Here is a 115,343-nt window from a genome sequence, read left to right on the forward strand (position 1 = left end):
GGCCAGCGTGAGCGCGGGCACCACCCACTCGCTGGCCGTGCGCACCGACGGCACGCTCTGGGCCTGGGGCAACAACGCCAGCGGCCAGCTCGGCACGGGCGGCGGCGGCAGCAGCGCCACGCCGGTGCAGGTGGGCGCGGCCACCAACTGGGCCAGCGTGAGCGCGGGCGCCAACCACTCGCTGGCCGTGGGCACCGACGGCACGCTCTGGGCCTGGGGCCTGAATAGCAGCGGCCAGCTCGGCAAAGCCGCATCATCTGCGACGCCACTGCCGATATACACGCCACCGGTGACTATGCCGATGCTGGCCGCCACCCCGGGCGCCACCCTGGCCCCCGAGCAGGTGCCCACCGCCGTAGATGGCGGCCTGAGCGTGACCAGTGCCAGCAGTGCCACCCTGGTCTCGGCCACTGTTAGCCTCAGCAGCGGCCTTGTGCCGGCCGAAGACGCGCTGGCCTTCGTGCCCGCCGGCAACATCACCGGCGCCTACGATGCCGCCACCGGCGTGCTCAGCCTGGCCTCGGCCGCGCCCTTCGCCACCCTGGCCGACTGGCAGGCCGTACTGCGCAGCATCACCTACCTGAACGCCTCCGACACCCCCACCACGGCCGACCGCACGGTGAGCTTCGTGGTGAACGACGGCGGCCTCGACAGCAGCCCCGCCACCAAGCTGGTGCAGGTGCAGGCCGTGAACGACGCCCCCGCCGCCCCCGCCGACACCGACCCGGCCCCCAACGCCGTGGCCGAGAACGCGCCGGCCGGCACCCCGGTGGGCCTGACCGTGGCCGCCACCGACGTGGACAGCCCCGCCCTCACCTACACCCTGACCGACGACGCCGGTGGTCGCTTCGTCATCGAGCCCGTGACCGGCGTGGTGCGCGTAGCTCCCGGCGCCGTGCTCGACTTTGAAGCCGCCGGCAGCTACACCGTCACGGCCCAGGCCACCGACGGCAGCCTGACCAGCAGCCTCGCCTTCGTGATTGCGCTGACCGACGTGAACGAGGCCCCCGTGGTGGCCGACCAGTCCTACACCACCCAGGAAGACGGCGCCGCCGGCACCGTGGTAGGCACCGTGCTGGCCACCGACCCCGACGCGGGCCAGGCCCTGACCTACACCCTCACGGCCGGCAACACCAACGGGGCCTTCGCCCTGGTGGGCAACCAGCTGCAGGTGGCCAACGCCGCCGCCCTCGACCTGGCCGCCACGCCCGTGTTTACGCTGACCGTGGACGTGGCCGACAACGGCACTCCCGCCCTCACCACCCCCGCCACCCTAACCGTGACCCTGACGCCGGCGCCCTGCACCGAGCCACAGGGCGTGGCCGTGGGCAGCATCGGCACCAACACCGCCAGCGTGAGCTTTGCGGGCAGCGCCACCGCCGCCAGCGGCTACCGCGTGACCTACACCGCCGCGGGCGGCCCGGCCCAGACCGTAACGGCCCCCGCCTCGCCGGTGGCCCTGGCTGGCCTGCAACCCAACACCACTTACGACGTGACCGTGACCAGTATCTGCAGCCGCAGCCAGTCGGCGGTGTCGGCAACGACTTCCTTCACCACGCTGTGCGAGGTGCCGGTGCTGGCCGCCATCGCCAGCCAGCGCGTGAACGTGGACGCCGGCCTGTGTGGCGCCTCGGTGAGCTTCGCGGCGTCGGCCAGCGGCACACCGGCCCCGGCCCTGAGCTTCACGCTCGGCGGCGCGGCCATCGGCTCGCCCTACGTCTTCCCGGTGGGCACTTCGACGGTAACGGCCACGGCCAGCAGCTGCGGCGGCACCGCCACCCGCACCTTCACCGTGACGGTGATTGACAACGAGAACCCGACCATCACCACCCCCGTGTCGGTGGTGGTGAGCACCGATGCCGGCCAGTGCGCGGCCACCAACGTGGCCCTGGGCACCCCCACCGCCGGCGACAACTGCTCCGGCGTGCGGGTGCGCAACAACGCCCCGGCGTCCTTCCCGAAAGGCACCACCACGGTGACCTGGACGGCCACCGACGCCTCGGGTAATGTGGCAACGGCCACCCAGTTCGTGACGGTGAACGACACGGAAGCCCCCGTGGTGTTTGCCCCCGCCGCTGTGTCGGCCAGCACCGACGCTGGCCAGTGCACCGCCACCGGCGTGTCCCTGAGCAACCCCGTCCTCGGCGACAACTGCCCCGGCACCACGGTGAGCAACAACGCCCCCGCCGCCTTCCCCAAAGGTGTGACGACGGTAACCTGGACCGCTACCGACGCGGCCGGCAACACCGCCACCGCTACCCAGCTGGTGACCGTGACGGATAACGAGCGCCCCACCATCTCGGCCCCCGCTGCCGTTGCCGTGAGCACCAACGCCGCCGGCTGTACCGCCACCGGCGTGGCCCTGGGCACGCCCACCTTCGGCGACAACTGCGCCGGCACCACGGTGAGCAACAACGCCCCGGCGACCTTCAATAAGGGCACCACCACGGTAACGTGGACGGCCACCGACGCCAGTGGCAACACCGCCACCGCCACGCAAGTGGTGACGGTGCGCGACACGGAAGCGCCGACCATCACGGCCCCCGTGGCCAAAGCCATTTCGACGGATGCCGGCAGTTGCACCGCCACCAACGTGGCCCTGGGCACCGCTACCGCCGCCGACAACTGCTCGGGCGTGACCGTGACCAACAACGCCCCGGCCGCCTTCGCCAAAGACCGTACCACGGTAATCTGGACGGCCACCGACGCCGCCGGCAACGTGGCCACCGCCACCCAGCTCGTGACCGTGACCGACACCGAACGCCCCACCATCTCGGCCCCCGCGGCCAAAGTGGTATCGACCAGCACCGGCCAGTGCAGCGCCACGGGCGTGAGCCTGGGCACCGCCACAGCCGGTGATAACTGCACCGGCGTGAGCGTGACCAACAATGCGCCCGCCACCTTCCCGAAAGGCAGCACCACGGTAACGTGGACGGCCACCGACGCGGCCGGCAACACCGCCACCGCCACCCAGCTCGTGACCGTGAACGACACCGAGCGGCCCGTGCTGACCCTGCCCGCCAGCCTGACCGTGGCCGCCCCCACGGGCCAGTGCAGCGCCGTGGTGACCTTCGCCACTTCGGCCACCGATAACTGCACCGGAGCCCCCACGGTAGTGGCCAGCCCGGCTTCGGGCAGCACCTTCGCCGTGGGCACCACCACCGTGACCGTGACGGCCACCGATGCCAGCGGCAACGTGAGCACCGGCAGCTTCACGGTGACCGTGACGGGTAGCACGCCCCCGGCCCCCACCATCGCCGTGGCCCCCGCCGCCCTCAACAACGGCAAGATGTACCTGCTCTACCTCGGCTACGGCTCGCAAACGGCCACCCTCACCGCCTCGGGCGGCACCAGCTACGCCTGGAGCCCGGCCACCGGCCTGAGCAACGCCAACACCGCCAACCCCGTGTTTACGCCCACTGCCGAAGGCACCTACACCTTCACCGTGACGGCCAGCGGCAGCGGCTGCTCGGCCGGCGCCAGCACCAAAACCGTCACCATCGTGGTGGAAGACGTGCGCTGCGGCAACAACAACGAGAAGCTTCAAGTGTGCCACAACGGCCAGACCATCTGCGTGGCCAACAGCGCCCTGAACGCCCACCTGGGCCACGGCGACAAGCTGGGCAACTGCGCCGCCCCGCGCCCGGCCGCCCCGGCTGAAGTAGCCACTGCCAGTGCTGCCCCGGCCCTGGCCGTGTACCCCAACCCTACGGCCGACCAGGCCACGGTAGCCTTCCACGCCCCGGCCGACGGCACGGCCACGGTGGTGGTCTACAACGAGCTGGGCCAGGTGGTGGCCCGCCTCTTCGACGGTGCCGTGACCAGCGGCCAGGACTACGCCCTGGCCCTCAACAGCCAGCGGCTGGCCGCCGGCCTCTACGTGTGCCGCCTGGTGCTCAACGGCCACACCGAGCTGCGCCGCCTGACCGTGGTGCGGTAAGGCGCCTCAATGGCAACAAGCAGAAAGGGCCTGCCGACGATGTCGGCAGGCCCTTTCTGCTTGTTGCCATTGAGGCCCACCAGCCCCGGCGCCTACGGCCGCCCCAGAAACGCCAGCACCGCCGCGTTGAAGGCGGCCGGGTCTTCGCGCGGGGCGTAGTGCGACAAGCCGGGGAAGATGTGAACCTGCCCCCGCGGCAGGCTGGCGGCAATGAGCCGGGTGTGGGCGTCCTGAATCAGGTCGTGCTGGCCAGCCAGCACCAGCGTGGGCGCCGCAATGCCGGCCAGGTCCGTGGCCTTCATGCGGGGGTAATCGAGCAGCAGCACCGTGAGCGGGCGCGCCTGCCGGGCCTGCTTGTTGAAGGGGTAGAGGGCCGTGGTGAGCAGCTTGCCCTGGCGCACTTCCTTCAGGGTAGCGGGCGTCACGGCCAGGGTGTCGGCCCAGAGGTTGGCGCCCATGGTCACGAGCTTCTTCACCTGCTGCGGGTGGCGCAGGGCCAGGCTCAGGCCGGTGTTACCGCCGTCGCTCCAGCCCACCACGTGGGCGGCCGGAATGTTCAGGGCTTTGAGCAGGGCGCTCATGTCGTCGGCGAACAGGTCGTAGGTCAGCGTCTGCTTGCCGTTGGTGCTCTGGCCCTGGGCGCGGGTGTCCACGGCGATGACCTGATAGTGCTTGGCCAGCTCGGGAATCTGGCCATTGAAGGCCGAGATGGACTGGCCGTTGCCGTGCAGCAGTAGCAGCGGCTCGCCCTGCCCGTAGGTTTCGTAGTAGAGCTTGATGCCGTTGAGGGCCACCGTGTGGCCGGCGGCGGGGTTGCGGCCGTAGTTCACCACGCCTTGGCCGATGATTTCGAGGTAGTGGTTGCCGCTGGCTTCGGCCACCGTGCGGTAGCGGAAAGCGTCGTTGTAGTACAGCGGGCGCCAGCCGTTGGGGAAGCCGTTGGCGCTATCGGCGCGGGTGGCCTCGAAGTCGCCGTTGAGCAGCGGCACGGCCTGCCACTGGCCTTTGCTGACCTCGGCTTCCAGCTTAAAGTTGTCGTAGCCGAAGGTGCCGTTGAGGTACACGTAGGCGTTGACGGTGAGCCGGGCGGCCGTCGTGGGCAGCGTGCCGGTGAAGGCGAAGTTGCGCCACTGGCCGTCGCGCCGCTTGGCCCGCATCTGGCCGAGCTTGCTGCTGCTCAGGTACTTCTTGTTTTTGTCGAACAGCACCACGAAGGCGTTGGCGTCGGCGCTGTCGCCGGCCGGGGCTTCCACCTTCATGCGGGCCGAGAGGCGGTAGGGCTTGCCGGCGTAGGGCTGCACCTCGGCCCAGTGCCGGAAGTAGAAAGAGTTGCTGACCTGGGTTTTAAGCCGGGCCTGGGCGGCAGCGGGCGAGTAGAAGGCCAGCAGGGTGAGGAGGAGAAAAAGGTGTTTCAAGAGCAGCAAGGGAAAGGTGAGCAGCTTCGTGATGCCAAAAACGGCCAGCCGGTTGCCCGGCTGGCCGTTTTAGCTGGTTGACTTTTGGGAAGGCGTGCGCCCCAGTTAGTCAATGTACAACACCTGCGTCATGGTCTGGCCCACGGCCTTGAGCGTCTTGCGGTCGATGATGCTCATGTTGTCGGCGGTGGCGTGGTGGTAGGCCGGGAAGTAGTCGTTGCCGTAGCTGGGGTGGTCGTAGATGTCCAGCGTCGGAATGCCGGCCCGGTTGGTGTACACGTGGTCGTCGGTAATGCCGCCGGTGTCCTGAAACAGAAAGAAATCGGAGTAGCCCAGCGTGGCGGCCGTGTTCCAGATTTTGTCGAGCGGGCCGCGGGCCTGGGTGCGCGAGGTTTCTTCGCGGGTAAAGGTGCCGCCCTTGGCGCCCACCATGTCGAGCAGCACGCCATATTCGGCCTTGTAGCCGGCGGGCAGCAGGTTCTTGGTCCAGTACTGCGAGCCCAGGCACCACGAATCGGTACCGCTGCCGTCGAGCTGGTTCTTGAGGCCCTGCTGGGTGGTGTCGTCGTGGCCCCAATCTTCGGCGTCGAAGAAAATGAAGTCCACGCCCACGTTGGGGGCCAGCGAGTCGGGCTGCTGGGCGAGCACGCGGGCCATTTCCATGGCTACGGCCACGGCGCTGGCGCCGTCGGAGGCGCCGTCCATGGGGGCGTTTTTCTTCTGCTTGTCGTTGTCGGCGAAGGGCCGGGTATCCCAGTGGCCGAAGATGGCCACCCGCCGCGCCGCCGTGGGCTGGTACTGGGCAATGATGTTGCGGCAGCGGATGTTGGTGCCGTCAAACGTCATCGCGCTGAAGGGCTGCTCCATCACCTTCAGACCGAAGCCTTTCATTTTGCGCACCAGCCAGTCGCCGCAGGCCACGTGGGCCTTGGAATTGGGCACGCGCGGCCCGAAGCTCACCTGCTTGGCCGTGAAGGCGTAGGCCGAGTCGGCGTTGAACACCGGCGCTTTGGGCAGCTTGGGGGCGGCCGGGGCGCTGGTGTCGGCGGTTTCGGTGGTCTTGGTTTTGTCCGGGCAGCCGGTGAGGACGAGCAGGCCAGCCAGCGCGGCAAGGGGAAGGCGGAGGGTGCGGAAATTCATATTCTTTACTGTCATCCTGAGCGCAGCGAAGGACCTTATCGCGTCAGGAAGCAATTTTGGTTACTAAACTCAACTATGCGCAGACGTGAGAAGGTCCTTCGCTGCGCTCAGGATGACAGACGATTTTGCCAGTTTGCTACTCCTCACTGTACGCCCACTCCACGCCGGCCTTGGTGTCCTTTATCACGATGCCCTGGCTTTTGAGCGCGGCCCGAATGACGTCGACCTTGTCGTAGGCCTTCTCGGCTTTGGCTTCGGTGTAAAACTCCAGCGTGAGCTTGAGCAGTTCCTCGGCGTTGGCGCGGGGCTCGTCTTGCAGGCCTAGGATGTCGCTTACCACGGCGCGGTAGGCGTCCACGGCTTCGGTGAGGGCGGCGGAGGAAACGGTGGCCATGGCAGCCGTGGTAGCGGCCAGGGTGTTGAACTTGCGCAGCAGATTGAAGAGGCTGGCAATGGCACGGGCCGTATTCAAGTCGTCGTTCAAACCCACGAACACGTCGGCCACCAGCTTGCGCAGCTCGGTGTCGCCGGCGGTGGTGTCGGGCTGCTTGCCCTCGGCCAACGGCGCCACCGTGCGGTCGCGGATGACGTCCGACGACAGGCTGTCGGCGGTGAGGCGGTCGAGCAGGCGCAGGCCGTTCATCAGCTTGCGGTAGCCTTTGCGGGCGGCCTGCAGGGCGTCGTCGCTCACATCCACCGGCGAGCGATAGTGGGCCTGCAGCAGGAAGAAGCGCACCACCATGGGCGAGTAGCCGAAGGCCAGCGGCCCGGTCGGCCCCTTGAACATGTCGCCCAGCAACACAAAGTTGCCCAGGCTCTTGCTCATCTTGGTGCCGTTCACGGTTATCATGTTGTTGTGCACCCAGAAGCGGGCCTCGTCGGTGTGCGAGTGGCTGCCCTGGCTCTGCGCAATCTCGCACTCGTGGTGCGGGAACATGAGGTCGAGGCCGCCGCCGTGGATGTCGCTCAGGTCGCCGAGGTACTTGCGGCTCATGGCCGAGCACTCCAGGTGCCAGCCGGGAAAGCCTTCGCCCCAGGGCGAGGGCCAGCGCATGATGTGCTCGGGCGAGGCCTTCTTCCAGAGGGCAAAGTCCAGCGGGCTGCGCTTTTCGCTCTGGCCTTCCAGGCCGGCGCGGGTGCCGGCCAATTGGTCTTCGATGCTGCGGTTCGAGAGCTTGCCGTAGCGCTTGCCTTCCTCGTTGTACTTGGGCACGTCAAAATACACCGAGCCGTTGACTTCATAGGCCAGGCCGTTGTTGATGATTTCCTCAATCACCTGAATCTGCTCGATGATGTGGCCGCTGGCCTGGGGCTCGATGTCGGGCGGCAGGCAGCCCAGGCCCAGCATGTGCTGGCGGTAGCGGTTGGTAAAGTGCTGGGCCACCTGCATGGGCTCGATGCGGGCGGCGCGGGCGGCCTTTTCCATCTTGTCCTCGCCGGTATCGGCGTCGCTTTCGAGGTGGCCTACGTCGGTGATGTTGCGCACGTAGCGCACCTGGTAGCCCAGGTGGCGCAGGTAGCGCGTCAGCACGTCGAACACCACCGGGCCGCGGGCGTTGCCGAGGTGGGCTTCGCTATACACGGTGGGACCGCACAAGTACACGCCCACCTGGGGCGGGTGCAGGGGCTGGAATTCTTCTTTCTTGCGGGTAAGCGTGTTGTAAAGACTAAGCGACATGGTGCAAAGGTAGCGGGCCGCGCGACGTACGGCGGCGGGAAGGGTCATAACAAACAAACGGACGGTTTGACTCCGCCGCGTTCTGAATTAGTTAGGCATCTGCGCGCGGCTTCGCTCCACCTTGCCAGTCCAGGGAATTTGCCTTGTTCGCTTCTGATATCTTGTATAAATGCACGTATCGGCGCGGGCCCAACACGTGGGGTAAGAATAGAGCGGCTATTGGCGTTATTGCGCCATGAAGCACTTACTATTGTTGCCGTTAAGCATCATTGGCTTAGGTGAGGCAGCCGCTCAGCGCGCGTCGCCGACGGTGCAGTACCCACAGTTGAGCAAAACGCTCGACAGCCTGGCCTACGTCGACCAATGGCCCATGCAGCGCCTGTTCAAGCAGGAGCCGGACAGCGCCGGCCGAGACCTAGTGCAGGTTGAAAAGGAGAATTTCGCCCGGCACCAGCCCTTGCTGGAAAAAATAGTGCGCCGGTACGGCTACCCCGGCATCCGGCAGGTAGGCAAGACCAGCGCCAACAATTTCTGGCTCTTGGTGCAGCACGCCGATGCTTACCCCGCTTTTCAGCAGCAGGTGCTCAAGCTGATGCTGCCCGAAGTGAAACGCAAAAATGCCGATTCCTCCAATTACGCCTACCTCACCGACCGGGTCGCCATCAACACGGGCCAACCTGAGGAGTACGGCACGCAGGTTGAATACAAGGGCCCGGGCCTGGGCCAGGCAGTACCCAAGTCCTTGCGCGACCCGGCCCGGGTCAATGAGCGCCGCACCGCCATTGGGATGGAACCGCTGGAAAATTACCTGCGCATGATGACCCAAATGCACGTGGAGATGAATACGCCCAAGGCTCCCAATCAATAAAGTAATCAACTGCAAGCGCCCTGCTCGCTAATCAAGCCAACTGACGAAAGCAGGGCCACACCCAGCCGAACGCGGCCTCATCCTTATTTCAGCTGATACAAGGCTTCCACCGGAAAATGGTCGCTCCATTTCATTTCGCGGTGCACCTGGCAGCCCAGCACCTGCCACTGGGGCGAGGCAAACTGCTGGTCGATGCGCAGGCCGGGCAAGCGGCCGTGGTAGGTGGCCCCAATGCCGAGGCCCACGGTGGCCCAGGCGTTTTGGAGGTGGTCGGCCAGCTGGTCGTAGGGGTAGGAATAGGGCAGGTCGTTGAGGTCGCCGGCCAGCAGCACGGGGTAGGGTGAGCGGGCCACGCGGGCCAGCACGGTGTCAACCTGGGTGCCGCGGGCCACGGCGCCGTTGCGGAAGCGGCGCAGCAGGTTGGGCGCTTTCTGGCGCAGGCCGGCGCGGCTTTCGGTGGCAGCGGCCAGGTCGGCGTCGGCCATGCTCATGCTTTGCAGGTGCAGGTTGAACACGCGGATGGTGTCGGGGCGGCCGCGGCCGGTGCGGGCGGCAGGGCGCGCCACGTCGGCCCACATGGCGTGGTTTTGCGAGAGCTTGCCGAAGCTGATGGTGCCGCGCCGCACAATGGGAAAGCGCGAAAAAATGGCCAGCCCGAACTCGGCGCCCGCCTTGTTGGTGAGCGTGACGGACACGAACGAGTGCCGGCCGCTGCTGCGCCCCAGGTATTCTTCCGACCGGAAAATGTCCTTGTCCTGTCCCGAGCCGTGGGGCTCGTTGTAGAATTCCTGCAGGCAGAGCACGTCGGCCGGGCTGGTGGCCAGCCACCGAATCAGGCCAATGGAGGAGGCATTATCGGGCTCGCGCAGTTGGGCGTACACGTTGAAAATCCGCACGTTGGCCGACAGCAGCGACACCTCGCTGGGGTGCACCGCGAAAAACCGGGAGCGCGGCAGCGCCACCTTGGGCAAGGGCACGGGGCGGCCCCCGGCGGGCGGGGTTTCGCCCTGCATTTCCGGAAACACCAGGTGCAAAGCCAGCCCGCGCTGCACGTGGGGCCACATCAGGCCCAGCACCGCAATGGGCAGCACGGCCACCCGCCAGTTGCGCCGCAGCCAGTACAGCGCCAGCAGCGCCGTGAGCAGCAGCGCCACCGGCGTGGTGAGCGCCCCAAACACCACCGGCCAGAACGCGCCGGCCGGCACCTGCTCGCAGGCAATGGCCAGCAGCAGCCAGCCCAGGGTGAACAAGGTTATTTTGAAAGCGAAAGAGCGGCGCACGGCACAGAAAAACGAGCCCGCAAAGGTAACGCCGGGCCCGCAAGCGCCGCCGGGGAGGTATAAGCGGCTTGGTGCTGGAATAATTGGTGCTGGAATAAAAAGAACGTCATGTCGAGCGCAGCCGAGACATCTCGCGTGCCAAAGTAATTAAGTCGGCTGTCATCCTGAGCGCCGCGAAGGACCTTACCACGTCCGAACTTTTTGCAGTAATCAATTTGGCGCAAACGTGATAAGGTCCTTCGCGGCGCTTAGGATGACAGCCGAAGCTTAGGCAGGACCCAACACGACACAGGTCGCCCCAGAATCAGGGGCAACCTTGCACGAATTTTGCACCGGCGCCGTTTCGGCAAAACCCCGGTGCCCGCCCCTGCCCCACGGCACGCGGCGGACGGGCTCCATCTTACCGTTTTCTGCCTCTGGCGCACGTATGCCTCTACTTTTCCGCGTTGATTGCCGGCCCCTGCGGGCGGCGCTGTTGTTGGTAATGCTGCTGGCGGCCGGCCGGCCCGCCCGGGCCACGGGCGGCGAGCCCGGCCACCCCAGCCTCGAATTTATTCAGAACCAGGGCCAGTGGGAAAGCCCGGTGCGCTACGAAGCCGCCCTGCCATCGGGCCGGCTGTTTGTGCTGCGCAACGCCCTCACCTACAGCTTCGTCGACCCGGCCCTGCTGAGCCACCACCACGGCACGGACAAAACCGGCCAGCCCGCGAGCGCCGCCGCCCACGCCTACACCGTGCATTTTGAGAAAGCCAACGCCCGCCCCCGCCTCACGGCCGAGACGCGCACCGAGGGCGAACGCAACTACTTTGTGGGCAACGACCCCAAGCGCTGGGCCAGCCACGTGGCCGCCTTCCGCCGGCTGCGCTACGAGGAGCTGTGGCCCGGCATCGGCCTGACGCTGTATGAGAACGCCGGGCAGCGCCTGGAATACGACGTGCTGCTGGCCCCGCGCGCCAACCCCGCCCGCGTGGCCCTGCGCTACGACGGCGCCAGCAGCCTGAGCCTGGATGCGGCCGGCAACCTGGTCATCAAAACCAGCGTGGCCACCACCACCGAAACCGCTCCGCAGGCCTGGCAAACCGACGCCGCCGGCCAGCGCCGGGCCGTGCCCTGCCGCTTTGTGCTCACCGGTAACACCGTCACGTTCGCCTTGGGCCAATACGACCGCACCCGCGCCCTCACCATCGACCCTACGGTGCAGTTTTCCACCCTCACCGGCTCAGCGGCCGACAACTGGGGCTTTACGGCGACCTACGACGCGGCCGGCAACCTCTATTCGGGCGGCATTGCCTTCGGGCCGGGCTACCCGACGACGAATGGCGCCTACCAGGCCAGCTTCAGCAGCCTGGAAGACATGGCATTCATTAAATACAACACCAGCACCACGGGCGGCGCGGCGCGGGTGTGGGCCACCTACCTGGGCGGCAACAGCGCCGATTTTCCGCATAGCCTAGTAGTAAATGCGCAGAACGAGCTGGTCATTCTCGGCAGCACATCGTCTACCAACTTTCCTACCACCACCGGCGCGGCACAGCGCACGTTCGGGGGCGGCACACCTCTCAACCCCTTCGCAGCCCCCGTTACAGCCACGCAGTATATGATGCCCAATGGCGCCGACCTGGTGATTGCGCGGCTCAGTGCCACCGGCAGCGCGCTGCAGGCCAGCACCTACCTGGGCGGCTCCGGCAACGATGGCGTGCAGCGCGGGGGTTCGCTGCTGGCCGTGAACTACGGCGACGTGTTTCGGGGCGATGTGCTGCTCGACGGGGCCGGCAACGTGTACATCGCCTCGAACACCACTTCGCGCAACTTCCCGCTCATGAACTCGGGCTTCAACAGCGTGCTGGCCACTGGCGGCGCCAGCGATGCGCTGATAGCCAAGCTCAACCCCAACCTGAACATAGTGGTGTGGGCCGGCTACCTGGGCGGCACCGGCGAAGACGCGGCTTACTCCCTGCAGCGCGACGCGCAGGGCCGGGTGTACGTGAGCGGCGGCACCACGTCGCCCGCGCTGCCGGCCACGGCCGGGGCGTACCTAACCAGCCGGCCGGGCGGCACCGACGGCTTCGCGGCCCGCATCAGCGCCGATGGATTGACGCTGGACCGGGTGACTTACATCGGCACGGGCGGCTACGACCAGGCGCAGTTTCTGCAGCTCGATGCAGCCGGCAATGCGTATTTGTTTGGCCAAACGCTGGGGGCGTTTCCGACCACGCCGGGCCTATACGGCACGGCCAACGGCTCGCTCTTCATCCAAAAGCTGAACGCCGACCTGACGGCCAGCGTCTACAGCACCGTTTTCGGCAACCGCAACGGGGCCCTGGGCGGGCCCAACATGGTGCCCACGGCCTTTTTGGTTGATGACTGCGAGCGGGTGTACGTGAGCGGCTGGGGCGGCGAGGACAACGACCAGGGCCAGTGGCTGGGCGGCAGCACCTTCGGCCTGCCCACCACGGCCAACGCCGTGCAGCGCACCACCGACGGCTCCGATTTTTACCTGGCCCAGTTCTCGGCTGGCATGACGGGGCTGGAATACGCCACCTTCTTCGGGCAAAACGGGGGCGCAGCCGAGCACGTCGACGGTGGTACCTCGCGTTTCGACAAGCGCGGCGTGGTGTACCAGGCCATGTGCGCTACCTGCGGCGGCGGCCAGGGCTTCCCCGTGCCGCCCAATGCTGGCACCTACACCACCCGCAACGGCAGCACGAACTGCAACAACGGCGCCTTCAAAATGACCTTCGACATCGTTCAGGCCGACCCCGGCCCGCGCCGCTTTGTGTGCCTGGACGGCGGGCCGGTGACGCTGGGCGGCGCGCCCTCGGGCGGCACCTGGACGGGGCCAGGCGTACGGGCCGTGGCCGGCGGGGGCTACCAGTTTGTGCCTACTGCGGTGGGCCCGGGCCAGTACGGCATCACGTATTCGGTGGCCTCGACGGGCATCTGCGTCAGCACCAAGGGCGTGCGCTACGTGGTGGCCCCGCCTGTGGTACCGGCCATTGCCGTGGTGCCGCCACAGTGCACCTCGGGCAGCGCCGTGCCGCTGGCGGCCACGCCGGCGGGCGGCACCTGGAGCGGGCCGGGCGTGAGCGGCGGCAGCTTCAACCCGGCCGCGGCGGGGGTGGGCACGCACACCATCACCTACAGCGTGAGCGACTCGCTGGGCTGCGGCACCAGCACCCGCCAGGTGGTGGTGACGCGCCCGCCCACCGTGACCCCGGGCCGCGACACCACCCTCTGCGCCGACCAGCGCCAGCCGTTTCAACTGCGCGGCTTTGCGCCGGCGGGTGGCGTGTGGAGCGGCACCGGCGTGTCGGCGGGCGGCTTTTTCACGCCGCCGAACACCAACAACCGCGGCGGCGTGTTCGTGCTCACCTACACCGTGACCGAAGGGCCCTGCCAGACGGCGGTGCAGCGCACGGTGGTGGTGGCCCCCACCTCCAACCAGAACGTGGACCTGAACCTGCCCGTGTGCGCGGCCCTGCCGCAATACGCCGGCCTGGCGCCCTTCAAGTGCCTGCTCACGCCCGTGCTGCTGGCGCCGCATGCCAGCTACCTCTGGGATTTTGGAGATGGCAGCCCCACCAGCAGCGAGGCCACCCCGACTCACCTCTACGAGAAGCCCGGCTCCTACCGCGTGCAGCTCACGGCCCGCTACGCCAACTGCGAGGTGCTCACCGGCTTCGCGCCCGTGGAAGTGGGCGAAGTGCTGGTGCCCAACATCATCACGCCCAACGGCGACAACCTGAACCAGACCTTCCGGCCGCGCATCGGCTGCCTGCCCACCTCGCTGGAAGTGTATTCGCGCTGGGGCCAGCGGGTGTACCAATCTAACGATTATCATTATGACTGGGACGCCAAAAACCTGCCCGACGGCATCTACTACTACCTGCTGCGCGACACCGACAACCGCCAGGTGAAGGGCTGGGTGGAGGTGCGCCGCTAGCCCGGCCGCTGCCCCCGCACGACCAGCGGTGCGGGGGCAGCGGCCGGCCGGTATTGTCCTTCAAGGCATGGCCGGTTTTCCTTGCTGAATTTCCTCTTTCAACGCTTTATCTTTACCAATCCACGGATTCCTTTCCATTAGCTATTGATGATTACACGTCTACCTTTTGCCGCCGCCACGCTTTTCCTGCTGACTGCCGCTCAGGCCTTTGGCCAGGCCGGTGAGCACGCCGGGCCGGCCAGCCACACCCTCGAATTCATCGAAAACAAAGGCCAGTGGGACACCCGGAGCCGCTACGAGGCCCAGTTGCCCGGCGGCCGGCTCTTTGCCGAAACCGACGGCCTCACGTTTTCGCTGCTGGCCGATGGCGGCCCCGCCCGCCACGCCCACGGCGCCCCCAAGGCCACCCCGCCCCCGGCCGACAGCACCGTGCGCGGCCACGCCCTGAAGCTGCGTTTCGAGGGCGCCGCGCCGGCCCGCGTGACGGCCGAAACGCCCACCGCCGAGCGCCGCAACTACTTCCTCGGCGGCGACGCCAAGCGCTGGACCCACGACGTGCGCAGCTTCCGCGAGCTGCACTACGCCGGGATGTGGCCGGGCGTGAGCGCCCGCGTGTACGAGAGCGCCGACCAGCACCTGGAGTACGACTTCGTGCTGGCGCCCGGCGCCCGGCCCGGCGCCATTGCCCTGCGCCACGACGGCGCCGACGGCCTGCGCCTCGATGCCGCCGGCAACCTGCTGGTGAGGACGAGCGTGGGCACCCTCACGGAGCGCGCCCCGCAGGCCTGGCAGGCCGACGCCGCCGGCAAGCACCAGCCGGTGGCCTGCCGCTACGTGCTGACGGGCAGCACCGTACATTTTGCGCTGGGCAAATACGACGCCGCCCGCCCGGTCACCATCGACCCGGTGGTGGTGTTTTCGAGCTACACCGGCGCCACGGCCGACAACTGGGGCTTCACCGCCACCTACGATGCGCAGGGCAACCTCTACTCCGGCGGCATCGTGTTTGGGCAGGGCTACCCCACCAGCTTCGGGGCGTACCGCACTTCTTTCGCGGGGCAATTCGACATCGGCATCATCAAGTACAACACGGCCGTTACGGGGTCGGCGGCGCGGGTGTGGGCCACCTACATCGGCGGCTCCGGCGCCGATTTTCCGCACAGCCTGGTGGTGAACAGCCAGGGCGAGCTGTTGATTCTGGGTACCACGGGCTCGACGGGCGCGGTGGGGTCGACCACGGCCTTTCCCACCACCACCGGGGCGTTGCAGCGCACATTTGCCGGCGGCACCGCCGCGTCCCCGTTCGGCTTCAGCTACTCGCCTACCTACAACGTGCCCACCGGCTCCGACCTGATTATCGCCAAGCTCAACGCCACCGGCACTGCCCTGGTGAGCAGCACCTACCTGGGCGGCTCCGGCAACGACGGCCTGCTGCCGCTCGACCCCAACCTCTCGGCCTTCAGCACCACGCCGCAGCTGGCCCACAACTACGGCGACCCTTTTCGAGGTGATATTCAAGTAGATGCGGCCAACAATGTATACATTGCCACGCACACCACTTCCACCAACTTTCCCATGGCCCGGGGCTTCAACAGCCTTTACCGGGGCGGTGCCTCCGACGGCGTGGTGTGTAAGTTCACCCCCGACCTCACGGCCCTGACTTGGGGCAGCTATCTGGGCGGCACCGGCTCCGACGGCGCCTTTTCCATTCAGATTGAGCCCACCAGCGGCGACGTATACGTGGCCGGCGGCACGCTGAGCCCTAACTTTCCGACCACGGCGAATGCCTACCGCACCACTCGCCCCGGCGACGTGGATGGCTTCGTGACGCGCATTGCGGCCAACGGCACGAGCATTCTGCGGTCCTCCTTTGTGGGCACGGTCGACTATGACCAGGCGTTTTTCCTGCAGCTTGGTTCCGATGGCGGGGTGTATCTGTTGGGCCAGACCGGGGGCACTTTTCCGGTCACGCCCGGCCTCTACAACACCCGCTTCGGCACGCAGTTCATTCAGAAGTTTGATGCCAACCTGGGGCAAAGCCTGCTCTCGACGGTGTTCGGCAGCACCGCCGCCTCGAACATCGGCTTCATCAACATCGACCCCACGGCCTTTCTGGTGGACCAGTGCGACCGGGTGTACGTGTGCGGCTGGGGCGGCAACGAGAATGCCCAGGGCTACCCCTACATGGACTACAACGGCACTACCGTGGGCATGCCCATCACGCCCGGCGCCGCCCAGACCACTACCGATGGCTCCGACTTTTACCTGGCGCAGTTTTCGGCCGGCCTCACCAGCTTGGCCTACGGCACCTACTACGGCGATACCACCCCCAACTCTGCCGGCGAGCATGTGGACGGCGGCACCTCGCGCTTCGACCCGCGCGGCATTGTGTACCAAGCCGTTTGCTCGTGCTTTTCCACCAACGGCTTTCCCATTCCGCCGGGCGCCAACTACTATTCGGCCACCAACAACAGCGTTTCGAATACCACTTTCAACGTGTCGTGCAACAACGCCTCGTTTGTGCTCAATTTCCAGCCCAGCATCGCCAACGCGGGCTCCGACCAGGGCGTGTGCGCCACGGCCGGGCCGCTGGCGCTGGTGGGCTCGCCGGCCGGCGGCGTGTGGAGCGGGCCGGGCGTGACGGGCTCGGTGGCCGCGGGCTTCGTGTTCACGCCCTCGGCGGCGCTGGTGGGCGTACAAACCCTCACCTACACCGTGGCCAGCACGGGCGCGTGCACCACCACCGGCGTCCGCCGCGTCACGGTGACGGCCCCGCCCGCGGTCACGCTCACCGCCGTACCACAGTCGAGCTACTGCCTGCCGGCGCCGGGCTCGCCAGCGTATGCGCTGGTGCCGTTGTCGGCCACGCCGGCGGGCGGCACGTTCAGCGGGCCCGGGGTGAGCGGCTCGGTGGCTACGGGCTTCACGTTTTCGCCCAACATCGCGGCCGGCACTTACCAGGTGACTTATACCCTGAACGTAAACGGCTGCGTGGTGACGGCCTCGCAGCCCGTGAGCATTGTGAGCGCGGCCAATGCCGGCGTGCCCCAAACCGTGTGCGCCACGGCCGGCCCACTGGCGCTGGTGGGCAGCCCCACGGGCGGCACCTGGACGGGGCCGGGCGTGACGGGCAGCCCCGCTGCGGGCTTTGTGTTCACGCCTTCGGCGGCGCTGGTGGGCGCCAATACCCTGACCTACACCGTGGGTGGCACCTGCTCCGGCAACCGCGTGGTAACGGTGACCACCCCGCCGGTGGTGGTTTTCAATCCGCTGCCGCAAGCCACGTACTGCCTGCCAGCCCCAGGCGGGCCGTCGATACCGCCGGTGCTTCTGACGGGCACACCGGCCGGCGGCCAGTTCAGCGGGCCAAACGTGACCGGCAATCCGGCCACAGGCTACGCGTTTTCGCCCACGCTCGCGGCCGGCACTTACCAGCTGACTTACACGGTGGTAGCCAACGGCTGCACGGTGCAGGCCACGCAAGCGGTGACGCTGGTGAGTCCGCCCGTGCCAACCCTGCCGGCCGATACCGTGCTCTGCCCCGGCAGCAGCCAGACGTTCCGGCTACGGGGCTCGCCGGCGGGCGGCACGTTTAGTGGCACGGGCGTGAGCGGCAGCGCGGCGGCCGGCTTCTTCTTCACGCCGCCAGTCGGCTTCCCCGGCGCCATCACCATAACATATAGCCTTGGCAACAGCGCTGGCTGCACGGGCAGCGCCACGCGGCGCATCTCGGTGGCCGCGGTGCCGCAGCTGGCCCCCACCTGGGCCCCGGTGGCCTGTGCCGAAACCCGCCTCACGCCGCTGACCCTGCGCTTCACGCTGGCCGGCACGGGCATCCCGACGCCGCCGAATGTGACGTGGGATTTCGGCGATGGCACGCAGTCGACCGAGGCCAATCCGACACACACCTACGCCGCGGTCGGTACTTACCGCCCCACCCTGCGCGTGCGCTACAACGGCGACCGCTGCGACGTCGTAGCCGCGCTCCCGGTAGTGGAAGCACAGGAGCGCAAAATCCCCAACATCATCACGCCCAACGGCGACAGCCAGAACCAGTTCTTCCGCCTTGGTCCTGACTGCCCGCCGCGCCTGCAAATCTTCTCCCGCTGGGGCCAGCAGGTCCTCGACGCCCCCGCCTACCACGACGACTGGAAAGCCGAAGGCCAGCCCGACGGCGTGTACTACTACCTCCTCACCTACCCCGACGGCCACCGGCTGAAAGGCTGGGTGGAGGTGGTGCGGTAAGGCGCCTGCGGCTTAAAGAGGACCTGAAAACGGCTGTCATCCTGAGCGCAGCGAAGGACCTTATCACGTTGGAGCAATTCGTATCAACGTGATAAGGTCCTTCGCTGCGCTCAGGATGACAGCCGTTTTCAGCTCTTTACTCCTCATCCATCCGCGGCGTCAGGTCTTTCCAATCGGGCAGCAAGTCCAGCCAGCCGGCCCCGATGGCGCAGCGGTAGTGGTAAAGTAGGTAGCTGGCGCTGGCGGTGTAGGAAGCCGACATGCCCAGCGCCGCGCCCACCATGCCCAGGCGGGGCACCAGCAGCAGGCAGGCGGGCACCGTCACGGCCAAGCCCAGCAGGGCGGCGCGGTTGTTCACGCCGTAGCGGGCCATGCTGCTGAAGTAGGTGCTGGCTTGCATGCCCGCCCCGTTGAGCAGAATGCCCGGCGCTAGGGCCAGAATCACGCCGTGGGCCGCCCCGAACTCGGGGCCGAAAACGGCGGCCAGCCACGCCGTGGGCACGGCCGCCAGCACCAGCACCGCCCCGGCCGTGGCCAGTAGCGTAAGCCGGCTGCTGCGCAGGGCCGCGTGGGTCTGGCCGTGCTTGTCGGCGGCATTCACTAGGGCCACATACTGAATGAGGGCCGTGCTGCGCGGAATCAGCCAGATGGCCTCGGCCAGGGCCACGCCCACGGAGAGGATGCCCAGCGTTTTGTTGCCCACTAGGTACGCCACGGCGTAGTAGCCGAAGCGGTAGTTGGCAAAGGTGAGCAGGTTGGAGAAATGGGCGCCCCGGCTGTGGCGCAGCAGCTCGCGCGTGACGACCCGGCGCCGGGCGCGCCGGCTGGCCCAGGCATCGGGCAGGCGCAGCAGCAAGGCCGTGCTGATGAGCCACGGCAGGCCATTGGCCAGGTAGTTGGCGTAGTAATAAGCGTCGATGCTCAGCCAGTGCGCCGCCGCGAAGGCCAGCGCCAGCGCCCCGGCCAGCAGCGCCGCCTGCACGGTGGTAAGGACATTGTAGTCGAGCTCGCGCTTGCGGCCCAGCAACAGAAACAGGTTAACGGAGAGCAGAATCTGTACCAGCGTCACGGCTGCCAGGTGCAGCACGTATTCCAGCGAAACCGGCCGCAGCAGGCCCACCGCCCCGGCCCCGGCCCCGCTCACCACCAGCGCCCAGCCGTAGGCCGGCGGCAGTAGGTGCCACACGTTGCGCCGCGGCACCAGGTATATCAGCGACGAGCCGCCCACCAGCCCGGCCAGCAGCACCAGCCCCGACATATCGGTATAAAACAAGCTGACCTGCCCGCGCCCCGCCGCCCCCAGGTAGCGCGCCGTGAGCCACACCACCGCAAAGCTCAGCCCCGCCGTGAGGACGCGCGCCGCGAAGTGGTGAAGGATGCGTTTGAGCATGGGAAAGTGGATGGGGCCGACAAAAGAACGTCATGTCAACGCAGAACGTCATGCTGAGCGCAGCCGAAGCATCTCTACTGCGCAACTAATCTTCATTTAGCGATGCAGTAGAGATGCTTCGGCTGCGCTCAGCATGACGTTCTGTTATCTTTCATTTATCACCCAACACCTGCCGATACAATGCCCCAAACGCCGCACCCACCGCCTCCGGCGCGCACCGCGCCGCCACATCGGCCCGCAGGCGCGCCGCATCGAACTGCGCCGCGCCGCTGAGCACGGCCGTTAGGGCGGCTTCCAGTGCCGCTTCGTCGTCGGGCGTCACCAGCAGGCCGAAGGTGTTTTCGGGCTGGAATAATTCGGGCACGCCGCCGGTGCGGGTGGCCACCACCGGGCAGCCGCAGGCCCGCGCTTCGAGCAGCACGCAGCCAAAGGTTTCGGCCCGGCTGAACGACACCAGCGCCGTGGCGCGGGCCATTTCGGCGGCCACCTCCTCGTGCGGCAGCTTGCCCAGGAAGGTGGCGGTGCCATCGGCCAGCAGGTCCAGCGCGGCGGCCTGCTCGTGCAGAGCCTGTTCATCGGGCCCGTAGCCGGCAATGCGCAGCCGCAGGCCGGGCCACGCGGCCCGCAGCCGGGCCACCACGCGCAGCACGCCCGAGAGGTTTTTCACCTTGTCGTGAAATGCCGAAACGTGCAGTAAAGTGAGTTGGCGGATTGGTGGATTGGTAGATGGCTGAATTGAATTTTCAGGCCTAAACAGGTTCGTATCGACCACATTGGCAATAACTACCGATTTTTTATTCCCGAAGCCCAGCGCCGCCATGGCATCGCGCAGCCCGCCCGATACCGTGTGCAGCGCCGCCGCCCGGGGCACCACGGCCCGCGTCAGCACCCGCCGCAGCCAGGAAATGCCAGCCGCCCGCTGCGGCAAATACAGCGTCCAGTGCTCGGTGATGATATAGGGAATGCCGCGCACGGCCTTCAGCCCCCAGGCAAAAAGCCCCGTGCGCAGCAGCACATGCACGTGCACAAGGTCGGGCCGCTGGCCGCCCCAGTGTCGCCGCAGCCGCCGGTAGCCGCGTAGCAGGCACCAGAAATACAGCAGCAGCTTCAGCGGCTTGTCAAGCAAAGCGAGGCCGGTGGGCGCGGCGCGGTAGTAGTAGCGCAGTGTCGGCCAGGGGCCGTTGAAATCCTCCTCGGCATCAATTAGTGTCGGCAGCGGCCCACGCGCCACGGCAGCAAACAGCACCGCCCCTTCCAACCCGCCAAACTCCGCGATGGCCGCCACGTGCCGGCCCACGAAGTCGCCATCCTGGTCGTCGTAGCGGTTGGGGTACCACTTGGGAAGATGTAAAACGCGCGGCGTTTTCAACGGGTAATATTAGTAAGTTTCTTTTCGATGGCGAATTGCCCAGGCGTGGCGCCTCCCCCCGGTCCCTCTCCTCAGGGAGAGGGGAGCCCGGCGTCAGTTATGAGTTAAAATTGGTAGCAGTTGGTGTAACTCCTAACTCTTCACTTTCAACTCTTAACTCTAAGCATGACCGGTGCCCCCTCTCCCTAAGGAGAGGAGGTCAGGGGGTGAGGCGCCACGCCCGAACGACTACTATCCGCAAAGCTACCCCTTCGCCATTCCCCAAAAACAAAGCCGGCCCTGAATATCAGGACCGGCTCTTTCAGAATTGCAGCTTAAGTCAACTCACCACTAAAATGAGTAGCGCAGCCCCAGCTGGCCCTGCCAGCGCGAGGCCAGTTGGTCGATGGAGTAGGTGGCCGGCGTGCCGTAGGTGAAGGCCGGGCGGTTGAAGGCGGCGGCGCTGTAGTTGGCCTGCACGTTGCCGGCGGCATCGGCGAAGCCCACCTGCGAGAGGCCCGTGCCCACCGTCGAGTTGAAGGTGTTGGGCACGAAGTACTGGCGGCCCCAGCTGCTGTTCAGCAGGTTGCCCACGTTGATGAGGTCGAGCGAAATCTGCAGGGTGTGGCCCATGGGCACCACGCCGGCTTCGTTGGCTTCGAGCTTGCCGAGCTTGGCTTCCACCATGAAGCGGACGTCGGCCTGGTTGTTCCAGGGCGTGCGGGCGGCGTTGCGCTCGGCGTACTGGCCGCGGCGGGTTTTGAGGTAGCTGTCGTTATCCACGAAGCTGCTGAAGGCGGCGTACTGCGTACCGGCCGCGTCGAGGCCGTAGCCGTTGGGGTTGGCGGCGGTGACGGGCGCGGCGCCCTTGTTCACGAACACGATGTCGGACGCCGAAGCCGGAATGTAGGCCAGCAGCACGTTCTGCTGGCCGTTGTTGGTGAAGCCGCTCGCGTTGTTGCTGGGGTTGTTGTTATACACCCAGGTATAGGGCGAGCCGCTGGCGTAGGTGAGCACCGAGGTGAAGTAGCCGGTGAAGCGCTGGGCGAAGGTCTTGTGCAGGTTCAGCGAGCCCACCACGCGGTGGCGCAGGTCGAAGTTGGAGTAGGCCAGGGCGGGGTCGTTCACGTTCAGGGCCGGGTTCAGCTCCCAGTTGCTCTGGGGCGAGTTGCGGATGCCGTTGCTGATGTCCTTGCTCTGGCCGTAGGTGTAGGCCACGCTCACGTCGAGCAGCTGGCTGAGCGTCTGGCCCACCGAACCGGTGAGCTGGTAGCGGTAGCCCTTGGTGGTGTTGGTGAGGAAGAAGGCGTTGGAGAAGCCCGTGTTCACCTTCGAGCCGAACGACGCGGCCGAGTAGCGCGGCGTCTGGGTGGGGCCGCTGGCGTAGTAGGTGGCGTTGTCGACCAAGTTGATGTTCTCAAACTTCACGTCCTGCAAGGTCTTCGTATACAGGCCCTCTACCGAGAAGCGGGTGCCGGTTTTCAGCTTGAAATCCAGGGCCAGCGACGAGCGCCACACCTGCGGCATCTTGAAGTTGTTGTCAATCAGGTTGATTTCGGTGGTGTTCTGGGCGGCGGCGTTGGGCAGGGCCGTGGCCGCGTTCTGGTAAATCTGGTTCGGATTTTGGTTGAGCAAAATCTTGGGCCCGGTGGCCGAAGCCGCGCTGGGCTGAATGCCGTTGTAGTCCACCGAGTTGAAGTTCACGCCGTTGTTGTAGTAGGCGTAGCCGAACCAGGCAAACGGCACCCGGCCCGTGAACACGCCCGAGCCGCCGCGCACCACCACCGAGCCGTCGCCCTTCACGTCGTAGTTGAAGCCCAGGCGGGGCGAAATCTGTACTTGGCCCAGGTAACCGTTGTTCAGGTCCTTCCAGGCCGTGTGCGAGTAGGTCTGGTTCAGGGTGTTGGCGTCGTTTTGCGCGTTGTTCACCAGGGCCGAGTTCAGGGCCGGCTTGGTGGGCAGCGAGGCGATGTCGAAGCGCAGGCCGGGCGTGAGCTTCAAACGCTCGGTCACGTTCCACTCGTCCTGCAGGTAGGCGCTGAAGAAGTTGATGTTGAACGCCGCCGAGGGGTTGTTGTAGTTGTAGGCGTAGGAGTTGTCGGTCTTGTTGTAGGTGCCGCGGATGCGGTTCGGCTGGTCATTCAGGAACTGGGCCACGTTGTTGTACTCGATGCGGCCGTTCCAAGAGTTGATGAAGCCGTAGTCGATGTGGTACAGCTCGTTGTGCGTGCCCAGCGTGAGGGCGTGCGCGCCGGTGTAGTAGGTGAAGTTGTCGGTGATTTCGAACGTCTTCTGGCGGGTGTTGAAGATGCTGGCCTCGCGGTCCGAGCCCAGCAGAATCTGGTTCGAGCCCGCGTAGTAGCTGCTCGTGCCGGCCGTGCCCAGCGAGGTGCCCACGTTGTTAATCTGCACCGCCGGAAACAGGTTGGCCTGGCCGCCCAGCAGGTCGCGGTAGTCGTGAATGTTGGTGTAGCCCAGAATCAGGTTGTTGGAGAACTTGCTGCTGAAGTTGCTCTTCACTTCCAGCACCGTCGAGTTCTGCACGTTGTGCTGCGTGAAGTCCTGCGAGCCAAACTTAAACAAGCTGCCCGACCGCTCCAGGTTGGTCGCTTCAGAGCTGATGTAGTTGTGACGCAGGGCGATGCTGGTTTTTTCGTCGAGGTTAAAATCCAGGCGCCCGAAAATCTTGTTGCTGTTCGCGTGGATGTTGTAGTTGCCGTACTCGCCCACGTTGTAGCCGTAGGTATTCTGCAGCTTGTTCGAAATCTGCTGAGCCAAATCCACCGTCACCGGCGAGCCGGCCTGGCCCGCGCCGTAGAACTGGGGCTCCTGGCGGCGGGCAATTTCGGCGTTCGTAAAAAAGAACAGCTTGTTCTTAATAATCGGCCCGCCGATGCGGAAGCCCGTCTGGTAGTCGTGGTAGTCCGAACCGATTTTGGCCTTATCGCCGTCGATGCTGCGGCCGGTCACGTTCTGGTTGCGGCCGTAGCCGTACACCGAGCCCGTGAATTCGTTGGTGCCCGAGCGGGTCACGGCATTCACCGAGCCACCCGTGAAGTTTCCCAGCTTCACGTCATACGGCGCCACCGAGGCCTGAATTTCCTGAATGGCATCGAGCGAAATGGGGTTGGCGCGGGCCGAGCCGCCGGGCAGGCCGCTGGTGCCGCTCTGCCCGCCCAGCGAAGGCGAGAAGCCGATGGCGTCGTTATTCACGGCGCCGTCCAGCGTCACGTTGTTGTAGCGGAACGAGCTGCCGGCAAACGAGCCGTTCGAGTTGCGCGGGTCGAGGCGCGTAAAGTCCGAGATGCTGCGCGAGATGGTGGGCAGCTGCTGGATGGAGGCGCCGCTCACGTTGGTGCCGGCGCCGGTTTTGGTGGCCTGGGTGTTGCCGGTCACCACCACTTCGTTCAGCTGCTGGGTTTCGGTCACCAGCACGAAGTTGAGGCGGGTGGTATTGCCCAGGGTCAGGAATACGTTGTCTACTTTCTGCTCCTTGAAGCCCACGTAGGTCACCGTCACGGAGTAGGGTCCGCCGGGCGCCAGGTTCGGGATGGTGAAGCGGCCGTCCACTTCGGTGCCGGTGCCGCGCTTGGTGCCGGTGGGCAGGTTGGTGGCCACCACCGTCACCCCAATCAGGTCTTCGCCCTTGTCCGACGTCACCTTGCCGGCCAGCGCCGAGGTGGTTACCTGGGCCGTGGCAAGCTGCGCGCAGCCCAGCAGCGCCAGGAAAAACAGTTGCGTAAATGTGTGTCGAATCGACATAACAATGAGGGAGTTGATTAACACGACAAAGGTCCGGACGCCTAACCCCGGCCTCACCCTGCGGGGCGTTTCCGAATTGTTGTATTTCGCTTTTTCCCATAACCTGCCGGTAACATAAGCCTCCAAAAGCCCGCTTTCCGGGATATTTCCGGGCCGTTAATCATTTCATAATTCAGAGGAAATTTCGCCGAAACCTCATCCGGGTAGTTTTGCTCCCCGAATGGAAAACACTATTAATTACCGGTATTTATTCATCGCATTGCTGAGCTTATTTTTCAGCAGCAGCGCCTTCGCCCAAACCACGGGCACTATTAAAGGCCTCATCAAGGACTCCGCCACCCAGGAGGCCATCATCGGCGGCACGGTGCGCCTCGAAGGCACCACGCTCGGCACCCAGACCGACGTCGACGGCAGCTTCCGGCTGGAGCGCGTGCCCAAAGGCACCTACACCCTCGTCATTTCCTCGGTGGGCTACGTGACGACCTCGCTGCCCGACGTGGCCGTGGAGCCCGGCAAGGCCACCGTCATCAACACCACCGCCAAATCGGACAGCAAAGCGCTGGACGAAGTAGTGGTGCGCGGCGTGCGCCGCACCAACACCGAAATCTCAGTCATCACCGAAATCCGCCAGGCCAACGTGGTGGTGAGCGGCATCTCGTCGGAGCAAATCGTGAAATCGCAGGACCGCGACGCGGCCGAAGTGGTGCGCCGCATCCCCGGTGTCAGCATCATCGACAACCGCTTCATCCAGGTGCGCGGGCTCAGCGAGCGGTACAACACCGTGTGGCTGAACGACGTGACGGCCCCCAGCTCCGAAACCGACAAGAAAGCCTTCTCCTTCGACATCGTGCCCAGCGCCCTCCTCGACCGCGTGCTGGTGTTCAAAGACCCCTCGCCCGAGCTGCCCGGCGACTTCGCTGGCGGCCTCGTGAAAGTGTACCTGCGCAAGCCCGCGCTGGACGAGCGCAGCTTCACGGCCAGCTACGTGAGCGGCTACCGCGACGGCACCACCTTCGCCAACTTCAACACCGACAAGGGCAGCAGCGCCGATTTCGCCGGTTTCGGCGCCCCCAGCCGCGACCTGCCCTCCAGCTTCCCGGTGCTGAACTCGGCCAGCTCGGCCGCCCAGCGCGACGCCTCGGCGCATGATTTGAGCAACAGCTTCGGCATCAAGAGCATCACGGCCATGCCCGACGTACGCTTCAACGCTTCGTACCTGGATAACATCAAGCTGGGCGAAACGCGGATTGGCTCGCTCACCTCGCTGAGCTACACCAACGCCTTCACGCGTTTCAGCATCGCCCGCAACGTGTATGACGCCGACGGCCAGCGCACCGACCGCCTGCAGGACGAGCAGGCCACCAACAACGTGCGCTTGGGCCTCATCCAGAACTTCAGCGCGCTGCTGAAGGGCGGCACCAAGCTGGAGTTCCGCAACCTATTCAACCAGTTCGGCCGCAACCAGATTACGACCCGCGACAACTTCTCGGCCGGCGACAACTCGCTGGTGCGCAAGGCCTACGCGCTGGGCTACCAGGGCCGCACCACCTATACCGGCCAGCTGGCCGGCACCCACGTCTTCAACAACGAGAAGACCAACCTCGACTGGGTGGCCGGCTACGGCTACTCGGCCAAGAACGAGCCCGACCTGCGCCGCGTGGCTTACCGCAACGTGACGCTGACCGACGGCAGCACAGGCCAGGAAATCCTGACGCCCGCCGCCGGCCAGGTCGATGTTATCAACGCCGGTCGCCTCTACCAGAAGCTGAACGAAAACGTGTACACGCTGAACGCCAACGGCAAGCACAAGCTGACGGGCCTCGGCGGGCGCGAGTTTGAGTTGGCCGCCGGTACCTACCTCGAATACAAAACCCGCGACTTCACGGCCCGCGCCTTCGGCTACTCGCCCACGGATGCCCAGCGGTTTCAGACGCTGAAAAACCTGCAGCTGGCCACGGTTTTCGCGCCCGAAAACGTGGGCGGCACCGGCTTCCAGCTGCGCGAAGACATCAACTCGACTTACCGCTACACCGCTAGCAACGAGCAGGAAGCCGTGTACGCGTCCATCAACGTGCCCATCACGCCCCAGTTCAAGCTGCTGACCGGCGCCCGCTTCGAGCGCAACGTGCAGGTTATCAACACCGGCCTGAACGGCGCGCCCGTGAACCAGACCGTGACCACCAACTACCTGCTGCCCTCGGCCAACCTGAGCTACAACTTCACCGAAACCAGCCTGCTCCGCGCCTGCTACGGCCGCAGCCTCAACCGGCCCGAGTTCCGCGAGTCGGCCCCGTTCTATTACTACGATTTCGACTTCAACGTGCTGAATTACGGCTCGCTGTACCTCAACCCGACCAAGCCGCTCAAAGTCGCCACCATCGACAACTTCGACCTGCGCTACGAGTGGTACCCCACGCCCGGCGAGCAGGTGCATCTGGGCGTGTTCTACAAGAACTTCACCAACCCGATTGAAAACATCGTCATCCCGAGCACTAACCTAGCCTACTCCTTCGCCAACGCACCCAGCGCCTTTTCCTACGGCGTGGAGCTGGACGTGCGCAAGAGCTTCAACTTTCTGGATGAGCTGATTGGCACCTCGGGCCTGAAGAACATCACGGGCGTGTTCAACCTCTCGCTCATCAAGAGCCAAGTCGACCTCGGTCAGGGCATCGTGGCCTGGGACAGCAAGCGCGCCCTGCAGGGTCAGTCGCCTTACGTGGTGAACACCGGCCTCTACTACCAGAACGAGTCGGGCAGTTGGCAGGCCTCGGCGCTCTACAACGTGTTTGGCCCGCGCATCCTCTTCGCCGGCTCCGACCAGTACCCCGACGTGGTGGAGGCGCCCCGCCACACCATCGACTTGTCATTGACCAAGAGCCTGACTAAGCGCGTGGCCCTCAACCTGGGCGTGCAGGACCTGCTGAACCAACGCGTGACCCTGCTCCAGGACTTCAACAAGGACAAAAAATACCAGCGCGACACCGACCCCGCCCTGGCCGACTACCGCCGTGGCACCTACACCACCATCGGGGTGAAAGTGGCTTTCTAGCGCCGTTCGCCTCACCCCCGGCCCCTCTCCCAAAGGAGAGAGGAGCCTGACGATTGAAAACGCCTGCGCCGCCGTGGCTCCCCTCTCCCTGAGGAGAGGGGCCGGGGGGTGAGGCGCCCTCGTCAGAACAGCCTCAAAACATACGAAACTCCCTCACCAACCATTCTTAGCATAACATACCATGCAAGTTCTCAATCCGTTTCGCCAGCGTGCTCTGCTCGCCTTCGCTCTGTTCTCGCTGAGCCTGGCAGCCTGCAAAAAAGACGAAGCCACCGTAACGCCCGACACGAACACCACGACGGGCCAGGCAGTGGAAGTGACCGAAGTAAAAACCAACACCACCTGGACGGCCAGCAATAAGTACCTGCTGAAAGGCTACGTGTACGTGCGCTCCGGCGCCACGCTCACCATCGAGCCCGGCACCATCATCAAGGGCGACAAGGACACCAAGGGCTCCCTCATCGTGGAGCCCGGCGCCAAGCTCATCGCCGCCGGCACGGCCGCCAAGCCCATCGTCTTCACCTCGAACCAGCCCAAGGGCAGCCGCAACTACGGCGATTGGGGCGGCGTGATTCTGGCCGGCAACGCGCCGGTGAACAGCATTGTGGCCGGCGTGAAGCCCGTGGTAGAAGGCGGCCCCACCACCACCTACGGAGGCACCGACCCGGCCGACAACTCGGGCACCCTGCAGTATGTGCGCATCGAGTTCGGCGGCATCGCCTTCTCGCCCAACAACGAGGTGAACGGCCTGACGTTGTGCGCCGTAGGCTCGGGCACCACGCTCGACCACATCCAGGTTTCCTACTCCGGCGATGACTCCTACGAGTGGTTCGGCGGCACCGTGAACGCCAAGTACCTCATTGCCCACCGCGGCTACGACGACGACTTCGACACCGACAACGGCTTCTCGGGCAAGGTGCAGTTTGCCGTGTCGCTGCGCGACCCGTTGCAGGCCGACCAGTCGGGCTCGAAAGCCTTCGAGAGCGACAACGACGCCAACGCCTCCGACAACCTGCCCAAAACCAGCGCCGTGTTTTCGAACGTGACCGTAATTGGGCCGCTCAACAACATCAGCAACGTGGGCGGCATCAGCTCGCAGTACGTCTCGGCCGCGCACATCCGCCGCAACTCGGCTCAGAGCATCATGAACTCGGTGCTGGTGGGATACCCCGCTGGCATCCTGCTCGACCACACCAAAACCGGCGCCAACGTGGCCAGCAACGACCTGCGCTTCCAGAACAACATCATCGCCGGCATGGCGGCCGGCACCGCTGCCACCCGCAACCAGAAAAACATTATTTACCTCGGCCCGGCCGGCGGCGCGGGTTCGCTCACGCCCACCTCAGCCATGAGCGCCGATACCGCCGTGTTTGGAGCCATGGCCGGCCCGCTCACCTGGCTCTACAAGCCCAGCAACGCCAACAAGCGCTACACCAACGCCGACGAAGTGCGCCTGCTCAACCCTTTCAGCCTCACGGCCCCGAGCTTCCTGCCCCTCACTACCTCGCCCATCGTTTACACCTCCACCACCAACGCCAACCCGGTCGTAGCGCCCGCCTTCACCGACAGTAAGGTATCGGATTCGTTCTTCACCCGTACCAGCTACATCGGCGCCTTCAGCGGCTCGGGCCAAAGCTCGGAAAACTGGGCCACCGGCTGGACCAACTTCGACCCCCAGAATACCGATTACTAGTGTTTTATTTTTATTTGCCTGCCACGAAAAAGGCTCCCCGGTTCGGGGAGCCTTTTTTGCGTTTAGTATTCTTGTACAAAAGAACGGTCATGCTGAGCGCAGCCGAAGCATCTCTACTGCGACAGTAACTCATTTCGATTGGATTAGCTACACGGCAGAGATGCTTCGACTACGCTCAGCATGACCGTTCTTTTGTTTTATTGAGGCTCAGTATCACTTACTCAGCCGAAAAACAATGGGCAGCGTGCGCTGCACCCGCACTGGCCGCCCGGCCACGCGCCCGGGCGTCCACCAGGGCATGAGGCGCACCACGCGCAGGGCCTCCTCATCGAAGCCATGGCCGCAGCCCTTGGCCACTTCTACGTCGCGGACGCGGCCCTGCTCGTCCACCACGAAGCGCACGTACACCGTGCCCGACAGGTTCTGCTGGTTGGCGGCCGTTGGGTACACGATTTTCTTCGCCAGGTACTGGTGCATAGCCCCGTCGCCGCCGGGGAAGGCCGGCATCTCGTCGGCGTAGGTGAGCACCTCAGGAGCGGCGGGGGCAGCTTCGGCAGCCGCGGTGGCTGCGGGCACGGCCGCCTGGCTGGCTAGCTGGGCGTGGGCCGAAACCGCAGCCAGCAGCACGCCACCAGTTAAAACAATGATTTTCATAGCTAGCACGGCGATATAGCAATTGCTCCGGCAAAGCTACCGGGCCACTTCAGCCACGGAGTAAGCCCGGCAGTTACGCTTTCGTCATCGTTTCATTAGCGGCGAGTACCGGGCACCCAGGCTGCGGCATCATCTGGCGGCACCTGGCATTTCGTACCCGCAGGCCCACCGTTTGCGTCGTTCCTTTGCAGCCACAAATAGCCCCGCTTCCCATGCTTATTTCCATGACCGGCTACGGCCAGGCCCACCGCGAAACCGATACCTACACGGCCACCGTCGAGCTTCGTTCCGTCAACTCCAAAACCCTCGACCTGACCCTACGCCTGCCGCGCTTCCTGATGCCCCACGAGCTGGAAATCCGCAACGCGGTGGCCAAAGCCCTGCTGCGCGGCAAGGTGAACCTCAACCTTGACTTCGTGCGTCCCGCCGCGGCCGCCCGCGCCGCCACCACGCTCAACAAAGAGGCGCTGACGGCCGCCTTCCACGAGCTCAAGGAACTGGCCTACAGCTTGGGCATATCCGCCGGCGAAGACACCCTGTTGGCCGCCCTACGCCTGCCCGGCGTCATCCCCAGCGCCTCCGAAGTGCGCGATGCCGAGCCGGCCGCCGAAGAAACCGCTTGGGCCGAGCTACAGCCGCTGCTCACCGAGGCGCTGGCCGCCATGCAGCAGTTCCGGCACGATGAGGGCCACACGCTAAGCACCGAAATTCTGGGCTACGTGGCCACCATCCGGCAGCAGCTGGCCGCCGTGGAACAGCACGACCCCGCCCGCATCGAGCACGTGCGCCAGCGCCTGGCCGGCCACCTGGCCGAGCTCACCAGCCACGAGCATTTCAACGAAACCCGCTTCGAGCAGGAAGTGCTCTACTACATCGAGAAGCTGGATATTGCCGAAGAAAAGGTGCGCCTAGCTGCCCATCTGGCCTATTTCGAGCAAGCCGTGCACCAGCCCGACGAAGCCGTGGGCAAGAAGCTGGGCTTCCTGGCCCAGGAAATTGGCCGCGAAATCAACACCATCGGTTCCAAAGCCAACGATGCCACCGTGCAGCACCTCGTGGTGGGCATGAAAGAGGAACTGGAAAAAATAAAAGAGCAGCTGAACAACATTCTCTAAGTGGTATTCCACCGCTCAAAGTGGCGTCGGCTGCATTGACCGAGTAGCTTCCCTGCTTAGTCGAAAAAGACGCCACAATAGGATTATACTTGCAAATTTTACAATTCAATATACAAGAAACGGCGTTTTCCAGGGCATTCCGGCCTGGAGGCACTGCCAATTCGAATTGTTGACAACTTCTCGAATCTTAGTACGTTAATAAAAATACATTAAGCTCAACGACTGCACTCTTGGAAAACAAAGCAATATTTGTGGCACCAAAGTTGGATATTTGATTATTGTATCTAACTTGGGTACCCGAATAACATTTAGTTACTCCACAACCTATTCCCGATTAATATGAAATCTACATTTTTACTCTGTATTCTGGGACTGCTTTTAACGGCCGCGCGTCCCGCATCCGAAATCGAGTTGGTGAAGAAGCGCGTGCTCAGCGAGCGGGTGGAAATCCTGATTCCCAAGGGCTTCGAGGTGATGACCGAGCAGCAAATGGACTTTGCCTACGCCAAAGCCCAGAGCCGCCCGAGCGTGATTTTCACCAACAACAACCTGATTAGCCTCGCCTTCAATTACTCCGACAACGACGCCGACCAGGACATGGTCGACATCTACTCGGCCTCATTTGGCAAGACCTACCACAAGCAATACAAAGACGCCACCTGGTTTGGCGACGGTGTGAAGAACATCAACAACCGCAAGGTGGGCTACCTCGAATTCATGAAGCCTGAAATGGGCCATGAGGTGTATACGCTGGTGTTTTTCACCGACGTGGAAGGCAAGCTCATGATTTGCACCTTCAACTGCGCCGACCGCCAGAAGCCCGAGTGGGAGCCCATCGCCAAGCAAATCATGCTTTCGCTGAAAGCCAAAGGCTAAAAGAACGTCATGCTTCGCTGCGCTCTGCATGACGTTTCAGAGTAGTCCATCAAGGTCGGTAGTTGAACGCAGGTTCGGCTACCGGCTTTTTTTTGTGCCCGGGGCAGCGCCTTCTTCGTTCAGAAAATCGCGCACCAAGCCAAAAGCACCCGAAAAACCAGCCAGCGACAGCGCGGCGGGCTTATCGTTCACGTCGTGGTAGGCGGTGCTACCGCCGCGGGTGTAAATGAAAAAGGCAGGCACGCCGGCCTCGGAAAACGGGTAGTGGTCGGAATTGGCGGCGCGGCCCCGGGCGGCCAGGGTGGGCAGGTAGTGGTGGGCGTTGTTGAGGGCCAGCAGGCGCTTGTAGGGCGCTTCGAATACGCGGCCGTTGACCACGGTCGCGCCCTGCTCGCCGGTGCCCAGCAGGTCGAGGTTCACCAGGAATTTGATGCTCTTGAGCGGGATGAGCGGGTGGACCACGAAGTAGCTGGAACCCACCAAACCGGCTTCCTCAGCCCCGAAAAGGAGGAACACGACGGAGTAGGCGGGCCGGTTTTCAGGGCGAGCATAGTAGGCGGCCAGTTCCAGGAGCAGGGCCACGCCGCTGGCGTTGTCGTTGGCGCCGGGGAAGTAGGTTTTGGGCCCCATCATGCCGAGGTGGTCGTAGTGGGCCGACAAGACGAGGAAGGAATCGGGCCGGGCGGTGCCGCGCACCACGGCGGCCAGGTTCTGGGTCTGGTATTTGGGCTGCAGCTGCGCCCCTACCCGCACGGTACCCCACACGGTGTGGCCCTTGGCGGCGCCGGTGGCGCTGTCGCCGAAAATGGCTTTGTCCAACCAGAGCGGCACTTTCTCGGCCAGCACCTCTACGCGCGGCTGTGGGGCCTGCTCGGCGGCCAACGAGGCGGTGAGCTTGGGCACCACAGTTATCATGGCGGCGGCGGAGTTGAGGCGCATCTGCAGCAGCGACGGGAGCTGATGCAGGCGGGCGGCATCGGCGGCGCGCATCAGCAGCACGCGCTTGCTCCAGGGCACCAGCAGGTAGCGGGCCTGCACCGTGGCTTTGGTGAAGACCAGCGTGTCGAGTAAGAATATTCGGGCCTTCACATTGCCGGCGGCAGAGTTGGGCGCCGCGATGCAGGACGTACCGGCCCGCCAGCCGGTGGTCAGCGGGCTGCCATCGGCCTGAATGGCGGCGGCCACCTCGCCAGGAAAGGTATTCACATCGAGCGTAAACGGCTGGGTAAAATTGGGGGCCAGCGGGGTCAGCTTCAGCCCGCGCAGGCGGTCGCGCAGGTAGGCGGCGGCCTCGTGCTCGCCCTGCTTCACATAGCCTCGGCCGTGCAGTTCGGGCGAGGCCAGCTTTTTGATGGTGGTGCGGGCGCGGGGCAGGTTTTGGGCCTGTGCCGAAAGGGTGCCCAGTGTGGCACCTGCTACCAGTAGGGCAATGGCCGGTACTGTCATTTTGGCCCGGCGTTGCTGCCGTCGGCCGCTGGCCGCGGCCAGACCCACGGCCAGCACGGCCCCAATGGCGTCGCTCAGCAGGTCGGTCCATTCGCCGTGGCGGCCGAGGCGCATGGTCATTTGCAGCACTTCGATAAGGGCACCGAAGGCGATGCTGCCCACCAGTACCGCCAAGCCGGCCCAACGGGCCAGCCGGGGCCAGCGGCGCTGCCGGTGCAGCGAAAACCACGTCAGCCCCGCCAGCACGAAAAACACGCCCGCGTGGGCGGCTGTGTCGAACGACAGCAGCTCCCACACGGGCGTGCGCGGCATTTCATCGGCGGGCGTCAGGGTGAGCACCAGCACCACAGCCGCCCAAGCCAGGGACAGGCCGAAATAGGAACGTAGCGGGGTAGCAGGCAATGGCTTGGGGGGCAAAAAAACAGATGACATTGCAACACCCTAGCCAAAACGATGCTAGTTTTTCTAGGCGCCCACCAGCTCGCCGTAGGTTTCGGCGGTGAGCAGGGATTCCAGCTCTTCGGGCTTGGCGATGGAAATTTTCACCATCCAGCCGTCGCCGTACGGGTCCGAGTTCACGGTTTCGGGGGAGTCAGCCAGCTTGCTGTTCACTTCGAGCACCGTGCCGGTGATGGGGCTGAACAGGTCCGAAACCGTTTTCACTGCCTCCACCGTGCCGAAAACCTCGTGCTGGGCCACGTCCTTGTCGAGGGTGTCGATGTCGACGTACACGATGTCGCCGAGCTCTTTCTGGGCGTGGTCGGTGATGCCCACGTAGGCAACATCGCCTTCAACGCGAATCCATTCGTGGTCCTTGGTGTAGTGCAGGGTGGCGGGCAGGTTCATAAGATGGTGGGTTGGTGGAGTAGCGGGTTGGTGGATTTGCCGGTCAAAAGTACGCAGCGAACTCCGCCAACCTACCACTCCGGCAAGCCGCCGCTACTGCGCCAGGCTGTAGCGCAGCTGCACCCCGGCCTCGGTGGTGGAGTTGCGGAAGGCGTTGCTGATGCGCGGCGTGGTGATGGTCTGGCTGTAGTAGAGCTGCAGGTTGAGGCGGGTGTTGAGCAGGTAATCAACGGTGGGGCGCAGCTGCACGGTTTTGGAGCCGTTGGTAATGGTGCTCGTGCTCGTGCCGATGAAGGGGGTTTCGCCCTGGATGTTGCCGGGGTCGAAGGAGTTGTTGATGCTGCGCTGCACCGTGATGTTGTCGCGGATGCTGAGGTCGAGGCGGGCGGTGAGGTTGTTTTTCAGCACGCGCTGCTCGCCGCCCACCCGGAAGGGCAGCTTCAGGCTGTTGGTGGCGTAGCCGAAGCCGATGACGATTTCGTTGGTGTGCAGCTCGGTCACCTGGGCGTTGGTGGTGTTCAGCACCACCGAGCGGTCGGTGCGGTATTCGAGGCGGCCGGTCATCTTGCTCATCGTTTGGAAATTGACCCCAATGAGCGGCGACAGGCGCTCCACGATGCTCACCTGGTTCACGATGTAGTACGGGATGTACTGGCCCGAGGAGCTGGAAATGACGGCCATGTCGGGCTCGGCCGTGTAGAGGTTCGACGTGGTGTAGCTGCCCACGTTGTAGAGCGACGAATAGGCGTGGTTCAGCGTGAAGGAGCTGAAGTAGCGCTTGATGAGCGGCAGCTGCGCAAAGCCGTTGTAGTCGACGCGCCAGTTGGGCAGCGGCAGCATGGCAAACGGGTTGAACTTGTCGGCCTTGTAGCCGTCCGACGACTTGCCGTGGTAGGCGTCGTCGAAGCTCTGGATAAGCACGGCTTGCGAGTTGTAGCCGTAGCCGGTGAGGCTCTGGGCCGGGTTGGTGCGGCTGTCGCCCGAGAGCTTTGCCTGCACAATGCCCCGGTTTTTCACGAAGCGCTCGAAGGCAGCCGACGTTTCGCCGTTGGCGCTCAAATCGCCAAACAAGGTCTGGATAGTGATGGTGGACGTGCTGAACGAGCCCGAGCCCAGGGCTTGCGGCACGATGATGTTGAGCGGCTCCAGCGTGGTTTCATCCACCTGGCGGCGGTAGTAGGCCTCGTTGTTGCGGGCCAGCTGCCGGCGCGCATCCACCTGAATGTTGAAGTCGCGGAAGGGCTCCAGGGTGGTGCGCAGCGTGAGCGTTTCGGTCAGCAGCGAGCTGAGGGCCGTGTTGAGGTACTGGCTTTGGTCGGTGTACCAGCCGCGGCTGCTGGCAATGCTGTACAGTTCCGGCAGGCTGTACTGCTTGCCCAGAATGAAGGGGATGCCCGGCGCTAGGCCCATGTTGTCGCCCGCCCCGAAGTTTTCGAGGCCAAACAGCTTGGTCTTGGGCAGATAGCCGGGCAGCAGCGTGCCGTTGGAGCGGGCGTAGGTGAAGTTGATGGAGCGGGCTGTCATCAGCGAACGCAACACGGCTTTCACGAAGCGGAATTTCTCCTTGGTGGTGTCGGCCGGGGCTTTGTCCACGTTGCGGCGGGCATCGCCGGGGAGGTTCCGGTCGGCCCGCTGCAACTCGGCGCGCGGGCTTCGGGCGCTGGGCGGCGGGGCGTTGTTGATGATGTTGAGAAACTTCACCTTGTTGTAGAGCTTCACCAGGTCAATCTTGCCGTTGGCGCTCAGCTCGGCGTTGTTCTGAATGGTGTTGCCCAGGTCGAGCACGTAGGTGGTCGTGTCGATGGGGTCGGTGGGGTGCAGCAGGGCGCGCTGCCCGCGCGAGGCCGCCTGCCAGTTGTAGTTGGCCGAGTAGCGGGTGTCGGCGCTTAGCCAGTCGGTGAGCGGGAACTTGTCGAGCGGCAGGCGGTAGGTCAGGGCCGCGGTCTGGGTGAAGTTGGTGGTGCGGCCGCCGCGCAGCAGGTTCTGCTGCACCTGGTCGCGGTTGCGCACGGCCTCGTCGCTCACCCCAATGGTGCGGCCGGGGCCTTCGTCCACCACGCCCCGGTTGGTGGCGGTGTAGTCGAAAATCAGGCTCTTGGTCAGGTCCCACTTCAGGTCGTAAATCCGGCTGATGTAGAACGACTTCTGAATTACGGGCGCGATGCCGTCGGTGCTGGGCACCTCGCCGGGGTTCAGGATGCGCTGCAGAAACCGCTCGTTGTAGCGCCGGTCGATGTCGGTGCGGAACGAGAAGCGCGAGGGCAGCGGCGTGAAGTTGATTTGCTGGAAAATCTTCAGGTAAGGGTTTTCCAGGGCCTTGATGCTGGCCAGCGGCGTGTAGTTTTTGGGCGTGGTCTGGTACACGTAGGCCACGGCGGCGGTGTACGACTTGGTGTAGTCGCGGTCGGTCCGGATGTCGGTGTGCAGGCGGTCGGTGAGCGAGTAGCTCAGGGCCACGTTTTCCACGTCCCAGGGCTTGGGCTTGACCAGGGGCGCACCGGGCTTGGGCTGGGCGCGCTCCTTGCGCGCGTTCAGCACCGAGATGCTGCGGCTGGTGGTCTGGTCAATCACCTTTTTGCGGTACTCGGCCTGCGCCGCCGCGTTCTGCGCGTCCGTGCCTTTGTTGAATTTCAGCAGGCTTTGCTCCAGCTTGGTGTCGGGGTCCAGCGGGTCGTAGAGGGGCGTGCGGGTTTCCTGGCCAATTTGCAGCAGCACGGGCAGGCGCACGCTCAGCTGGGGCGGCAGAAACTTCTCGGCCGCCACGGTGGCGTTCAAATCGCCCCGGAACACGTTGTCGATGGAGCGCTGCTGCACCTTGTCCTGCAGCCCGCCGAAGCCCACGCTCGTGAAGCTGCCCGTGGCCGTCACGTTGGCCACGTCGGCCAGCTTCACGTTCAGGCGGGCGGTGGCGGCGTAGCCGGCCTGCTGCTCGAAGTCGAACACCCGGAACTCATCGGCCCACAGGTTCACGGTTTTCGACGAAGTGCTGGGGTCGGCGTTGTTGTTGAAGGGGTTCAGCACGCCAATCATCACGCCCTGCACGGCCGAAAAGTCGGGGTTGCCCACCACCGTGATGGTGGCGCCATTGGCCAGCGTCACCGTGAACGGAACCACGGAGTTAGTTAAGGTCTGGTTGCGCTTGGCCTTGGCGTCGATGAAATCCTGAAACGACACGTCGACGCGGTTGGCTTCGGGCCACACCTGATTGGCTTTGTCTGCCTCCGAGCCCGTCACCTGGTTGATGTCCGTGAGCTGGAGCGGCAGCGAGTACTCGTAGTAGTTCTGGGTGTAGTCGGTGCCGATGCGCAGGAAGGCGCGGGTGTCGCCGCTGCGGGTGGTGGGGTCTTCACTGTCACCGTGCAGGAACATGCGCAGGCGCTTGTAGCGCAGCATGTTGATGGTCAGGTTTTTGTAGGCCGCCTTGGCGTAGCCGTCGCGCAGGTTGCTCACCGACAGGCGCAGGCTCTGCTCGTTCTGCAGGCGCGAAGTACTGCTGCTGCCATACTCCTTATCGCGCAGAATGCCGGGGGGCGAGATATACGGAATCTTGTTCCCACCAACGGCCGCGGCCAGACCATTTTCCTCCACGCTCACCGTCGAAATGCTGAAAGCGTCGGCGTCGGTGAGCTGGTTTTGCCCCAGCGCGGGGCCGGCGGCATTATCAACAATGCTGTAGTTGAACCGGCGCCACTGGTTGGCCACAAACTGCGGCTGCACCATGCGCAGCACCACGGGGTTCGTCCAGCCGGTCATGTACATGCGCAGGAAGCGGATGGACTTGAAGCCGAAGGCTTGGTTGTTGTTGCCCCGAATGGCCGTGAAGCCGTCCCGAATCGGAATGCGGAACTGGTACCACGTCACCTGTTCGCCGTTCACGGTGTTCGTGACTTTGTCGATGATGTAGCGCGAATCGGTGTTGCCCACGTCCAGCTGGCCGGGCTCCAGGTGCATGCGGTATTCGTAGTAGCGCTCCACGTCCTGCACCACGTTGTCGCGGTTCAGGTCTTCTTTGTCGGGGTAGGCCGTCGAGCTGAGCTGGCTGTTTTCGGGCGAGTTGCCCTCGTAGCCGTCGTAGTTTTTGTAGCGGCCCAGTAGCTTGGTGTTGTTCTGGTCGTAGCTCGGGTCGAGGTGGTGGCGGAAGTCATCGGCCGAGGGGTCGGGCAGGTTCTGGAAGGCCGGACCATACGGAATTTCGGGGGCCGCGGCAACAGCTTTGGCCCGCTCGCCGTCGTTGTTCAGACCATCAAGGCCCACGTCCTGCACCGTCCGGGCGCCCGGCGAGGCATTAAACGCGTCGGTCAGGAACTGCTGGCGCGACACCACACCGTAGGGCGTGGTGGCCGTCAGGCCGGTGGGGTCCACGCCGGGAGCGGGCAGGCCGTTCTCGAACTCGTACTGGCTGTTGTCCTTCAGCACGTCCTCGCTCACGTTGCCGAGGTTGATGATGAGGTCGCCGCCGGTGAGGGTGGGCGCGTCGTTGCCGTCCTGGTCGGTGATGTTCACCCGCTCGGCCGGCGCGTTCGGGTTCGTCACTTTCAGAAACGGGTCCATCATCCAGAACTCCAGGTATTCGATATTGGCGTTGTCGAAGTCGGTGTCGAAGGTGATGGCCCGGCTCACGCCGCCGAAGTTGTTGACGTTCAGGCCCGGCTGCGTGGGATTCAGCTTTTTGCCATCGGCACTCACGGCCGGGTTGTAGTTGTAAGCCCCCCGCTCGCCGGGGTAGTAGGCCATGTCGAACGTGTACTCGAAGCCGTTGCCCGTCGAACCCAGGTCCTTGTTCGGAAACACCTCGTCGCGCTTCACGCCGCGCACGTAGTGGTTGGCCAGGTCGGCCGCGCCGATGTTGCCGGGCACGTTGGGGCCGCCCGTGTAGTAGCTCTGGTCGATGGTGTACCAGGCCAGCTTGGCGCGCTGGTAGTTGTAGCCCAGCCCCACGGCCGCGCTGCTGCTCTGCGGCAGCGGCGTGCTGGCCAAGCGCCAGGCCGGAATGCTGGCCAGCCCGCCCAGCGTGTAGGGCGTGCGCGCATTCTCAAAGTCGTCGACGTACGACACGCCGTTCTCGCCGTTGCCCAGCTGCGAGCGGCCCGGCAGCAGCTTGGCAAATTCGCCGCTGAAGGCAATGGTCGAAATCTCCTTCGTCGACACAAACGGCAGCATGTCGAGGTACTTGGTCAGCACCCGGCTGTCTTTCCGAATCGCGCCATCCAGCCCGATGAGGGTGTTGTTGCCCGGCTCGTCGCCGATGTTCACGCGGTTGATGCCGGGCGCCTGGTTCTCCAGCAGGTGCAGGGCCGTGCCGCCGATGGTCACGTCGTTGTTCAGCTTGTAATCGAGGCGCACGCCTACCAGCTTGCGCGGCTGCACCTGCACCAGTGCGTTCTTCTCAAAGCTCACCTTCAGCTCATTGGCCGAATTAAGATAGGCCGGGTTGAGGATTTTCACCTTGGCCTGGTCGTAGAACACCTGGTAGTCCACGCCCTCCGTCAGCAGCGTCGAGCCCGAGGTGACGCGCACCGACCCTTGCGCAATGCCGATGCCCGGCAGGTTGATTTCGTCGGAACTGGAGCCGCCCTGGAATCGCCCCCGCAGGAAGAACTTGTCCTTTTCCTGCACCTGCTGGGCGTCGCTCTGCGTCTGGTTATACAGCTCCTGGTAAACGTATTTGGTAATCAAATCCGTCTCGCCCGCAAACTGCGTTTGCAGGTAGTTGCCGAACGGCTGCACGTTCGGGAAAATGATTTTGCCCAGCTCCGGGTCGATGGTCACGCCCGGGAAGTAATCGAAGTTGCCATCCGGCAGCTTGTCGTTGTTGGAATTTACGTGGTCGAGGTTCAGCACCTCAATCAGCGGCCGGTTCGCAATTTTGGCGCCTTCCTTCAGCGAAATCAAGTCGACGCCGGTGGCATCGTCCTTGTAAATAATCTGGAGCTGGAAGTTGTCGCGCTGCAGCTGCGAGGCGTTGAGGGGATAGATGTTTTTCATCATCAAATCCCAGGTCGGCGTGTTGCGCGTCTGCAGGTTGGGGTTGTTCGGGTTGTTGGCGGGGTTGGCCAGGCCCACGCCGGGGTTGCTGGCGCGCAGCATCTTCAGGAAGATGACTTGGTCAGGCGTCACGTTGTTGTAGTCGCCCGACAATTCGCCCACCTTGTAGGTCTTGCCGTTGTAGATGTATTCGTAGCTCACGCCCAGCACCTGGTCGGGCAGCAGGGCGGTGTTCAGCGAGAGGTAGCCGAGCTGGGCGTTGAAGGTGTATTCGCGGGTGTCGAGCTTGCGGGCGCGCACCCGTTCGTAGTCGATGTTTTTCAGCAGACCCTGGGCGCCCTGCAGGTAGTTGTCCACGCCCAGGTTGTCGCGGCTGCCGCCCGCGCTGGTCACCGCCCCAAACAGCGAGTTGGCCTCGTTCTTGGCTGGCGTTTGCACGCTGGCATTGCCCAGGCTGTACTTGCCCTGATACAGCCGGAACGGCTCAGCCAAGTCCATCAGCGTCACCACGTTGCGCAGGCTTTCGGTGGTGCGGTTGTCGTTGGTCACGTACACCTCCAAGCGGTTGATGGTCACGCCGCTCTGGATGGTGGGCAGGTTGCGCAGGGCCTGGTCGTACCGGTCGCGGAAGAACTGTGACAGGAAAAAGTGCCGGTCCTTTTCGTACTGGCTGGCCTTGATTTCGTACTGCCGACTCTGCGCCCCGTTCTGGATGCGCACTTCGTCGGCGGTGCCGCGCACGGTGGCGGCCACGGCCGTCACGCCCAGCCGGCCAAACTGCAGCTGCGTCTTGATGCCGAACAAATTCTGGCCGCCCTGCACCAGCGAGTTGGTCAGCGGCAAACTCACGTTGCCCAAATCCACCTTCCGGATGATGTCCGTTTCCTCGCCGGCGTAGTCGAACTTCATCTGGTTGTCGAAGTCGAACGAGGCCTTGGTGTCGTAGTTGAACACCAGCTTGAGCTTGGTGCCGATGGCGCCCGTCAGGTTGACGTTGATGTTCTGCTCAAACAGAAAGTCGCCCACGCTCTGCTGGCGCAAAGTCAGGGCCGGGTTTTCGTTCTTGTTGAAGCGGGCGCCAAACTTGAGCGTCACCGAGCCCGCGGGCCGGATGTCCACGTAGCTGCCGCCAAAAATGCGGTTGGCAATGGGCCCGAGGTAAATCTTGGGAATCAGGCGCTGGGCCTGCGGCGTGCCGGGCGCGGCGGCCGGGCCCGTAATGCCGCCCTTGGCCTTCTGCCGGTAGTAGTCGGCCACGGCCTGGCGGCGCTGGTATTCCTCGTACTGCTTGTAAGTGAGGGCGCTGGGGTCGCGGTAATCGATGTCGGCGCCAATTTTCTCCTGCACCTGCACTTTTTGCAGGCTGTCGTCAACCGTCACACCCAGTTTTACGTTCTTAGGCAAGGGCAGCACCAGCGGCGACTCGCGGCGGTGCGGCCCGAAGGGGCTACCCGGCCGGTCATGCGCCCGCACCCGGGGCCGCTTGCTCGGCTTATAAGGGCCCGTGGTGTCGGCCACTGCGCCTTTGGGGCGCGGGGTATCCTGGGCCAGGGCCCGGCTGGCGCGCAGCCACAAGCGGCTGAGACGCGGCGCGGCCATGGGCGAGGCCTGGGCCCACCACGTCAGCAACGACGCAACCACAACTACCGACGCGGGGAGTAATTTCTGACCGGATTTCAAGCAGGATAAGTGGATAAAGCTATTGCAGCGGTTAGCCGATAGCCGTTAGCTGTTAGCCAGTAAGATACCGGCGGCAATCAGGTAGCTCTTCGATACCGAAGCACCTTGGGCAAGGAAGCTTAGCGCCCCGGCAGGGGCGCAAGCACGGTCGGCTAGTGGCTAAAAGCTCCTGGCCACCCGCAAAAAACCGTCCAGACTCAATGCGACTTCAAAGCAAATTTAATCAATTCCTCCACGCTCAGCTCCCCACCGTGCTTCTGCTGAATATGGTCCAGCTGCTTCTCGGCGGCGGCCCGCGCAAAGCCGAGGGTCACCAGGGCCTGCAACGCTTCGGCGCGCCGCGTATTGTGCTGCCGGGCCAGCGGCACGGTATCGACGCCGGCCTTGGCCAGTAATTCGTCCTTGCGGAGCTTGTCCTGCAGCTCCAGAATTACGCGCTGGGCGGTTTTCGGCCCTACGCCCTTGATGGCCTGAATGGCCCGCACGTTGCCGCTCACGATGGCCTCGCGGATTTCGCCCACGCTCATGCTACTCACCATCACAATGCCCGTGCCCGGCCCGATGCCCGACACCGAAATCAGCTGCATAAACAGCGCCTTCTCGCTGGGGTCCAGAAAGCCGTACAGCGTCTGGCCGTCTTCCTTAATGTGCTGGTAGGTATAAATTTTGGTAGCCGCGCCTTCGGCCGGCAGCTTGGAAAAGGTGGCCAGCGAAATGCGGACTTCGTAGCCCACGCCCAGGATATCAACAATGGCCTGGGTGGCGTCTTTGTAAGCTAGTTTACCGTCGAGGTAGGCAATCATAGAGTGGGAAAGGAGGAACGAGAAAAGCGCTTCAGTAGCTGGGCAACACCCGCGACGGGGTTTTCCCTCCCAAATTTACTGGCTTTTCGGCCAAAAATTTTGGGCGAAATGAAGAAGTTTTGAAGCGGTTAAAATGGTCAGCAAAACCAGATAAAAAGAACGTCATGCTGAGCGCAGCCGAAGCATCTCTGCCGCAACACTAAAATCAGTTAGCTGCGCGATAGAGATGCTTCGGCTGCGCTCAGCATGACGTTCCATGAGGTGCTACAACACGCAGCCTTACAGCGCCTTGCTGCCCGTTTGCGCATCCACTACGGCAATGGACGCCATGTTCACAATATCGCGCACGCTGGCGCCGAGCTGCAGGATGTGCACCGGCTTGCGCATGCCCATCAGCACGGGTCCAATCACCTCAGCACCACCGATTTCCTGAAGCACTTTGTAGGCAATGTTACCCGATTCCACGTTGGGAAACACCAGCGTATTGGCGCCTTTTTCGGCCAAGGGCGAGAAGTCGTAGTGCTCCTGTAGCAGAGCGGGGCTCAGGGCCACGTTGGCCTGCATCTCGCCATCAATCAGCAGGTTGGGGAAACGGGCTTTGGCCAGCTCGGTGGCGCGGCGGGTTTTTTCGGGCAGCACGCCGGCGTTCGAGCCGAAGTTGGAATAGCTGATGACGGCAATGCGCGGCTCGGTATCGAAGAACTTCACGGCGCGGGCCGTGAGGCCGATAATCTCCACCATTTCCTCGGCCGTGGGGTTGATATTTACCGTGGTATCGGCGAAGAAGTAAGGCCCCTTCTTATGCTGGATGATGTACATGGAAGCCACGCGGCGCACGCCCTCCTCGGTGCCGATGACCTGGAGCGAGGGGATGATGCTCTTGCCGTAGTCCTTCGTGAGGCCGGTGATGCAGGCGTCGGCCTCGCCGGTTTCCACCATCATGGCAGCGAAGTAGTTGCGCTCGCGCATCAGGCGGCGGCCTTCGTAGAGCGTCATGCCGCGGCGCTGGCGCTTCTGGTACAGCAGGTGGGCGTATTCATCGCGCTTGGCGTCCTGCTTCAGGATGTTGATGATTTCACAACCTTCCAGGTCTACGCTATTCTCGCGGGCAATGGCCTCAATTTTCTCCTGCGGCCCCAGCAGAATGGGCCAGCAAATGCCCTCGTCGCGCAGAATCTGGGCAGCTTTGAGAATCTTGTAGTTGTCGGCCTCGGCAAATACCACGCGCTTGGGGTTGGCGCGGGCGGCCGAGGTCATGCGGTTCATCAGCTTCTGGTTCACGCCGAGGCGGGCGCGGAGTTGGTCTTCGTAGGCTGCCCAGTCCTCGATGGGCATGCGGGCCACGCCGCTTTCCATGGCCGCTCTGGCCACCGCCGGGCTGATGCTGGTAATCAGGCGCGGGTCGAGCGGCTTGGGAATGAGATAGGTACGACCAAAAGCCAACGTGTTGTCACCGTAAGCTTTGTTCACCATCTCGGGCACCGGCTCTTTGCTCAGCTCGGCCAGGGCGTGCACCGCCGCCAGCTTCATGGCCTCGTTGATTTCGGTGGCACGCACGTCCAGCGCCCCCCGGAAAATGTAGGGGAAGCCCAGCACGTTATTCACCTGGTTGGGGTGGTCGGAGCGGCCGGTGGCCATGATGAGGTCGTCGCGCGTGGCCATGGCCAGCTGGTAGCTCACCTCCGGGTCGGGGTTGGCGAGGGCGAAGACGATGGGGTTGGGCGCCATTTTCAGCAGTAGGCCGGCCGGCAGCACGTTGGCCGCCGAGAGGCCCAGGAATACATCGGCGCCTTCCATAGCCTCTTCCAGATTATTCACCGACCGGTTGGTGGCAAACTGCATCTGAATGGGCGCCAGGTTGGTGCGCCGCTCGTGGATGAGGCCGTCCTTGTCGAACACCACCACGTTTTCTTTTTTCAAACCCAGCGCCAGATACAGCCGCAGGCAAGACACCGCCGCCGCACCCGCCCCGCTCACCACCAGCTGCACCTCGTCAATCTTCTTGCCCACAATTTCCAGCGCGTTCAGCAGCGCGGCCGAGGTGATGATGGCCGTGCCGTGCTGGTCGTCGTGCATCAGCGGGATGTTCATCTTCTCGCGCAGCTCCGTCTCGATGCGGAAGCACTCCGGCGCCTTGATGTCCTCCAGGTTGATGCCGCCGAAGGTGGGCTCCAGCGACTTCACAATCTTGATAAACTCGTCCGGGTCGGTGGCGTCAATCTCAATATCGAAGCAGTCAATCCCCGCGAACTTCTTGAACAGCACGCCCTTGCCTTCCATTACCGGCTTGCTGGCGGCCGGGCCGATGTTGCCCAGCCCCAGCACGGCCGTGCCGTTCGAAATAACGGCTACCAAGTTGCCCTTGGCGGTGTACTTATACACGTCGTCGGGGTTTTCGGCAATGGCTTTGCAGGGCTCGGCCACGCCGGGCGAGTAGGCCAGGGCCAGGTCGAGCTGGGTGCTTACGGGCTTGGTGGGGATGACCTCAATCTTGCCGGCGGGCTCCTGCGAGTGGTAGTCGAGGGCGTCTTGCTTGTTTATTTTCAGCATCGGGGAATTCTTCGAAAATGAAAACGGCCGCGCAGGGCAGCGCGGCCGTGTAAGGCGAAATTAGGGCGAAAAGCGCGGCAATGCCGGGTTTCGTTTGTTTTTGGCTATTGGTTTCTGGTTTTTAGTTGTCATACCAGAAACCAGCAGCAGTTATCAACTCTGCGGCACCAGCAGCTTTTGGCCCAGCTTCACCTCGTCGGAAGTGAGGTGGTTGACCTCACGCAACAGCTGCACGCTCACCCCAAACCGGCGTGAGATGTTGAACAGCGTATCGCCGGGCTGCACCAGATGCACCTTCGAGGCTAAGTCGTGCTTACTCAGCGCGCTTTTGGGTGTTGCAGCCAGTTCTTTTGCCGCAGCTTTGGCGGGTTTGCGAGGAGCTTCGGCAACCGCTTCCGTTTCCGTGGGCGCGCTGAACACCAGCCGCTGGCCCATCACCACGTTTTCGGATGCCAGCTTGTTCCAGGCTACCAGCTGTGCTACACTCACGCCGTGCTCGCGGGCCAGCTTGGTGAGGTTGTCGCCCCGGCGCACGGTGTAGGGGCCGGTGTTCACGGGCTCCTCAGCGGCCGCCGTGGTTTCTACAGCTACTTCCGATTCGGCTACGGCTTTGGCTTCGTTGCGCTTGGCTTCGGCGGCCTGCGTCTGGGCCAGGCGGCGGGCGGCCACGCGGGCCTGCGCATCAGCGGCCGCCTGCTGAATGGCCTGCCGCTGCCGAATGGCTACCAGCCGGGTTTCCTGTAGCTTCTCCTGCTTAATCAGTTCCTGCACGCGAGCCACTTCCCGGGCATTAGCAGCGGCCTGCTCTTTGCGGGCCAGGGCTTCTTCATCCGAAACCACCGGCCGCACCGGACGCGGCGCCACGGCAATGGCCTCAACCGGCGCTTTCGGCGCACTGGGCGCTGCCACAGGCATCGGCATAAAAATCACCAGTTGCTTGCCGGGCTTCAGCGCCTTGCCCTTTGGCAATTCATTCCAACGGCGCAACTGGCTTTGGCTCACCTCGAACCGCTCGGCCAGACTAGCCAGCGTTTCGCCCTTCTTCACCTTATGCGGCACCCGCCGGAAACGCGGCTCCGAAGGTTCCGCCTCAGCTCGCGGGCCGGCCGTGGCAGCCAGCATCTGCTTGCTCACCCAGGGCTCCACACCCTCCAGGCGGGGCGGCAGTACGGCCAGCGGCAGCGGCAACTCCGCCGTGGGCTGGCAGTAGTCCAGCAAGGTATTCCGGTCTACATCACCCAAGTGCTCGGCGGCTGAGGACGGAAACCGTACCACGTAGGAACGGTAGCCGGCGGGCAGCGCCGCGCGCCGCAGCTCGGGGTTGAAACGCGTTAGGAACAGGGAGTCGTCGTAGCCGCAGGCGCGGCTCAGGCGGCGCAGGTCGAAGGCCCGGCCGCGCAGGCCCAACGTATCCATCTGTTCGGCGTACTGGTAGCGCAGCTTGTCGGAGCGCAGGCCGTGGGCCTCGGCGTACTTCATGCTGTACATGATGGCCGTGAAGGTGGGCACGTAGTTGCGCGTTTCGGCCGGCATGTTGGGGTACAGTTCCCAGAAGGTCTTTTTGCCAGTGCGGCGCATCACGCGCTGCACGCTGCCCGCACCCCAGTTGTAGGCGGCCAACACCAATTCCCAGTCATGAAACACGCCGTAGAGGTAGCGAAGGTGCTTGCAGGCGGCTTCGGTGGCTTTTTCGGGGGCCATGCGCTCGTCCACCCATTCGTCGCGCACCAAGCGCAGGTCGCCGGCCGTGGGGCCCATGAACTGCCAGAGGCCAGTGGCGCCTACTGGCGACTTGGCCGTCGGAATCAGGGCCGATTCCACCACAGCCAGGTATTTCAGGTCCGTGGGCAGGTTGTATTTGGCAAGGTATTTCTCGAAGATGGGGAAGTACAGGTTTTCGCGCTCCAGCACGCGCTGCAGGTAGCTGCGGTTGCGGGCCGTGAACAAGGTCACGTAGGCCATCACCGAGTTGTTGAACTGATGCGGCACGTCGGTTTCGAAGCAGCCCACTCGGTCGCACACCAGGTCGCGCAAGGTGGGCGGCGTGCGCAGCCATTCTAGCCGGGCCGAGTCGACCTGCGCGGGCGCGGCCACCAGCGTGTCAGGCTGCAACTCCAAGTGCACGCGCACGGTGTCGCCCAACAGTGCTGGCATCGTGGAAATTACCTGGCCGTTCGGGTCCGGCGCGGGCACTTCCTGGGCCATGGCTTTAGGCAGCGGCAACAGCAGCCCCAGTAGCCCCAGGCCCAGCCAATGGCGGTTGCGGCGGGGCATTTTCGCGTGCTTAATCCCTTGCTTCATAGCACTAAGATAGGCGGTGGGTAAAGAACTTGTAGAGATGAATGCAAAAATTTCCATACGCGCCTGAACGCGCTAGGGGTGTCTCCTAAACGAAAAAATGCCCCGACCAATTGGTCGGGGCATTTCTCATTCATTTGAACTGACTTGTTTTCAAGCCAACACTTCCTCTGTCAGCGCGCTGGCAAAGGCCAGCAACTCCGCTTCGCGGAAAGCCCCGGCCATCACCTGCAGCCCGATGGGCAGGCCGGCGGCGTCCTCCCCCACCGGGACAGAAATGGCGGGCACGCCGGCCAGCGAGGCCTGCACCGTGAAAATATCGGCCAGGTACATCGAAACCGGGTCCTGCTTCTCGCCAATTTTGAAGGCCGTGGTGGGCGTGGTGGGCAGCACCAGGAAATCGTATTGGCGCAGTAGCTCGTCGGTTTTCTCCTTTATGAGCCGGCGCACGCGCTGGGCCTTGGTGTAGTAAGCGTCGTAGTAGCTGGCGCTGAGTACGAAGGTACCGAGTAGGATGCGGCGCTGCACTTCGGCCCCGAAGCCTTGGGCCCGGCTTTTCTTGTAGAGCGACTCCAAATCCGTGGCATCCGGGGCGCGGTAGCCATACTTCACCCCATCGAAGCGGCCTAGGTTGGAGCTGGCTTCGGCCGTGGTGAGGATGTAATAGGTCGGAATCATGTAGTCGAGGTAGGGAAATTCCACCGCCTCCACCACGTGGCCTTGGCCGCGCAACAGCTCCAGCTGGGTTTCCAGCGCCGACTTGATTTCTGGGTTCAATCCCTCGCTATCAATGGCATCGGCAATGTAACCGATGCGGTAGTGAGGTGCGGGCGTCAGCAGCTGGCTGTAGGCGGGTACTTCGCGCTGGCTGGCGGTGCTGTCCATGCCATCGGGGCCGGCCATTATTTCGGTCAGCAAAGCCGCATCGGCCACCGAGCGGGTGATGGGCCCAATCTGGTCGAACGACGAGGCGAAGGCCACCAGTCCGTAGCGCGAAATGCGCGAGTAAGTCGGCTTAAAGCCCACCACGCCGCAAAACGCCGCCGGTTGCCGCACCGAGCCACCCGTGTCGGACCCAATCGAGGCCAGGCACATATCGGCCTGCACGGCCACCGCCGAGCCGCCCGACGAGCCGCCGGGCACCCGCTCCGGGTCGGCTGCGTTGCGGGCCGGGCCGAAGTAGGAGGTTTCGTTCGAGCCGCCCATGGCAAACTCGTCGCAGTTCTGGCGGCCGATGATGATGGCGTCGGCGTCGAGCAGGCGCTGCACGGCCGTGCCGGTGTAGAGCGACTTGAAGCCGTCGAGCATCAGGCTGCTGCTTTGCAGCGAGTGGCCGGCGTAAGCCAGCACGTCCTTGATGCCGATGACCATGCCGGCCAGCGGACCGGCGGTGCCGGCGGCCAGCCGGGCATCCACAGCGTCGGCCTGGGCGCGGGCCTCGTCGGGCCACACTTCCAGAAAAGCGTTGAGGGTGGGATTCTGGCGCTCGATGTTGCCCAGGTAATACTCAACGAGCTGGCGGCAGGACGTGGTGCCCGCCGTCAGCTCGCTACGAACTTCGGATAAAGACTGAAAACGCTTCAAACTACTTGCAGATTAGGTGCGCCCAAAGTTAGGCATCAGCGCTAGGACTAGCATTAGCCGGAATATAGGGCTGCCGGGGCTGAGTGCCTTCCGGCGCCAGATTGGGCGGCAACTGATGGGCTACCGGCGGTGCAGGCTCCTCGGTTCTGTGCTCAAAAGGCTGGTCCGGCGCCGTGGCAGCGGCCACCGTAGTGGGCGCTACGTAGGCCGGCGAAGCCCACGGGTCGAAACCCGAGCCGGGCTCGGCATCGGCCACCGGCAAAGGGGCCGGGTACTGGTTTTGGGGGCCGTACTGCTGCTGGGGCGCGTAGTTATTGGCGGGAGGCGCGGGCTGGCCGGCCTGCTCAAATTCGCGCCGGATTTCGGTGCTGGCGTCTTTAAACTCACGGATGCCTTTGCCCAGGCCCCGGGCTAATTCTGGAATTTTATTGGCTCCAAAAAAAATGAGGATGACGACCATTATCAGTATCACCTCGGAACCGCCGATATCACCAAACATAAGAATGTGGGGTTTGAATGATTAAATAAAATGAGCCCGCAGGACTATTGGCGCGGCTGCGAAGCCGGGTCGTTGGGGTTGTAGGCGGGCGGCGCGGGCTGCTGGTAGCCTTGCTGCGGGTAGCCCTGCTGGGGCTGCTGCGGGTACCCTTGCTGGGGTTGCTGGGGGTAGCCTTGTTGCGGATACTGCTGCTGATAAGGCGGCTGCACGGGCGGCGCCGTAGGCTGGTCGCGGTACTGCGGCTGCTGCTCCTCGGGGCGGGTGCTGGCGTCTTTAAACTCGCGCACGCCCTGGCCCATGCCCCGGAACAACTCCGGAATGCGCTTGGCGCCGAACAGCAGAATAACAACGAAGAGAATGAGCAGCATTTCGGTGGTGCCAAAGCTGCCAATCAGAAATAGGGGATGATGCATGAGCGCAAGGGCCGCCAAGGCCCGGTTAGGATGATAAAGGAGGATATACGCAGCCAAACACATTTTGGAGTATCAAAGATACCGGATAGCAGGTGTTTGCTGAATGAAGCAATGATTCGGCGGGTGAATCGGGGCAATTGACCGGGCGAAAATCAGGGTTGAACGGAATGGCTGGCTGCATGCATGAAGACTTAATTAGTTTTGTTAAGTTTTTCACGCTGAGCTTTATTATTTAACAGCTTTGAGTGGAATGTTCACTTCTTACTACTCTTCGCTGTGAAATCACCCAAATTCGCCACGCCGGCCGATGCCTCCCTGCGTCAGGTAAACGAGGCCGACCGCTTGGAAACGCTGCAAAGCTACCAGGTGCTGGATACGGGCCCGGAGCAGGTGTTCAATGACATTGCGCAGCTGGCGGCTTTCATCTGCGGCACGCCCATTTCGCTGGTTTCATTGATTGACGGCGACCGCCAATGGTTTAAAGCCCGCGTGGGCCTGAATGTGCAGGAAACGCCGCGCGAGCACGCGTTCTGCCAGTACGCCATGCGCGCCAACAACGTGTACGAAGTGCGCGACGCCACCGTCGACGAACGTTTTGCCAACAATCCCCTCGTCACCGGCGACCCCAACATCCGCTTCTACGCGGGCGCCCCGCTGCTCTCGCCCGAAGGCCTGCCGCTGGGCACGCTCTGCGCCATCGACACCATTCCGCGCGAGCTTTCCACCGACCAGCGCGATGCGCTCCGCATCCTGGCCCGCCAGGTGATGGCACACCTGGAGCTACGCCGCATCCGCGTGCAGCTCGAAGACGAGCGGCAGAAGCTCGACGGAGTGTTGCGCATGGCCAACAGCACCGGCGACAGTCTCTACGCCAGCGCCCGCGCCGAAATATTTGTGAAGCAGGAACAGCGCCTAGTACGCGTGCCCACCGCCGATTTGCAGTACATCGAAGCCCTGGGCGACTACGTGAACCTGCACACCACCCGCGAGCGCCTCACCATGTACGGCACCATGAAGGACCTGGAAACGAAGCTACCGGTGCGCGATTTTGCCCGGGTGCACCGCAAATACATCGTGCGCCTCGACCGCATCGTGGCTATTGAGGGCGACGTGGCCCTGCTCGACGGCGTGCGCGATGCCCACGTGTCGCGCACCACCGTGCGGGTGCCCATCGGCAGCTCCTACAAGGCCGGTTTGCTGGGCCGCCTGAATCTGGTCTGAGTCGGTACGGTGCTGTAGCGTTTCAGCACTGCGCCTAGCCGAATGCGACGTTCACCGTGTCGGAGGCTCCATTCGCCGAGTTGCCAAATTCTGAGCCCCGCGCCGCCCCCAATTTTGAATCGGTTATCGGTTGCAGCACGCCTCAAAAGCCGCTCCTGCCGACAGCTAAGTTTGTTTTCATAGCTCAGAAAGACACCGCGCTTTGCTCGGTGTTTTTTTTTGCCCGGTTGGTTTCGGCTGTCATTGCGAGGCCGCAGGCCGTGGCAATCCGTCCTGTTCTGAGCGACCAGCCTTTTAATGCGACAAACCCCGATAAAAGCCCCGACACTGCACAGTGCCGGGGCTTTCTGGTAGAAGAGCATACTTGGGTTTGAGAGGACGGATTGCCGCGGCCTGCGGCCTCGCAATGACAGGAGCCCTCCGCCTACTTGTGTCCCAGCCAGCTCTCCGGGTTGAGGTTGGCCGAGTTGTGCCACACCTGGAACTGCACTTCGGACGTGCCCTCCGAATCGGTGGCGACCGTGCCGATGACTTCGCGGGCACTCACGCGCTGGCCTTCGCGCACATTCACGGAGCGCAGCTTGGCATACACCGTGAAGAAGTCGCCGTGCTGAATCATGACAATGGTGTTCATGCCGGCGATGTTGGCAATGGTAAGCACCTTGCCATCAAAGCAGGACCGCACTTCCTCGCCGGCGGCGGTTTGAATGTCGACGCCGCGGTTTTCCACGGTCACGTTTTTCAGTACCGGGTGCGGGTGGCGGCCAAAATGCTGGCTGATGAAGCCCCGGCTCACCGGCCAGGGCAGGCGGCCCCGGTTGCCGGAAAACGAAGAAGAAGCCAGCGCCGACTCGGGGGTGAGGGCGATGCGCACAGCGCGGCGGTCGGCGGCAGCTTCGGCGGCGGTTTCGGGCGCGTCCGATTCGGGGGCGGCCGTGGCGTTATCGGCATCGCTGGCGTCCTCGCTGGCGGCGGCCGTTTCGCGGCGCGGGCGGGCGGGGCCGGCCCCACCGGCGGCGTTGCGGGCAGCGGCAGTTCGGCGGGCGTCGCGGGCGGCGGCTAGCGCGGCTTGGCGCCGGGCGGCCAAGCGCGCCGCCCGGGCAGCCCGGGCAATTTCTTCGCGCACCCGCTCGGCAATCAGGTTGTCGAGGCGGTTTACGGCCTGGCGGCGTTCTTCCAGTTCCTGGCGCAGGCCCTGCTCCTGCTGGCTGAGCTGCTGCACCATCTCGTCTTCTTTCGACTTGAGGGTGAGCAGGTTTTTATTCTCGTTCAGCTGGTTGTTCAGCAAGCTGCTTTTGCGTTTCTGCTGCTGCGTGAGGCCCGAAAGTTGCTGGTGCAGCCGGTACTGCGTGCCCATGATGCGGGCCGCCTGCCGCTGCCGCTCCTCGGTGTATTGGCGGATGTAGCGCAGCCGCAAGGCAAATTGATTGAACGACTCCGAAGCAAACAAAAACATCAGCCGATTGAAGCCGTTGGCCGTTTTCGAAGCCGTGTAGAGCAGTCGGGCGTATTCACCCTTTAGCTCGCGCAGGGTTTGCTGGGTTTGCAGCACCTGGGTGGCCGTTTGGTGCACGTTGGTTTCGATGCCGTGCAGCTGCGTCGAAATGCCTTGAATGACCTGCTTTTTCTCGGTCAGCTTTTCCTTGATGACGTTGAGCTGGCCCAAGCTAGCTTTTTTCTTCTCCTGCGTTTGATTCAGGGCTTGGCTGGTGGCCTGAATCTGGCGCAGATTATTCTGTCGCTCGCGTTCCAGCTGGGCTTTGGTTTTGGGGCGCGTGGAGTTGGTTTTTGGTTTTTGGCTTCTGGTTTTTGGCTTTGGCGCGGCAGCGGCTTGGGCCGTCTGTTTCTTTCTGCGCTGCTGAGCGGCGGCCGGCAGGGCCAGCCACGCCGCCAGCAGGCACAGCAGCAGGCCACGACCATGCGTCTGCCGCAGCTGCTGCCAAGCCGCCTTTATAAGACAATCAGCCTGCTCTATCCGTTTACGCTTCACCGGGTGCCAGTCAAAAACCACTGCTTATTTCTGGCGCTTGTAGCCCTTGGGCACGGCGAAAGGAAACGCCAGCCGCTCGCGGCCCACGTTCACTTTGGTGTAGTTGATGGCCGCTGTGACGGCCCCCGCCGTGGCCTGCTGTGCCTGAATGAAGGCCGAATGCGCAAAAGGCAGGTTGCCGGGCTCTTCCAGGGGCTTGAAATCGGTGTAGTCCACGGTCAGGTTGCGCTGGGTGGCGGCGTCGCTCACCTTCAGCTGCTGCACGCGACCGGTGCCGGGCTGCAACAGCCGCTCAACGAGCACGCCGGCCAGCGGGTAGCTCACGCGCTGGCGGTTGGCTTCTTCGGTGGCAATGGTGGGCTGAGTGCCGGCGGGCGCGGGCAGGTAGTCGCCGAGCAATAGAGCCTGCATTTGGGCGAAGCTCACGGGCACGTTCAGCAGCTTGCTCAAGTAGTCGTAGCCGCCGGTGAAGTAGGTCTTCTCCAGCTTGTTCACCACCCGCACCGAGTCGGGCGTGAGCACGGCGCGCACACCTTCCACGCCTAGCAGCCCGGCCGTGACCCAGATGATGCTGTCGCGGCGCATGCGCAGGGAGATATTTGCCCCCTGCTTGTTGCCCTTCATCGTGATTTGGGCCTTGCCTTTGGCGTTCAAAAACAGGAAAGAGGTATTAGTGGCGCGCACCGTGGGCTCGGCCACCGCCACCGAGGTACCGGGGCCGTTGGTAGACGTAACGGGCGTCGCTTTGCGGGCGCAGCTGCCCAGAAGTAGCCCCAGGGCCAGCAGCAAGGTTAGTTTATTCATAGAGTTTGTGGTCTTTCAATTTGCGCTCCAGCAGGTCGGAGGTGCCGCCGATTTTGCGGGCGCGCTGCCATTCGGCCACGGCTTTTTCCTTATCGCCAAGCTGGTACAATACGTCGCCGTAGTGCTCGATGATAGAGCCGTCCTTGGTGGTTTGCATGGCCTTATCGAGCGCCGCTTTGGCGCCGGCGTAGTCTTTCTGCTTGTACAGCACCCAGGCGTAGGTGTCGAGGTAGGTGTCGTTGTCGGGAAACTGCTTCACCACCTTGCCCGACATCTGCTTGGCCTTGTCGAGCTTCTCGCCGCGCAGCGACAGGAAGTAGCTGTAGTTGTTGAGCACCTGCACGTTGTTGGGGTCGCTGTTGAGCGCCGATTCATACGCCGCGTCCGACTTTTCATACAAGCGCATCTCGTGGTAGGCATCGCCCAGCTGCGCGTCGAACTGGCCCAGCAACTCGGGGTTGTTCACCACCAGCTTGCGGCCGTGCTCCAGGGCTTTCACGCCCTTCTGCGGCTGCTTTTTGAGCAGATGCGCCGCGCCGTTGTAAAACCAGAGCGACGACTGGTTCGGAAACAGCTCCAGCGCGCGGTCGGTGTGCGCCAGCAGCGAATCTGTCTGGTTTAGCTCAGCATCGATGAGTACTACTTGCTGCCAGATTTGAAACTTGGAATTATCGAGGCGCAACGCCTTCAGATACGTGTCGCGGGCGTCCTTCTTGTGGTCGGTCAGGGTCTGGATGTCGCCGGCCACGGCGTAGGATTTCGCATCCTTCGGGTAGGTTTTGATGGTTTCGGCCGCCAAATCCCGCGCCAGCTGGTTGATGGATTCCTTGGGATTTGGCAGTTGCTTGATGTAGCCCACCAGAATGCGTACCCGCTCGTCAATGTCCAGGGCCGGACTGGCGAAGGCCTGCTTGAGCTGCTGGGCGGCCTCGTCGGGCTGGCTTTGCTGGCGGTACACCTCGGCCAGAATCATGTGGGCCTGCGGGTTGTCGGGGTCGAGACGCAGGGCCTGCTGGGCCACGCGCACGGCGTCGGGCAGGCGGTTGTTGCTGGCGTACATCTCGGCCTGGGCCAGCACGTAGCGGCTCTCCGTCGGGTTGGCCTTAATGAGCTTTTCGCCCTCGGCCAGCGCCAAATCCAGCTTGTTCTGCTTGAGGTAAATCTGCTGCTTCTTGAACGAAATCTCATCTACCTGCCCAAACTCTTTTTCGGCCTGGTCTAGGGTGCTCAGGGCCTCGGGCAGCTTGTTCTGAGCCAGGTACAGGTCGGCCAAGTTGAACAGGTAGTTGCCCGAATTCGGCACCTGCTTGATGAGGGCCGCGTAGGTTTTGGTGGCGCCGTCGTACTGCTTCTGGGTGGCCTGAATCTGGGCCAGCAGCAGGTAGTAGTAGGCGTTTTTTGAATCGAGCCGAATGGAGGCTTCGGCGTAGTTGGTGGCGTCGCGCAGGTTGCCACTCAGCAGGTTCGCTTCGGCTATCTTGTAGTTGATGGCCGCGTTGTCTGGGCTCAGCGAATACGCTTTCAGCAGTTGCTCCAGGCCCTTGGTATAGTCTTCTAGCAGCACATACTTCACCCCTTCCACAAACAGCGCCTCGCTCATCTCGCGCTCCCGCTCCGTGAGCGGCGGCGCGGCGGCGCGCTTGGCCTTGGCTTCGGCCAGCTTCTTATCCAGCTCGCGCTGCTCTTTTTCCAGGGCACGCTGCTCCTTGCGGCTCAGTTTGGCGGGTGGCTGGGGCGCACCTTCCGTGGCCTGGGCGTGGCCGACAGCCACTGTTCCCATCCAAAGCAACAGACTTAGAGCAACTTGACGCATATACAACAAAACCGGACCCCGGGCCCGGCTCACGAATTTACGGGTAATACGAACGAACGACGCGGCCCTCCGCAGAAGGCCGCGTCGCTAGTAACGCATTTCCGACTTAAAATGTCACACCCGCAGCTGGTTATAATCGCCGAGGCTCAAGTCGTCGGGCGTGCCCGTCACGCCGGCGTAGTTGCCAATCATCGAATTTGTAATCACCGCGTTCAGCACCGAGGCCGACTGCTGCACAATGGAATTCGACAAACGCGAGTCGCGCACGTTGGCGTGGTCGCCCAGGCTCACGTGCGGCCCCACCACCGAGTCCGTCACGATGGCGTTTTCGCCGATGTAAACCGGCTCAATCAGCACCGAGTTAGTGATTTTGGCCGAAGCCGCCACCAGCGACTCGCCGCGCTCCTTCAGGTACTCCAGGTAGCGCTGGTTAGTAAACACCGTGGCGTCCTTGTTGCCGCAGTCGAGCCACTCGGTCACGCGGCCGGGCACGAACACCGTGCCCTTGTTCTTCATGTTTTCAAGGGCATTGGTGAGCTGGTACTCGCCCTTGTCCTTGATGTCGTTGTCGAGCAGGTATTGTAGCTCACTGCGCAAATATTCGCCGTCTTGGAAATAATAGATGCCGATGATGGCCAGGTCCGACACGAATTCCTGCGGCTTCTCCACAAACTCCGTAATCTGGCCCTGCTCGTTGAGCTTCACCACGCCGAAGGGGCGCGGGTCGTCCACCTTCTGCACCCAGATGGTACCAGGCACGCTGGAATCAAGCGTGAAATCGGCCTTAAACAAGGTATCGGCAAACGCCACCACCACCGGGCCAGTCAGCGACTCCTTGGCGCAGAGAATGGCGTGGGCCGTGCCCAGCGGCTCGTCTTGGTACACGATGGTACCCTTGGCGCCCACCGATTCGGCAATTTTCACCAGATTTTTCTCCACCTCGGCGCCGAAACGGCCGATGATGAAGGCGACTTCGTCCACCGGCTCGCCACACACTTTAGCAATATCCTCTACGAGGCGCTGCACAATGGGCTTGCCCGCAATCGGAATCAGGGGTTTGGGAACGGTGAGGGTGTGGGGGCGCATGCGCTTGCCCATGCCGGCCATCGGGACGATGATTTTCATTTGTTAAAAGTGGTCAGGTACTAAAAGTCCGTTGTGTAGAATTTTAAAGGGCAGGGCCATTTTCGGCAATTGGCCGTTTGGCAGCCCGAAGCTAGGGCCGGCCCGCGAACAACCGATTACTGGATATTAGCTTTTTCCTGTACTGCCATACCCACCCGTGCCGCGTTGGGTTGCGCTCAGCGCCTCCACAGGCTGCCACACAATGGTTTCGTGTTTTGCAACTACCAGTTGGGCAATGCGTTCGCCGTTGTTAACCACAAACGGTTCGTTGGATAAATTCACCAGCAGCACCCGGATTTCGCCCCTGTAGTCGGCATCAATCGTTCCCGGGCTGTTTACAATGCCGATGCCGTGCTTCACCGCCAGCCCGCTGCGGGGCCGCACCTGCGCCTCGTAGCCCACCGGAATTTCCAGGCTCAGGCCGGTGGGAATCAGCTGCCGCTCCAGCGGCCCGAGGGTGATGGGGCCATCCACGAGGTGAGCCCGCAGGTCGAGGCCGGCGGCGTGGGGCGTTTGGTATTCGGGCAGCGGGTGGCCCGAGTGGTTGATGACGGAAATTTGCATGCGCAAAAAATAAAAACGGTGCCGAAGTGCGGCAAAGATAGAGGGCGGACCAAGCCACCGGCGGCACTAGGCCGGCTTGGCCGTCAGCGCCGGGCGCGGGCGCTCCACCACATACAGCGCGGCTAGAAACAGCACCGTCAGGCCCGCGTGCCAAGCGTGGCGCGCCCACCAGTCGGCCGGCACTATCCACTGGCCCAGCGCCACCAGCACCACGGCAAACAACAGCCACAGCCCCAGCCGCAGCGCCGGGTACGGCACCGGGAAGTGCTGCTCGCCCAGCCGCCAGCACAGCACGGCCATCATGAAATAACACGCCAGCGTGGCCAGGGCCGAGCCCATATAGCCCAGCACCGGAATCAACAGGAAGTTGAGTACGATGGTGAGCACTGCGCCGCCCGCGCCGATGTAGGTGCCATAGTAGGTCTTGTCGGTTAGCTTAAACCACACCGACAGGTTGTAGTACACGCCCAGAAACAGGTTGGCCAGCAACAATACAGGCACCACCGCCAAGCCCTGCAGGTACTCCGGCCGCTTCAGAAACTGCCCGGCAATGTCCTCCACATTCAGACTGATGCCCACAAAAATCACGGCGCAGCACAGCGTAAACCACTTCAGGATAAGCGCAAACGTGGCGGGCGAATTCTTTTCCGTGCTTTGGGAAAAGAAAAACGGCTCAGCCGCGTAGCGGAATGCCTGAATGACCAGCTGCATAAAAATGCTCAGCTTGTAGCACGCCCCGTAGATGCCCACCGCCGTGAGGCTGCTTTGGCCGGGGTAGAAATTATCGGGTAGCCATTTGGGCAGCAGGATGCGGTCCAACGTCTCGTTCACCATACCGGCCAGGCCCATCAGCATCAGCGGGAAAGCATATTGCAGCAGCGGCTTCAAGAAGCTCAGATTCAGCCGGAAGCGAAAGTCCAGCAGCTCGCGGCCCAGCAGCAGCAGCGTAAGGCCGCTGGCCACCAGGTTGCTCAGAAACACGTAGCCTACGCCCATCGTGGGGTCGTACACCCGCGCCACCAGCGGCTGCAAGGCGGGCAGCCACTTGCCGCTCATCACGGCCGGGCACAACACAATAAAAAACAAGTTCAGCGCTACATTTACCACAATGCCCGCCAGCTTGATGCCGGCAAACTTGCGCGCCTTGTTCTCCAGCCGCAGCCGCGCAAATGGTATGGCCGACAACGCATCCAGCCCCAAAATCAGGGCCACCCAGTAAGCGTACTCCTCGTGGCCCGGCGGAATCTCCAGCAGCGCCAGCAGTGGCCGGGCCAGCAGCATCAGCAGCACCGTGAGGCCGGCTGTGCTCAGCAGCAGCAAACTCAGTACCCGGTCATACAAGTCTTTACGGTCGGTTCCCGCGCGGTTGGCGAAGCGGAAATACGTGGTTTCCATCCCGTAGGTGAATACCACGTTCAGAAACGATACGTAGGCGTACAGCCCCGTCACCACGCCGTACTCAGCCGGCGCAAACGCCGCGGTGTAGAACGGCACCAGCAAATACGTGAGCACGCGGCCCACAATGCTGCTCACGCCATACACGGCCGTCTGCGACGCTAATCTTTTGGCTACACTCATTCTTTGCTATTGAAGCACATTGTGGAAGCAGTCTGTCATCCTGAGCGCAGCGAAGGACCTTATCACGGCTGAACTAAAGCTGTTCGAGCGTGATAAGGTCCCTCGCTGCGCTCAGGATGACAGACGAGAACTACTCAACACTATTTACCCGTGAACACCGCCGCCCGCTTTTCCACAAATGCCGTGGTGCCTTCCTTAAAGTCCTCGCTGTCGAAAGCCCGGCCAAAGGCTTCAGCCTCCGCCTTGTAGCCGTCGGCGCCTTTGGCGTAATGCGCGTTCACGCACTCCAGCACCATGCCCACGGCCAGCGGCGCCTTGCTCAGAATCTTGCCCAGCAGTTGCTGGCAGAAGGGCAGCAGCTCTGCCTGCGGCACCACATGGTTCACCAAACCCAGGCGCAAAGCCTCGTCGGCTTTCACCATATCGGCTGTCAGCAGCAGTTCAATGGCCTTGCCTTTGCCGATGAGCTGAGGCAGGCGCTGCGTGCCGCCGTAGCCGGGCAGCAAGCCCAGGTTCACCTCGGGCTGCCCGAAACGGGCGTTATCCGAGGCCACGCGCATGTGGCAGGCCATGGCCAGTTCGCAGCCGCCGCCCAGCGCGAAGCCGTTCACGGCCGCCACCACGGGCTTGGTGCTGTCCTCGATGCGGCAAAAGGCCTCCTGGCCGCGCTCGGCGGCGCGGGTGGCCTGCGCGGGCGTGAGAGCGGCCAGCTCGGCAATGTCGGCCCCGGCCACGAAGGCCTTCTCGCCGCTGCCCGTAATGATGATGCCGCGCACGGCGGGCTCGTTCAGCGCCTGCTGCACCGCCGCATCGATGTCGGCAATGGTGGCCGCGTTCAGCGCGTTGAGCTTGCTGGGGCGGTTGATGGTGAGGGTGAGGATGCCGCTGGCGGCGTCGAGGTCGTAGAGCAGGTTTTCGAACGAAGCAGACATAACGAAAAGAAGGCGGGTTTGACTTAGCCCCGCCAAAGATAGGGCCCCGCGCTGCTGGGGCTGGTCGGGCATGCGCCGGGGTTGAACGCCATTTCCCCCCGACCCGCCGAAACCGACTCTTAACTACCTTCTAAAATAATCACCTTTGCCACTGTAATACCGCTATGTATTTGTTTTTAAACAAGTAGCTTTAGCGCAAACTCTTTTTTCACCCTTTAATACCTGATTGCTATGGGCTTCGTCTCCGAATTCAAGGAATTTATCGCCAAGGGCAATGTGCTCGACCTCGCCGTGGGTGTCATCATCGGCGCGGCCTTTGGCAAAATCGTCACTTCCCTCACCGACGACATCATCATGCCCATCGTGGGCCTGGCCCTCGGCAAAGTCGACTTCGCCAACCTCTTCGTGGCCATGAACGGCCAGCACTACGCCACCATCGAAGAAGCCAAGAAAGCCGGCGTGGGCACGCTCAACTACGGCCTGTTCCTCAACGCCGTCATCAATTTCCTCATCATCGCCTTCATCGTTTTCCTGATTGTGAAAGGCGCCAACAGCATCCGCAAGAAGCCGACCGAAGTCGTGGTTGCCCCCGCTACCCCGCCGCCCCCCACCACCGACCAGCAGCTGCTCATGGAAATCCGCGACTCGCTGCGCGCCGGCCGCGCCTAGCGAAAACAGTTAGTCCGTTCACCCAGAAAAAACCGCTGTCCACCGAGTTGTGGGCAGCGGTTTTTATATTTTTAGCTCAAGCAGCGGTTTTATATGTAGCCGGTAATTGGTCGATTCAAAATAAGTTGCGAACTTAGGGGCGACCTAACGACCTGATGCACAAAATTGCATCATTCAGTGAACCACCCTTTGCTCACCGTCGTTAGGTCGCAACTTCCCTCCACCCCTTCCTTCACCTGTTATGAAATTCTTCTTTGCTGCCGCGCTGCTCAGCGGGCTAAGTTTCGGTGCGACCTCCGTCGCCCACGCCCAAACCGGGCCCGCTTTCCCCACCGCCGGCCAGGGCAGCAGCGAAGCCAACGCGCGCAGCACCTCGGGCACCAACGCCCAGGAACTGGCCCGCAACCAGCGCCGCGCCGCCATGACGCCCGACGAAATCAAGCGCGACCAGCAGCTTGAGCTCCTCGAAGCCCGCACTGGCAACACCAGCTTCGGCCGCAACGGCAGCCCCGAGCGCCAGTTCGACTCCAACCGCAGCGGCGGCGGTTTCATGGTGAAAAAGTTCAAGGCCAAAGCTGGCAAACCCGGCTACATGGAGCAGAAGCGCGGCCAGACCCACGCCATTGGCGGCGCCAACCCTGCTGGTAAGCCCCTAGTGCACAAACACAAAACCAAGCATAGGTTTTTGTTTTTCTAAAACTCGAATCACCCAGAAACGAAAGCCCCGGCTGCACCATGTAGTCGGGGCTTTCGTTTATTTATCGTTTATTTATATCCGCTACTTGAGGTTTCAGGTAGCAATGGCTCATTATTTAGCCGACAATTAATCGTGAAGCAATTGGCCCCAAAATAAAGCCCCGACTGCGTAATGCAGTCGGGGCTTTTTCACCTTTGCAGGTTGCGCTTGCCTTACAGCGTACGCTTGATTTCCTTTTCTTCGAAGCCTTCGATGTTATCGCCTTCCTGCAGCTCGTTGAAGCCTTTGATGGAGATACCACATTCGTAACCCTGGCGCACCTCGCTCACGTCGTCTTTGAAACGCTTGAGGTCCTGGATGTCGCCGGTGTGCATCACGATGCCGTCGCGCACCACCCGAACTTTCGTCTTACGGGTCAGCGTGCCCTCCGTCATCATACAGCCGGCAATGGTGCCCACTTTGGTAATGTTGAACACCTGGCGAACCTCGGCGTTGGCCACCACCACTTCCTGCACCGTCGGGGCCAGCATGCCTTCCATGGCATCCTTCACCTCGTTGATGGCATTGTAAATGATGGAGTACAGACGGATGTCAATCTGCTCGTTCTCGGCCAGCTTACGGGCGCTCTGCGAGGGCCGCACCTGGAAGCCGATGATGATGGCGTCGGAAGCCGAAGCCAGCAACACGTCGCTTTCTGAGATGGCGCCCACCCCTTTCGAGAGGATGTTCACCTTCACTTCCGGCGTGCTCAGCTTGAGCAGCGAGTCAGAAAGTGCTTCCACCGAACCGTCCACGTCGCCCTTCACTAGAATGTTGAGTTCCTTGAACGAACCGATAGCCAAGCGGCGACCAATTTCGTCCAGCGTGATGTGCTTCTTGGTCCGGATGGTTTGTTCGCGGGCCAACTGCAGACGCTGGGTAGCAATCTCGCGGGCTTCGCGCTCCGTCTCCATCACCTGGAGGCGGTCGCCGGCCTGCGGGGCACCGGTAAGACCGAGCACCTGCACCGGCGTAGCGGGTGGCGCGGTCTTCATTTTCTTGCCGCGATGGTCGGTCATGGCCTTCACGCGGCCGAAGTGCGGGCCGGCAAGGATGATGTCGCCCACGTTCAGCGTGCCGGTTTGCACCAGCACAGTGGTCACGTAGCCGCGGCCTTTGTCGAGCGAAGCTTCAATCACGGTACCGATGGCGCCACGGTCAGGGTTGGCTTTCAGGTCGAGCAATTCGGCCTCCAGCAGCACCTTTTCCAACAGGTCGTCAATACCAATGCCCGATTTGGCCGAAACCTCTTGGCTCTGGTATTTGCCACCCCACTCTTCCACCAGAATGTTAATCTGGGAAAGCTCCTCACGGATTTTCTCGGGGTTGGCCGCCGGTTTGTCAATCTTGTTGAGGGCGATGATAATCGGTACCCCAGCAGCCTGCGCGTGGTTGATGGCTTCCTTCGTCTGCGGCATCACCGAGTCGTCGGCGGCTACCACGATGATGGCGATGTCCGTCACCTTGGCACCACGGGCACGCATAGCCGTAAAGGCTTCGTGACCAGGCGTATCAAGGAAAGTAATGGGCTGACCCGATTTGGTCCGCACCTCGTAGGCACCAATGTGCTGCGTGATGCCACCGGCTTCGCCTTTGGCCACACTCGCATCACGGATGTAGTCAAGCAGCGACGTTTTGCCGTGGTCGACGTGGCCCATGATGGTGACGATGGGGGCGCGGGGCTTGAGGTCTTCCTCAGCATCGCCGGCATCTACATCAATCTCCTCTTCTTCCGCCGACAGGAATTCCACGTCAAAGCCAAATTCATCGGCAATCACGGTAATGGCCTCGGCATCAAGACGCTGGTTGATGGACACGAACATGCCCATACCCAGGCACACCTTGATAACCTCGTTCACGTTCACGTCCATCAGCGAAGCCAAGTCATTGGCCGAGATGAATTCGGTGAGCTTGAGGGTCTTGGCGTCGAGCTCGTTCTGTGCGCGCAGGGCCTCGCGGTCCTCCGCCAGCATGCTCCGCTTATCGCGGCGATACTTGGCGCGGTTGGCCTGGCCGGTGGCTTTGTTGCCGCCGAGCTTGGCCAGCGTGGCCTTAATCTGCTCCTGAATTTGCTTTTCAGCCTGTTCGGGCGTGAGTGCGGGTGCATTCGGCTTCGGAGCCGACTGACCGGGACGCTGACCGGGACCGCCCGGGCGGTTGCCACCCTGGCCGGGGCCACCACCGGGCCGGTTGCCCTGGTAGCCGCCACCACCCTGGCCACCGGCCGGACGGTTGCCCTGGTAGCCAGGGCTGGGCGGCGACGTGGTGCTGCCGGGAGGGCCGGGCAGACGCGTGCGTTTCTTCTGGCCAGGGCCAGCGGGCAAGCCACGCTTGCTCACGTCCGACGAGGCAATGGGGCGAGGGCCACGGCCACCTGGCCCACGCCGGTCATTGTTCAGCGACGACAAGTCGATTTTGCCGAGCACCGTGAGGCCCTTCAGCGTGTCCGACTTGGCTACGATGGTGCTAGTGTCTTCCGGCGCCGCAGCTTCGGGCGTTGCGGGAGCAGCAGCGGGAGGCGCAGCAGCAACCGGAGTGGCTGGCGCGGCGGCCACTGGCGCAGCCGGAGCAGGCGTGGGGGCCGGAACGGCGGGCTGGGGAGCCGGCGTCGGTTCGGCTTTGGCCACGGGCTGAGGCGCTACGGGAGCGGGTGCTTCCACCTTGGGCGGCGCGGGGGCTTCTACCTTGGGTGCAACCGGTGCGGGAGCAGGCGTTGGGGCTGGCGTCGGAGCTACCGGGGCAGCGGCGGCCGGAGCCGGAGCGGCAACGGGTGCGGCCGGACGGGGCGGCACCACGCGGCCACGGCTGTCCAACTCGATTTTACCCAGCACTTTCAGGCCGGGCGCCGAGGGGGTTTCAGCAGCGGGCGTGGGCGCTGGAGCGGGAGCCGCCGGAGCTACGGGCGCAGGGGCCGGAGCAGCAGCAACTGGCGCGGCAGCTACCGGAGCCACGGGCGCAGCCGGAGCAACCGGCTTGGGCGCAGGTGCCGGAGCAGCCTGCACAGGGCGCGGAGCCGGGGCAGCGGGCTTGGGGGCCGCTTCAAGGTCGCTCTGGCGCTTCGCCTGGATGACCTTCTGGGCCTCCTGACGGTCGTGAGCTGAGGCTGCAAATTCCTTTTCAAGCGAGGCCACTTGCTCACCGGTGAGCTTCGTAGTCGGCTTGTTTTCTACTTGTATGCCTTTTTTGGCCAGGGCCTCGACCACCCTGTCCATACCAATGTTCAGGTCTTTGGCCGCCTGTTGTAGCCGTTTCGGGGTTGCTTCCGCCATTCTATCTGTTACTCGCGTACGATACGCTTCTAAGTGCAAAGGTATTACATTAAATCTTGCCAGCAGGGCGCAAACCGCACCTACTGGCGCGATTTGTTACCCTTGCCGTACCGGCCGCGGGGCCGTCATTGGGCTGGCTCGGCGGGAGAGCCTTCGCCCGCTTCCTCAGTCGTGGTGTTGTTTTCGGTGTCCAGCACCGAGTGCTCGGCCGCTGTAGCAGTGGCCGAAGCGTGCGTCACGGCCGCTTCTTCGGTGGCCGAATCATCCGTTTTGCCAGCGGCAACGCGGTTTTTAGCGGCTTCCAAGGAGCTTTCGTCCAGGTCTTCGTCGTCGGCAAATTCTTGGCGGATGATGCGGTACACATCGTCCACCATTTCTTCTTCGAGCTCCGTGCGGCGCACGATGTCGTCTTTCTTCACCGCCAATACGGCGCGGCCGGTGTCCAGACCGATTTTTTTCAATTCGGCCAATACCCAGGGCTCGATTTCGTCCTGGAACTCGTCCAGCGAAATGTCCTCTTCGTAGTCGATGGCTTCGCGGAAGACGTCGATTTCCATGCCGACGAGGCGGCTGGCCAGCTTAATGTTGGCGCCGCCGCGGCCGATGGCCAGGCTCACCTGGTCGGGCTTCATGAACACGGAAACCCGGCCGTTCTCCTGGTTTATCTTCATAGAACCCACCTTGGCCGGCGATAGTGCCCGCGCAATATAGAGTTCCAGGTTATCGGTGTAGTTGATGATGTCGATGTTCTCGTTTTCGAGCTCGCGCACCACCGGATGGATGCGGCTGCCCTTCATGCCCACGCAGGCGCCCACGGGGTCGATGCGCTCGTCGTAGCTTTCCACGGCCACTTTGGCGCGCTCGCCGGGCTCGCGCACTACGTTTTTGATGGTGATGAGGCCGTCGTAAATCTCGGGCACTTCCAGCTCAAACAAACGCTCGAGGAACGCCGGTGCGGCGCGGGAGAGGATGATTTTCGGTGTGCCGTTAATCACCTCCACACGGTGTACCACGGCGCGCACGGTATCGCCCTTGCGGAACCGGTCCTTGGGGATTTGCTCGCCTTTCGGCATCACCAGCTCGTTGTCGTCCTTGTCCATGATGAGGGCCTCGCGGCTCCACACCTGGTAGACTTCGCCGGTCACGATTTCGCCCACCTGGTCCTTGTATTTCTGGTACAGGTTGTCGCGCTCCAGGTCCTTCACGCGCTGAATCAGCGTTTGGCGGGCCATGAGCACGGCGCGGCGGCCGAAATCCTCCAGCTTCACGCCTTCGGCTACGGATTCGCCTACTTCAAAGTCGGGCTCGATTTTCTGGGCTTCGGCCAGCGGAATTTTGTCGTGGTCCCAGATATCTTCTGAGTTATCGTCCACGATTTCGCGGTTGCGCCAGATTTCGAGGTCGCCGTTATCGGGGTTGATGATGACGTCGAAGTTTTCGTCCTGGTCGTACTTCTTCCGAATCATGGTACGAAACACGTCGTCCAGGATGCTCATCATCGTGGGTCGGTCGATGTTTTTGCTCCGGGCAAATTCGCCGAAGGATTCAATGAGTTCGTGGCTGTTCATAGAGGCAGAACTGTATTTATTTGAAAGAGATAACAACCTTGGCTTCCTTAATGTCCCCGAAGGAATAAAAAGCGGCGGGCAGGGTAGTTTTCTTGGTTTTTTGCTTGATGACTTCCTCGATTTCGACACCCTCGGGGGTGGCGGCGGTGAGGGTGCCGGTTTTCTCGGTGCCGTCGGCCAGCTTCAGGGCCAGCGAGCGGCCGATGTGGCGCGGGTACTGGCGCGGGTCGGTGAGGGGCTGGTCGGCGCCGGGGCTGGTGACTTCCAGCGAGTAGGCGGCGTCTTCGCCGTAGTGCTCGTCGATGCGGCGGCCCAGGCGGCGGCTGATGGTGGCGCAGGACTGGATGGCGAGGCCGTTGGGGCCGTCGAGCGTCACGGTCACTTTGGGCAGCACGGAATCGGACACGGTGAGGCTCACGATGAACAGTTCCTCGTCGCCGATGGCGTCGTGGAGCATTTCCAGCAGCAGGTTGCGGTCGAAGTGCATAAGGGTTGAAACAAGCGGGCAAAAAAAGAGGGGACTGCGCGTCCCCTCTTTATCAGATTGAATACCAACTTCGGGGCAAAGGTACGATAATATGCTGCCGAATGCAAGACAGGGGACGTGGTGACGGCGTGAACGGCGGAACCTCACCCCCGGCCCCGGTTCGCTTGAAGCGCGAAGCCCGTGGAGAGGGGAGCCCGACGGTTTTATATGTTGAGGTAGTAGCGGCAACTTTAGCGGCAATCGGTGTCTTTGGCAAACCTCGGCGGCCGATGCGGAGTTTGCGAGCCGGCGGCCGAACTTCACGGCCGCATTCATCCTCATTTTCAATCTTTAATTCCCATGAAATCTTTCACCATTTTCCGCACGGCTGCTTTCGGCCTGACGCTGGCCCTGACAGGTGCTGTCGCCCACGCCCAGACGATGCCCGCCACCATGCCGGCTCCGGCCAAAGATGCAGCCAAACCCAGCCCGGCCGCCACGGCTACCGGCAAAATCGGCAGCGCCGATGTGACGGTGAACTACAGCAGCCCGGGCGTGAAGGGCCGCACCATTTTCGGCGGGCTGGAAAAGTTCGGTAAGGTGTGGCGCGCTGGGGCCAACGAAGCTACCACTGTGGAATTCAGCAAGGACGTGAAGGTGGAAGGCAAGGCCTTGCCGGCCGGCAAGTACGGCTTCTTCGTAATTCCGGCCGAGACGGGGCCGTGGACGGTGATTTTCAACAAAGTGCCGAACCAGTGGGGCGCCTTCAAGTACGACGAGAAACAGGACGCCCTGCGCGTCATGGTGACGCCCCGCAAAAGCGCTACGCTGACTGAACGGCTGGTGTACGAGGTGAAATCGCCGGGGCTCGTGCTGCGTTGGGAAAACGTGGAAGTGCCGGTGGCTATTAAGTAATTGTTGTTGCCTTTCGATTAGCACGTCATGCTGAGCGCAGCCGAAGCATCTCTACCGCGCAAGTAATATGGTTATGTTGCGCGGTAGAGATGCTTCGGCTGCGCTCAGCATGACGGTCTTGATATCCCCTCTTTAGCGGCGCGTACTTTTGACGCCGTTCTCAACCTGACATCTCATGGAATACAAGCTCACCCAATACAGCCACGGCGCGGGCTGCGGCTGCAAAATCGCGCCGGCCGTGCTCGACCAGATGCTGCACACCAGCATTGCCCAGCCCCAGCACCCCAAGCTACTGGTGGGCAACGCCAGCCGCGACGATGCGGCCGTGTACGATATCGGCGGGGGCCAGGCGGTGATTTCGACCACCGACTTTTTCATGCCCATCGTGGACGATGCGTATGATTTCGGGCGCATTGCTTCGGCTAATGCCATTTCCGACGTTTACGCCATGGGCGGACGGCCGCTGCTGGCCATTGCGGTGCTGGGCTGGCCGGTGGACAAGCTGCCGCCCGAAGTGGCGCGCCGCGTGCTGGAAGGCGCCCGCAGCATTTGTGCCGAAGCAGGGATTCCGCTGGCCGGTGGGCATAGCATCGACTCGCCGGAACCCATTTTCGGGCTGGCCGTGACGGGCATGGTCGACATCAAAGACCTGAAGCAGAACGACACGGCCACGGCCGGCTCGGAGCTATTTCTGACTAAGCCGCTGGGCGTAGGCATTATGACCACGGCGCAGAAAAAAGGCCTGCTGCGCGATGAGGACGCCAGCATTGCGCCGGCCCAGATGATGCAACTCAATAAAATCGGGGCCGAGCTGAGCAAGTTGTCCGCCGTGACGGCCCTGACCGACGTAACCGGTTTCGGCCTGCTGGGCCACCTGGCCGAGGTGTGCGAAGGCAGCCACCTCACGGCCGAAATCGACTTCACGAAAGTGCCCCGCATCGCGGCAGCGGAGTCTTATTTGAAGCAGGGTAGCGTGCCCGGCGGCACCGGCCGCAACTGGGCCAGCTACGGCCACAAAATCGGGTCGGTGACGGACGAGCAGCGTGCCTGGCTCTGCGACCCGCAGACGTCGGGCGGCCTGCTGGTGTGCGTGGAGCCCGGCGGGCGGGCGGCGGTGCTGGACGTATTTGAGCGGCACGGGCTGGCGCTGGAAAGCTTCGGCCACCTGCGCGAGCATGCGGAGGGCGAGGCCTGGGTGCAGGTGAGCGCCTAACGTCGGTTTTGCTGGATGAAGACCTCCTTTTTCCGCCCGCTGCTGGAGGCGGCCGTAGTGCTGCTGCTGGTACTGGGCGCGGCGCGCTGGGTGAGCGGACTGTTTTCGAAGCGCACGCAGGTATACCGCGCCACGGCGGCGCGGCAGCTGCGGCTGGTGTTTTGGCCGCTGCTGGCGCTGGGCGCGGGCCTGAGTGTGCTGCCTGCCGTGGCCATGGGCGAGGGGCCGACCAGTGCTTTTGAGTGGGGACTGACGGGCGGCTTCCTGCTCTTCACGCTGCTGCTGAGCGGCCCGGCGCTGCTGCTGCACCTGCGCTACTGGGCCCGGAACCACGAAACCACGTTGGTTTTTCAGCCCATTGAAAACCGCTTTGAAGTGTACGAAGCGGGCCTGCGCCTGCCCTTTGCCCGGCGCGACTTAGCCCGCATCGAGCGGGTGACGTGCCGGGCGCGCCGCACCTTCTGGGCGAAATACGACTACCTGCGGCTGCACCTCGTGGATGGCCGCGTCATCGTCCTCACCTCACTGCTCACGGAACTGGAGCCGCTGATGGGCTTTCTGCGGAGCGTGCCCACGGAGCGGCGTATGACAGCGTGGTGCTGGGTGTAGTAGAGGGTTGATTCTCACAAGTTGTCTCTCATCCTGAGCGCAGCAAAGGACCTTATTACTCCAGGACGGTTTCTGTTCGCCAGTGACAAGGCCCTTCGCTGCGCTCAGGATGACAGTTCCGCCCCATGCCCCCGCCTCTACTTCCGCTTATACAAACCCGGGGTTGCCGTAGGCTCATACGGGCCGAATACGCCGGGCAGCAACTGCTTGAGGCGCGGCACGTGCCGGCCCTGGTCGAGGAGGTAGGCGGGCGGGTTTTCGCCCATTTTCTGGGCTACGCGCACCACGGCGGCATACTCGTTGAGGTGGCCGAAATCGGCTTGCGAGAGCGACCAGTCGAGGTAGGGCGTGGCGGGGTGGTTGTAGAAATAGGCGCGGTCGTCGGGGCCGAGGATGAGCAGGGTCTGGCCGCGCAGGGCGGCGTAGCGCGGGTCGGGGGCGAGGCCGAAGCGGCTTTCGGCGGGCATGTGCAGCAGGGCTTCGAGGCGCGGCACGTGGGCCCGGTAGCGCAGCACCACCGCCGCGTTGATGATGAGCAGCAGCAGCAGCTCCTGTAACAGCGGGCGGGGGCTACGCTGCCACAAAAACAGGCTAAAGTAGCCCAGCGGCGTGAGCAGCAGCACCAGCACGCCCGGCGCCGTGCCGCGCTCCACGGCCGCCGTAGCAATGGCTACCAGCAGCCACACCAGCATCAGCTGCCGGAACTTGGCCTGAAACACCAGCCCCAGCGACGTGCCCAGTGACCGCAGCAGCGCCAGCGCCAGCACCACGCCCGGCACGATGAGCAGACGCAGCTGCAGGCCCGCCGGCAGTCCGCTGGCAATCAAATCAGTCAGCCCCGGCTGCAAGTGGAACTGCACAAACCCCGGCAGCGCCCCGATATAAAAGAAGAATGTGGCCACCAGCGCGTACGGAAAGAAAAACCCGCACAGCAGCAGCAAGGAGCTCCGAAAGGAATTCGCCGCAAAAATGACCACCGCAAACAAGCCCACCACCAAAAACAAGGCCAGCGGCAGGTAGCACAGCGCCCCCAGCCCAATCAGAAAGCCGGCCCGAAACAGGCGGCGGTTGTCATAGCCCTCGCGCGAAGTGGGCAGCAGCGCGCTCAGGGCAAATACCACGAACGTGTTGCCGAGCAGCAGCGGCGACAATGCATCTAAATCGGTGCTGACGCTGCCCAGCAGCAGGTAGGTTAGGGCGGCCACGTAGCCGCGCTCGGGGTGCACGTCATAGCGGTTGAACACGAGGTTGAGCCGCAGCGCCTGCACTAGCAGCAGCCCCAGCGCCACCACCCGGTAGAGCCACACCGGCCGGGCCAGCACGGCATCGAGCCCGCCAAAGAAGGCGGCGGCCAGCGGCGCGGTACCGTCGTAAAGGTCGCGGTAGGGCATGGCGCCGCCGTGCAGGCGCTCGCCCACCAGCAGGGCGCGCAGCTCGGCGGCCGTCACGGGCAGGCCGGCCCACAGCAGGGGCAGGCGCAGGGCCAGCACCAGTATCAGCAGGGCCAGCAGTTGGGCGGGCAGGGAGCTTTTGAAAAAGCGTAGCAAAGGGACGTGGTGAGGAAAGAGCCGGCAAAGGTATTGGCTACGAGAACTCCCCTTTCATGTCGCCTTATTTCCCTTGCCGCCCGAATCGTACCTTTGCCCTTTATTATGGAAAGCAAACGACAACAGAAAATGGCCAGCCTGCTCCAGCAGGAGTTGGCCGCCGTGCTCCAGCGCGACCTGCCGCACCTCTTCGGGGGTGGGCTGGCGCCCAGCATCAGCACCGTGAAAGTGACGCCCGACCTGGGCCAGGCCCGCGTGTACCTCAGCCTGCTGCTGGGCAACAACGCCACCGACCGCCTCGAAATTATCAAGGACAACGCCAAGGAAATCCGCCACGCCCTGGCCAAGCGCATCCGCCAAACGGCCCGCGTGGTGCCCGAGCTCATCTTCTTCCACGACGACAGCGCCGCCTACGCCGCCCACATGGACCAGGTGCTCGGCACGCTGCACATCCCCCCCGCGCCCAAAGACGACGAAGGCGAGGACGACGACAAACCGGCCCGCCCGCGCCTCTTTAATTAGGGTATGCGGGTCAGGAGGTGTGAGGGCAGGAGTTATCAGCACTTCTCTCTTTTGCCCCTCCTGCCCTCCTGCCCTCCTACCCTCATACCCTGCCTCCCCTCCCTTGTACTACGACCCGATTAAGAAGACGCTCGGCGATGTTTTTAACCGCACGCCGTGGCTGCGCCGCCTGTTTTACCACCTGCTCGACCTCTTGCTGCTGCGCACCTGGCACGTGCACCGCGAGCTGCGCCGTTGGGCCAAGGGCCGCACCCAGGAGCCGCTGAACATTCTGGACGCTGGCTCCGGCTACGGCCAGTATACTTACTGGATGAGCGGCCTGAGCGATAAGTGGAATATCCTGGCCGTGGACGTGAAGGAAGACCAGGTAGCCGACTCGAACGCCTTTTTCCGTCAGATTGGAAGGAAAAACGTGCAGTTTGCCGTGCAGGATTTGGTGCTCTACCAAGAGCCCAATTCGTTCGATTTGGCGCTGTCCGTTGACGTGATGGAGCACATTCTGGAAGACGTGGAGGTGTTTCGCAACATCCACGCTTCGCTGAAAGACGGCGGCATGCTCCTGATTTCGACCCCCAGCGACCAGGGCGGCTCCGACGTGCACGACGACGGCGAAACCAGCTTCATAGAGGAGCACGTGCGCGACGGCTACAACATCCGCGAAATCCAGCAGAAGCTCAGCACCGCCGGTTTCGAGCGCGTGGAGGCCCGCTACTCCTACGGCGAGCCCGGCCAGATTTCGTGGCGCCTGAGCATGAAATACCCGATATTGATGCTCGGCAAGTCGCGCCTCTTCTTCATCATCTTGCCTTTTTATTACCTCATCACCTTCCCGTTCTGCCTGCTGCTCAACTGGCTGGATGCCCGTACCGTGCACGATTCCGGCACGGGCCTCATTGTGAAGGCCTGGAAATAGCGCCAACGCGCCGGGGCCGGCCAGCGTTAGCCGGTTTTCAATAGTTTTACCCGAACTTGCCTCCTCCCAAACGGCCCGCCTTTCTGCCCGCTAACCCCCATTCGTGAGAGTACCCCTCCTCATTGCCCGGCGCTACTTCCGCTCGAAGAACAAGCGCAACATCATCACCATCATTTCCAACATTTCGATGATTGGCGTGGCGGTGGGCACCATGGCGCTCATTATTGTGCTGTCGGTGTTCAACGGGCTGGAGGATTTGGTGCGCACGCTCTACGGCAAATCGGACCCCAACCTGGTCATCTCGGCCACCAAAGGCAAAGCCTTCCCGGTAGACCGCACTTTCCTGGTGAAGCTGGAAAACACGCCCGGCGTAGCTCTGCTCACCGAAGTAATCGAGGACAACGCCCTGCTGCAATACCACGACCGCCAGATGGTGGTAAAAATGCGCGGCCTCTCGGACAACTACTTCGGCCAAAGCCAGATTGACGCCAACATCCGCGAAGGCGACCACCGCCTGCGCCGCGACAGCCTGGAGCTGGCCCTCGTCGGCGCCGGCGTGCAGCACGAGCTCAGCATCACGCTCAACAACCGGCTGGCGCCTATGCGCCTGCTTTACCCGCGCAACACGCCCGGCAAAAAAGCCCTCAGCACCGACCCCAGCAAGGCTTTCAACGAGGAAGACCTCATTGCCGGCGGCGTGTTCCTTATCGAGCAGCACATCGACGACAGCTACATTTTCGTGCCGCTCGAATTTGCCCAGCGCCTGCTCAACTACGGCAACCGCCGCACGGCCTTGTATGTGAAAGTGGGCCAGAGCTTCGAGATTGAGCAGGTGAAAAACCAGCTCCGCAAGCAGCTCGGCCCCGCCTTCAAAGTGCAGGATTCGGATGAGCAGCACGTGAGCTTGTTCAAGGCCATCAAAGTGGAGAAGCTGTTCGTCTTCATCACCTTCACGCTTATTCTGCTCATCGCCTCGCTCAACATCTTTTTCTCGCTCTCGATGCTGGTCATCGACAAGAAAAAGGACATTGCGGTGCTGCTGGCAATGGGCGCCAGCCAAAAAACGGTGCGCCGCACCTTCCTCTACGTGGGCGCCATTGTGGCGCTGGTGGGCGCGGCCACGGGCCTCGTGCTGGGCGTCACGCTGTGCTGGCTGCAGCAGCGCTTCGGTTTCGTGAGCATGGGCATGGCCACGAGCGTGGTGGACGCTTACCCGGTAAAAATGCAGGCATCGGACATCATTTTCACCTGCATGTCCATCATTCTCATCACGCTGGCCGTGAGCATCCGGCCCGCGCTGAATGCCAGCCGCCTAGACGTGCGCGAGAATTTATAGCCCCGGCGACATCCCAGCGGCCTTTCAGCCGTAAGCGCTAAGCCCGCCCTCCAGGCGCCAAGCTCCGCCGTGCATATTTCCGCTTTCGGCCCTACCTTGCGCCTTCCGCGTGCCCGGCTATGAAAGTATCTACCGCAGAACCGTTTCAAATCGTTTACTCGCTCTTCGAGCACGAGTTCCTCGGCCATTTATTTGCGGCCTACGTGGTGCAGCTCGGCCCGCGGGGTCAGCTCACGCTGCAGCACCAGACCGTATCGGGCAAGAATGCCCACGAGTTTGCCGCCGGTCTCGACGCCACCGACTTTGAGCTCGTCGAGCTCTGCGACCAGATTCAGCAGGAAGCCGTGGTGAAGGAATTCTGGCCCCGAAAAATTGCAACGGCCGAGTTTTTCCTCAAGACTTACAACGCCGAAAAAGGCGACAAGCCGCTGCAGGAAGCCATTTCCCGGCACGTGCAGGCGCGCATGGCGGCCATTCTGGCCCGGCTTTCGGGCAAGTGCGTGTTCATCATGGGCCGCGATGGCGAGCCCACCTGGAAGGAAATCGGATTGGCGCCGGCCAAGGCGTCTATCCTGTTCCACTTTCGGCGCAACGAAGAAGGCACGCACTACTTCCCTACCATTCAGTACCAGGGGCAGAAGCTTGATTTTCAATACAAAGATGCCGTGCTGGTGTGCCTGCAGCCCGCTTGGCTGCTGCTGAACGACCTGCTTTATTCTTTCCGCACCGAGGTAGATGGCAAAAAGCTGCTGCCGTTTCTGAAGAAGAAATTTATTGTGGTGCCGCGCAACGTAGAGGAAAGCTATTTCCAAAAGTTTGTGGCGCCGCTCATGGAGTCGTTTGAGGTGCACGCCCGCGGCTTCGACATTCGCTCGGAGCGCTACGTGGCCCGCCCGCGCCTCACGTTCAGCGACACTATTCCGGCGCCGCCCGTACCCGAAGCGCCTGTGCGCCCACCCGGGCCGCCGCGCCGGGGCCGCATCCCGCTGCCCAAGCCCATCGCGCCCTTGCTTACCGGCGCCGAAACCGAGCAGATTCACTTCGAGCTGAGCTTCCGCTACGGCCCGCACCTGATGCCGCTCGGCACCAGCAAACCTGTGAGCGTGCACCTCGAAAAAACGGCCGACAGCTACGTGTTCCACCGCTTGCTGCGCAACCCCGAGCAGGAACAAGCCACGGTGGAAGAGCTGCGCGCCCGCCAGCTCACCGTCGAAAACGGCCACGCCATCCTGCCTAAGAGCGAAGCCTTCAAGTGGTTGCACGATAATTCCCCTGCGCTTACCGAGTTGGGCTACACCGTGGAAGCCGCCGATTCGGCCACCAAAAGCTATTTCATCGGGCCTACCAGCGTGCACGTGGGCATTCAGGAAGCCGGCGACTGGTTTGATGTGCGCGGCACGGTGCGCTTCGGCGACATTGAGGTGCCGTTTATCCGGCTGCGCGGGCACATTCTGCAACGCCGCCGCGAATTCAAGCTGCCCAACGGCCAGATTGCCATCATCCCGGAAGAGTGGTTTACGGACTACCTGGAGCTGTTTGCCTTTGGCGAAGAGACGGAGGAAGGCCTGAACCTGCGCCGCCACCACCTGGCGTTAGTGGCTGATTTGCAGAGCAACGAGCTGGCCACCGTGCGCATGGGCCGCAAGCTGGAGAAGCTGCGCGACTTCGCCGAGGTGGAGGACCACCCGTTGCCGCTGGGCTTCCAGGGCGAGCTGCGCCCCTACCAGAAGGCCGGCTACAACTGGCTGCGCTTCGTGCAGGACTTCCACTTCGGCGGCTGCCTGGCCGACGATATGGGGCTTGGCAAAACCATTCAGACGCTGGCCATGCTGCAGCACCGCCACGAAAGCGGCGAAAACCAAGGCGCGGCGTCGCTGCTGGTGCTACCCACGTCGCTGGTATTTAACTGGTTGGCCGAGGCGGAGAAATTCACGCCCGACCTGCGCATCTTAGCCTATACGGGCACGTACCGCGATAAAAACCCTGACCGGTTTGCCGACTACGACGTGGTGATGACCAGCTACGGCATCGTACGTCTCGACACCGAATTGTTGGCCAGCTACAAGTTCGACTACGTGATTCTGGACGAGTCGCAGGCCATCAAAAACCCATCGAGCACTACCTCGCAGGCGGTGCGGCAGCTGCGCTCCAAGCACCGGCTCATCCTCACGGGCACGCCGGTGGAAAACAGCACGATGGACCTGTGGTCGCAGATGTCGTTCATCAACCCCGGCCTGCTGGGCACGCAGGCGTTTTTCCGCAAGGAATTTCTCAAGCCCATTGAGAAGCATCAGGACGAAGGCCGCACCCGGCGCCTGCATGCACTCATCAAACCGTTCATTCTGCGCCGGCATAAGGCGCAGGTGGCAAAGGAGTTGCCCGCGAAAACCGAACAGCTCAGCTACTGCCCCATGACGGAGGAGCAGGCCCACGCTTACGAGGAAACCAAGAGCTTCTACCGCAATAAAATCCTGCAGAACCTGGATGAGCACGGCCCGGCCAGCACGCAGTTTTTGCTGTTGCAGGGCCTCACGCGCCTGCGCCAGATTGCCAACCACCCGCGCCTGGCCGACGAGAATTACACCGGCGAGTCAGGCAAGCTGCGCGAGGTGCTGCGCATGATTCGCAACGTGGTGGCCGAAGGACACAAGGTATTGGTATTTAGCCAGTTTGTGCAACACCTGGCGTTGGTGCGGGCGGCGCTTGATGAGCGGCAGCTGGAATATGCTTACCTCGACGGCGCCACCCGCGACCGGCCCGCCGAGGTGGCCCGCTTCCAGAACGACGAAGACTTGAAAATCTTCCTCATCAGCCTGAAAGCCGGCGGCGTGGGCCTCAACCTCACCGCCGCCGACTACGTCTTCATCCTCGACCCGTGGTGGAACCCCGCCGTGGAAGCCCAGGCCGTGGACCGCGCCCACCGCATTGGCCAGCTCCGGCCGGTGTTTACCTACAAATTCATCTCGCAGGGCACGGTGGAAGAGAAAATTCTTGCCTTGCAGCGCCGCAAGCTGGCGCTGGTGAGCGAGCTGATTGCGACGGACGAAGCGGTGATTAAGCACCTCACCCGGGCCGACATCGAGGAGCTGCTGGGATAAAGAATTACGGGCCCGCATCATCTCCTAGAGCCAAAGCAGTTGTTTTTCTACATACAGTTTTGAAGACAAGGCATTTGCTCATCCTTTCGCGTTTTCTCACGACCATGACCGGTAGAAAACCTGCACCTTTCGGCCTTATTTCAAACAGTCAAAATCAAGGATTTTATTTAACCATTCTGGTTTCTGGTTTAAATTTTCCATATTTGTTCCCTGATTTTTATTTGTCAGCTGGCTCTTAATCAACTCCACTCATGAAATGCGTTGACTTCTCGCCACATTGGTCGCGATTAGTCCTTGTCATGGGGATGGCATTAGCCGGGCAGTACGCGAGGGCGCAACCCAATCGGCGGCTGCCGGAACAAAAGACGGCATCGCCTTCGCCGGCTCCGGCGCCGTCGAACCAGCTCTCGGCCTTGAAAACGGAAGAAGCCCTGCGCATGCTGCTACGCGCCGATTCGGTGGCGTCGCAACGCCAGCGGGCAAAGCTGGGCCCGGAATCCAGCGGCTTGGTCATCGACCAGACGATTACCAAAATTGGCCACGATTTTTACGACCAGTTTTATAGTCGTTGGGAAGCACCGGCCGGGGTCGATGACTTTACGATAGTGGTGGGAGAAAAGCCCTCCCGCGGCAACAACGCCATTATCACGCTGACGGTCAACGACGAGCAGCTGCTGGAATTTCCTTTGCAGGGCAAGGAGGAAATGATTTCGGATGCTTCCCAGCAAGCCATTGAAATCGCCGCAAGTTCTCTGCAACAGGCCTTCAACCTCAGCCAGCAATTGGAGCGCGGCAATAAACAAGCACTGGAAACATATTAGCCTTCTACTTCCACTTTTCTTTCCCTCACAATGAAATCATTTTTTACGCTTGTGGGCCTGCTGGCCCTTCTGTTATCCGGCCACAGCGTTTGCGCGCAGGACTTTGTGTACGAGCCCAAAAACCCGGCTTTTGGTGGCGGCAACACCTTCAACTACTCTTGGCTTCTCAGCTCAGCCCAGGCCCAGAGCACTATCGTGGACCCGGCCACTAAAACCGCCGCTACCGCTCAGGACCCGCTGGCCAATTTTGCGGCCAGCCTCAACCAGCAGGTGCTGGCCCAGCTGAGCAGCCGCCTGATTGCCAATCAGTTTGGCCAGGGCGCCATCAAACCGGGGAATTATACCGTCGGCACCTACCAGATTCAGATAACGCCTGGCGCGACGGGCATCGGCGTGCAGGTTACCGACACCTCAACCGGCAACCAGACCACCATCACCATTCCCAACGGGTTTTAACCCGCAGCGGCCGCACCCCGCCGAAAATCTTACTCCACCTTTTTTTCTGCTTACATGCTCCTGCGTCGCTTGCTGACTGCCGTAGTGCTCCTGCTATTGGCAGGGCTCGGCGGCTGCGCCTCCTATTTCCATCAAACGTTTATGAACCCCGACCGGGCCCGGCTCGGAGCCGAGGTGAACGGCAATGAGGTGTGGCGCCACCTGCCTCCCGCCCGGCAGCGGGTGGTGGTGGCGGTGTATAAATTCCGGGACCAGACGGGGCAATACAAGCCCCAAGCCAACGGTTCCAGCTTCTCAACGGCCGTGACACAGGGGGCCACCACGGTGCTGCTGCGCGCCCTTGAGGAATCGCAATGGTTTGACCCCATTGAGCGCGAAAACCTGGGCAACCTGCTGAACGAGCGTAAAATCATCCGCTCAACGCGCGACGAATACGCGCAGCAAACCGGCCAGCGCCAGCCCAACTTGCCGCCGCTACTGTTTGCCGGCATCATTCTGGAAGGCGGCATCATCTCCTACGATTCCAATATTCTGACCGGCGGGGCCGGTCTGCGCTACTTCGGGGCCGGCGCCTCGGGCCAGTACCGCCAGGACCGGGTGACGGTGTACCTGCGCGCCATCAGTACCAACACGGGCAAGATTCTCAAGACGGTTTACACGTCCAAAACCATTTTGTCGCAACAGGTCGACGCCAGCCTCTTTCAGTTCGTGGCCTTCAAGCGCCTGCTCGAAACCGAAACCGGCTTCACCTACAACGAGCCCAGCGAGATGGCCGTGAAAGAGGCCATCGAGAAATCGGTGCAGGCGCTTATTTACGAAGGCTTACTCTCCCGCATCTGGACATCGACCGATACGGCGGCTACCCGCGGCCTGCCCATGCAGGCATACTTGCGCGAAAAAGACGAAAACCTTGCCTACGACCCCCTGGGCCGCCAGACCAACTACCGTCGGCGCCCCCTCGGCGTGGGCTTCAATGGCGCCGTGCAGTTATACCAAGGCGACTTTGCCCTGCCCCAATACCGGGCGGCTGGCGAGGTAACTCTGCGTTACCGTTTGGGCGATGGCTATTTCAGCACCTTCCTGAACGCGGGGCGGGGCACACTAGCTGCAGGACCACAGGGGCAGTATTTCACCCAACATGTCAACTACACGGAAGCCGGTTTGCTGGCTTGCCTGTTTCCCTACGACCGGTTTTCGCCCTATTTGCTGCTTGGCGCGGGGGCCTCGGCCAAAGGCTTTTCAAATTTAGGCAACGCCAATAACTTGGTGCCGCACGCCGTAGCGGGCATAGGAGGGGAGTTTTTGGTGACGCCCAGGCTGGGCATTAACGTTGGTATCGACAACCACTTCTACTTGTCCGACCGGATTGACCAAGTGGTGCAGGGCCGTTACAACGACTACTACTGGGGTGGCCGTCTGGGTGTTATCTTCTATTTGGGGAAGGGGAATTCAGATAATTTTTATAAAAAATAAAATTTTTTTTATAAAATATTAAGTCGCTGATTGTCAGTATTTTTAAAAATTAGTATTATTATATATTAAATCGGGAAAGTTATAATAATCTTAAAAAGATATAACTTTTTGATTTATTATTAAAATAATTTTTATGTGGGCTGTTTGGATTTGGTGTAATGTCAATATACTTTTGTCATGTCCTCTGCAAAAGGCAATTAATTCTTGCTTTACAAACAAAACCCAAACCCAATTCCCAACCCAAATTCCACACTCTCATGAAAAAAATTACCATCCTCGCCGCCACTTTGATGGCTATCGGCTTCACCGCCAACGCTCAGTCGTCGCAGGTTTCGACCGCAGCAAGCACCTACCGTAATCCTGCTTTCACGCCCCTGACTCCTTTCGCTCCTGGTGGGGTTACCCACAATGCAGCGGTGACGGGTGCTTCTGCTGGCACTCCCGCTGGTACTTATGGCTCCTATAATCAGGATTCGCGGGTAGACCAGCAGGGCACGCACAACGAAGCCGCCATCGAACAGATTGACGCCCGCTCGGGTGCCACCGGCGGTAGCACGGCCAACTTGGTGCAGAGCGGTGATTACAACACTGCCACCCAATATCAGGCCAGCGCTGGCAACACGGGGGCCGGCCGCAACACCATGTATGCCACCCAGGCTGGTACGTACAGCGAGTCCAACCAGTCGCAATACAATGTTGCCGATGCTCACGCTCAGGTAACTCAGGCTGCCGGTTCGACGGCTAACTTGGCCAGCCAGACGCAGAGCGGCGGCTCGGATTTGAGCGCCTTTATCAACCAGACGGGCGCTTCCAGCGGCAACCACGCCGACCAAAGCCAGATTAACGCGACCTTCACGACGGCCGTTGCCATTCAGGATGGTACCAACAGCCACTCCTCGCAAACGCAAAGCGGCTACGGCAACGACGCCGGTGTGCACCAAGGCGTTGGCAGCGGCAACACGGCCTTGCAGTCGCAGTCGGGCAGCTACCTCAACGCCAGCATCAACCAAACCGGCGCACTTGCTAGCGGCAACTATGCCAAGCAGGACCAGACGGGCTACAGCAACAACGCGTCGATTGAGCAGCACAGCGCCAACAACTACGCTCAACAGGCTCAGGGCAACAACACCGGCACCTACCAGAACAACACGTCACTTATTCTGCAGAGCAACGTGTCTTCGGCAGCATTCACCAGCCAGACCGGTGGTGCTTTCAACACGGTGGTTGTTAACCAGCACTAATCATTCGGCAGCTTGGAATACCAAGCCTACGAGCTAAAATGCGCCAAGTCTTGGCTACCTTCAGGGGTAGCCGGGGCTTGGCCCATTTGGTATTATCTTTCCTGCCTTTCCTAATCCGGCTTTTGCTCCATGAAACAGCGCTCTATTTGTACGCTCACGGGTGTTATGGCACTTTTTGCCTGTTCGGCGCAGGCCCAGCAGCGCATGCCCAGCGAAGCAGCTACTTCGGAGCAGCGCTTGGCGGAAGACATTGGCCTGGACCAGTTGCCCACCTCGTCGGGCGCTACGCGCAACAACTCCGTACTCGTCCAAACCGGCACGGGTAACGTGTCGAAACTAGACCAGCAAAGCCTTGCTTCGCCGGAGAATCAGGCTTATCTGGAACAAGCCGGCTTTTCCAACACCGCAGCCATGAATCAGATTGGCGGAGGAAACCGTGTTTACCTCCTGCAAAACGGCGCCAGCAACACGGCGGGATTTACCCAACGGGGGCAAGGCAACACCACAACCCTGTCGCAGCAGGGGGGGGGCAACAAGATTACGGGGACCTCCGGGAACAGCGAGTTTACACTGGAGGGCGACCGCAACACCCTAAAAATCTCCCAAACCGGGGTGAATAATACGGTAAAAGGGGACGTCCGCGAAAGCGACCGGACGTACGACATCCGGCAATACGGGGTCAATAATACCCTCACCCAGATTGAAACTTCTTCGCAAACACCCAAGGGGTATAGCATCGAAATGCGTGGCCAAGGCATTAACCTCACCATTGAGCAAAGCAAGGTGGTGCCCGGCGTGCGTTAGCCCTTCGCCGCGCTGGTTACCGAAAGAGGCTTAATGCGTTCACGCATGTAGCCTCTTTTTATTTCCCAGCATCCGAATTGCGCAATCAGCAGGCCACCCTCACCGGGCGGATTTTTGTACCTGACACGGGTTATTCAAACGCTTCATTTATTTCCCCATGCTGCAACTACTTTTTTTGCTAATGGGCGGGCAAAACCCCGCCACCCCGCCCTGTAAGGCCCGGCTAGAGCTGCACCAACAAGAAGGCATGATGACCGTAACGGGGCATTGCCGCAACCTGCTGCCCACGGCCGGCCGCTATCGGTATGAACTGTTAACGATGCGCGAGGGCGCTGGGGGACGCTCGCAGAATACGCAACGCGGCGAGTTCGAAGTAGCCTCCCAGCAAGAAATAGCATTGTCGCAAACACGGGTCAACGTTTCGGCGCAGGACAGTTACCAGATTCGTTTACGGGTACTGGATATGGCCGGGCATGCGGTGGCGCAAGACTCGGCCTCTCAAAATATGACTCGCTAACTTTATAGCTCCATTTTCTGACGCTGTGATAAACACGTACTTTATACCTCCTGTTTGGGAGCGACGCCTGGTATCTGCTTTCCGGCTACTTTGCTGCCTGTGCCTGCTTAGTGCCTGCCAGGAAGACCAAGTGGTGCCGGCTTATTATGGCACCGTGACGGGCACAGTGCTGGACGGGCGCACGAACCTGCCAGTGGCCAACGCTTCGGTGACCACCAATCCGGCCACCAGCTCTTACCTGACCAACGCACAAGGCAAGTTCCAAATCGATAACGTGCCGGCGGGCCGCTTGGCCATCACCGTCACCAAGACCGATTACCAACAGGTTTCGGCCAACGTGACGGTGTATGATACGCAGGTGGCAGACGTTTCGCTGGTGCTGACGAAAAGCAGTTCGGCCATTCCAACGGCGCCCACCCGGCCTTCGCCGGCCAACCAAGCCACGGGGCAGCCCACTACGGTGGTACTGGCCTGGCATCCCGTCAATGCCACGGCCAGCGACTCGCTGCGCTACGATGTATTGCTTTTTGAGAGTAATAATGTCAACGCCACATCTTTGCTGACAAACTCCAAAGACACCACCGTAACAGCAGCCAATCTTAAGTACGGCACCACTTACTACTGGCAGGTGACGGTGCGCAACCCAGCCGGCGGCTCCGCCCGAGGCCCGGTATGGAACTTCCAGACGGCCAGCCTGCCCAACAACCGCTACCTGTATGCCCGCACTGTGGCCGGCAACACGGACATTTATTCGTCTGACGGCGCAGGCAACAATCTGCTCCGCCTCACGAGCGCCGCAACGGCCGAAACGGCCCCCCAATTGAGTCCAAACCGGGATTTGATAGCCTACGCGTCCAATGCCAGCGGCCAGTACCAATTATATACCATGAACCGGGACGGTTCGAATCCGCGGCAGATTACCACACTTTCGGTGGAAGGGTACAACAACCCCGGCATCGGGTACCGCTGGTCGCCGGACGGGGCCCAACTGGTGTATGCGCACTATGACCAACTCTACCGCATCAACCGCGATGGCACTGGCCTGACGCTACTGGCGACCGCGCCGACGGGCCGCCATTTCCGCGAGTGCGACTGGACGGTGCAAAACGGTGGCCGCCTGGTGGTGCAAACTGTGGGGCAGAACGTGTACGATGCCGAATTATATCTCTACAACGTGGATGGCAGCAACCCCACCCTGTTTTTGGGCAACCTGGCGGGGCGGCTCGATTCGCCGAACTTCAGTTTGGACGGGCTATCGGTGCTTTATTCCCGCGACGTGGCCGGATTCAACGACCCCGGTGGACGGCAGCTCGACGCCCATGTCTTCATTCGGCGGATTGACGGCACTTCAACTCTCGACATCACGGCCAACACAACGGGCATCCAGGGGAAAATACTGGGTACCAACGATATTCAGTGCCGTTTTTCGCCCGATGGCTTTCGCGTCATTTTTGTCAACCGCGTGAATGATGACCTCACTCCCCCGGAGGTTTGGACCATGGACCTCGACGGACGCAACCGCAGCAAGCTCTTCTCTAACGCTTTCTGGCCAGACTGGAAATAATATAGACTCGCGGCTTAGCCGTTTGAGTAAGGCGAAGGTTTTGATAATGCTGGCCGGCCGCACCTGAGGGGACCTGCCGAGGAAGGCGAATGGCTTCGTGTGTGGGCTAAGAGCGGACAAAAGAACGGGCCTTATCTCACCAAAAAGGCCTTACTTTACAGGAAGCAGGATTTTTACTTCCTTTTTTCCTGCGTCGTTGACGTCCGAGCTGTTGCTTATGAAGGCCTTTTGGGCATTGGTGCTGGTTCTGTTGCCTTCCTTGCTACGCGCGCAGGCTTCAACGCCCGCGCCCACCAGCCTGTACGCCGATGCCCAGGGCCGCTACCAGCTAAGCTACCCCCGCACCTGGCAGCTGCGCCGCGACGCGGGCGATGCCGAGGCGGCTTTCTACGCGCCAGCGACGGGCCAGCCGGTGCCGGCCGTGGTCACCCTTACGGTCCGGGCCCTGCCCGATGCCCTGAAGGACCGCAAGCTCACCGCGCCCGGCGCGCAGGACTCGCTCTGGCGCAGTATTAGGGCGCTGCCCAAGGCCCTGGTGGTGCGCTTGGAGCAGAAAGACTACGGCCGCTACGAGGAGGTGCGCTACGAATACACTTACGCCCCCGATGCGGCCCTGCCGAAGCGCCTGCGCGTGGCGGGCCGGCGCATCTGGCGCGTGGGCTACGAGTTTCAGGTAGAGTACCGGGCCGAAACCGCGCAGGACGCCCGCTGTCTGCGCGAGGGCCAGCAGTTGCTCGATTCCTTTGCCTTCACCGACAAAACCATCGGCAGCCGCCGCTACGCCGACCAGGTGTGCGACAGCAAGATGTACGGCATCGCGGCCGTGAGCCGGCGCACGGGCCAATGGGAAGACGACTGCCGCACGATTCACGAGTTTTCGACTGATGACTTATCCGAGGCACCCACGGTGCACCGGGAGGTGCTGCCGTTCCAGTCCTATGCGCTGGCCAAGGGGTTCGACAACTGCCTGTATTCGGTGACGAAAGCGCCCACCGACCGGCCCGAGCTGGTATACCGCTACGACCCCGCCACCCGGCGCGGCGCCTACACCACCTGGCAACTGCCGGCCCAGGGCTTGAACAACATCTGGATTTCGGCCGCTACCGACGAGCGCGGCGACCTGTACTTCCTCACCTCCGATGCCAAGCGGCTGGTGAAGGTGAGCCCCAGCGAAGGCGGCGCCGTGACGGTGGTGTGGACCAAAGACCCCACGCAATCGGCCTCTTATTACCCCAACATCGCCTTTCCCGGCGCGGGCACGCACGGCAACTTCTGCCTCGACGCCACCAACACCATGTACCTCGTGTACAGCACCGACGGCTCGTTGCTGAAAGTGGACATGAAAGCCCAGGCCCCGTTTCCGGAGCAGCTGATGCTCACGGGCTTGCCCAAGCGCGGCGGCTACAGCGACGTGCTGCTGCAAAACGACGAATCGGGCCGCCGCCGCTTGTTTCTGGCCGGCCCGCACAGCCTCTACAAGGTGGATTTGGCCCGGCAAAAAGCGCATTTCGTGCGGCGGGGCACCTACACCGATTTGGCGGGCTGCAACGTTTTTCACGTCGTGTACCGGTCGCCCCCGCCGCCGCCCACGGCCACCGCCCCGTGGCGCGGCCGGGTGCTGAATGCCGCCACCTACCAGCCGCTGTCGGCCGCCGAGCTGCACATTGGCAGCGAGCGGGCCAGCGCGGTGGTGCCGCTTACGTCGGAGGGCGGCTTTGCGTACAGCGCTGTACCGGGCAAACCGTATTACTACCGGGCGCAAATGCCCGGTTTCGTGGATGCCGACAGCAGCTGGACGATGGGTGCCGGGGCCGCGGTGCGCGACATTCTGCTCCAGCCCCTGGCCGTGGGCACCACCCTGCCGCTGGCCAACGTGCAGTTTGAGCAGGGCCAGGCCGTGCTGCTGCCCACTTCCTTCGCCGCGCTAAAACAGCTGGTGGAGTTGATGACGCTCAACCCGGGCCTCACCATCGAGCTGCGGGGCCACACCGACAACGTGGGCGAGCCGGCCAAGAATGTGGCCCTGAGCGAAGCCCGCGTGGCGGCCGTAAAATCCTACCTCACGGCGCACGGCGTGGCCGAAACCCGCGTCACCGGCATTGGCTTTGGCGGGGCCAAGCCGGCGGCCAGCAACGCCCAGGAAGCCACCCGCAAGCTCAACCGACGGGTAGAGTTTCGGGTAACGGGGATTTGATTGGTTATGGTTTGGCTAAGGAAAAAGCTGGTCATGTCGAGCTTGCCGAGACATCTCGCGTGCTGCCACTAATCCTTTTGTTAAACGGTTGGTTTAGCCAAGGCACGCGAGATGTCTCGGCAAGCTCGACATGACGTTCAATTATCCATCCAATTCCATGCTTCTCACCCTCAAAACCGCCGTGCCGAAATCGCCGGCCCAGGTCATGGCCGGCTTCACGCGGGCGCTGTTTGAGGCGCTAGCGCCGCCGTTTCCTAAACTGCGGGTGCTGCGCTTCGACGGCTGCCGCACCGGCGACGAGGTAGAAATTGAACTGGATACGGTGGTGAAAAAGCTGCGCTGGACCTCCCTGATTGTGGACGACGGCGTGCTGCCCGACGGTACCCATTTCTTCATCGATGAGGGCCAGATTTTGCCGCCGCCGCTGCGCTACTGGCGCCACCGCCATCTGCTGCAGCCAGGGCCCGGCGGCACCTGCCTCATCGTCGATGCGCTGGAATACCGTACGGCCTCACCCCTGCTCGACCGCCTGATTTACCCGGCCATGTGGGCGCAGTTTGCCTGGCGTCGGCCTATTTATCGGCGCTGGTTTAAGTAGCGCTTGTAACGCTACAAATCCAGCACCATGCGCACGTCGCCGGGCTGCTCGGGCATCAGCGAAGCGGCCCGGAAGCCTAGTTTGTCGTAGAGTTTCAGGGCCGGGGTCAGGGTGGAAATTGTCAAGACTTCGACGCGGCGCGCGCCTAATTGGCGGGCTTTGCCCAAAATGCCCTGCCCCAGCGCCCAGCCGATGCCGCGGCGCTGGGCGGCGGGCGCCACGGCCAGCCGGGCCAGCTCGTACACGCCGTCGTGCTCTTTCACGAGGGCGCAGGTACCCACAATTTTGCCCTCGCACACGGCCATCAGGATGTGGCCGCCGCGCTCCACAATGTACTGCTGCGGGTTGTCAACCGGCTTTTGGTCGGGGCCTTCGATGTAGAAGTAGCGGGCAATCCATTCGTGGTTCAGCTCGTGGTTGAGCGCCTCGAAAGCCGCCTGGTGAGCGGGCTCAAAATCGATGATGGCGACATTGATGGGCATGGGTGGGATTGGGAAAACGGAGAGCGAGGGGAACGGGGCTGCAAAGTTCGCACACAGCAGGCCGTACCTTTACGGGCCTATGCTGAATCCCGCCACCATCGTCCTCAAAAACGGAAAAGACCACTCCTTGCGCCGCCGCCACCCCTGGGTGTTTTCGGGCGCCATTGCCCGCGTGAAGGGCGACGCCCACGAGGGCGACCCCGTGCGCGTCGAAGCCATCGACGGCGAGCTGCTGGGCGTGGGCCACTTTTCGGGCGGGGGCTCAATTGCCGTGCGCATGCTGGATTTTGGGCAAAATGCCAGCCTGCCCACCGCCGAGTATTGGGAAGCCAAACTGGGCAACGCCTATGCCCTGCGCCAGCGCCTGGGCCTGACGGGCACAGCCGACACCAACGTATTCCGCCTGGTACACGCCGAGGGCGACGGCCTGCCCGGCCTCATCATCGACGTGTATGGCGACGTGGCCGTGGTGCAGGCCCACAGCATCGGCATGTACCGCGCCCGGCCCGAAATTGCCGCCGCCCTGCGCGTGGTGTTTGGCGATAAGCTGCGCGCCATTTACGACAAGAGCGCCGAAACCATCCCCGGCAACGCCGTGCCCGACGTGAAGAACGGCTACCTCTTCGGCGAAAGCGACGGCGCCGAGCACGTGGTGAGCGAAAACGGCCACCAGTTTGCCGTAGACTGGGAAACCGGCCAGAAAACCGGCTTCTTCATCGACCAGCGCGACAACCGCGCCCTGCTGGCCCGCTACTCGCCCGGCCGCAAGGTGCTGAACACGTTCTGCTACACCGGCGGCTTCTCGGTGTATGCCCTGGAAGCCGGCGCCGAGCTGGTGCACTCCGTGGATAGCAGCAAGAAAGCCATTGCCCTCACCGAGCGTAACGCCGAGCTCAGCCACCACGCCGACCGCCACGCCGCCTACCCTGACGACGTGCTGGGCTTCCTCAAAAACCACTCGGCCGAGTACGACCTGCTAGTGCTCGACCCGCCCGCTTTTGCCAAGCACATGGGTGCCCGCCACGCCGCTCTCATGGGCTACAAGCGCCTGAATGCGGCCGGCATCGCGCACTTGGCGCCGGGCGGGCTGCTGTTCACGTTCTCTTGCAGCCAGGTAGTTAGCCCCGAATTATTCGAAGGTGCGGTGCTGGCCGCCGCCATCGAAGCGGGCCGGCCGGCGCGCATCCTGCACCGTCTCACCCAGCCCGCCGACCATCCGGTGAGCCTATTCCATCCGGAAGGCGCTTACCTGAAAGGGCTGGTGCTGGCGGTGGAGTAGTCTGAACTAAGAAAACAGTCATGCTGAGCGCAGTCGAAGCATCTCTACCATAATACTAACTCAATCGAAAGGATTAGTTGCGCGGTAGAGATGCTTCGGCTCCGCTCAGCATGACGTTTTTTTCTGCTTTTCATTAAAGAACCACACCGCGGCCCGGGCTGTTGCTACTCCAATTAATTCGCGACCTGTGAAGCCAGCCAAAGGCCGACGCTCTTCTACTACCTCTCTCAAGCAACCCGTGGCCGTCATCGGTGCGGGCATTGCCGGCATTGCGGTGGCGGCGCGGCTGGCCGTGGCCGGGCGCGCCGTCACGGTGTTTGAAGCGGGGCCCACGTTTGGGGGCAAAATGCATCAGTTTGCGCTGCCCGGCGGCTACCGCTTCGATGCCGGCCCGTCGCTTTTCACCCTGCCGCAACTGGTGGACGACATTTTCCGGCTGGCGGGGCGCACGCCGAGTGACTACTTCCGCTACGAGCGGCTCGACCCTATCACCAACTACTTTTTCGCCGATGGCACCCGGCTGCACGCCTGGGCCGACGCGGCGAAGTTTGCGGCCGAAGTGGAACAGAAGCTGGGCACCCCGGCCACTGAAGTAACGAAGTTTCTGAAGCGCGCCGGCCGGGCCTACGATGCTACGGCGGGCACGTTTCTGCACAAGTCTTTGCACAAGGCCCGCACCTACTTCAGCCCCGAAACGCTACGCGCCGTGGCCGCCCTGCCGCAGCTAGGCCTGCTGGGCACCATGCACCAGCGCCACGAAAGCGCCTTTGGCGCCGACCCGCGCCTCGTGCAGCTCTTCGACCGCTACGCCACCTACAACGGCTCCGACCCCTACCAGGCGCCGGCCACGCTGAGCATGATTCCGCACCTGGAGCACGGCATTGGCGCTTTCTACCCCGAAAGTGGCATCTACGCCATTGCCGAAAGCCTGGTGAAGCTGGCCACCGAGTTCGGGGTAAAATTCCGCTACAACGAGCCGGTGGAGGAAATCATCACCGCCGAAAAGCGGGTGACGGGCCTGCGCACGGCGCTGGATGTGTACGACTTCGGCCGGGTGGTGAGCAACATGGACGTGGTGCCCACCTACCGCCGCCTGCTGCCCCACCAGCCCGCGCCGGAGCGCACGCTCAGCCAGCCCCGCTCCTCTTCGGCGCTGATTTTTTACTGGGGCATCACCCGCGAATTTCCCGAGCTGGATGTGCACAACATCTTTTTCTCGGCTGACTACAAGGCGGAGTTTGACGCCATCTTCCAGCAAAAAACGGTGGCCGACGACGTGACGGTGTACGTGAACATCACCTCCAAAAAAACCCCCACCGACGCCCCGCCCGGCCACGAAAACTGGTTTGTGATGGTGAACGTGCCCCACGACCAGGGCCAGGACTGGGCCGCCCTCACCCACCAAACCCGCGCCGCCGTGCTCCGTAAGCTGCGCCAGGCGCTGGGCACCGACATCGCGCCGCTCATTGCCACCGAAAAAGTGTGGACGCCGCCGGGTATTGCCGCCGATACCTCGTCGTTCGGCGGCGCGCTCTACGGCAGCTCGTCCAACAACGCGCTGGCGGCTTTCCTGCGCCACCCCAATTTTTCGGGGCGGCTGGAGGGGCTGTACTTTTGCGGCGGCTCGGTGCACCCCGGCGGCGGCATTCCGCTCTGCCTGCTGTCGGCCAAAATCGTTTCGTCCTTAATTAATGAGGAGTGAGCAACAACCATCTGTCATCCTGAGCGCCGCGAAGGACCTTATCACGTTCGCAAAAGTCGAGTCTACGGTATCCCGCTCGAACGTGATAAGGTCCTTCGCCGCGCTCAGGATGACGGACGATTAGGCTCATTCTTACTTCAAATACATGGTTGACCATACCGAGCCGCTTGCGGCCGCCACTACTCGCCGGCTCCGCATTGCGCAGGGGCTGGTGCTGCTGTTTCACGTCACGGGCTTTCTGGGGCTGGCTTTTTCGAAGAATCCTGACTTTTACCTGCAATTCACACCGCTCACACTGGGGCTTTCGGCCTTGCTGCTGGCGGGGTTTCAGCGGGAGCGCAACGCCAGTTTCTGGGGATTCTGCGTGACGGTGGCGCTGCTGGGCTTTGCGGTCGAGTTTATTGGGGTGAACAGCGGCGGGCGGCTGTTTGGGCACTACACCTACGGCGACACGCTGGGCTTCAAGCTGTTTGATGCGCCGCCGTTTGCGGGCGTGCCGCCGCTCATCGGCCTCAACTGGCTGGTGATGACCTACGTGTGCGGCATGCTGGCCAGCTACCTGCCGCTGTCCGAGTTACCCCGCACCCTGCTGGCGGCCGTGCTGATGGTGGGCTTCGACGCCTGCGTGGAGCCGGTGGCCGGCACCTACGACTTCTGGCACTGGACGGCGAACATCATCCCGCTCCAAAATTTCCGCGACTGGTTCATCGTGGCCTGCATTCTGCAGATGCTGTTCAACCGGGCCGAATTTCCGAAGCATAACGCGCTGGCTCCGTTTGTGTACCTCACCCAGCTGTTGTTCTTTTTCCTGCTGGGCGCCGTGCAGTAAGCGAAAGTACGGAGGAGCTAATTCCGGCATTCGAGTATTGCGGGGAATTAATATGCGCGTTGGTGGGGTTTTCGGGCCTTAATTCGCATTCCTTTCCCGTTTCCCATGCCCGATTTTACGCTTACCGCCGCTTCGCTTGAAGCGGCGATGCCCATTTTTTACGCCCACGGCCTGCACGCAGCGCCCGATGCGGCCCTGGCGAAGGCGCTACACACCACCGAGCCGGAACTCACGGCGCAGTTTCCGAGCCGCGAGTTGCTGGTGCACCACACCATTTTGGCCGATATGGAGCGCCAGAAGCGGGAGCATGTGGAATTGTACGCCCAATACCCCACGGCCGTGGAGCGCCTCTACGGCCTGCTCCAGCTGGGCCTGCGCGACCTGACGGCCGTGCCCGGCCAGTTTTACGGCGACCTGCAGGCCGGCTTCCCCCAAACCTGGGACGCGGTGATGGACCACCTCAACAGCTATTCGGCGCCCCAGCTGCAACAGCTGCTCAACGACGGCATCCGCAGCAAGCTGTTCCGGTCTGATATCAATATTCAGCTGGTAACCAAGATATTGATTGAGCAGCTGAACCTGTTGCTCAACCCGCAGGTGTTCCCGCCCGACCGCTACAACATGCGCGAAGTTTTCCGCAGCATCTTCCTGTACTACATTCGCGGCATCTGCACCGATGAAGGCGCGCGGATTGCGGCCGAGCATTTTGCCCGGTTGTAGGCAGCCCGGCCCCGGCCGGGCCTAACTACTTGTAGGGATGTATTTATCATCATTGCGCAGTTGGCTGGTGCCGGCTGCGGCGGGCCTGTTGCTAGCCGGCTGCCAGGGCAAAACTTCGTCGGACTCGGAAAAGGCCTCCCAAACGGTCATCCGCGACGAAACCGTGTCGACCGACACAGCCAGCGTGCCCACCCCGAAGGACGGCATTACGGCGGCGCTACTGGCCAAGCACATTAAGGTGCTGGCGTCGGACGAGTTTCAGGGGCGGCGGCCGTTCACGGTGGGCGAGGAGAAAACCACCAAATACCTGGCGGCGGAATTTAAGAAGCTGGGCCTGAAGCCGGGGCCTAACGGCAGCTATTTCCAGGCCGTGCCGCTGGTGGAAATTGTGGGCACGCCCGACTCCGTAGCCACTGTGACGGGCAACGGCAAGAGCCTGACGCTGAAGTACCGCGACGACTTTATGTTCCTCACCGAGCACGAGCAGCCCACGGTTTCTATCAAGAATTCGCCGCTGGTGTTTGCCGGCTACGGCGTGACGGCGCCCGAGTACGGCTGGGACGACTACGCCGGCCTCGACGTGAAGGGCAAAACCGTGGTGGTGCTCATCAACGACCCCGGCAACGCGGGCGATGACAGTACGATGTTCAAAGGGAAGGCCATGACCTACTACGGCCGCTGGGGCTACAAATACGAGGAAGCCGCCCGCCACGGCGCCACCGGCCTGCTCATCATCCACGACACCAAGCCCGCCGCCTACCCCTGGACGGTGGTGCAAAGCAGCAACGGCGGCGCCAAGCTGCGCCCCCAAACCGCCGACCACGGCGCCAGCAAGGTCTCGCTGGAAGGCTGGATAACGCTGGATGCGGCCAAGCGCCTCTTCACCGCCGCCGGCCAGAACTACGACGAAGCCTACGCAGCCGCCAACAAAAAAGGCTTCAAAGGCACGGCGCTGGGGCTGAACCTGACCACGACCATCCACAACAAAATCACGCGTAAAACCTCAAAAAACGTGGTGGCCGTGCTGCCCGGCGCCACCCGTCCCAACGAGTACATCATCTACTCGGCGCACTGGGACCACCTCGGCATCGGCAAGGCCATCAACGGCGACTCCATTCATAACGGCGCGCTGGACAATGCCAGCGGCTGCGCGGCTTTGCTGGCCATTGCCAACGGCTTTGTGCAAGCCAAGGAAAAGCCCGGCCGCAGCATCGTATTCCTGTCGGTGACGGGTGAGGAACAGGGCCTGCTGGGCTCGGCCTACTACGCCGCGCACCCGCTGTTCCCGGTGAAGAACACCGTGGCCGACATCAACATGGACGAACTGCTGGCTTTCGGGCCGATGCGCGACGTGACCATCACAGGCTACGGCCAGTCGGAGTTGGACGACTACGCCCGCGCCGCCGCCAAGGAGCAAAACCGCTACGTCATTCCCTACCAGCACCCCGAAACCGGCAGCTTCTACCGCTCCGACCATTTCAGCTTCGCCAAAGTGGGCATTCCGGCCCTCTACGCCAGCGGGCAGTACGACAGCCGTCTGCACGGCAAGGCCTTCGCCGAGCAGCAGCGCAAGGATTTCGAGGAGAAAAACTACCACCAGCCTTCCGACGAGTACGACCCCAGCTGGGACCTGCGCGGCGCCGAGCAGGACGCCCGCCTGCTCTTCCGCGTGGGCCAGAATCTGGCCGCCGAAACCACGTTCCCGAAGTGGAAGGACGGGTCGGAGTTCAAGGCGACACGGGAGAAGAGTCGGGCAGGCAAATAAATCCGCCTAACAGTCTGTCATGCTCATCTGGCGTCCACGCAGTGAAGCACCTTATCACGTTGGAACGGTCTGTTCTGGCGTGATAAGGTGCTTCACTGCGTGGACGCCAGATGAGCATGACAGATTGGTATTTTGAACTGCTATTTCAGCTCCACCAGCGGCGCCTTCGGGTCCAGATGCCCCTGTTTCTCCAGCAGCTTGGCGGCGGCGGTGAGCTGGGCCGCATCGTGGGCATTGACGAGGATGATGGGGCCGCTGGGACCGGTGGTGCTTAGCACGAAGCTTTGCTCGGGACGCAGGCGCTGCTTACGCAGGGCAGGCAAGTTGGCGCGCAGGTATTTGAGGGTGGCGGCGTGCTCGCGGGTGATGAGGATGACGGGCAGCACCTCGCCACTCTGGGCCCGGCTCAGGGGCTTGGCAGAGTTCAGAATGGGGAATGACGAGTATGTAAACGTGGTGCGAAAACGGTCCTGGAACGGCTGCACTGCGGCTTGGAAATCGTCGGCGTTGGTCCAGTAAAGGGTCTTGCGAAACAGGTTCACATAGCTGGTGGCAGCCTGCGGAAACGTTTGGTCGAAGAGGGCGACGGCTTGGTTTACGAAGGCGCTGTCGATGGTTTGGCCGCGCTCCACGTAGCTCGTCATCAACGGGTAGAGAGCTTTGGCGTAGCGGCTGACGTAGTCGTCGAAATACCACTCGCCGCTCTCGACTTTGCCGGTTTGCTGGACATAAATCCACTCGCCGGCCACCGTGGCAAAGGCTTCTTCCATGAGGTTGTAGGCATAGCGGCCGTTGGGCGAGGGGTGGTGCAGGTACCAGCCTTCCACCTGCTGCTGCAAGGCCAGCCGCTGCTGCGCCGAGAGCGTGTGGCTCATCTCGTGAAATACCACCGCCGTGCCATCCACAAATGTGCGCGAGTTGGGATGGCAGTCGAGCAGCACCAAGTTGCCGGTAGCCGTGGCGTGGTTGGTGAAAATCAGGCCATTAAAGCCCTGTTTCACATCCAGCTGCGGGGTGAGCAGCACCCGGTACGGCAGCGCATCAGGCCACACGCTGCCGTAGAAAGTGCGCAGCCGGCCAAACTTCGCCATGAGCTGGCTTTTGGCCAGGAAGTCGGCGTAGGCGGTGCGTAGCCGGCCCAGCTCGGCGGCGTGCGGCTGCCAGGCCAGCGTGTCGAAGGCGGGCGTGAAGTAGCGGTACACGCTGTCGAGGCCCGCCAGCACCTCGTTGGGCAGCAGGCCCACGGTGCGGCGCTGCAGGTCGGGCAGGTCCTGGGCGTCGGCGCTGGCGGCCAGGTAGCTGGGCATAATGGAGCCCACGCTGCCCAGGCGCCCGGCTGGATAGCCGTCGCGGTCGAAGCCGGGGTCACGGTCGAGGCTTTGGTAGCGGCGCAGCCAGCGCCGGGCGGCGGGCGTGTTGAAGCGGCTGGCCTCGAAGGCCTTTCGGCTGCCCCGGTAGGTATTGTTGTCGCCCGCCAGCGTTTGCACGAAGCGCACCAGCGCGTGCGTACGGCTCACTTCGACGGTGACGGCCGGGCCGGGGCCGGCGCTTGGTGCCTGTTGGGCCCAGAGGGAAAAACTTTCCAGCAGAAAAACGAGCAATAGAAACAGCTTCATGCCGCTAAAAGTAGCGCCGAATTCGCCTGTCATCCTGAGCGCAGCGAAGGACCTTCTCATAACTGCGCGCGGACTGCGCACGATGGAATGACTGTTAACCAGTCAACGTGAGAAGGTCCTTCGCCGCGCTCAGGATGACAGGCGCGTTCATTACGCCAGTAGCCAGCCCAACAGCGCCGCCCGCGCCGTCCAGGCCAGCGTGCGCAGCCAGTTGGTGCGCGTCAGGCCGTCGATGGCAATGTAGTCAAACCCCTTTTCCAGCCGATTGTGGAAAGGCACCGAGATGAAAAACGTGGCCGCCCAAATCAGCCCCACCAGCCCCAGGCTCCACCAGCCCGCGCCGCCGGGCAGCACCGTGCGCCCGGCCCATGCCAGCCAGATGGCCAGGCCCAATTCCACTACCATCGGGGCCATCACCACGTAGCTCATGCGCCGGGTGTGGGCCGCGTGGAAGGGCACCCACGCCGCTTTTGGCACCAACCCGAAGCTGGGGTAATGCACCACCTGCACCGTCCAGATGAGGCCGGCGAGGTAGGCGGCAGCGGCGAAATTGAGCAGAATGAGGGTGTGGAGCGACATGAGCGAAAAAATAATTTCAAGCGAAACATAGCGGTTTTCGGGCGCCTGCGCGGCACGCAATCGTTCCCGTGAAAACCGGCCGAAACGAGCGCCCACGGCCAACATTTCCGTACCCATACGCTGTTGCGTAGGTTCGCACCGCACTTTTTGCCCCAATTATGGCTGTAAGCACCGAAAACCTGACCCAACTTTTCCCGCCCGACGCGGCGGCCATTCCCGAAGCTTGGCGCCTGCCCGAGCCCCTGCACCAGCGCGAGTACCTGCTCGACGGCGAGCTGCGCGAGTGGGCCGGCCCCACCCAGGAAGTGGTGTCGCCCATGTTCGAGCGCCAGCCCGACGGCTCCCTGAAGCCCCGCGTCATCGGCTCCTACCCGCTGCTCGACGAGGCCGAAGCCCTTAAAGCCCTCGATGCCGCCGTGCGCGCCTACGACCACGGCCGCGGCGAATGGCCCACCATGAGCGTGGCCGACCGCATTGCCGCCGTCGAGAAATTCACCCGCCTCATCGTGGCCCGCAAAAATGAGATTGTGAAGCTGCTGCTCTGGGAAATCGGGAAATCCACGACCGATTCCGAGAAGGAGTTTGACCGCACCGTCGACTACATCCGCAACACCATCGACGCCCTCAAGGACATGGACCGCGACTCGTCGCGCTTCACCATCACCGAAGGCATCATCGGCCAGATTCGCCGCTCGCCGCTGGGCGTGGTGCTCTGCATGGGCCCATTCAACTACCCGCTGAACGAGACGTTCTGCATGCTTATTCCGGCCCTGATTATGGGCAACACCGTGCTGTTCAAACCTCCGAAACACGGCGCCCTGCTCCACTACCCGCTGCTGCAGGCCTTCACCGAAGCCTTCCCCAAGGGCGTGGTGAACACCGTGTACGGCCGCGGCAACACCGTGGTGCCGGCCCTCATGGCCTCGGGCAAGATTGACGCGCTGGGCCTCATCGGCAGCAGCCGCGTGGCCGATTCGCTCAAGAAGATGCACCCCAAGAGCAACCGCCTGCGCGCCATTCTGGGGCTCGATGCCAAGAACGCCGCCATCGTGATGCCCGACGCCGACCTAGAAGTGGCCGTGAAAGAAGCCGTGCTGGGCGCGCTCAGCTTCAACGGCCAGCGTTGCACCGCCCTCAAGATGTTCCTGGTGCACGAGAGCATTGCCGACGACTTCGTGGCGCGCCTCGCCACCGAAATCAACAAGCTGAAACCCGGCATGCCCTGGGACGCGGGCGTGAACATCACCCCCCTGCCCGAGCCGCAAAAGCCGGCTTACCTGGCCGAAGTCATTGCCGATGCCGAAGCTAAAGGCGCCCGCGTGATGAACGAAGGCGGCGGCACCGCCAGCGGCCCGCTGGTGTACCCCGCCCTGCTCTACCCCGTGAAAGACGGCATGAAGGTGTGGCGCGAGGAGCAGTTTGGCCCGGTGGTGCCGGTGGCCCGCTTCGCCAGCACCGACGAGGCCATCCAGTACATAATCGACTCCGACCACGGCCAGCAGGTGAGCATTTTCGGCTCCGAATCGGAGGAAGTGGCCAGCCTGGTCGACCAGCTGGTGAACCAGGTGAGCCGCGTGAACATCAACGCCCAGTGCCAGCGCGGGCCCGACACCTTCCCCTTCACCGGCCGCAAAGACTCGGCCGAGGGCACCCTCTCGGTGTACGACGCCCTGCGCTCGTTCAGCATCCGCACGGTGGTGGCCACCAAGATGACGGATGCCAACAAGCACCTGCTCAACGAAATAGTGGACGGGCAGGAAAGCAGCTTCCTGAGCACGCGGTTTATTCTGTAAGCCGCCCCGCTTCAATCCGGCTCTTTACCTAAGAGCCTAACCGATGCCCGAAACAAGCAACTTTATGCTAGTTTCGGGCATCTGGCGTTTCAGGTTCCTCTTTTCACCTTTTTCCGCTGATTTCTATGTCCCGCTTGCTACCGCTGCTGGCTGCGTTTCTGCTATTTGGTTCGGCCCTGCGCGCGCAGCAGGCCCCGTCCACCGCCGCATTTGATGCCTATTGCACGACCTTTTTCAAGGAAATCCAGATTCTGTCGGAGAAGAAGGAATACCGTCAGATTCTGGGCCGCTACCCGGAATGGGAGGCCAAGTACAACGCTTTGGGTCCTACCGACAAGCAGCTGTTTCGCGGGGCGCTGGCCGGGGTCGACTACAACCGCGCCTGCTACTACGCCCTGCTGAAGGACCGGCCCAACGCCGTGCTCAGCTTCCGGCACGCCGTGGAGCACGGCTATAAAAACTACAGCCACGCCAAGGTAGACACCGACCTGGACCTGATTCGCAACGACAAAGGCTTCCAGCAGCAAATGGCCGCCATTCGGGAGCACGGCGACTTCATTTACGTCTTGCAGCAAGCCAAAGGCTACACCCCGAACGAAGCCCGGCCGCTGCCGGCTTTCACCTACCAAAGCGCCGACGACCCGCACCTCGTGGCGCTGCGCAGAACCTACAAGCTCGATTCAATCGCGGGCCAGGGCAACGAAGTATCGCGCTACATTAACCTGCTGCACTGGGTGCACGAGCAGGTGCCGCACGACGGCAACCACGAAAACCCCGCCGTGCGCAACGCCCAGGATTTGCTACGCGTGTGCCGTGCCGAAAAGCGCGGGCTAAACTGCCGCGGCCTGGCCACCATCCTCAACGAAGCCTACCTGGCCATGGGCTACAAGGCGCGCTTTGTGGGCTGCCTGCCCAAGGACACCACCGATTACGACAGCCACGTCATCAACGCCGTGTACTCGCCCAGCCTCCAGAAATGGCTGTGGATGGACCCGACCAACGACGCCTACGTGATGAATGAGCAGGGCCAGCTGCTCAGCATCGAGGAAGTGCGCGCCCGGATAATGGATGGCCGCCCGCTGCTGGTGAACCCCACCGCCAACTGGAACCACAAGGTTTCCAAAACCAAGGAAGACTACCTCTACCAGTACATGGCCAAAAACCTCTACAAGCTGCAATGCCCCGTGAGCAGCCAGTACGACCTGGAAACGCGCGGACCCGGTAAGGCCCTGCAATACGTCACGCTGCTGCCGGCCAGCGTCGGCGCCACCAGGCCGCCCGTCCGCAACACGCAGGACGGCGCCACCAGCTTCACGCTCTACAACACCAGCAACGCGGCCGCTTTCTGGCAAAAGCCCTGAGCAAAAGCAAGGCGGGCTTTTGCTGCGCGCCGCACGTCGGCTTGGGCAGCTTACTGTTTTTGCCCTTTCGAAATGCGCGCCAGCAATTCCTAAGCCGCCTTCTTGAGCACCGCCTTTGCGCACGGCTTCATTCTATCGGCTCTGCGGTAGCGGCGGGTACTTTGCTCGGAGCCGCCGCCGCCTGCAGGTTCTGGTCCTGCGGCAGCGTCATTATCAGTTCGGTAAAAGCGCCCTCTTCGGAGCGGGCCGCGATGGTGCCGCCGTAACCCTTGGTCACGATGTCGTAGCTCAGCCACAAGCCCAGGCCGGTGCCTTCGCCGGGCGGCTTGGTAGTGAAGAACGGGTCGAATATTTTATCAATCACCACGGCCGGAATGCCGCTGCCGTTGTCGCGCACGTGCAACTCCACGCAGCCGCTGCGGCGCAGCGTGCGCACGCGCACCGACGGCGCGTAGGTGCTGCCCTGCACCGTGGCCTTCTGGTGCACGGCGTAAAAGGCATTGGCAAACACGTTGAGCAACACCCGGCCCAGCTCCTGCGGCACCACCCGCACGAGACCCAGGGCGGGGTCCAGGTCGAGGTGCAGGGCTACCACGAAGCCCTTGTGCTTGCTTTGCAGGCTGTGGTTGGCCAAGCGCAGGTAGTCCTGCACCAGGGCGTTGAGGTCGATGCTTTGCAACTGGCCGGGGTCGGGGTGGGCGTGCTCCAGCATGCCCTTCACAATGCCCGCCGCCCGAATGCCGTGCTGGTTGATTTTGCGCAGGTTCTGGCGCAGGTCGCCGAGCAGGCCCGCCGTCAGCTCGGGGTCGGGTGCGGGCAGCAGGCGCTCTTCTTCCAGCTCGGTCAGCAGCTCCAGGCTCACTTCCGAGAAGTTGTTCACGAAGTTGAGCGGGTTCTGCATCTCGTGGGCCACGCCGGTGGTGAGGGCCGCCAGGGCCACCATCTTCTCGCTTTGCACCAGCTGGCTCTGGGTGGCTTTGAGCTTTGTCAGGGTTTGGTCGAGGCGGTCGCGCTGGCGGGCTATTTCCTCGTTTTTCTCGTTCAGCACGCGGTTGGCGCGCTGTTTCAGAAAAATGTTCCGGGCCAGCAGGGCGGCCAGCAGCAGCAGGCCCACCAGCCCGGCCACCAGGCCCAGCATTTTCTGTTGCTGGCGCGCGGCGCGCTGGGCCTGCAGCTGCTGGCGCTGCTTGAGCAAGGTAATCTGGTCCTGCTTCTTGTCCAGCTCGTAGCCATAGCGCAGGGCGCTGGTTTTTTTCTGGGTTTCGATGCCCGACACCGAATCCTTGTAAGCCACCCAGAGGCCCTGGTACCGGTAGGCCTGCGCGTAGTTGCCCTGCCGGGCGTATGCTTGGGCCAGCAGCTCGCTCCCATTGCGCAGGCCTTCCTTGCTGTGCAACTGCTGGCTGAGGGCGAAGGCGTGCCGGGCCAGCGCCAGGGCGCTATCGGGGCGGCCCTGCTGCAGGTGCACCCGCGCCACGGCCAGCTCGGCAGGCGGCAGGTTGAACCCGTCTTTGTTCGCTTTGGCCTCGCGGCGGGCCCGCGTGGCGTGCTGCATGGCCCGGGCCAGGTCGCCCTGCTCAGCATACAGCTCGGAGAGATTGATTTCGTCAATCAGCGCGCTCAGCTGGTCGCCCACTTTGCGGTTCATCACGGCGGAGCGGCGCAGGTAGGTCAGGGCCTGGGCCGGGTGGTTGAGCTGGCGGTAGGCGTTGCCCAGCAGGTTCAATGAGGCGGCTTGCATGTAGTCGTCGCCGCGGGCTTCGGCGTTGCGCAGGGCGGGTTTCAGCACCGCCAGGGCATCCTTGTAGTTGCCCAACTGCACATACACACTGCCAATGGCCACCTGCAGGTAGGTCTGCGCCTCGTGGTCGCCAGCCCGCTCGGCGTAGGGCAGGCCCCGTAGCGCGGCCCGCAGCGAAGCAGCCGGGTTTTCCTGGTCGGCTTCGATGAAACTCCACTGAATGAACGTTTTGGCCAGCCCCGCCGCATCGTGGCGCCGCCCAAACAGGGCCTGCGCCTCCCGGGTGTAGCGCCGCGCCCGCGCGTAGTCGGCGGCCCGGCGGTAGCGGGTGCCCAGGCCCAGCAGCTCCTGGCCCTCGCCGCGCGCGTCGCGCAGGCGGCGGCTCAGCGCCAGGGCCTGCTCCAACACGGCCGTCGACTGCGGGGCATCGCTCAGCAGCAGCCCGTTGCTCAGGGCTTGCAGGCGGCGCACCCGCGTGGTGTCGGGCTGCGTATCGGCCCGGAGCAGGGCGCGCAGGCTGTCGGCCACGCGCGTCTGGGCGGCGAGCGGAGCGCCGGGCCACCAGGCGGCAGCCAGCAGCAAAAGGAGCCAGCGTTTCATAGGCGTCAGGGGTTTGAGGGGCCGGCTCCGGGCCTACTTGTGCTGGCGGCGGCCCAACGCCCACACCACGGCCCCAGCAGCCACGGCAAAGGCCACTCCTACCGCCAACGTGCTGATTTCTCGGCCTATCCCGAAAGACTTCCCCACCCGGTAGCGCGGATACGGCGGGTTGATGATGTAGCCATCGTACTCGTCCCGGAGCTCGGTCTGGGTGTCTTTGAACACCGCCCGGCGCGTGCCGCTCGCCTCATCGTATTCGCCCGGCAAGCTGTCATCGGGGTTTTCCACCCCCTTGTAGCGGCGGCCGAAAATGCGGGCATCATAAGAAACCCACAGTCCGGTCGCTTTTTTCTTATCCAGCCAGGCATAGTTAATCCGACAGTCGGTTACGTAGCCCTGGCCCGCCGGCTGCCACACAAACAGCGCTTCCGTATCATTCAAATCCTCAATGGAATAAGGAGAATACGTGGGTGGTGCCGGGTTAGGGTTTTCCGGCGTTTTAAGCTTGGCCACCACGGCCGCCTGGTAGTTGCTCCACACGGAGTATCGCTGTGCCACCGATACCACCTGGCCCGGCTGGTGCGGCCCCAACGGGCCGGAATGTCGTTTCTGCTTCATGCTTGTGGTCTGAAAAAGAACAAGAAAATCGGGCCTACGCCATGGCCTCGGGCTGCCCGGCGTCGATGCGCGGGAAGGGCGGGTTAATGGTTTCTGCCTGAGCAAAGCCTCTGGTCAGCATCGGCGCAAACGGATAGGGCGGGTTGATAACCAGCCCCACTACGCCGCCCGAGGGGTCGGCCAGGGTGCACAGGGCCGTGTCGTTCTGTTGCGAGTCGGCCTGGGAGGCGGGCATTTTGTGGGGTGGGCGCACGCCCTGGCAGCCGTGGTTCCGAATCAGGTCGTCGTACACCTTTTCCAAATCGGCCATGCCCGAGCCCGGCACCTGCCAATAGATAACGGTATCCGTGCTGCCGTCGTCGGTGGTTCGGCAGAGCAGGGCCATGTCGGCGGCCAGGCGGAAAGGGTAGGAAGCCTCGCCCAGCAGCGTTTTGTAGAAGGCCATGGTCTTGTCGAGCTGGTCCGGGTCGGCCAACCCCAGTTCTATCATGGCGGGGCGCACAACTTTGCCCTTAACAATTGGCGGAGGCGTTTTCATGGCGACGGGGAGATAAATGATTGAAAGCAAACCATCAGCAGCCCGCCACGAGGGCGGCGCCCGCAGTGGCCAACGCAAGCACGTCCTGCGCCGAACCAACATCTAAATATAAACTTTATTCATAATAAATTTGATTTTTACGCCCCTTGTTCAGCCCGTTATTTATCCGTTCCCGGCCAAATTGTAATTGAGTAGCCAGCCCTTCCAGGCCGCACGGCGGTGCGTCTGGGCTGGTTTGGCCATTTGAAGCCCCAAGGCACGGTGGCCAGCTGGCGACTCGGAGTAATGTCGCTGACTATTTCTTATCGGTCAGGGCCTGAAAAAAGCTTGCTTGTGCTGCTGCGGCTGGCGGCCTTCGCCACAGCTTGCCGGTTCAATTCAAGCGCCACCAGCCGGGCCCGACGCGGGCAGAAATGCCAGCGGGAATTTGGCAATCATCGGTCATTGCCAAGCAAAGCAATTCGTCCTGTCAAAACCAGTCCCTTTCCAGTGCCAAAAAGCCCCGGCACTACGCAGTGCCGGGGCTTTTTAATGGACTTTAGCTGCGCTGGCCTTCAATTGCCCCGGGCTGCGCCCTGGCAATGGCACCTCCAAGGCGCTACTTCGCGGCCGGCAGGCTCACCGTCACGTTGGTGCCGGCGCCGGGGCGGCTCTGGATGACGAGGGTGCCGCCGTGGCGGTGCACAAAAGCCCGGCACAGCGCCAGGCCCAGGCCCAGGCCGGTGGCGCGGGGCGTGGGCGTGGGGGTGGGCTCGGGCAGGGCCGGGCCGCTCATCAGGGAGGAGACGGTGGCTGCGGTCATGCCCGGGCCCGTGTCGGTGCAGCTGATGAGCACCATTTGCGGGTCGTCGGGGTCAGGGGCGGCTTCGAGGTGCACGTGCCCGCCCGAGGGCATGAATTTGAGGGCATTGCCCACCAGGTTGCGCAAAATGGTGCGCGTCATGTTGCGGTCGGCCAGCAGGCGCAGGCCATCGGGGGCGGCCATGGTGATGTGCTGCCAACTGGCGGCGGCGGTGGTCTGGTACAGGGCCTGGCACTCGGCAAACAGCTCCGACACCGCAATGGGCGTGGGCCGGCATTCGAGCTCGCCGGTCTGGCTCACGGCCCAGTTCAACACGTTGTCGAGCAAGTGGTTGAGGCTGTCGGCAGCCTGGCGCACCATGGCGGGCAGGCGCGCGAGGCCCGCTTGGTCGTTCTGGGCAATATAGGAGTCAATCAGGCTGGTAACGCCGGCGAAGGCCGTGACCGGGCCGCGCAAATCGTGCGCCACAATGGCGTAGAGCTTGTCTTTGAACGAAGCCACGCTGCGCAACTCGACCGATACTTTCTCTAAGGCGCGGTTATTGGCAGCCAGCTCGGAGCGGCTGCGGCGCAGGTTGCGATAGAAGTAGGCGGCCACCAGCAACGCCAGCGTGAGCACGGCCACCGCCCCAATGAGCACCTGGCTGTGCCACACCTGCTCGTCGTGCTGCTGCGTGAGCAGGCGCAGGCGCCGGGCCCGCTCCTGCGACTCGGAGCTGACCTGGGCGGCGGCCAGCGTTTGCATGGTTTGGCGGTTGTTGAGCGTGTCGTTCAACTCCACGTAGCGCTGGTTCCACTCGTAGGCCTGTTTGTAGTTCTCGCGGTCGGCCGCCTCGGCCGACAGGATGCTGTAGGCATCGAGCACGCGCTCCAGGTAGTCGCTCTGGCGGGCCAGCGCCAGGGCTTCGCGGGCGGCGGCATCGGTGCGCTCCGGCTCGCCCATCTGGATGTAGTACATCGCAAACATAATGAGCTGGTTGGCCTGGCTGCGGGCCGAGTGCTGGCGCCGGCTGATGGCCAGGGCCTGCGTCAGCAGGCGCTTCACGCGGCCCATGTTGCCGGCCCGCATCTGGTAAGTGGCCAGGCTCGACAGGTAGTTGGCCTCCGCCGTGGAATCGGCCTGCCGGCGGGCCAGCGCCAGCGCCAGCGAATCGAAGTGCATGGCCTGCGGGAGCTGCTGCCGGAAGAAAAACAAGCCGCCCACGTTGCCCAGCAGGTGCATCCGCGTGCTCGCCGACACGCCCGGCTGGTTGGCCAGCTGCAGGGCCTTGCGGTAGTGGCGCCAAGCGGTGGTGGAGTCGCGCCGCTCGTGGTAGATGCTGCCTTGCGCCGTGTAGGTCCGGGCCAGGCCGTCCACGTCTTTGAGGCTGCGGGCCAGGCTTTGGGCTTCGGTGAGCAGGCTTAGGGCTTCGGGGCCGTTCGAGAGGTTGGCGTAGCAACTGGCCAGCACCAGCAGGCTGCGCAGCAGCGGCGGGCCTTGCGCGTCGGCGGGCAGGGTGCGGGCCAGGGTCACGGCGGCTTCGCCGTAGGGCAGGGCACGGGCGGGCTGCTCGTTGTGCAGCGCGTAGCACAAGGCATTGAGCAGGCGCAGGCGCGTGGTATCGGGCAGCGAGGTAGCCAGTTTTTGCCGCAGCGCCTCGCTGCCGGCCGGCCCAGGCTGCCCGGCCTGCGCATAGGCAGGCCGGGCCAGCACCCCGAAGGCAAGCAGCCAAAACAGCAAAAATCCGGGCCGGGTCATATAAGGCTGCATAATGCTAGCCAAAGATAAGCACAACCCCGCCAACTTTCACGCTTTAATGCTATTTCAGAATATTGCAGGGTGCAAATTCTTCAGCGGCCACATTCTATAAAAGCAGGGCAAAGCAGCTTCAGCAGTTTATTTTCGCCACTCGCTGCTGGTGACGGCCACCTTCAAAATTTATTTTCAGGAAAGTTGATACAATTTCACGGGTCAGCGCTTCGTCGACGTAGCGGGCGGGAATACACAGCACGTTGGCATCGTTGTGCTGCCGGGCCAGGGCCGCCAGTTCCGGCAGCCAGGCAATGGCGGCCCGCACGCCGGCGTGCTTATTGGCAGTGATGCACACGCCATTGGCCGAGCCACAGAGCAGGATACCCAAGTCCGCTTCACCGGCCTCCACGGCCCCCGCCAGTGGGTGCGCCACATCGGGGTAATCCATCGAATCGGCGGAGTGCGTGCCGTAGTCCTGCACGTCGTGGCCTTGCTCGGGCAGCCAGGCGCGGAGCATTTCCTTGTGCGCAAAGCCGGCGTGGTCGGAGCCGAGGGCGAGTTTCATAGTTTGATTCGTGAGTGGCGGGCAACGCGAAAGAACGTCATGCTGCGCGCTGCATGACGGGCAAATTTAGCCGTTCTGCGCTTGCGCGGCGTCGCGCTCGGCTTGCCGGGCCAGCTTGGCGTTCAGGCGGGCGGCGTCGCCGCGCCGCACCACGCGGGCAATGTGAATGCTCAGCTCGTAGAGCAGCAGAATGGGGATGGTGACGATGATTTGGGCCGAGATGTCGGGCGGGGTGATGATGGCCGCGATGATGAGGATGACCACAATGGCGTGCTTGCGGTACATCTGCATGATTTCGGGCGACACCACGCCGGCCTTGGCCAGGAAGAACACAATCATGGGCAGCTCAAACACGAAGGCGCACGAGAGGCTCATGGTGGTGAGCGTGCTGAGGTAGCTCTGCATGTCAATCTGGTTTTCGATGGTGGGGTCCACCACGTAGCCCGCCAGGAAGTTGATGCTCAGCGGCGCCGCGATGTAGTAGCCAAACAAAAGCCCCAACCCGAACAGCACCGACACAAAAAACACCGCCCCTTGCGAGTTCTGCCGCTCGTGCGGGTAGAGGCCAGGCTTCACGAAGCGCCAGATTTCCCAGAACAAATACGGAAACGCCAGGCAGATGCCCGCCATAAACGAGGTGCTGATGTGCATGGTGAGCTGCCCGCTCATCTGCCGGTTCTGAATGACGAAGCCGATTTTATCGATGCACAAATCCGGCGCGTGTACCCACTGCCCGAACTTGCAGAACATGCGGTACGTCCAGAAATCGGGCCGCGAAGGGCCCAGCAGCACGTCGTGAAACAGGAATTCCTTGGCAAAAAATGCGACCGTGGTGAACACCACCACCGCAATGGCCGCCCGGATGATGTGCCAGCGCAACGCCTCCAGGTGGTCGATGAAGGACATTTCGTGCGGTTCGGCCGAAGGGGTTGGTTGTTGCGGTTGAGGTTGCACGGAGGGAAATCAGGGGATTTAAAAGGAAGGGATAAAACCGTTTGTCATCCTGAGCGCAGCCGAGGACCTTATCACCGCTGAACAATGGTCGTTCAAACTTGATAAGGTCCTTCGCTGCGCTCAGGATGACAAACGGCTCAAACCCTCTTACGTAAAAAACTACGCAAACAGCGGGTAATCTTGCAGCCAGGCATTCACGCGCTGGCGCACCTGGCCGATGCGGGTGTCGTTGTCGTGGTTGGTCAGGGTTTCGTCAATCAGCTCCACGATGCGGGCCATGTCGGCCTCGCCCAAGCCGCGGGTAGTTACGGCGGCCGAGCCAATACGGATGCCGCTGGTCACGAACGGCGACTTATCGTCGAAGGGCACCATGTTTTTGTTGATGGTGATGTCGGCGCGCACCAGGGTGTTTTCGGCCAGCTTGCCGCTGATGCCTTTCGAGCGCAGGTCAATCAGCATGAGGTGGTTGTCGGTGCCGCCCGAGATGATGTCGTAGCCCAGGCCCACGAAGCCCTTAGCCAGCGCCTGCGCGTTGCGGGCCACCTGCTGGGTGTAGGTTTTAAAGTCGTCGGTCAGCGCCTCGCCGAAGGCCACGGCCTTGGCGGCGATGACGTGCTCCAGCGGCCCGCCCTGGGTGCCGGGGAATACGGCGCCATCAAGCAGGGCCGACATCTGGCGGATTTCGCCTTTCGGGGTTTTCAGGCCGAAGGGGTTTTCGAAGTCCTTGCCCAGCATGATGAGGCCGCCGCGCGGGCCGCGCAGGGTTTTGTGGGTGGTGGTGGTCACGATGTGGCAGTGGTCGAAGGGCGAGTTCAGCAGGCCTTTGGCGATGAGGGCCGAGGGGTGCGAAATGTCGGCCAGCAGCAGGGCGCCCACTTCGTCGGCAGCTTCGCGCAGGGCTTTGTAGTCCCAGTCGCGCGAGTAGGCCGAGGCGCCGCAGATGATGAGCTTGGGCTGCTCGCGGCGCGCAATTTCCTTGATTTTGCTCCAGTCGATGAGGCCGGTTTCGCGCTCTACGCCATAAAAGCTAGGCTGGTAGAGCTTGCCCGAGAAGTTCACGGCCGAGCCGTGGGTGAGGTGGCCGCCGTGGCTCAGGTCGAAGCCCAGGATTTTGTCGCCGGGGTTGAGGCAGGCCAGCATCACGGCGGCGTTGGCCTGGGCGCCGGAGTGCGGCTGCACGTTGGCCCACTGCACGCCAAACAGCTCCTTCACGCGGTCGATGGCCAGCTGCTCCACCTGGTCCACGATTTCGCAGCCGCCGTAGTAGCGCTTGCCGGGCAGGCCCTCGGCGTACTTGTTGGTGAGCACGGAGCCCTGGGCGGCCATCACCTGTTCCGAAACGTAGTTTTCGGAGGCAATGAGCTCCAGGCCGTGGGTTTGGCGGGTTTTCTCCTGGGCAATGAGGTCGAAAACGGCGGTGTCGAGAAGGCGAGCGGGGGCGGCGGTTTGCATGGGCGTAAAGGTAATAGCTTGATGGGGCTTGATTGTCGTTCTAGCGGGCGCCTCACCCCCAATCCGGTCGTTCTGACGGGCGCCTCACCCCCCGGCCTCCTCTCCCAAAGGAGAGGGGGAGCTACGGCGGCGCATGCGTTTGCGTTGTTTGCAAGAGAGTTTGCGAATAGAATTGCGAAGTCGACTGGCTTTCCCTCTCCCTTCGGAGAGGGGGCCGGGGGGTGAGGCGCCCGTCAGAACGACACGGCATTCCCCGTTTCCGTTGTTACTTGCTGCTGCCTTTGCTCCCTGCCATGTCTGCGCCTCTCGCCGAAACCCTTACCCAGCTGCGCGTCGGCAACCAGAAGTTCCTGGTTGACTTTTACCAGCGCAGCCGGCACCTGTTTGCCCGCTGGGCCCAGCGCCAGTACCAGCTCGACGCCCCGCAGGCCCACGGCCTGCTCCAGGACACCCTGCTCGACTTCTACGACCAGGTGGCCGACGGCCGCATCACCAAAATGCCCGACGACCTGCGTGCCTTCCTCTACGGCATGGCCCAGCAGCGCCTCGACGCCCAAGTGCCCGCCCACGTGCCCCTGCCCGCCGCCGAAGCCGGCCGCCGCCAGCGCCTGCTGGCCCAGTTCAACCAGCTCGGGGCCGATTGCCAGCAGGTGCTGACCTACTTTTACTTCCGCGGCTACCACTTCGAGAAGATGGGCGGCAAAATGGGCTTTCCCAACGCCACCGTGGCCCGCCTCCAGAAAAGCGCCTGCCTGCGCAAACTTTACGACCTGCTGAAATGAGTCCCGCGACTCCGCCCCGCCCCGACCTCCGCCCTTACTTCGACGAGCTGGAACGCTTTGCCGACGGCCAGATGGCCCCGGCCGAGCAGGAGGCCTTCGAGCTGCGCCTGGAGCAGGACGAAGCCCTGGCCGAAGCCCACGCCGCCTACGAGCAGCTCACCGCCGACCTGCGCTGGGCCGCCGGCCACGACACCCTGCGCCTGCGCCTGCAAGCCCTGGATGAGCGCATGAACGAGCGCGGCACGGCCCTGGCCCGCACCGAGCGCCTCGCCAAGCTGCGCCAGCGCCGCTGGACCGTGCTGGGCACCGTGGGCGCTTTTGTGCTGCTGGCCGCCGGGGTGGCGGCCTGGTACTTCAGCCGCCCCAGCCCCGCCCGGCCCGCCCGCAGCTGGGAAGCCTACTACCAACCCGACCCGGGGCCCGTCGTGACGCCGGCGCTGCTGCACAGCCGCCCGCTGCTTTCTGAGGTGCTCGACCAGTACCAGTCGGGCCATTACCCGGCGGCGCTGCACTCGCTGGGCCGCCTCTCGCCGCCCAGCGTGGGCGCCGACACTCTGCAGTACCTGCGCGGCCTCATTCTGCTGCGCCAGGGCCAGGGCAACGCCGCCCAGCTCTACCTGCGCCGCGTGAGCGAGGAAGACGGAGCCTCCGAGCTGGCCCGTCGCGCCCGCTACCACCTGGGCATGGCCTACTGGCAGGCCAAGGAGCTGGCCCCGGCCCTCAAAGAGCTGCGCGCCGTGGCCGCCGACTCGCTCAACCCCTTCCGCGCCCCGGCCCGGCGGGCCGTGGCGGCGGGGGTGCTGGAAAGGCGGTAGGCCTGTAGAACGGTGTGGGGGCGGGGCTTGCCCCCGTCCGCGCGGCCGCATCGTTCCAACACCTTCGTTCAACGTCCGGGCGGGGGCAAGCCCCGCCCCTACACCGTTCTACAGGCCTGCCTAGCCATAAAAAACCGGTCGGAAGTGGTGGCTCACCACTTCCGACCGGTTTTTTATGGCTCCTTTCCGGTTTAGAATCGGTAGTGGGTGGTTCTAAACCACCCCTGACCGGTTCTAAACCACTCGGGACCGGTGCGCAACCACTACGGACCGGTCCCAAACCACTCACGACCGGTTCCGAACCGCTCGAACGGCCGCTAGGCGGCGGCCAGGGTGGCTTTGGCCGCTTTGACGGCTTTGGCGGCGGCGCCGAGGCGGTTGGCGTAGCGCTTTTTCATGGTTTGCAGGGCAGTTTGCACGGCGGCGGTTTCGCCGTTGTCCTGGCGCAGGTCTTCGTACACGTCGTCGGCGGTCACCATCACGTCGGCGCCGGCCAGGCGGTAGGTGTCGTTCACTTTCTGGGCCAGGGGCCCGAGCACGGCCTGGATGCCGCGCAGGCTGTCCATCAGGGCCACGTCTTTCTCAAACTCGGCCAGGTCGAAGCTGCGGCGGGTGAAGCCCTGGTCGGCGCGGGTAGCGTCGAGAGCGGCCTGGGCGAAGGGCACGCCGTCGAAGCCGATGTTGCGCAGGCCCTTGCTTTCCTCGGGCTGCAGGGTGATGAGGAAGGGCAGCAGAGCTTCGGCCTGACGCAGCAGGTCGACGACTTTTTTGGCGTCGGCGGTAGAGAGGGTTTCGGAAATGCGGTTGCCTTGTTTCATGGGTAAATGGGAGGTAAAATGAAAAAAGATGGGGAAGAAAAAAACGGGCGGCCGGGCCCCAAAAGGCCATGCCGCCCGCGTGTGCTGGTAAATGTAAGCAAAAGCGTACCGTTATTTTTCTATCTGTAATTGTTCGCGTTTCACCACTTTGCCGCCTTGCAGCAGGTGCACGTAGTAGAGGCCGGCGGGCAGCTTGTCGGTGTTCAGGCGCAGGGTGGCCTCGCCCCGGCTGGCCTGCTCGGCGCAGGGCCTGCCGTAACTGTCGAACAGGCGCACCGTGACGGGGTGGGCGGCGTCGGCGTTTTCCACGTGCACGTCCACGGTTTCGCGGGCAGGGTTGGGGTAGAGGGTGGCGGAAGGCTTGTCGGCTTGGGCGCTACGGTATGATGGACAACCCTGCGTATAATAATCTTGATAGTACACGGCTTGTACATCCGGGGCTCCTTGACAGTACGACGGGCTTGACACTGTGACTGTCAGTGTGTAATCCTGAAAGGGCAAGCCATCTATCAACATGCTCTGTCCGCCGTTATTCGAGGAAAGGTACCCCGCGCTTGTAGTCCAAGTGTATGGCCCAGGAACGCCGATGCTCGACGTAAGGTTGAATACGATGCCCGTGGTGGCGCAAGTTGGATTGCTGATGCCATTGTTAATCTCCATCATTCCCTCCCCTACCGCCACGCGTCGGCTGGCGATGGTGCTGAAACAGCCGTTGCTGAGATTAGCATAAATGGTCACCACGCCGCGCGCGCCGGCAGTTGGCACTGCCTGCACACTGGTCACGCCCGCTGTATTCGCCGGAATAAAAGTGACCAGCCCGGCCGGCGAGGCCGTCCAGCCCGTGACCCCGCCGAAGGGCGGAGCTACGCTGAACGGCGTACCCGCACTGCCAGCGCAGACAATATCGGACCCAGTGATGGATACGGGTGGGTAGAGGTTGCACTCGGTGGAGCAGGAAACGGTGGCATTGGATTGCAGCTGTAACTCGTTGAAAATCCATTCCGCCTGCCGGGCCGGAAAGAAGGGATGCGGGTAATTGAACTTCTGCCCCCCCCCCACAGTGGTGTAGCTCTTCTGGGCGATGAAGTGGGGGGGCACCGGCCGGACAGGACTCGACGTCAGGTCGCTGACATAGCTGGAACGCGCGGTAACGTTATCAATGGGCACGTCGAGGGCGCTGGCCGTGGGCACGAAACAGAAATCGCCCGCCGTGGAGAAGCTGGCATCCAGGCTTAGAAACCATAGCAAGCTGAAATGGCCCGTCGGTGGGTCGATGCGTGCCTGCTCGCTCACGTTTTGGGTGCCCCCGGGCAAGCCGTCCCAGGCCACGGGGTTGCTGAACACCGAGTGGAAGGCAAAATTGGTGAGGTAGGTCCGGCTGTTGAAAACCATCAGCGTGCGCACCTGCCGGTAGATGCGCAGGCTGGAAAGGCGCTCATGCTGACCGGGGTTGGGCATGGCGTTTACGATGACCTCCGTGTTGTAGCTGGTGCGCTTTATCCACGGCAGTGGCGAAAGAAAGCCCGAGAATTGATAGCGCACCAGTTCATCGTGCGGGCTCAAGGACCCGTTGCCGCACTGTGACCCCAGGCTCGTGGCCACGAATTGATACGGGAAACTGCCGCTCACCATGGGCTGATAATCGCTGGCAATAAACCAATTGAAGCTGGTGGCAAACGAAGCAAATGGCCCATAGCCCGAGCGGGTGGCCCGCACCAGCAGCAGCTGCTGGGTAGCGGGCGCGTTGCCCAGTTGCTCGCCCTCGAATACCTCCGGGAAAATATCTTTTCCGAACAGCGCGCCGATGCCCCCCAGTATCTGCACGCCCACCATGGCGTTGGCCTGCGCCACCAGGGCTTGCAGGCCCAGGGGCGTGTTGGCCCCGCGGTGGGGGCTGTCGTGGGTCACGAGCAGGCGGGTGTCGGAACTGTTGGGCACGGCCCGTTCCATTTTGGCTAGGCCGTAGCGGGCCACCAGCCCCCCCATCGAAATGCCCAGCACCACGTTTTTCTCGGTGCTGCCGTTGCGTGCCTTTTCCTGGTTCACCCAGTCCACCACCTCTTTGAACAAGGCCGCGTTGCGGCGGATGTCGTCGGTGCCGTTGGCGTAGTCGATGAAGACGATATCGTAGCCCGTGGCCCCGGCGGGCAGACCGTTGGGACTGGGGGCATTTTCTAGGGCGCTATAGAGGTTATAGCCAAATACGGGATTTACATCCGCTAAAAAGTCCCTGATACTATAATTATACTTCTGCAAATGCGGCGCAACGCTGGATGCATCGTATCCTTCGGCTACAATCAAGGGCCGGAGCAGTTGCGTGCGGCTACCATCGCCGTAGCGGATATACACCATGCCGCCGGAGTGCTCGGAGGTCGGGCCGAAGGGCACCGTGCGGCCGATGTCGGAATAGCGGGCGGCGGGCGCGCAACCGGGGGCGCGCACCTCCAAGTCGAAATGGCTTTCGTAGCTGGTGTAGGTACCGGCCACAATCTGCGGCTGGGCCCCGCCGACGGTGCTGGTGTTTGTGCTGGTACTGTTGGCAGTACCGAACCGCGTGGACTGGAAATACGTCACGCGCACCTTCACGCGCCGGGTGCCGGCCGTGCAGTAGCTCGCCCCGATGGGCTGGCCCCAGGTGGCGGTGCGGTAGCCTTGGCCGTCGCCGAAGTCGATGCTCAGGTTGCTGACGCTGCCGCCCCCGCTTTGCACGTGCAGGTTTTGGGCAAACACGAAGCTCACGTCGCCGGTGGCGGCCACGCTGGTTTCGGGGGCGGCCATGAACAGCACCCGCGAGAGGTAGGGGCTTTGGCTGCGCCCGGCCACATCGAAGAGCTGCTCGTTCTGGGCCGTGAACAGGCCGGCCGTGAGGGCGTCGGGCCGCAGGGCGGCGTAGTTGATGCGCTGCACCATGATGGGAATGGCTGCCGAAGCGGTGGCCTGCGTTTGCAGGCGGGTGTTGAGGTCGCCGAGGGTGGGAAGGGGGTTGGTGCCCGTGATGTAGCTCGTCAGCACGCTGGCGTAGGCCATGCGCCACGCCTGCATGTTGGTCCGGCTGCTGTCAGTAAGGGTGCCGTTGAACACGTCAAGCGGCACAAAGCGCAGGCCGTACTCCTCCAGGAAGGGCGCCGGCACCTGGGTTTTGTCGACCTGCGCGAACAGGTGGTCGAGGTGCTGGCGCAGCGAGTCGGGCGGCGGCGATTGGGCCCAGGCCGGCGCGGCGGCGCAGAGCCAGCAAAGAGCGAGTAGCGTAAAAAGTTTTTTCATAGAATGGAAGGGAGTTGGGGTGAAAAAATGGGACTAAAGTTTCTTATCAAAGCGCCCCTGCGTGACTTTGATGGTATCGCAGCCCGGCTGGGCCAGCGTGAAGGCGAACGTGCCCGAAATGATGCCCGCCTGCAAGTCCAGACGCGTGATAGTAATAGAGCCTTTAGAATAACCGTTTGCTTGGTCGCTTCTATAGGTATCACAGGGGGATGTGCGGTATTCATCCGTAAACCCTGCTCCGGTGTCGGGACTTGCTCCAATTAGGTAAACGCCTGCATGGTTAATATTTATTCCGCCCAGGGAAAGTCTCTGTTTCTTTAGGCTCTGTGCATCTGGATAGCGGTAGGTGCGCACGTCCAAGCTGCCGCCTTGGTAGCCGGGGTCGTAAATCACGGCGTAGCTGGGGGTGCCGTTGGAGCCGCCGCCGGGGGTGTAGGGCTGGCCGTTGACGAGGCAGCCGAAGGTGTTGGCCCCGGTCTGGGTGGCCGGTGGCAGCTGGGCGGCCGGGTCGGCGGGCGTGGGGTCGTTCTTGCACTTGCTGCACTGCGTGAGTGTGGCCAGGCACAGGTAAAGCAGGAATTTGCGTTTCATAACAAGGCGCGTTTGGAGTGGGGCCGGCAACTACTGCCGTTAGAGAAAGATACGCTACCCGACGCGCCGGTAAAGCTCAGCCGAATAGGTGCCTGGTAAAAGGACATTATGCCCTGAATAAGACATCGGTTGGGGTCCATTTCGTAGGAATCTTCCTGGTTAGCAGGCAGCCGAAAGTTCGCCTGTTGCCTATCAAAGCACATTGCCGTTGAATACCAACAGCCATGCGTCACCAAAAAATCTCCGTATTGTGGCATCGTTTACCCGCCTGGGGTTTTCCCCCACCAAAGCAAGAAGCCCCGGCCGCTCACGCAGCCGGGGCTTCTCAACAAGGCGGGACGACGCGGGGGCGCGGCCCTCGGCCTCAGTCTTTCACCACGCGCTGGCGCAGCACCTGGCCGGCCACCGTGGCGGTGAGGGTGTAGGCGCCGGCGGGCGCGGCGGGCTGCACGTGCAGCGGGGCCGCGCCGGGCGCCACCTCCTGGCGCCACACCTCGCGGCCCAGGCCGTCGAGCAGGCGCAGGGTGGCGGTGGTGGCGCTGGGATGCGTGAGGGCCACGGTCAGGTCGGGGCCGAACTGCGTGGGGTAGGCGGCGAAGGCAGCGGCCAGGGCCTCAAACTCCACTTTCTGGGGGCCATAGTAGTGGGCCACGCCGGGGGTGCGGTCGTCCTGGCGGAGGCGGTAGTAGCGCACGCCGGCTTTGCCCGCGCTGGCATCCACGAAGCGGTAGCGGCGGGCGGTGCTGCTGTTGGCCGCCTCGGCCGCCACGAAGCCGATTTCCTTGAACGTCTTCCCATCCGTGGAGACTTCGATGCCGAAGCCGCGGTTGTCCTGCTCGGTGGCAGTGGCCCAGGTCAGCACGGCGTTGCGGCCCTCGCGCGCGGCCTCG

General features: G+C 62.9%; 77 protein-coding genes and 1 pseudogene (1 of these 78 running past the window's edge). 36 read left to right on the forward strand and 42 right to left on the reverse strand.

Features of this window, described 5'->3' with window-relative positions:
• Positions 1-3,940: HYR domain-containing protein (locus Q4S41_RS03600; protein WP_305029740.1), on the forward strand; the 3,940-nt coding region annotated here is incomplete at its 5' end.
• 92 nt (positions 3,941-4,032) lie between these two features.
• Here Q4S41_RS03600 and Q4S41_RS03605 read toward each other — a convergent pair.
• From Q4S41_RS03605 to cysS, 3 genes are all read right to left on the reverse strand, one after another.
• On the reverse strand, positions 4,033-5,355 hold the full coding sequence (locus tag Q4S41_RS03605) for an alpha/beta fold hydrolase (RefSeq protein ID WP_305029741.1): 1,323 nt from the start codon (positions 5,353-5,355) through the stop codon (positions 4,033-4,035).
• A gap of 105 nt (positions 5,356-5,460) precedes the next feature.
• The gene (locus Q4S41_RS03610) at positions 5,461-6,510 is read right to left on the reverse strand and encodes a M28 family peptidase (protein WP_305029742.1); all 1,050 of its coding nucleotides are present in this window, start codon (positions 6,508-6,510) and stop codon (positions 5,461-5,463) included.
• A gap of 121 nt (positions 6,511-6,631) precedes the next feature.
• Positions 6,632-8,173: a cysteine--tRNA ligase gene (gene cysS / locus Q4S41_RS03615; protein WP_305029743.1), complete on the reverse strand. Its 1,542-nt coding sequence runs from the start codon at positions 8,171-8,173 to the stop codon at positions 6,632-6,634.
• Between the two features lie 235 nt (positions 8,174-8,408).
• On the opposite strand from cysS, the gene Q4S41_RS03620 reads away from it, so the two are divergent.
• Positions 8,409-9,041 carry a DUF6624 domain-containing protein gene (locus Q4S41_RS03620; protein WP_305029744.1) on the forward strand — a complete coding sequence of 211 codons (633 nt, stop codon included), beginning with the start codon at positions 8,409-8,411 and terminating at the stop codon, positions 9,039-9,041.
• Between the two features lie 83 nt (positions 9,042-9,124).
• Here Q4S41_RS03620 and Q4S41_RS03625 read toward each other — a convergent pair whose 3' ends face one another.
• A complete protein-coding gene (locus tag Q4S41_RS03625; protein ID WP_305029745.1) occupies positions 9,125-10,321 on the reverse strand; it encodes an endonuclease/exonuclease/phosphatase family protein in 1,197 nt (398 codons plus the stop codon).
• Positions 10,322-10,748: 427 nt separating this feature from the next.
• On the opposite strand from Q4S41_RS03625, the gene Q4S41_RS03630 reads away from it, so the two are divergent.
• Positions 10,749-14,264, forward strand: a complete 3,516-nt coding sequence (locus Q4S41_RS03630; RefSeq protein ID WP_305029746.1) for a DUF7948 domain-containing protein — start codon at positions 10,749-10,751, stop codon at positions 14,262-14,264.
• Positions 14,265-14,411: 147 nt separating this feature from the next.
• Complete coding sequence (locus tag Q4S41_RS03635; protein WP_305029747.1) at positions 14,412-18,509, forward strand: DUF7948 domain-containing protein; 4,098 nt, start codon at positions 14,412-14,414, stop codon at positions 18,507-18,509.
• 136 nt (positions 18,510-18,645) lie between these two features.
• Here the strand turns inward: Q4S41_RS03635 and Q4S41_RS03640 are convergent, their stop codons facing one another.
• The 3 genes from Q4S41_RS03640 to Q4S41_RS03650 all read right to left on the reverse strand — a co-directional run bounded on the left by Q4S41_RS03640 (position 18,646) and on the right by Q4S41_RS03650 (position 25,009).
• Positions 18,646-19,899, reverse strand: coding sequence for a lipopolysaccharide biosynthesis protein (locus tag Q4S41_RS03640; protein WP_305029748.1), 1,254 nt, complete (start codon positions 19,897-19,899; stop codon positions 18,646-18,648).
• Between the two features lie 151 nt (positions 19,900-20,050).
• Positions 20,051-21,268, reverse strand: coding sequence for a glycosyltransferase (locus Q4S41_RS03645; protein ID WP_305029749.1), 1,218 nt, complete (start codon positions 21,266-21,268; stop codon positions 20,051-20,053).
• Between the two features lie 330 nt (positions 21,269-21,598).
• Positions 21,599-25,009, reverse strand: a complete 3,411-nt coding sequence (locus tag Q4S41_RS03650; RefSeq protein ID WP_305029750.1) for a TonB-dependent receptor — start codon at positions 25,007-25,009, stop codon at positions 21,599-21,601.
• A 220-nt stretch (positions 25,010-25,229) separates the two neighbouring features.
• On the opposite strand from Q4S41_RS03650, the gene Q4S41_RS03655 reads away from it, so the two are divergent.
• On the forward strand, positions 25,230-28,058 hold the full coding sequence (locus Q4S41_RS03655) for a TonB-dependent receptor (protein WP_305029751.1): 2,829 nt from the start codon (positions 25,230-25,232) through the stop codon (positions 28,056-28,058).
• Between the two features lie 181 nt (positions 28,059-28,239).
• Entirely contained in the window at positions 28,240-29,751 is a 1,512-nt protein-coding gene (locus tag Q4S41_RS03660) for a T9SS C-terminal target domain-containing protein (protein WP_305029752.1), read from the forward strand.
• A 213-nt stretch (positions 29,752-29,964) separates the two neighbouring features.
• Here Q4S41_RS03660 and Q4S41_RS03665 read toward each other — a convergent pair whose 3' ends face one another.
• On the reverse strand, positions 29,965-30,405 hold the full coding sequence (locus tag Q4S41_RS03665; RefSeq protein ID WP_305029753.1) for an energy transducer TonB: 441 nt from the start codon (positions 30,403-30,405) through the stop codon (positions 29,965-29,967).
• Positions 30,406-30,617: 212 nt separating this feature from the next.
• Between Q4S41_RS03665 and Q4S41_RS03670 the strand changes: the two genes are divergently transcribed.
• Both Q4S41_RS03670 and Q4S41_RS03675 read left to right on the forward strand, forming a co-directional pair.
• The gene (locus Q4S41_RS03670; protein ID WP_305029754.1) at positions 30,618-31,520 is read left to right on the forward strand and encodes a YicC/YloC family endoribonuclease; all 903 of its coding nucleotides are present in this window, start codon (positions 30,618-30,620) and stop codon (positions 31,518-31,520) included.
• 339 nt (positions 31,521-31,859) lie between these two features.
• Positions 31,860-32,396: a hypothetical protein gene (locus Q4S41_RS03675; protein ID WP_305029755.1), complete on the forward strand. Its 537-nt coding sequence runs from the start codon at positions 31,860-31,862 to the stop codon at positions 32,394-32,396.
• 78 nt (positions 32,397-32,474) lie between these two features.
• On the opposite strand, the gene Q4S41_RS03680 is transcribed toward Q4S41_RS03675, so the two are convergent.
• The 9 genes from Q4S41_RS03680 to Q4S41_RS03720 form a co-directional block, all read right to left on the reverse strand.
• Positions 32,475-34,244, reverse strand: a complete 1,770-nt coding sequence (locus Q4S41_RS03680) for a VanZ family protein (protein ID WP_305029756.1) — start codon at positions 34,242-34,244, stop codon at positions 32,475-32,477.
• Between the two features lie 63 nt (positions 34,245-34,307).
• Positions 34,308-34,688 (reverse strand): glycine cleavage system protein GcvH, encoded by a 381-nt coding sequence (gene gcvH, locus Q4S41_RS03685; RefSeq protein ID WP_305029757.1) that lies wholly within the window; start codon positions 34,686-34,688, stop codon positions 34,308-34,310.
• A gap of 93 nt (positions 34,689-34,781) precedes the next feature.
• On the reverse strand, positions 34,782-42,314 hold the full coding sequence (sov, locus tag Q4S41_RS03690; protein WP_305029758.1) for a T9SS outer membrane translocon Sov/SprA: 7,533 nt from the start codon (positions 42,312-42,314) through the stop codon (positions 34,782-34,784).
• 236 nt (positions 42,315-42,550) lie between these two features.
• The gene (gene ruvA, locus Q4S41_RS03695; RefSeq protein ID WP_305029759.1) at positions 42,551-43,156 is read right to left on the reverse strand and encodes a Holliday junction branch migration protein RuvA; all 606 of its coding nucleotides are present in this window, start codon (positions 43,154-43,156) and stop codon (positions 42,551-42,553) included.
• Between the two features lie 279 nt (positions 43,157-43,435).
• Positions 43,436-45,706 (reverse strand): NADP-dependent malic enzyme, encoded by a 2,271-nt coding sequence (locus Q4S41_RS03700; protein WP_305029760.1) that lies wholly within the window; start codon positions 45,704-45,706, stop codon positions 43,436-43,438.
• A gap of 153 nt (positions 45,707-45,859) precedes the next feature.
• Positions 45,860-48,007, reverse strand: a complete 2,148-nt coding sequence (locus Q4S41_RS03705) for a LysM peptidoglycan-binding domain-containing protein (RefSeq protein ID WP_305029761.1) — start codon at positions 48,005-48,007, stop codon at positions 45,860-45,862.
• Positions 48,008-48,157: 150 nt separating this feature from the next.
• Positions 48,158-49,588 carry an Asp-tRNA(Asn)/Glu-tRNA(Gln) amidotransferase subunit GatA gene (gene gatA, locus Q4S41_RS03710; RefSeq protein WP_305029762.1) on the reverse strand — a complete coding sequence of 477 codons (1,431 nt, stop codon included), beginning with the start codon at positions 49,586-49,588 and terminating at the stop codon, positions 48,158-48,160.
• Positions 49,589-49,616: 28 nt separating this feature from the next.
• Positions 49,617-50,087, reverse strand: coding sequence for a Sec-independent protein translocase subunit TatA/TatB (gene tatA, locus Q4S41_RS24545; protein ID WP_369811239.1), 471 nt, complete (start codon positions 50,085-50,087; stop codon positions 49,617-49,619).
• 44 nt (positions 50,088-50,131) lie between these two features.
• Entirely contained in the window at positions 50,132-50,500 is a 369-nt protein-coding gene (locus Q4S41_RS03720) for a Sec-independent protein translocase subunit TatA/TatB (protein WP_305029763.1), read from the reverse strand.
• 276 nt (positions 50,501-50,776) lie between these two features.
• Here Q4S41_RS03720 and Q4S41_RS03725 point away from each other — a divergent pair, with 276 nt between their 5' ends.
• Positions 50,777-51,721 (forward strand): GAF domain-containing DNA-binding protein, encoded by a 945-nt coding sequence (locus Q4S41_RS03725; RefSeq protein WP_305029764.1) that lies wholly within the window; start codon positions 50,777-50,779, stop codon positions 51,719-51,721.
• A 424-nt stretch (positions 51,722-52,145) separates the two neighbouring features.
• Here the strand turns inward: Q4S41_RS03725 and Q4S41_RS03730 are convergent, their stop codons facing one another.
• The 7 genes from Q4S41_RS03730 to Q4S41_RS03760 all read right to left on the reverse strand — a co-directional run bounded on the left by Q4S41_RS03730 (position 52,146) and on the right by Q4S41_RS03760 (position 60,527).
• Entirely contained in the window at positions 52,146-53,711 is a 1,566-nt protein-coding gene (locus Q4S41_RS03730; RefSeq protein ID WP_305029765.1) for a murein hydrolase activator EnvC family protein, read from the reverse strand.
• 24 nt (positions 53,712-53,735) lie between these two features.
• The gene (locus tag Q4S41_RS03735; protein ID WP_305029766.1) at positions 53,736-54,515 is read right to left on the reverse strand and encodes a DUF4292 domain-containing protein; all 780 of its coding nucleotides are present in this window, start codon (positions 54,513-54,515) and stop codon (positions 53,736-53,738) included.
• Entirely contained in the window at positions 54,508-56,286 is a 1,779-nt protein-coding gene (locus Q4S41_RS03740) for a tetratricopeptide repeat protein (protein WP_305029767.1), read from the reverse strand. Before Q4S41_RS03740 ends, Q4S41_RS03735 begins: the two co-directional genes overlap by 8 nt.
• A gap of 156 nt (positions 56,287-56,442) precedes the next feature.
• A complete protein-coding gene (locus tag Q4S41_RS03745; RefSeq protein ID WP_305029768.1) occupies positions 56,443-57,453 on the reverse strand; it encodes a sugar phosphate nucleotidyltransferase in 1,011 nt (336 codons plus the stop codon).
• A gap of 126 nt (positions 57,454-57,579) precedes the next feature.
• The gene (dut, locus tag Q4S41_RS03750) at positions 57,580-58,017 is read right to left on the reverse strand and encodes a dUTP diphosphatase (protein ID WP_305029769.1); all 438 of its coding nucleotides are present in this window, start codon (positions 58,015-58,017) and stop codon (positions 57,580-57,582) included.
• Between the two features lie 66 nt (positions 58,018-58,083).
• A complete protein-coding gene (locus Q4S41_RS03755) occupies positions 58,084-59,595 on the reverse strand; it encodes an oligosaccharide flippase family protein (protein WP_305029770.1) in 1,512 nt (503 codons plus the stop codon).
• Positions 59,596-59,735: 140 nt separating this feature from the next.
• Positions 59,736-60,527: an enoyl-CoA hydratase/isomerase family protein gene (locus tag Q4S41_RS03760; RefSeq protein WP_305029771.1), complete on the reverse strand. Its 792-nt coding sequence runs from the start codon at positions 60,525-60,527 to the stop codon at positions 59,736-59,738.
• 231 nt (positions 60,528-60,758) lie between these two features.
• Between Q4S41_RS03760 and mscL the strand changes: the two genes are divergently transcribed.
• Both mscL and Q4S41_RS03770 read left to right on the forward strand, forming a co-directional pair.
• The gene (gene mscL / locus Q4S41_RS03765; protein ID WP_305029772.1) at positions 60,759-61,196 is read left to right on the forward strand and encodes a large conductance mechanosensitive channel protein MscL; all 438 of its coding nucleotides are present in this window, start codon (positions 60,759-60,761) and stop codon (positions 61,194-61,196) included.
• A gap of 241 nt (positions 61,197-61,437) precedes the next feature.
• Positions 61,438-61,893: a hypothetical protein gene (locus Q4S41_RS03770; RefSeq protein ID WP_305029773.1), complete on the forward strand. Its 456-nt coding sequence runs from the start codon at positions 61,438-61,440 to the stop codon at positions 61,891-61,893.
• Between the two features lie 212 nt (positions 61,894-62,105).
• On the opposite strand, the gene infB is transcribed toward Q4S41_RS03770, so the two are convergent.
• The 3 genes and pseudogenes from infB to Q4S41_RS03785 form a co-directional block, all read right to left on the reverse strand.
• A complete protein-coding gene (infB, locus tag Q4S41_RS03775; protein WP_305029774.1) occupies positions 62,106-65,201 on the reverse strand; it encodes a translation initiation factor IF-2 in 3,096 nt (1,031 codons plus the stop codon).
• Positions 65,202-65,536: 335 nt separating this feature from the next.
• Positions 65,537-66,769: pseudogene (gene nusA, locus Q4S41_RS03780) on the reverse strand (transcription termination factor NusA); the annotation flags it as partial.
• A gap of 16 nt (positions 66,770-66,785) precedes the next feature.
• Complete coding sequence (locus tag Q4S41_RS03785; protein WP_305029775.1) at positions 66,786-67,256, reverse strand: ribosome maturation factor RimP; 471 nt, start codon at positions 67,254-67,256, stop codon at positions 66,786-66,788.
• Between the two features lie 339 nt (positions 67,257-67,595).
• Between Q4S41_RS03785 and Q4S41_RS03790 the strand changes: the two genes are divergently transcribed.
• The 3 genes from Q4S41_RS03790 (at position 67,596) to Q4S41_RS03800 (ending at position 69,972) form a co-directional block, all read left to right on the forward strand.
• On the forward strand, positions 67,596-68,150 hold the full coding sequence (locus Q4S41_RS03790) for a DUF2911 domain-containing protein (RefSeq protein WP_369811240.1): 555 nt from the start codon (positions 67,596-67,598) through the stop codon (positions 68,148-68,150).
• A gap of 175 nt (positions 68,151-68,325) precedes the next feature.
• On the forward strand, positions 68,326-69,363 hold the full coding sequence (selD, locus tag Q4S41_RS03795; protein ID WP_305029776.1) for a selenide, water dikinase SelD: 1,038 nt from the start codon (positions 68,326-68,328) through the stop codon (positions 69,361-69,363).
• A gap of 15 nt (positions 69,364-69,378) precedes the next feature.
• Entirely contained in the window at positions 69,379-69,972 is a 594-nt protein-coding gene (locus tag Q4S41_RS03800; protein WP_305029777.1) for a hypothetical protein, read from the forward strand.
• Positions 69,973-70,109: 137 nt separating this feature from the next.
• On the opposite strand, the gene Q4S41_RS03805 is transcribed toward Q4S41_RS03800, so the two are convergent.
• Positions 70,110-71,519, reverse strand: coding sequence for a hypothetical protein (locus Q4S41_RS03805; RefSeq protein ID WP_305029778.1), 1,410 nt, complete (start codon positions 71,517-71,519; stop codon positions 70,110-70,112).
• Positions 71,520-71,624: 105 nt separating this feature from the next.
• Here Q4S41_RS03805 and Q4S41_RS03810 point away from each other — a divergent pair, with 105 nt between their 5' ends.
• From Q4S41_RS03810 to Q4S41_RS03870, 13 genes are all read left to right on the forward strand, one after another.
• On the forward strand, positions 71,625-72,041 hold the full coding sequence (locus tag Q4S41_RS03810; RefSeq protein WP_305029779.1) for a ribosome-binding factor A: 417 nt from the start codon (positions 71,625-71,627) through the stop codon (positions 72,039-72,041).
• Between the two features lie 103 nt (positions 72,042-72,144).
• A complete protein-coding gene (locus Q4S41_RS03815; protein ID WP_305029780.1) occupies positions 72,145-72,954 on the forward strand; it encodes a class I SAM-dependent methyltransferase in 810 nt (269 codons plus the stop codon).
• A gap of 103 nt (positions 72,955-73,057) precedes the next feature.
• Positions 73,058-74,290, forward strand: a complete 1,233-nt coding sequence (locus Q4S41_RS03820; protein WP_305029781.1) for an ABC transporter permease — start codon at positions 73,058-73,060, stop codon at positions 74,288-74,290.
• A gap of 119 nt (positions 74,291-74,409) precedes the next feature.
• Positions 74,410-77,388: a DEAD/DEAH box helicase gene (locus Q4S41_RS03825; protein WP_305029782.1), complete on the forward strand. Its 2,979-nt coding sequence runs from the start codon at positions 74,410-74,412 to the stop codon at positions 77,386-77,388.
• 251 nt (positions 77,389-77,639) lie between these two features.
• A complete protein-coding gene (locus Q4S41_RS03830; RefSeq protein ID WP_305029783.1) occupies positions 77,640-78,209 on the forward strand; it encodes a CsgE family curli-type amyloid fiber assembly protein in 570 nt (189 codons plus the stop codon).
• A 30-nt stretch (positions 78,210-78,239) separates the two neighbouring features.
• Complete coding sequence (locus Q4S41_RS03835) at positions 78,240-78,665, forward strand: curli production assembly/transport component CsgF (protein WP_305029784.1); 426 nt, start codon at positions 78,240-78,242, stop codon at positions 78,663-78,665.
• Positions 78,666-78,719: 54 nt separating this feature from the next.
• The gene (locus tag Q4S41_RS03840; protein WP_305029785.1) at positions 78,720-80,138 is read left to right on the forward strand and encodes a CsgG/HfaB family protein; all 1,419 of its coding nucleotides are present in this window, start codon (positions 78,720-78,722) and stop codon (positions 80,136-80,138) included.
• A gap of 257 nt (positions 80,139-80,395) precedes the next feature.
• Positions 80,396-81,379: a hypothetical protein gene (locus Q4S41_RS03845; protein WP_305029786.1), complete on the forward strand. Its 984-nt coding sequence runs from the start codon at positions 80,396-80,398 to the stop codon at positions 81,377-81,379.
• 129 nt (positions 81,380-81,508) lie between these two features.
• The gene (locus tag Q4S41_RS03850) at positions 81,509-82,183 is read left to right on the forward strand and encodes a hypothetical protein (RefSeq protein ID WP_305029787.1); all 675 of its coding nucleotides are present in this window, start codon (positions 81,509-81,511) and stop codon (positions 82,181-82,183) included.
• Between the two features lie 157 nt (positions 82,184-82,340).
• A complete protein-coding gene (csgH, locus tag Q4S41_RS03855) occupies positions 82,341-82,700 on the forward strand; it encodes a curli-like amyloid fiber formation chaperone CsgH (protein WP_305029788.1) in 360 nt (119 codons plus the stop codon).
• 25 nt (positions 82,701-82,725) lie between these two features.
• A complete protein-coding gene (locus tag Q4S41_RS03860) occupies positions 82,726-84,264 on the forward strand; it encodes a carboxypeptidase-like regulatory domain-containing protein (protein WP_305029789.1) in 1,539 nt (512 codons plus the stop codon).
• A 217-nt stretch (positions 84,265-84,481) separates the two neighbouring features.
• Positions 84,482-86,458, forward strand: coding sequence for an OmpA family protein (locus tag Q4S41_RS03865; protein WP_305029790.1), 1,977 nt, complete (start codon positions 84,482-84,484; stop codon positions 86,456-86,458).
• 157 nt (positions 86,459-86,615) lie between these two features.
• Positions 86,616-87,056: an SRPBCC family protein gene (locus Q4S41_RS03870; protein WP_305029791.1), complete on the forward strand. Its 441-nt coding sequence runs from the start codon at positions 86,616-86,618 to the stop codon at positions 87,054-87,056.
• A gap of 11 nt (positions 87,057-87,067) precedes the next feature.
• Here Q4S41_RS03870 and Q4S41_RS03875 read toward each other — a convergent pair whose 3' ends face one another.
• Positions 87,068-87,538: a GNAT family N-acetyltransferase gene (locus tag Q4S41_RS03875; RefSeq protein ID WP_305029792.1), complete on the reverse strand. Its 471-nt coding sequence runs from the start codon at positions 87,536-87,538 to the stop codon at positions 87,068-87,070.
• Positions 87,539-87,620: 82 nt separating this feature from the next.
• Here Q4S41_RS03875 and Q4S41_RS03880 point away from each other — a divergent pair, with 82 nt between their 5' ends.
• The 5 genes from Q4S41_RS03880 to Q4S41_RS03900 all read left to right on the forward strand — a co-directional run bounded on the left by Q4S41_RS03880 (position 87,621) and on the right by Q4S41_RS03900 (position 93,833).
• Positions 87,621-88,817 carry a class I SAM-dependent rRNA methyltransferase gene (locus tag Q4S41_RS03880; RefSeq protein ID WP_369811253.1) on the forward strand — a complete coding sequence of 399 codons (1,197 nt, stop codon included), beginning with the start codon at positions 87,621-87,623 and terminating at the stop codon, positions 88,815-88,817.
• 187 nt (positions 88,818-89,004) lie between these two features.
• Positions 89,005-90,519, forward strand: coding sequence for a 1-hydroxycarotenoid 3,4-desaturase CrtD (crtD, locus tag Q4S41_RS03885; RefSeq protein WP_305029794.1), 1,515 nt, complete (start codon positions 89,005-89,007; stop codon positions 90,517-90,519).
• Between the two features lie 145 nt (positions 90,520-90,664).
• Positions 90,665-91,348 carry a carotenoid biosynthesis protein gene (locus tag Q4S41_RS03890; RefSeq protein WP_305029795.1) on the forward strand — a complete coding sequence of 228 codons (684 nt, stop codon included), beginning with the start codon at positions 90,665-90,667 and terminating at the stop codon, positions 91,346-91,348.
• Positions 91,349-91,453: 105 nt separating this feature from the next.
• Entirely contained in the window at positions 91,454-92,068 is a 615-nt protein-coding gene (locus Q4S41_RS03895; RefSeq protein WP_305029796.1) for a TetR/AcrR family transcriptional regulator, read from the forward strand.
• Positions 92,069-92,105: 37 nt separating this feature from the next.
• The gene (locus Q4S41_RS03900; protein ID WP_305029797.1) at positions 92,106-93,833 is read left to right on the forward strand and encodes a M28 family metallopeptidase; all 1,728 of its coding nucleotides are present in this window, start codon (positions 92,106-92,108) and stop codon (positions 93,831-93,833) included.
• A gap of 140 nt (positions 93,834-93,973) precedes the next feature.
• On the opposite strand, the gene Q4S41_RS03905 is transcribed toward Q4S41_RS03900, so the two are convergent.
• Positions 93,974-95,449 carry a hypothetical protein gene (locus Q4S41_RS03905; RefSeq protein WP_305029798.1) on the reverse strand — a complete coding sequence of 492 codons (1,476 nt, stop codon included), beginning with the start codon at positions 95,447-95,449 and terminating at the stop codon, positions 93,974-93,976.
• 150 nt (positions 95,450-95,599) lie between these two features.
• A complete protein-coding gene (locus tag Q4S41_RS03910) occupies positions 95,600-96,028 on the reverse strand; it encodes a hypothetical protein (RefSeq protein WP_305029799.1) in 429 nt (142 codons plus the stop codon).
• A gap of 158 nt (positions 96,029-96,186) precedes the next feature.
• On the opposite strand from Q4S41_RS03910, the gene Q4S41_RS03915 reads away from it, so the two are divergent.
• Together Q4S41_RS03915 and Q4S41_RS03920 are read left to right on the forward strand one after the other, a co-directional pair.
• Positions 96,187-97,821, forward strand: a complete 1,635-nt coding sequence (locus Q4S41_RS03915; protein ID WP_305029800.1) for an NADP-dependent glyceraldehyde-3-phosphate dehydrogenase — start codon at positions 96,187-96,189, stop codon at positions 97,819-97,821.
• Between the two features lie 125 nt (positions 97,822-97,946).
• Entirely contained in the window at positions 97,947-99,182 is a 1,236-nt protein-coding gene (locus Q4S41_RS03920; RefSeq protein WP_305029801.1) for a transglutaminase-like domain-containing protein, read from the forward strand.
• A gap of 127 nt (positions 99,183-99,309) precedes the next feature.
• On the opposite strand, the gene Q4S41_RS03925 is transcribed toward Q4S41_RS03920, so the two are convergent.
• The 7 genes from Q4S41_RS03925 to Q4S41_RS03955 all read right to left on the reverse strand — a co-directional run bounded on the left by Q4S41_RS03925 (position 99,310) and on the right by Q4S41_RS03955 (position 108,183).
• Positions 99,310-101,523, reverse strand: a complete 2,214-nt coding sequence (locus Q4S41_RS03925; RefSeq protein ID WP_305029802.1) for a tetratricopeptide repeat protein — start codon at positions 101,521-101,523, stop codon at positions 99,310-99,312.
• 33 nt (positions 101,524-101,556) lie between these two features.
• Entirely contained in the window at positions 101,557-102,141 is a 585-nt protein-coding gene (locus Q4S41_RS03930; RefSeq protein WP_305029803.1) for a hypothetical protein, read from the reverse strand.
• A 34-nt stretch (positions 102,142-102,175) separates the two neighbouring features.
• Positions 102,176-102,679, reverse strand: a complete 504-nt coding sequence (locus Q4S41_RS03935; RefSeq protein ID WP_305029804.1) for a VOC family protein — start codon at positions 102,677-102,679, stop codon at positions 102,176-102,178.
• Positions 102,680-103,277: 598 nt separating this feature from the next.
• On the reverse strand, positions 103,278-105,230 hold the full coding sequence (locus tag Q4S41_RS03940) for an ATP-binding protein (RefSeq protein WP_305029805.1): 1,953 nt from the start codon (positions 105,228-105,230) through the stop codon (positions 103,278-103,280).
• A 118-nt stretch (positions 105,231-105,348) separates the two neighbouring features.
• Complete coding sequence (gene rpiB / locus Q4S41_RS03945) at positions 105,349-105,777, reverse strand: ribose 5-phosphate isomerase B (RefSeq protein WP_305029806.1); 429 nt, start codon at positions 105,775-105,777, stop codon at positions 105,349-105,351.
• 66 nt (positions 105,778-105,843) lie between these two features.
• Positions 105,844-106,683, reverse strand: coding sequence for a twin-arginine translocase subunit TatC (gene tatC, locus Q4S41_RS03950; RefSeq protein WP_305029807.1), 840 nt, complete (start codon positions 106,681-106,683; stop codon positions 105,844-105,846).
• 207 nt (positions 106,684-106,890) lie between these two features.
• Positions 106,891-108,183 (reverse strand): serine hydroxymethyltransferase, encoded by a 1,293-nt coding sequence (locus Q4S41_RS03955; RefSeq protein WP_305029808.1) that lies wholly within the window; start codon positions 108,181-108,183, stop codon positions 106,891-106,893.
• Between the two features lie 293 nt (positions 108,184-108,476).
• On the opposite strand from Q4S41_RS03955, the gene Q4S41_RS03960 reads away from it, so the two are divergent.
• Positions 108,477-108,965 (forward strand): RNA polymerase sigma factor, encoded by a 489-nt coding sequence (locus Q4S41_RS03960; protein WP_305029809.1) that lies wholly within the window; start codon positions 108,477-108,479, stop codon positions 108,963-108,965.
• Positions 108,962-109,780, forward strand: coding sequence for a hypothetical protein (locus tag Q4S41_RS03965; RefSeq protein ID WP_305029810.1), 819 nt, complete (start codon positions 108,962-108,964; stop codon positions 109,778-109,780). Before Q4S41_RS03960 ends, Q4S41_RS03965 begins: the two co-directional genes overlap by 4 nt.
• Before the next feature lie 317 nt (positions 109,781-110,097).
• Here Q4S41_RS03965 and Q4S41_RS03970 read toward each other — a convergent pair whose 3' ends face one another.
• From Q4S41_RS03970 to Q4S41_RS03985, 4 genes are all read right to left on the reverse strand, one after another.
• Positions 110,098-110,598, reverse strand: coding sequence for a hypothetical protein (locus Q4S41_RS03970; RefSeq protein WP_305029811.1), 501 nt, complete (start codon positions 110,596-110,598; stop codon positions 110,098-110,100).
• A gap of 111 nt (positions 110,599-110,709) precedes the next feature.
• Complete coding sequence (locus tag Q4S41_RS03975; protein ID WP_305029812.1) at positions 110,710-113,862, reverse strand: T9SS type A sorting domain-containing protein; 3,153 nt, start codon at positions 113,860-113,862, stop codon at positions 110,710-110,712.
• 33 nt (positions 113,863-113,895) lie between these two features.
• Entirely contained in the window at positions 113,896-114,453 is a 558-nt protein-coding gene (locus Q4S41_RS03980) for a DUF6252 family protein (protein WP_305029813.1), read from the reverse strand.
• A gap of 364 nt (positions 114,454-114,817) precedes the next feature.
• Positions 114,818-115,343 carry the 3' end of a hypothetical protein gene (locus Q4S41_RS03985; RefSeq protein WP_305029814.1) on the reverse strand. It continues 2,024 nt past the right edge of the window, so the window shows 526 of its 2,550 coding nt (coding positions 2,025-2,550); its start codon lies off the right edge, out of view — the gene reads right to left on this strand; it ends in the stop codon at positions 114,818-114,820.

Source organism: Hymenobacter convexus (genome assembly GCF_030580955.1).
Lineage (GTDB): Bacteria > Bacteroidota > Bacteroidia > Cytophagales > Hymenobacteraceae > Hymenobacter.

Excerpts from the sequence above, each read along its gene's own strand:
- Q4S41_RS03610 (WP_305029742.1), bottom strand. The coding sequence starts at position 6,510 with ATGACAGTAAAGAATATGAATTTCCGCACCCTCCGCCTTCCCCTTGCC.
- cysS (WP_305029743.1), bottom strand. The coding sequence starts at position 8,173 with ATGTCGCTTAGTCTTTACAACACGCTTACCCGCAAGAAAGAAGAATTC.
- Q4S41_RS03620 (WP_305029744.1), top strand. The coding sequence starts at position 8,409 with ATGAAGCACTTACTATTGTTGCCGTTAAGCATCATTGGCTTAGGTGAG.
- Q4S41_RS03630 (WP_305029746.1), top strand. The coding sequence starts at position 10,749 with ATGCCTCTACTTTTCCGCGTTGATTGCCGGCCCCTGCGGGCGGCGCTG.
- Q4S41_RS03635 (WP_305029747.1), top strand. The coding sequence starts at position 14,412 with ATGATTACACGTCTACCTTTTGCCGCCGCCACGCTTTTCCTGCTGACT.
- Q4S41_RS03640 (WP_305029748.1), bottom strand. The coding sequence starts at position 19,899 with ATGCTCAAACGCATCCTTCACCACTTCGCGGCGCGCGTCCTCACGGCG.
- Q4S41_RS03650 (WP_305029750.1), bottom strand. The coding sequence starts at position 25,009 with ATGTCGATTCGACACACATTTACGCAACTGTTTTTCCTGGCGCTGCTG.
- Q4S41_RS03655 (WP_305029751.1), top strand. The coding sequence starts at position 25,230 with ATGGAAAACACTATTAATTACCGGTATTTATTCATCGCATTGCTGAGC.
- Q4S41_RS03660 (WP_305029752.1), top strand. The coding sequence starts at position 28,240 with ATGCAAGTTCTCAATCCGTTTCGCCAGCGTGCTCTGCTCGCCTTCGCT.
- Q4S41_RS03665 (WP_305029753.1), bottom strand. The coding sequence starts at position 30,405 with ATGAAAATCATTGTTTTAACTGGTGGCGTGCTGCTGGCTGCGGTTTCG.
- Q4S41_RS03670 (WP_305029754.1), top strand. The coding sequence starts at position 30,618 with ATGCTTATTTCCATGACCGGCTACGGCCAGGCCCACCGCGAAACCGAT.
- Q4S41_RS03675 (WP_305029755.1), top strand. The coding sequence starts at position 31,860 with ATGAAATCTACATTTTTACTCTGTATTCTGGGACTGCTTTTAACGGCC.
- gcvH (WP_305029757.1), bottom strand. The coding sequence starts at position 34,688 with ATGAACCTGCCCGCCACCCTGCACTACACCAAGGACCACGAATGGATT.
- ruvA (WP_305029759.1), bottom strand. The coding sequence starts at position 43,156 with ATGATTGCCTACCTCGACGGTAAACTAGCTTACAAAGACGCCACCCAG.
- Q4S41_RS03700 (WP_305029760.1), bottom strand. The coding sequence starts at position 45,706 with ATGCTGAAAATAAACAAGCAAGACGCCCTCGACTACCACTCGCAGGAG.
- Q4S41_RS03705 (WP_305029761.1), bottom strand. The coding sequence starts at position 48,007 with ATGAAGCAAGGGATTAAGCACGCGAAAATGCCCCGCCGCAACCGCCAT.
- tatA (WP_369811239.1), bottom strand. The coding sequence starts at position 50,087 with ATGTTTGGTGATATCGGCGGTTCCGAGGTGATACTGATAATGGTCGTC.
- Q4S41_RS03720 (WP_305029763.1), bottom strand. The coding sequence starts at position 50,500 with ATGCATCATCCCCTATTTCTGATTGGCAGCTTTGGCACCACCGAAATG.
- Q4S41_RS03735 (WP_305029766.1), bottom strand. The coding sequence starts at position 54,515 with ATGAATAAACTAACCTTGCTGCTGGCCCTGGGGCTACTTCTGGGCAGC.
- Q4S41_RS03745 (WP_305029768.1), bottom strand. The coding sequence starts at position 57,453 with ATGAAAATCATCGTCCCGATGGCCGGCATGGGCAAGCGCATGCGCCCC.
- dut (WP_305029769.1), bottom strand. The coding sequence starts at position 58,017 with ATGCAAATTTCCGTCATCAACCACTCGGGCCACCCGCTGCCCGAATAC.
- Q4S41_RS03755 (WP_305029770.1), bottom strand. The coding sequence starts at position 59,595 with ATGAGTGTAGCCAAAAGATTAGCGTCGCAGACGGCCGTGTATGGCGTG.
- Q4S41_RS03760 (WP_305029771.1), bottom strand. The coding sequence starts at position 60,527 with ATGTCTGCTTCGTTCGAAAACCTGCTCTACGACCTCGACGCCGCCAGC.
- mscL (WP_305029772.1), top strand. The coding sequence starts at position 60,759 with ATGGGCTTCGTCTCCGAATTCAAGGAATTTATCGCCAAGGGCAATGTG.
- Q4S41_RS03770 (WP_305029773.1), top strand. The coding sequence starts at position 61,438 with ATGAAATTCTTCTTTGCTGCCGCGCTGCTCAGCGGGCTAAGTTTCGGT.
- infB (WP_305029774.1), bottom strand. The coding sequence starts at position 65,201 with ATGGCGGAAGCAACCCCGAAACGGCTACAACAGGCGGCCAAAGACCTG.
- Q4S41_RS03785 (WP_305029775.1), bottom strand. The coding sequence starts at position 67,256 with ATGCACTTCGACCGCAACCTGCTGCTGGAAATGCTCCACGACGCCATC.
- Q4S41_RS03790 (WP_369811240.1), top strand. The coding sequence starts at position 67,596 with ATGAAATCTTTCACCATTTTCCGCACGGCTGCTTTCGGCCTGACGCTG.
- selD (WP_305029776.1), top strand. The coding sequence starts at position 68,326 with ATGGAATACAAGCTCACCCAATACAGCCACGGCGCGGGCTGCGGCTGC.
- Q4S41_RS03800 (WP_305029777.1), top strand. The coding sequence starts at position 69,379 with ATGAAGACCTCCTTTTTCCGCCCGCTGCTGGAGGCGGCCGTAGTGCTG.
- Q4S41_RS03810 (WP_305029779.1), top strand. The coding sequence starts at position 71,625 with ATGGAAAGCAAACGACAACAGAAAATGGCCAGCCTGCTCCAGCAGGAG.
- Q4S41_RS03825 (WP_305029782.1), top strand. The coding sequence starts at position 74,410 with ATGAAAGTATCTACCGCAGAACCGTTTCAAATCGTTTACTCGCTCTTC.
- Q4S41_RS03830 (WP_305029783.1), top strand. The coding sequence starts at position 77,640 with ATGAAATGCGTTGACTTCTCGCCACATTGGTCGCGATTAGTCCTTGTC.
- Q4S41_RS03835 (WP_305029784.1), top strand. The coding sequence starts at position 78,240 with ATGAAATCATTTTTTACGCTTGTGGGCCTGCTGGCCCTTCTGTTATCC.
- Q4S41_RS03840 (WP_305029785.1), top strand. The coding sequence starts at position 78,720 with ATGCTCCTGCGTCGCTTGCTGACTGCCGTAGTGCTCCTGCTATTGGCA.
- Q4S41_RS03845 (WP_305029786.1), top strand. The coding sequence starts at position 80,396 with ATGAAAAAAATTACCATCCTCGCCGCCACTTTGATGGCTATCGGCTTC.
- Q4S41_RS03850 (WP_305029787.1), top strand. The coding sequence starts at position 81,509 with ATGAAACAGCGCTCTATTTGTACGCTCACGGGTGTTATGGCACTTTTT.
- csgH (WP_305029788.1), top strand. The coding sequence starts at position 82,341 with ATGCTGCAACTACTTTTTTTGCTAATGGGCGGGCAAAACCCCGCCACC.
- Q4S41_RS03865 (WP_305029790.1), top strand. The coding sequence starts at position 84,482 with ATGAAGGCCTTTTGGGCATTGGTGCTGGTTCTGTTGCCTTCCTTGCTA.
- Q4S41_RS03870 (WP_305029791.1), top strand. The coding sequence starts at position 86,616 with ATGCTTCTCACCCTCAAAACCGCCGTGCCGAAATCGCCGGCCCAGGTC.
- Q4S41_RS03875 (WP_305029792.1), bottom strand. The coding sequence starts at position 87,538 with ATGCCCATCAATGTCGCCATCATCGATTTTGAGCCCGCTCACCAGGCG.
- Q4S41_RS03890 (WP_305029795.1), top strand. The coding sequence starts at position 90,665 with ATGGTTGACCATACCGAGCCGCTTGCGGCCGCCACTACTCGCCGGCTC.
- Q4S41_RS03895 (WP_305029796.1), top strand. The coding sequence starts at position 91,454 with ATGCCCGATTTTACGCTTACCGCCGCTTCGCTTGAAGCGGCGATGCCC.
- Q4S41_RS03900 (WP_305029797.1), top strand. The coding sequence starts at position 92,106 with ATGTATTTATCATCATTGCGCAGTTGGCTGGTGCCGGCTGCGGCGGGC.
- Q4S41_RS03905 (WP_305029798.1), bottom strand. The coding sequence starts at position 95,449 with ATGAAGCTGTTTCTATTGCTCGTTTTTCTGCTGGAAAGTTTTTCCCTC.
- Q4S41_RS03910 (WP_305029799.1), bottom strand. The coding sequence starts at position 96,028 with ATGTCGCTCCACACCCTCATTCTGCTCAATTTCGCCGCTGCCGCCTAC.
- Q4S41_RS03915 (WP_305029800.1), top strand. The coding sequence starts at position 96,187 with ATGGCTGTAAGCACCGAAAACCTGACCCAACTTTTCCCGCCCGACGCG.
- Q4S41_RS03920 (WP_305029801.1), top strand. The coding sequence starts at position 97,947 with ATGTCCCGCTTGCTACCGCTGCTGGCTGCGTTTCTGCTATTTGGTTCG.
- Q4S41_RS03925 (WP_305029802.1), bottom strand. The coding sequence starts at position 101,523 with ATGAAACGCTGGCTCCTTTTGCTGCTGGCTGCCGCCTGGTGGCCCGGC.
- Q4S41_RS03930 (WP_305029803.1), bottom strand. The coding sequence starts at position 102,141 with ATGAAGCAGAAACGACATTCCGGCCCGTTGGGGCCGCACCAGCCGGGC.
- Q4S41_RS03935 (WP_305029804.1), bottom strand. The coding sequence starts at position 102,679 with ATGAAAACGCCTCCGCCAATTGTTAAGGGCAAAGTTGTGCGCCCCGCC.
- Q4S41_RS03940 (WP_305029805.1), bottom strand. The coding sequence starts at position 105,230 with ATGCAGCCTTATATGACCCGGCCCGGATTTTTGCTGTTTTGGCTGCTT.
- rpiB (WP_305029806.1), bottom strand. The coding sequence starts at position 105,777 with ATGAAACTCGCCCTCGGCTCCGACCACGCCGGCTTTGCGCACAAGGAA.
- tatC (WP_305029807.1), bottom strand. The coding sequence starts at position 106,683 with ATGTCCTTCATCGACCACCTGGAGGCGTTGCGCTGGCACATCATCCGG.
- Q4S41_RS03955 (WP_305029808.1), bottom strand. The coding sequence starts at position 108,183 with ATGCAAACCGCCGCCCCCGCTCGCCTTCTCGACACCGCCGTTTTCGAC.
- Q4S41_RS03960 (WP_305029809.1), top strand. The coding sequence starts at position 108,477 with ATGTCTGCGCCTCTCGCCGAAACCCTTACCCAGCTGCGCGTCGGCAAC.
- Q4S41_RS03965 (WP_305029810.1), top strand. The coding sequence starts at position 108,962 with ATGAGTCCCGCGACTCCGCCCCGCCCCGACCTCCGCCCTTACTTCGAC.
- Q4S41_RS03970 (WP_305029811.1), bottom strand. The coding sequence starts at position 110,598 with ATGAAACAAGGCAACCGCATTTCCGAAACCCTCTCTACCGCCGACGCC.
- Q4S41_RS03975 (WP_305029812.1), bottom strand. The coding sequence starts at position 113,862 with ATGAAAAAACTTTTTACGCTACTCGCTCTTTGCTGGCTCTGCGCCGCC.
- Q4S41_RS03980 (WP_305029813.1), bottom strand. The coding sequence starts at position 114,453 with ATGAAACGCAAATTCCTGCTTTACCTGTGCCTGGCCACACTCACGCAG.